Source organism: Nitrococcus mobilis Nb-231 (assembly GCF_000153205.1).
GTDB classification, from domain to species: Bacteria; Pseudomonadota; Gammaproteobacteria; order Nitrococcales; family Nitrococcaceae; genus Nitrococcus; species Nitrococcus mobilis.
The window spans coordinates 700,768-793,293 of the sequence record NZ_CH672427.1; the positions used below are offsets into that span (position 1 = coordinate 700,768).

Genomic DNA, 92,526 nt, shown 5'->3' on the forward strand with positions numbered 1-92,526 from the left:
AATCACGCTCGATTGAATAATGCTCTGGCTCTTTCGCCCCGAAAGCCGTTTCGCTCTCGTTGCTTAGATAAAAGCAGATCGCGTGCCAATGGCGAAATAAAAACCGAATTAATTTATATGAAACTGTTTTTAAAAAAATTTATTTTTAAATACTAGGAGTGCCCCGGTGGAAAAGCCAACCATCCACCAGACAATATTGTTTATAAAATAACAACATATTTCATAATAATGAATTCTATTACATAACAAAATAAGCTCAGATTCGTTCACCGCCTTTAAAATCACCTTCCGGCTTGATAACCAACCGCGGCAGTACCATCCACCATTCATCCACCCGTAAGCGGCGGTGGTGATCAGGATCGGTATGCAGCCGACTCCAGTGCATGACACTTTCCACGGTAACCTGGGTAACCCGCCCGCTCGGCAGGACCGCCTTGCGCGCCAGCTTACCGACGACGACACCCTGCAATGTGCGCAACTCCCGCCGCTCCCCCGTAATGACCAAAGCCAGCTCGTCACCGTATGAGACCTGCGAGAGTGTACGATGTACCGGCTGCTTCGCCGCGAAACACCCAGCATGGCCCAAATCCACATTGCTTTGGCTCAACACAATATGACGCCGGGCACGCTCGGTACGCCGAACCGGCGTAAAAGCGGCATCGAGAGGCGCACGATTTCATCGCCTTCCAGAACGCGCGTAAAAGGATTCGAGCACCGGCGGCCTTCGCACAAGATCAGGCTTTCACGCACTCTCGTCATACCGACGTAATACAAACGCCGCTCATCATCCGCCGCGCGCTGCCATTCCCCGCCATCGGGGGGCTCTTCGCGACGTGCGTGATTGCTTCGTATGGGATACCCCGCTTTGAGGCGGGCGCGATTGCCGGCAATGATCTGGTTGGATGCTGCAATGATGTTCGCGCTGGATCGATAGTTCTCGACCAGGTAGTCCGTAACCGCCTCGTAGCGGAAGGCATAGATGTTCTGGTCGTCATCGCCAACGGCCAACGACCAACAAGGTGAGCTTGGCGTCGCGATCCCGGAGGCGACGCCCGGCCATGGCGCTCGCCGATGTCCTGATACTCATCGACGAGAATATGCCGATAATCGGCGAGTAACCGTTCACGCAGATCTTCGTCGTCAACGACGCCGCGCGGTACGCACCTTGGTGTCGGCATCGGGACTCGCGGCCTCGATCGCTATCTCCGCTTGCTTATCCGCGAGAATTTCGCCGGGTGTCACGACGATTTCCGGGTTTTTCGTACACGCGCCGAGTAGCGCCGCAAACTGCGCAGTATCCCGGCGATGTCCCGCCGCCACAGGCGCGAACGCGCGGCGACGGCGAATTGCTCCTCGACGCCGTCCTCATCGTAGAGCAACACGCAGCGTGAATCCTGACGATCCCGCCCGGTTCCCTGGGTATCGCGCAACTGCCGCAGCAGCTCGCGAACGAACGAACGAACGAACGAACGAACGAACGAACGAACGAATAATTGTGCCGCACCCACGGCGGGGTCACCGAATTGCCGCCGCTCACCCGCAGCTACGCAAGCAGATAAGCCAGCGGCAGGCTTTGCCTTCTGTCAGCCACAGCGCCGCCTGCTTGACCTCCTCGATACCCGGCGGCAAAGCACGCCGCACCAGCGTAAGCAGACTCCCCAATCCCAGCGCAGGGTCGCGTGTGAGCAGATAATGCTATCAAACGAGCTCCTCGGGCGGCTCGTCTTGCAGTGCGGTGAATGCCTGGAATTGATCTTTCCAAAGCTGAAACGCTAACTGGGCACCCGCAAAGCGTATCGACGATTGGCAAGGCGTGCAGGCACAGCTTGGGGAAATGCCGCTGCAGCACCAGCAGATCGTGGCAAAGCACCTTGGGTGCAAACATCCGGGCACCGGCTAAATTGTTGGCCGCACCTTGCTAATCAGGATGCATGGGTCCGAGACTTAGAGATGGTAAACTTTAAAAGTTTGACGGCTCTCTGCCGCTTTCGACTCAGGGGCGCCAAGCGCTGTTGATATTTGGAATAATCGGGCTCGTCGAGGCCGCCGGAATCAGCAGTATTCATCGTAGGCCGATTCTGGTGCAATACGGGTGCTCCCGAAGACGCCTGTGTCACCCCGCCATCTCCAGAGACGAGGGTGTGTTGCTATTCGATGGGTTCCGCAGGAGGCTTTGCCCGGGTGCCGCCACGCCTTTCTGTCAGACTCAGAAGCCGATCGCCGCCCCACCCTATCGGCTGATATTCCTATTTTCTCGAGGTTAGCGAGAATGAAAAACACTCCCTTGAAAACGATGACGATGATCGCCGCCTTGCTTGCGGTAAGCAGCGCCACATCGGCGGCGAACTTGGGCTTTCTGCGTAATACCCTTATCAGGGATCTCTCGGACTCTGACTGGCAACAACTGGTCGAAACGACGATCGACGCGCTGGAAAACGCGCCGGACGGCGCAACGCGGGAGTGGCGTAATGCTGACACGGGGCACTTCGGCAGTATTCGAGTAGTAAAGACGTTCGAAGCTCACGATCTTCCTTGTCGCAAGGTTACATTAACCAATCACACCACCTCACAGACAGGCCCCAACGCATTTACACTCTGCAAGGTTGAAGGTCAAGGCTGGCGCCTGCTCGAATAGGCCAGCGCCTGGCATGGATCTTCGGAGAAAACGGGGATAACCTGCAACAGCACTTACGCAAACTAATAAATTCTATAATATCAATAGATTAAGAAGAAAAGCCATAACTTCTTATTAACTCCGGGCAAGGAAGTGCAGAATGGGGCAATGGTAACGGCCGGCGCTTTCGTACTTATGCATCGTCATCGACTCCTAGCCGATACTTCAGAATCACGGTGCGTACTTGACAAACTTGATAGGGTTTGGCTTTAGCACTGAAGTGGACCCAAATTGACCACCGGTCGTATTCGCACCCTTTCAACGGGGCAGACAAAACCCAGGGATGCCCATATCTTCGGTACTCACCAGCTATATCGAGGGCCGCCAACTGGATCCTTAGCCGCTTTTGCGTGCGCCAGGTCTCGCGCCGAAACACGGGCGCTTGTACCCCATGCCGCGGCCGTTCATACTTTGTTTACTTCTGCTCGCGCAAGCGCGCCGCATCCGTCTTAATCGGACCACGGGCAGAGACAGGGAACCGGGCCTCGGCCCGTAGATCCCGCCCGCCGTCGCGGCGTTTCCGCTCTCGGTTCTCTCCTCGACGACTTTTTCGCTGCAATTGAGCGGCTCCCCTCGGGTGCGGCCGTTCGGTGGAATCAATAAACTATGACGTTCGACTGTTTTGGCCTCTCGGCCGATATTCTGCGTGCCGTACGCACTGAAGGCTACACCACGCCCACGCCCATTCAGGCGCAAGCCATTCCGCTGGTCGTCGCCGGGCGTGACTTGCTCGCCGCGGCTCAGACTGGCACCGGTAAAACCGCCGCCTTCACGCTGCCCATACTGCAGCGGCTGAGCGCGGTGCCAACACGCCATCGGGCGCCGCGCGCGCTGGTGCTGACACCCACGCGTGAACTCGCCGCGCAGGTGCGCGAGAGCGTGCGCAGCTACGGCCGGCACCTGCCGCTGCGCTCCACCGCCGTGTTCGGTGGCGTTGGCATCAACCCCCAGATCAGCGCATTGCGAAGCGGCGTCGATGTCGTGGTCGCCACACCAGGGCGCCTTCTCGATCATCTGCAGCAGCGGACCGTCGAGCTCTCCCGCGTCGAGATTTTCGTGCTCGACGAGGCCGACCGGATGCTGGACATGGGCTTTATTCGCGATATCCGCAAAGTCATGGCCGCGTTGCCGCAAAAGCGCCAAAACCTGCTCTTCTCCGCGACTTTCTCCGGGGAAATCCGCAAGCTCGCCGACCAGATCCTCCACGATCCAGCGTCCGTCGACACCGCCCCGCGCAACAGCGTCGCCGAGCTCATCACGCACAAGGTTCACCCTGTCGCCCAGAGCCGCAAGCGCGCACTGCTTGCGCACCTCATCGGTAATGGGAAATGGTCTCAGGTGCTGGTATTCACGCGCACCAAACACGGCGCCAACCGCCTGGCAACGCAGCTTGACCGCGATGGCCTGAACGCCACCGCCATCCACAGCAGTAAGAGCCAAAGCGCCCGCACCAAGGCACTGCAGGATTTCAAACGGGGGCGGGTGCGCGTGCTGGTGGCCACCGACATCGCCGCGCGCGGTCTCGACATCGAGGCACTGCCGCACGTCGTCAACTACGAGCTATCGAATATTGCCGAGGACTACGTCCACCGCATCGGGCGTACCGGCCGGGCCGGCAGCCAGGGGCAAGCGGTGTCTCTCGTGAGCGCCGATGAGCGCAAGCACCTCGCCAACATCGAGCGGCTGCTCGGCCGCCGCCTGCCCTGCACCGTGATCGAGGGCTTCGAGCCGGTAGCCGCCAATGAGGCTCCGAGCTTGAATCCGACCCGCCCCCAGCCCAACCGAGCGCGCCGCAGGCCGTCCCAAAGCGCCTACGCGAACAATGGCGACGGACCCGGCCGCAGCACCCGTCCGCGCGGCAACCGCCGCCGCCCCGCGAGGACCGCTACGAACTAACGATGCACGATCGGGGGCTGCTGTTCCAGGACGGCAGCCCCGATTCGGAACGCTCTGCCTCACGCCACTTGCAGATTAAAGCCACACCCGGCACGGGGCTCAAGCTATCACTCGTGCCCGTTTATCCGGGCTGCTCCGCTTGCGCGGACGATTACGGCGTGGTGGCGCTTGATGTCCGTATGCGGGTGCGAAGAAGCTGTGCAACCCACTCGAATCGGCTCGCCATCCGCCCCCACCTGAAGGAGTTCGAGGAGGAGATACCGGTCGGCGAGGGCCCCAAGCTGCTGCTGCGGCCCATCCGGCTCGAAGACGCACCGGCGCTGCAGAAGGGCTTTACCAGACTTACCCCGAAGGAGACCCGACTGCGCTTCCTCATGCCGCTGAAAGTTCTCTCGCACATGATGGCCGCGCAGTTCACTCAGATCGATTATGATCGGGAGATGGCCCTTGTTTTGGCCGATCCGGGCATCGCCAGTCAGACCGAGAGCTACAGTGTGGCTCGAATCGTCACCGATCCCAATAATGAGCAGGCCGAGTACACCATCACCGTTCGCCACGACATAATGGGCAGGGGGTAGGGGCGGCGGCTCATGCGCCGCATCATCGATTACTGCCGCCGCCGCGGAACGCGACTGGTTTTCGGCGAGATGCTGCGGTAGAACACGATTATGCTGCACTTGTGCAAAACGCTTGGCTTCCGGCAGCATCCGATACCAGGAGATCCGGGCACCGTTCGAGTAGAGTTGGAGCTAGGCTGAGGCGTTTTCAGATAAGGATTGCATTTAAAATGACCACCGCATCGGAACAGGTGCTTGCCATCACCATCAGCGGGATCTTAACCGCCGATGACATCGAACAGTACCGAACCGCACTCAAGGAGAAGCTCGCGCGTCATGAACGCATCGGGCTCTGGGTGGACTTCTCCGAGCTGGCGGATGTCAGTGCCGAGGCGCTGTTTGCCGGCGTCAAAGCCGATCTCGAGCTGTTCGGACGCCTCGATCGATTCACCCGCTATGCACTCGTCTCCGACAAGCAATGGCCGCAGGCGCTCATCGACTTTCTGCAGCCGCTATTTCCGGCACGGCCGATGCAGCTGTTTCCGAGCGCGCAAAGAGCGATGGCACTGCAATGGGCGGCCGAGGCCACGAAGCCTCCGACAAGCGTGCCCCCGGCGGTGCGGTTTCTACCGACGACAGCTGACGATGTCCTTGCTTTCGAGATCAATGACGTGACTGCCGCTCCCGAGATGCCCGACGTCACCGCGAAGTTCAACTCCTTCCTGGTGAAACACGACCGCGTTCGCCTCCTCAACCGCATCCGGCATTTCGCCGGTATCGATCCGAAAATTTTTATGCAAAGCGGTCTGGTGTCGATGAAGCTCGCCGCCTTGCAGAAAGTCGGGCGTTACGCCATCGGCGGCGCGCTGACCTGGATGGCGGAGATCATCGAAACTATGAACCCGGCTTTCACCGATATCGACATGCGGGTGTGCCCGGCGGATCAGGAGGCCGCGGCCTGGCGCTGGATCGGTCCCCAACCGACGGGGACGAATAAGAGCCGTGGTGCGAGATGACCCAACTGCTCAGCCACTACCGCAATATCCTCAGCATCGTCGGCGGCATCGTGCGGGTGCGAGTGCCCCAGGGCCGTGCGGGACAGCCCACGCCGGCGCGTTTCCGCGATCTCGCGAGTCTGCGCAAGGCGAACGGCGAGACGATGCTCGCTCAGGTGATCCGCATCGACGGCGAGGTGGTCTCGCTGCAGGTCTTCGGCGGCACTGCGGGGCTCACCACTGAGGCCTCGATCCGCTTTCTCGGCCATCCCATGCGGGTGACCTGTTCGCAGAACGTCCTCGGGCGGGCGTTTTCCAGCACCGGTGAGCCCATCGACCGCGGCCCCGCGCTCACCGAAGACCGCAAGGTGGCGATCGGCGGCCCGTCGGTGAATCCCATGCGCCGGGTGATGCCAACGCGCATGATCCGCACCGATGTGCCCATGATCGACGTGTTCAACTCGCTGGTGGAGAGCCAGAAAATCCCGATCTTCTCGGTCGCCGGCGAGCCCTACAATGCGCTGCTCGCGCGCATCGCCATCCACGCCGATGCCGATGTGGTGGTGTTCGGCGGCATGGGACTGATCTTTGACGACTATCACTACTTCCGCCAGCGTTTCCTGGACGCCGGCGTGTTCGCGCATACAGTGATGTTCGTCAATCTTGCCTCGGACTCGGTGGTCGAGCGCCTGCTGGTGCCGGACATGGCCCTGGCGGTGGCCGAACGCTTCGCCGTGGAGGAAGGCAAACGCGTGCTGGTGTTGCTCACCGACATGACCGCCTTCGCCGACGCCATCAAGGAGGTGGGCATCAGCATGGAGCGAGTGCCCTCCAACCGCGGCCACATGGGCGATCTCTACTCCCAGCTCGCACGTCGCTACGAGAAGGCCTGCGATTTCCACGGCGCCGGTTCGGTCACGGTGTTGAGCGTCACCACCATGCCCGGCGACGATGTTACCCACCCGGTGCCGGACAACACCGGCTACATCACCGAGGGGCAGTTCTATCTGCGAGGCGGACGCATCGACCCCTTCGGCTCGCTGTCGCGGCTCAAGCAACACGTGGTCGGCAAGGCAACCCGGGAGGACCACGGCGCGCTCATGAATACCATGATCCGGCTCTACGCGGGAGCGCGGGATGCCGAGCAAAAGCGCGCCATGGCCTTTGAGCTCTCCGCCTTCGACGAGAAACTGCTGCGCTTCGGTGAGCTGTTCGAGGCGCGCTTTATGGATGTCGACGTCGCCATGTCGCTGGAGCAGGCGCTGGATCTTGGCTGGCAGACGCTCGCCGAGTGCTTCCGGGCCGAGGAGCTGGTCATGAAACAGACTCTGATCGACAAGTATTTTCCGCAGCCGGATGGGCACAGCCGGGCACGGGGCAACGGCATCGCGGCTGTCGTCGAGCACGCAGCGCCGTAAGGAGCCGCCGTGGCCCGATTGTCGCTCAACAAGACGGCACTGCATCGCGAGCAGGCGCAGCTCACGCGCTTTCAGCGTATCCTGCCGTCGCTCGATCTCAAGCGCCGTCAGCTCATCGCCGAACGCAGCCGCGAGCGCGCCGAGGTACGTGCCACCGAAGCGGCACTCGCCGCGCTCACCGCCCGAGTGCGTGAACACCTACCCATGGCCGGGGATGGCACCGTCGACCTCGAGGATCTTGTGCGGATTACCGACGTGCGCCTGCGTGAGCACAACCTGCTCGGCGCGCATCTGCCCATTCTTGAAGGCGTCGAGCTCGAGCGCGCCGACTACCCCACGCTTACCACACCGCATTGGCTAGAGCGCTATGCCGAAGAGCTGGCCGCGGCGCTGGAGCTCACCTTGCGCCTTGAGGTGCAGCGCGAGCGCCTGCGTCGCCTCGCCCGGGCGGTCACTCGGGTCACCCAGCGAGTCAATTTGTTCGACAAGGTGCTCATCCCGCGCACTCGGGAAAACATCCGCCGCATTCGCATCCACCTCGCCGACGGCGAGCGCTCGGCGGTGGTGCGCGCCAAGCTCGCCAAAGGCAAGCGCGCGCAGACGGAGATCCTATGAGCATCGTGGCGCTGCGCCGGGTCAGCCTCATTGGCAGCCGCGGCGACAAGGAGGCGGTACTGACCGCGCTGCAAACGCTCGGGGTCTTGCATCTCATCGCCCTGGGCGCCGGCGGCGAGCCGGATTCCGATACCCCGAGTCCCGGAGCGCCACACAAGGCGCTTCTATACCTGCTCGGCTGCCCGGTGAAACGCCATCAGGTACCCGACGATGCAGGTTTCGACCGCCAGACCATCGTCCATCAGGCACTAGAGAACCAGCGCTTGAGTCGCGACGTGGAGGACAGCATCGAGTTCGTCCGGCGCCGCCTCGATGACCTCAAACCTTGGGGAGACTTCGAGTTTCCCCCGCTCACCGAGCTCGCCGACCACCGGCTGTGGTTCTACGAGGTGCCGAACTACAAGCGCCGCCAGCTCGCCGCGGTGACCCTACCCTGGCAGGAGGTACATCGCGACAATCGCAACAGCTACATCGCCGTCATTGCCCGCGACGAGCCGCCGGCCGACGCCATGCCAGTACCGCGCACCCACACGGGCAGCGTGCCGCGCCCGGCGCTGCGCGCCGAGCTCCAGAGCCTCAACGTGCGCCTCGACGAACTCGCCGCCGAGCGCGAGGCGTTGACCCGCTGGATCCATCGACTGCACCGCGATCTCGCCCGCGCCGAGGATGCCGCGAGCCTGGCGCAGGCGCAGCGTATCACCTGGGACGACGATGCCGTCTTCGCCGTCCAGGGCTGGGCACCGGCAACCGTGCTGCCGGACATTCGCGCGCTCGCCGAGCGCGAAGGCGCGGTCCTGCTCGACGAGCCGGTAACCCCCGAGGCCGAGCCGCCCACACTGCTCGCCAACGACGAGCGCACCGCTGGCGGTGAGGAGGTGGTGCGCTTCTACCAGATGCCCGGCTATCGTAGCTGGGACCCGTCGCGGGTGATTTTCTTCTCTTTCGCCGTGTTCTTCGCCATGATTCTCGCCGATGCCGGCTATGCGCTCGGGCTCGCCGCGGTGCTGCTGCTCACCGCGCCGCGGCTCGCACGCAGCCGCAGCGGGCGGCGGCTGCGCAATATGGGCTTCGCCCTGGTCGCCTGCTCGCTTGCCTACGGTGTGGCAAGCGGGAGCTATTTCGGCTGGGCGCCGCCGCCGCAAAGCTGGCTGGGGCGACTGAAACTCTTCGATGTAAACGATTTCGGGCAGATGATGCAGCTCTCCGTGGCCGTAGGACTCGCCCATCTCATCATCGCCAACGCCATCGTTGCCTGGCAGCACCGCCGACACAGCGCGGCGCTCGCGCCGCTCGGCTGGATCGTCGCCCTGATAGCAGCTACGCTGATCTATTTCGAGGTGCCCGGTGGCGGCTTGGCCCTCGCCCTCGGACTCGCGGCCGTGGCAGTGTTCAGCGACACCCGGCCGATCCGCCGGCCGCTGGATCTGCTGTGGCGCGCTGGAGGCGGTCTTTATGGTCTTACCCGCAGCACCAAGGCCTTCGGAGATGTGCTGAGCTACCTGCGGCTGTTCGCCCTAGGGCTTGCCACCGCCTCGCTTGCGGTGACCTTCAACCGGCTCGCCGTCGAAGCGGCGACCGCCGTGCCCGAGTTCGGGGTGCTGTTGTTCGTGCTGATCCTCGTTGCCGGCCACGCGCTCAACTTCGTGCTCGCCGTGGTCAGCGGCGTGGTCCACGGCCTACGACTCAACGTTATCGAGTTCTACAACTGGGGGATATCGGAGGAAGGCTATCCCTTCAAGCCCTTTGTGAAAACGGAGACCGGACAGTGGAGCAATTGATCGTCGCCCTCGGCTGGGCAGGCTTGTACGGGCCGATGGCACTCGGTGCCATCGGCAGTGTCATCGGCTGTGCCATCGCCGGCCAGGCGGCCATCGGCGCCCTGCTCGAAACCGAATCCGGGCACGGACGCTTTATCGGGCTCACGGCGATGCCCTCCTCGCAGAGCGTCTACGGCATCGTCGTGATGTTCTCGCTGCAGCGCCCGGTCACCGACGATACCGCACCGGGGCTGTTCGCCGTCGGTATTCTCGCCGGCGTGGCGCTGCTACTGAGTGCGGTGTATCAGGGCAGCTGCTGCGCCTCGGCGATCAACAGCGCGAAGAGCAAGCCGGAGATATTTGGGCTGTCCATTGCGCCGGCGGCCATCGTCGAGGGCTTCGGCGTGTTCGCCTTCATTTTCGCCCTGGTCATCGGCGGCGACATCCCCCAGCAGTGAGTGTGCCGTGGAGGTAGCGCGATGAGCGAGCAACAGGCAACCGGCAAAGCTGTGTCCTCCGGCGTCGAAACGTTGATCGAACGCCTGCGCGACGAGGGCGTCGAGCAGGGCCGGGAGCAGGCGCGGCGCATCGTCGCCGATGCCGAAAGCCGCGCGGGCTGGATGATCGAGCAGGCCGAACGCAACGCCGAGGCCATCCGCCGCCGGGCCCTCGAAGAGGCCGAGCGGCTGCAGCGCGCGGCGCGGGAGGCGCTGCGCGTCGCCGCCCGAGACACCGTGCTGGAGATGCAGGCGACGCTCACCCATCGCTTTCGCGGGCATCTGCGCTGGCTGGTAGCGGAAACGCTTTCCCAGGAAGAGCTGCTGCAGCGCCTCATCCTCGAGCTTGCCGCGCGCACGCGCCGGGATACGCCGCTCGCCGCCGAGAGCGACGTGGAGATCGTACTGCCGCGGGATGTGCTCGGCCTCGAGGATCTGCACCGCCGCCCCGAAGAGCTGCGGGAGGGGACGCTGTCGCATTTCGTCGTCGCCCAGGCCCGGGAGCTGCTGCGCGAGGGGGTGCGTTTTTCGGTGGGCGAGCACGGCAGCGGCCTGCGAGTGCGCCTCCACGATCACGACATGGAGATCGACATCACCGAGTCGGCAGTGGCCGAACTGCTACTCGAACACCTGCAGCCGCGCTTTCGGGCCATGCTCGAAGGCATCGTGAAATAGCCATGGCTGCCCGCCACCAGTATGTCGCCCTGCGTACCAGCCTGCCGGCGCTGCCGGCCACGCCCTTTGGCCGCGAGGCGTTGCCGATCTCGGCGATCCGCCTGGAGCGCCGCCTCGGCGATCTGCACCCGGCCCATCGCGAGGCGCTGACGGCGCTGGAGAGGCTGCTCGACTGGCGCCATCTGGGCAAGGCGCTGCCTACGGATACCTATCTCCGGCGGTTCCGTGCGGCCGAGCCGCAGCTCGCCGCGCATGGTGTCCTCGATCTCGTTGCGGTGCCGCTGGAGATGCACACCGTGGTCGCGGCGCTGCGCCGGCACGCGCGCGGCGAGCCCGCCCCGGCAGCGGGGGCACGCTGGGGCTTCGGGCCACGGCTTGCGCACATGCGCGCCCACTGGGACGAGCCGCTGCTCGGCGTAGGCGCCGTCTTCCCCTGGCTCGCGGAGGCCCGCAACCATCTGCAGGAGCACCGGCCCCGGGAGCTTGAGCGGCTGCTGCTCGGCGAGCGTTGGCGCATGCTCGCACGGACACGGCGCTACGGGCACTTCGACTTTCGCGAGGTGGCGCGCTACGTGCTGCAGTGGCGACTCGTCGCCGCCTGGCGGCGCTACAACGCCGAGGCCGCCGGACGGCGCCTGCAGGCCGGCATCGAGCAGGGTCTCGGCCACTACCGTAGGCTTTTCTGATGAGGAGCGAGGCCCAGCCGCATGGAGGACGGAGAGGCACCAGCGGCTTAAAGCACCTCGGTGCCTAGAGCTCGATACGGCTGGGCTTCGTTCCTCATCAGATCGTGTTTTTACTTCATTCTGGGGAGCTGATGAATATGGATTCCGCCGCCCGCGACTGCAGTGTGGCCAGCGTGCAGGACGACATCGTCGTCATCGAGGCCACCGAGCGTTCGCCGGGGCTGATGAAAAACGAAGTCGTCTATATCGAGCCTACTGGCGCCGCTGCCGGGCGCGCGGTGCGGTTGAAAGGCGAGGTGCTGCGCGTGCGTGGCCGCCGCGCCGATGTCCAGGTGTTCGAGGACACCGGCGGTATCGCCATCGGTGATTCTGTAGAGCAGACCGGCGAGATGCTCTCGGTGACCCTTGGTCCGGGCCTGCTGGGCGGGATCTACGACGGCCTGCAGAACCCGCTGGAGGCGCTCGCCGCGGAGTCGGGGTTCTTTCTGCCCCGGGGTCGACATCTGGCGGCACTGGAGGCCACCACTCAGTGGTCGTTCGCATCGGCGGTGCGCATGGGCGAGCGGGTGCGGGCCGGCGATACCTTGGGCACTGTGCAGGAGGGGCGTTTCACCCACAGCATCATGGTGCCCTTCGATGCCCGGGGTGAGCATGAGGTCAACTGGATTCATGAAGGCAGCTTCGGCATCGATGTGCCGGTCGCCCGGCTGCTCGATGCCGAGGGCGGCGAACGCTCGCTCACCCTGGCGCAGCGGTGGCCGGTGCGCACGCCGCTGCCCCGGTGGCTGCTCGAGAGCCACACCAGTGAGCGGCTCTACCCCCAGCGTCCTATGGCGACCACCATTCGGGTGGTCGATACGTTCTTTCCCATCGCCATCGGCGGTACCGCCTGCATCCCCGGCCCTTTCGGCGCCGGCAAGACCGTGCTGCAGAACCTCATCGCACGTTACTCCACGGTGGATATCGTGATCATCGTCGCCTGCGGCGAGCGCGCCGGCGAAGTGGTGGAGACCATCACCGAGTTCCCGCAGCTCACCGACCCCACCACCGGTGGCTCGCTGATGGACCGAACCGTGATCATCTGCAATACCTCGTCGATGCCGGTGGCTGCCCGCGAGGCCTCCATCTACACCGGCATCACCATCGGCGAGTACTACCGCCAGATGGGCCTCGACGTGCTGCTGATCGCCGATTCTACCTCGCGCTGGGCACAGGCCATGCGCGAGACCTCCGGGCGCATGGAGGAGATCCCCGGCGAGGAAGCCTACCCGGCGTATCTCGACTCGGCGATCCGCAGCGTCTACGAGCGCGCCGGGGTGATCCGCAACAACGCCGGCGACAGCGGCAGTCTCACGATGATCGGCACCGTCTCGCCCTCCGGTGGCAACTTTGAGGAGCCGGTCACCCAGGCGACGCTCGCCACAGTCAAGGCGTTTCTAGGGCTGTCCGCCGAGCGCGCCTACAAGCGCTTCTATCCGGCGGTGGACCCGCTGCTCTCCTGGTCGCGCTACCGCGGCGAGCTCGCCGAATACATCGCCGCCCAGCTTGGCGAGAAATGGCCGGCGCGCATCGACGAGCTGCTGCAGTTGCTCCACGACGGCGAGGACGTCAATCAAATGATGCAGGTCACCGGCGACGAAGGGATCACCACGGCGGACTACATCACCTACCACAAAGCGTCGTTCCTCGATCTCGTCTACCTGCAGCAGGACGCCTTCGACGCGGTGGATGCCAGCAGCTCGCCGCAGCGCCAGCGCCGCAGCCTGGCGCTGGTCTACCGCCTGGTCGCCGCGAGTTACGAGTTCGAGGACAAGGAGGCGGTGCGCGAGTATTTCACCCGGCTCGCCACGGCGATGAAAAATCTCAACTATGCAGCCCTCGACTCGAGCGAATACCGGCGCTACGCAGGGGAGATCGAGGCTTTGGCGCGGGCTGCGGGAGTCAAGCTCGATGCCGACATCTGTCACGCGGAGTCGAGGACCTCGGCCTGAAAGAGGAGTGTTGTCTCGGCCTTCAGGGAGGTAGTGATCAAATAGGCGCGATCCGCCTTTTCAAGGCAACGTTCGGCCTTGCCTCGGCTGCCCGAATCGCCAATCCGCAGCTCGGCGTTGATCTCGAAATGCGTGAACCACGGGATGCGACCCACCCGTTCGAGCATGCCCTCGACAGCGCAGCTCACGCTCTCCCACTCCAGCCTGGATGCTTGTTATACGCTACGGAAAATGAGAACGAAGCAGTCCGCAACGACGGCGACCAGTAACCGGGCGCACCACCGTACTGGGGCGGTGGCATCGTATCCAGGGACGGCAATTCCGCCGACGAGGCCCTGATCGGGCCCTCGGTGGCGCCCGCAGCGGAGGCCCGGTATTGATGAGGGAATTCCTGCATAGCCCATTTCTCCTGTGAAGGCATCATTGACTCGGGCTCAGGGTATCAGGACGGCAGCGCCCGAGACCCGCCCGGCGCGCAGATCAGCGAGCGCCTCGTTGGCCTGCTCGAGCCGATAGTGCTGAGTGTGGGTGCGCACGCCGGCCTTCGAGGCGCGAGCCAGCAAGTCATGGCCGTCTTTGCGGGTGAGGTTGGCGGCCGAGCGCAACACCCGCTCCTCCCACAGGAGCCGATAGGCGAAGGCCGGGATGTCACTCATGTGAATACCGCCGCAGACCACGACTCCGCCGGGGCGTACGGCAGCTAAAGCGGCCGGCACCAAAGCCCCGACCGGAGCGAAGATAATCGCTGCATCGAGTGCCACCGGCGGCGCGGCCTCCGAGCTCCCGGCCCAGACGGCGCCGAGGCGGCGGGCGAAGGTCTGGGCCTGCTCGTCGCCGGGACGGGTAAACGCGTAGACCGATTGCCCGGCGTGGATCGCGACCTGGACAAGAATATGCGCGGCCGCCCCAAAGCCGTAGAGTCCGAGGTGCTCGACATCCTCGCCGATCATCGACCAAGCCCGCTGGCCAATCAACCCCGCGCACATCAAAGGCGCCGCGGCGACAGCGTCGAACGCTTCCGGCAGGGGGAAGCAGAAACGGGCGTCGGCGAGGGTCGACTCGGCGTAGCCGCCATCCAACGTGTAGCCGGTAAACTGCGCTCGCGGGCAGAGGTTTTCCTGGCCGCGGCGACAGTAACGACAATCGCCACAGGTCCAGCCGAGCCACGGCACGCCGACGCGGTCACCGACGGCAAGCCCCTCGGCACCCTCGCCCACGGCATCGACGCAGCCGATGATTTCATGACCCGGGATCAACGGCAGCCGCGGTTCGGCGAGCTCACCGTCCACCACATGCAGATCCGTGCGGCACACCGCGCAGGCCTGTACTTGCAACCGCACCTGTCCAACCGCCGGAACCGGGCGAGACAGCTCGCGCAGTTCGAGCCGCGCGCCGGCCGCTCGCAGCACCATCGCACGCATGGTTGCCGCCGTCATGGCCACCTCCCATTGAATACCGCCTCACCTAGTTCATCATGCTCGCGGCAAATCCACCGCATCGCCGAGTTCAAACGCGGCATTGTCCCTCCATCCCGAGCGTCGGGGCATAGCAGATTGCGGAACTGATCGAGGAACACCCGCAACGCACCCCGCTGGCGTGCTTTCTGCGGGCGGTTGGAGCAATAGCGGTCAAGTCGTACCCAGGCCTCCGCCTCGCCGAGCCTCTGCTCCGCTTGCACCGCTAAGCGTTCGAACGCCGACTCGACCGGCGCCTGGTGCCAGGTCGACCCGGCGTTGCTTTAGGTCGACAAGTTTTTCCTGTTCTCCCTCGTCACTTCTCATTTCCTTTGGCAGCGCGCCACGCGATACTCATCAGTGACGGCGATGGCCGCCGCAACGCCCGTCCGGTGAGCGATGAGTTGTGGGTAACGATGTGGTCGTATGGTGTGTAAAGCTTAGCTGATTTATTGCATTGCTCCATTGGCCTGGATCAAATGCCGCGGGAATTGATATCCACCGTCGCGTGCGCCTTTTCCGGCCGCTTGACTATCCATCGGCCCCCTCTCCCAGGGAGGGCGGCACGCAAAGCGCGTGTAAGCCATTACGCTCGCGCGGCTTCGGCGGTGCACTTAGTCGGCGGAACGACTCTCGCTTAACTCGGCGTCTTACCAATCGGGGAAACGGTTAGGAGTTAAGAATAGCTAGGGCTTACGTTACTCATAAGGAAGGGGCCGATTAATTGATCCGTTCGCCCAAAGCTCGTCGGCCACGCTCGGGAGAGCCTTGTTGAAGGGTTCAGGAATGAACGGAATTTTTCAGGGTTTCCTCGTTATTTATTCTACATCTATCCTATCCATAAAGCACATTACAACAAAATATCTTTCTGGGGTGCAAGCGGTTCTGGCCGATTCGGCTCGCCGATAAGTTCCAAGAGATTTATCTCTATATTTAGCGAAATTGTAGCTAAAGGAAGATCATTTGGTTCTGTACCGAACGGTTCTTCAATTTCATCACCGATGGCCTCTAAACCAAAGAACGCATGCGAAATAAGAAAAACTACAACAGGAGTTAAAACACCAATGGTATCGACAAGCCCAAACGGCAGGAACAGGCAATAGAAGGCTACGATACGATGAATCAATACAGTATAGGTAAACGGGATAGGCGTATTCTTAATGCGCTCGCACCCACCAAGGATGTTCGATAATTCAATGAGTTGTGCGTCAATGTCTGGAACATTTAATTCATGCAACCACCGTTGATTACGAGCGTGCGCAAGATCTTGCCCGAGTTGTTGTAGAATCGCCAGCGGCCGATGAGAAGATCGTTGAACGGCATCAAGATCTTCGCCAGGTAAAAAAGCTGTGATATCTTCGAGTGAATCCGTACCTCGCAGATGATGCCGAAGCGAATGCACAAATGCGATAACCCTTTTGACGAACGTCTGGCGGAAGCGCAGAATCTCCGATTCTGGTGAACCGTCAATCAGCGAATAGGCTTGCCGAGCAAGGCTTCGTGAAGTATTGACGAGCGCGCCCCACAGCGTGCGACCTTCCCAAAACCTGTCATACGCAGCATTATTCCTGAAGCCAAGAAAAATACTCAATGCTACGCCAATTAACGTGAAAGGAGTCGTCGTAAGCGTATATTCTTGGATATTATAGCGTAATTGGAAATACGTCACAGCAGACGCAACACCGGTCGCCGTTACAATTCGGGGCCATGTTTCTTCAAAGCTGCTCCCTTTGAATTGGAACAATAGCCGAAGCCAAGCAATTTTTTTCTTGACGATCATGTGCCTGCGTATCCGTTCAGCCAATCCTACGCGGCGAAATACCGTCCCCGCCAAATCGAGATGCGGGCAAACCGCCGGCCTTTGCATACCGGCGCGTTCGCATGCGGTTCAGGGGCCGATCGGCAAACTGGATGCCGTTGTCGGTGAGCAAAAACCCACCTTCCGATCGACCGGTGCGGCTAAGCAACCGCGTGAGCAGTTATCTTGTAAGCGCGCTCAACCCGGGTGACCGGCTTCAAAATAGCGAGTCTGCGCGGCCTCTTTTTGTGCTTCGATTTTCTTAAGGACGTCTTCGATACTGGCCAACCCCTCAAACACAACGCCACCCTGAGTCATTTGATCGAGTAGCTTACGACACGATCGATACCGGGATTGTTTCAGCTCTTTCAATGTGGCGAAAAACGCATCCTCATCCGGGAGCTTCGCGACCTCATCGCGCAATGCGCGCGCCCTTTCCAAGCGCCGGTCTAATGAATCGATGCAATTATCCAATGCATCAATTACTTGGAGCCTAACTGACATCTTCCGCCCTCCTCCGCCATGCATTTAGCCCCATCCGGCACCTTCGCAATCCCACAAGAATAGAGTGTAGCGAAAACCGCTGGCCACGCTGACAGTGGCACTCGCGGTGAGCACCGACTCCGTATGCTTACCGGGAATCGCGGGCAAAGCAAGTGATCGAGCTAAGATTCCGCCCCGGCACCAACGCGCATCGAGCTCAGGCTTCCTGCTCCACAAATCCAGCTATAGGCTCGGTCGCCGATGAATAGGGACCCTACCGCGCGCCGAGGCCATTCAGGCGATCGCCTTTAGCGTTGCGATAATTCCGAACACTAAGCCCAGCACGGCCCAGATTGCTGCCAGGATCACCGCGATGAGGGCAGCAATCAGATCAGTTACGCTGACCAGGAATCCGGGTACGAAACCGTGTAGGAACGAGACCAGGATCGTAGCGAGCAAGGATGTGGCGATCAGCAGCACGAGGCCCTTATTCTCCAGGAAGCGCGGGTGGGCGAGGATCAATGCGCCGCTGCTGAGCAGCTTGCAGGCCATCAACAGCGTCAAGGTGGCAGCAGCCGCCGTGGCGGGAAAACTCGCATAACCCAAGGCCGCGTAGACGGCGGGGCCGAAAGGCAGTGCGAGCAGCAGCCCGATCAACATCGTGAGCAGCCCAATAGCGGCCAATCCCGCACCCAGGCAAGCAAGCACCAACAGCAAACCCACGATCAGGGTGGCACCGCCTTGCACCCGCCCGGTGATCCGCTCCGGAAACACCAGCGGCGCGGCCATAAGCAGCGCAGTGAAGACCAGCTGAGCGTCGATCAAAGACAAACACGGAATTCCCCAGCCCACGGCGCCGCCGGAATGGCCCAGCAAAGGCGAGGCCACCGCAACGCCCAACTCGGCGAGCAGCACCACTCCGAGCAAGCCGATGGCGAGCAGAAAAGGCAGCGTGCGCAGATTATGCGGCATGGTTTCCTCACTCCTTAAGGCCGATGCGTGCCGTGCTCCCGCGCAAGTTACGGAGCGTGAGGGTGCCGCCGCGGTCATAAACGATGAAGGCCGGCTCGGTAGCGCGGCTCGTATCCGCCGACCAGCTCTGCTCCTCCACAGGCTTGCCCCGCAGCTGCTGTCCACTCACCGGACGGTAGCGCATGTGCACGTTGCCGCGCACGGTGAATTCGGCGCGGCGCAGTTCGGCATCCTCGGCCGGCGTCACCGAAAAAACCGTCGTCTTGTGCGCGCCCAGCCGCAGCTCGGCCGGGAAGGATCGGCTATTACGGGTGAGCTCACGAGCCGCGAGGCGGGGACCACCGGCCAACCCCTGCAGGGAACGCAGCCAGTCGGGCGGATTGAAATCCGCGGGCATGGCGCGTTCCCCTCCACCGAAAGTGGCCGCAACGCCCACTGCACAGAGTACCGCTGCGATGACCAGCATGATTTGCAGGGCTTTGATGCTCACGGTGTGTTGCTACCCGCATCATCGAGGCGCAGCACTCTGACCGCCCTGTCCACGATCGGGCGCGACGATCGTTTGGCGCGCCAATAGTGATATTGTAAGCGCAGCTCTGCGGGGCTGGCTCCGACCGGCTGCGTAGCGGTAAAGGCGGCGTGCCCACCTGCGCTGGTTCGCACCGCCACCCAACGGCCGGGACGCAACCGGCGCACATCGATCTCAGCGGCGCTGGTAGCGCCTCCCAGTGCCTGTTTGATCTCGGCCAAGGTGGGCGCCTGTTGGCCGCTGTGGCGCATCAGTCGCAACTGCGCGCCGTTTTTTGGCACCAAAGAGCGATCGGTGGCCGTGCGCGCCTGGAACCAGAAGTCGGCCTCGCTGCGCGGTGCGCCCCGCGGCACTTCCCGCCCGCGATCCAAGTCCCCCTGCCAAGTCTGGCTCACCGTAAAGCGGCCGGTTTTATCGGCAGGGATGTTTTCTTCGGCCGGTTCAGCATCAACCGGTGTGGCGCGCTCGGTCCCATTATCAGCGCTAAGCCACCATGCCAGACCACCGCCGCCGATCACCAACACCAGCGCCACCGTGATGACTATCCACCAGGGAAAACCGGAGCCGTTCGGCTGCGGCGGCGCCGATTCAGCCACCTCGAATACGACCATAGGCCCCTGGTCGTACTCCTCGTCGGTGTTATCCGCCGACATCACGTCCAGGCGCAGGCCATAGCGCCCGGCTGGGGTTCCCGGCGGCACTGTGACGGCCACCTTGAAGGTGTGCGTCTGACCCGGCTGCATATCGCGTTGCTCGGGCGGTGCCAGCTGCAGCCAGCCCTCATCAGCGTTGTCCAGCGGCACCGCGCGGGCCCAAGCTTCCACCGCCCGGCCACCGACATAGCGCACGGTGAAACCGGCGGAACCCTTGCCGTTACGCAGCACCAGCGTGGCATCGGTGGCGCTGATCTCATAATAGTTGGGCATGGCGATGACAGCTCCTTATCTGATCAAACGGGCTCATATGGGCGAGACTTGCCGATCACTCGAAGCGCAGCTCCTCCGGGTCATAGGTGACATAGGCGGGTTTCTCGAAGGCCACCACGGCATGGATCAGCTCACGCTGGGCTTGCACCGCGAGAGGGGCGGTAACGAGCAAGTGAAAGGGGCGTTCCAGGCCGTTGCGTTCGATATTTTCCTCGATACGGAAGCCCGTATGGCCCGTGGCGATTTCGAGGAACCGCATCAACCCTTGACGGGTACCCCGCTGCTGCGAGAGCTCAGCCGCAGCGGCGCATAGCTCACGCAGGTGACCCATGCCACTGGGCAACGATCCACCTGACCCCACGCCGCTGCGGTGCACCAGGAAATGCTCGAGATCCACCCAGCGTGCTAGGAAAGCCACCATAGGGTCCGGCGCCCGCCGCGGATCAAACAATCGGTCCAGCGAGGCCAGCAGCTCCTCGAGCGGCTGTGGGAGACGAGCAGCCACCTCCAGCACGGCATCCAGGGGCGAGCCGGGATGGATCGCATCCTGATATACCGCCGGCAACAGGGCTTCAATGTCCGGACGCTGCATCGTGCACAGCCTCGATCTCGTGGTCAGCGCTGCAGAACAGGTAGCCTTCGCCGACCGTTACCCGGTCCGAGAACTCCGTGGCGGAGGCGTGCGTAAACACCTCTGCCCCGTCATCACTGCGGTACACGCCCTGGGGGCCGCCACACAGCAGCACGGGATTATGATCCGCTGCGGCGGTGCGCGGCGCGACGGCCACAGCATCCACTCGATGCAGCAGGCGCTCGATGTTCCGCAACGGCAGACCGCAGTCGATTCGTGGAGCCCGCCAAGCCGGGGTCTTCTCGGCACTGTCGAGGCTTACCACACCAGCGTGGAAGGTGGCGGCATAAACGTGCTCGCCGTCACAGGCGATGGCCCGACAGGAACCGCCGCGCCAGCCCATCCTCATGGCGGACCACCCCTCGAGGCGCTCAGCCTCCCGGCGCAGCTCCCAGCGCAAACAGCCTTCGCCTTCCTCGCCGCCTATCGCGGCCAACCCAGCCCATAAAAATGCCCGAGGGCCGACACGCTGGGCGGTCAGCGCACGCACGTCCCGACCCTTGAGCCCAATGCTCTGGAAACCCTCCAGCTGCTCATCGGCGCACAGATACACTCCCCCGGTCGCACGCGCCGCCACCGCCACCTGGGTACCGATCCGCGGCGCCTCGACGGTGGTAACTGCGTAGAAGCCCATGTTTTGATCATTTTCGTCCACCAGAACCGGCACCGGCCCCGACTCCGGCGGCACCTGAAATAGACCCTCTGCGGTAGCCAGGAGCAGTACCGGTTCACCGGCGCGGCGCAGCCAGGCCGCATCATAAATTTCGAAGCCGAGTTCGTGGGCCGCCGTCCAGTTCTGACCGCAATCCTCGCTCAGGCGGATGCGGCTGATCTCCGTACCATCGGCCTGGCTCGAGGCCACGGCAGCCACCAAGCCCAGCCGGTGAGGACAACACGACACCCGGCTCACCTGCTCGCCGTCGAACCGCGCCAAATGCTCCCAACCGCTGCCGTCGTCCAAGGTGCGAAACAAACGCGCATCCGCTGCGGCGTACCAAAGCCCGCGATGAAACGGGTCAGCAGCTACTGCGCCGATATCGCGATCGGGGGCCTGATCCACGGTAAAGCGCACGCGGTCGGTATAGCGGATTCCCGGCTCGCTTAGCACCGCGTGATAAATGTCGGAGGCGTGCAGCCGCCGCCGCAAAGCCCCGCTACCAAGCGGGTTAATCAGCTCGTTGAGGCGTTCGCGCACGCGCCCTTGAACGGCCTGCGGGTTCTCTTGCGGATGCAGCACCAGCCGCGCGTGTACCGTGATCGGCTTGTACCGGTACCAGTCGATGACGCACGCCGTGCCGAGCGGGCGCCGTGCCTCCACCGTTTGGCGGACCCGAGTCAGCGCCTCCTCGGTCTGCGCCCGCTCCAGCTGAGCTTGAGTACAGGCGGCTCCAGAACGGTAGGGCACGTTGGGTACTAAGAGCAGCTGCACGGTTCCGGGGACGGCGAATCGCCAACGCTCGGCGCGGGCCACGGCATGGGCGCGGGCCACGCTGCCTTCACGCAGCGCCACGGCTTCGTAGTCACGGGCAGTTACCGCCCGGTTCAGGCTGTGCAGCTCCTGAGGACCGCGCACCAGGGCATTTTCTAGGGACTCCGCCTCGGAGCCGCCCACCGCCGGCTCGGGATTGTCCACGCGCAGGCCGGCTATGGGATCCTTGAGCACGGTGAGGGTGTGGGCGGCAACGTTGCCGGCGGAGCCTCCGCCACAACGATACCAGGCGTATATCAGCCGGCCGGCCGGCGGCACAGCGGCCAACGCCGCGGTGGTGCGCGTCAAGCCATTGCCGGATGCGCCGTCGGCGCTGGTACGGATGGCGGGCGCGAAGGTGATCACTCCGTCGGCACGGTCGGCGACGTAGACCGGCGCATCGGCCGTGGCATGGGCAAAGTGCTCGACCTCGCGCCATATTCGGAACGCACGTCCATCATGAGTCAAGGAGGGTGCGCGCACATCCAGGCTCGCTTCGGCTTCCACTGCCACTACGAGATCCAGTTCGTCACCGGTGGGTGCAATCACCGGCGCATGACACAGCCGAAAGCTCTGGCCTGGCAGACCGGTGGAGACACCCAATCTCTCAGCCTCGATCAGCCGACAGTGGTGCGCCAGCACTGTAGCGCTGGCCTGCTGGGGTTCCAGCACCACCGCTGCGGCGGTGGTGAACACCGGAGGCTCCCCACCCTCGGCGGCTCGGGCTACGCTCACCCGAGTACCGCGTGGCACTTCGATGCGTCGTTCGGTCCCCGCGCTGCGACTCAGCTCGAGTATCACCCCGGCGGCACCCGGTGGCGCGAGTTGCACCCCGATCAAGCGCAGGAACGCCACATACGCTTTCTCGGGCAGCCGGTTGACACGATAGAGCATTACCTCGGTGAGGAAGGCATAGAGCTCCAGCAGGGTGGTTCCGGGATCGCCGGCGCTCAGGTCGGTCCATGCCGGGCACCGCTGGTGTACCAAACGCTTGGCTTCGGCAAGAAGATCGTCAAAGGTGCGATCATCGAGCTTGGGTATATGTAGACTCATACTCCAGGGGCTCCTTACCGCGGCGTACGGCTACTCGATTCGATGAGGCGGCCGCGGTGGAGATCGTAGCCGAGGGCCAAGTGCTCCTCCCACCCCGTGCGACGGACTCGGTATTCAAGAACGATGGCAAGCACCGTTGCATCGTCACTGCCATACGGATCGGCGCCGGCATCCAGGCGCTGGATCACCACGCGGGGTTCCCAACGCCGCAAGGCTTCACCGACGTAATGGATGGCGAGTCCGGCCGTGCCGGCGTCATTGGGGGCGAACACCAGGCGCTGCAGCCAGCAACCGTAGTCGGCCCGCATCACGCGCTCGCCTGGACGGGTGCTGAGCAATAACAAGATCGACTGCCGGACGGCCCGATCGTGCTCGGCCATGGCGATTGCACCGGTGGCGTTTACGATTAGCCCTCGGCTACGCGGTTCAGCGCCGGCGGCGTTTACCTCAGCCGGTAGATCGAAAAGCCACGCGCGGTCGATCACATCGGTCATGCTCGGCGTTGCCTGACGAAATGCTGGCCGCTGTCACGCACCTGATACTGCACGGTGCCCGGTGGCGTACCGTCGGTGAGCCCGATCACGGTATCCAAGCAGATCCGGTGACCGTCGATGCGCACCAGCGCAGAATAGCCGGTCCGCACCGCCAGGGTCGTAGTGCATGGCTTGATGGTCGGGCCGTAGTTGGGACAACCGCTGATGGTACAACGCTCAGGATCGCGCGCAACCAGCACGCGCCGGCCCTCGACCCGCACCCAGCCTTGGCTGGCGTCGACGCTCACTTTGCCCAATTCGTGAGCGCAGCGCAGATCGGCATCCTCGGTGAGTAATTTCATGCTCACCCCCGCTCCAGATCGATGGTATCGGCACGCAGTATCAGGCGCTCACCCTGAGCCTCCAATACCAGCTCGCCTGCGGCATGCAATACCACGCCCTCGCGGGAGAGCGCCAAGAAGCTGCCTTCGGCGATCTCCATCCGAATGGAGCCGTCGGCGTCGTTAAGCCGGATGCGCTGCCCGCCGCGGGTGGTGAACGTGTAGGGTCGGTGCGCAGCGCGTTTGCGTACTGCCTTCGGATCACGAGGCGGACCATCGAGCCGGTAGACGCCGCCGAGCACGATGCCTCGCGACGGATCCCCGTCGGGCAGCGCAACCACCACTTGATCACCGACTTCGGGCAAAGCCACCAACCCCTTGCCGGCGCCCGCCCCCAACTGCATCACCATCATCCAGGTGCTCACGGCGTCACCGTATGAGTCGAGGTTGACCTGTACTCGATCCCGACCCTCGGGGTCATCGATGTCACAGACTTCACCCAGCACCACACTCGGTACCGAGGGGGCTCGGCCCGGGGACTCCGGGCGCGTGCTCAGCTCGCAGACGTAGCCGTTCTCGGCGTCAACGGTGTGCGTGACGAGCGTGAGCAGATAAGGACCCTCCAAGGTCGTTGCAACGCCACGTACCTGCACCCATTGACCGGGGCGCAATGCGACATCGCCCTCGGCCACCCCCCATAACACCGCGCCGGCGGCCCGGCTGTGCGCCAACTCGGCCGTAGCCAGGGCTTCGGCTTCCAGGTCGCTTTCCAGAGGCAAGCCCAGCAGCGTACGTTGCGCCGCTCGGTCGCCATAAGCGGCACCCGGCAAAGCTCCGGCGTCATTGATGGAGCCTTGCCGCGGCTCACCGGTATGCGGATCCCAGCCCAGCACCTTGACTTCATCGATGGGACGCACGGCGTTGCATTCCACGCGCGCTTCGAATAATTCTTCGCCCAACATCAGCCGCAACGGCTGCACGCGCTCATCACGCCCGGCAAACAGCCGCAGCAGGTCGTCTTCCACGACGAAATGCAGCCCGCTGCGGGCAGTATACTCCCGCAACAAAGCGAGATCGTGGGCGAAGCGTGGGACGATCCGGGGCCAGACCGGACCGCTCGCCTCGGCCGAGACCCGCAGGCCGGTCTCTACGGTCAAGGCACGGGCCAGTTCGACCGTCGTCACCTCCACATGGGTGCGCAACGTCTGACGGCGCTGCAGCCGCACCAGCGCATCGTAGGCCCGCGCCCGTAGGGCGAGCCCGCCCGAAGGCTCATGAACATGTTCGACCGCGGTAATCTCGCCGGTAAACACGGGAGCCGCTTGGTTGTCGATATACACGCGCAGGGGCCGTCCCGGAGCGAGGCCGGGCTGCTCCAGGCAGCGGCTAGCCACCATGGCGACCGACCAAGTCAGCTCGCACTGCGCCGGAGCATCCAGACACTGGCTCACTCGCAAGCTGGACAGACGCAGCGGTTCACGCACATCGACGCCGTCGACCCGAACCTTGGGTAGGACCTGCACGGGCTTCATGCATGACCTCCGCCGGTCCCGATCGTGAAATCCGCAGGCACTTGCAGCGGCCGCTCCAGCGGGCCCAGGGGATCATCCAGCCCATTGAGTTCGGCGAGCAAAGACCAGTACGCGGCATGACCACAGTGCTCGGCGGCGATCTGGTCGAGACGTTCGCCGCCGCTGATCGGCTCGTGTGTGACCCGCTCACCACCTGCGATCCGGCGCCGCGCTTCGTCCATGGCCAGGGGGGGCGGTGTGGGGTCGGTGCCTCGATCACGCAAGGCGCGGTTGACGCGCAGCAGTCGCAAGCGCAGCCAAGACCGGCGCGGCTGACCTTGCGCAGTAAATTGCTCGAGGCGTTCGGAGACCGCGGTCACGATCCCCGGTACATTCCAGCTCGTGCCCCACAACAAGCGGAGAATGGGTGGTCGTGCATAACGATCGGCACCGGTGTCGTTCTCGGCCAGATCCCAGATGGGACCGGTCAGGATACGCACATCACTTAGCGGCGGCGCATCCGGCCCTTGCACCGCCAACGCGACGTCGAACAGCAAATCGAGAGTCAATTCGGTGCGCCCGCCGCCGACATAAAGCAGTGGATCATCACTGAGACCGGCGCCGCTTAGTGTGCCGCCGAGCGAGCGTCGGGCAGCAACACCAGCGCTGCGGCGAACCTCCAATTGTTCCGGGTTCAGTAGACAACGCAGATGAGCGCCGGTGCGCTCGATAAGCAGAACCACTTTTTCCATTACACTCCCCGTTGCTCATTGCGCAGGCGCTGCCGGCGCTCGCACTCGAGCCTCGATTCCGCCTCGACGCTGGGTGACTCCTCCTGCGGATCCGGCAACAGAGCCGGCCAGGGATCATCTGGTCGGACTAACGACTCGATTTCCGACTCGACTTCGGCCGAAAAAGATCGACAATCCAAGGCTTGCAGCGGTAGCGCCGCTGCGGCCAAGAGCCGCTGCACAGCGGCCGACGGGCAACGGCTGTCCGAGTCCGGCACGGCATTGTACGGTGAACTCTGCCATCGCTCTTGCGCCGCCGCCGCGCCGGGCGGCCTGTGCGACGCGACCCATTGGGGTTCCGACATCTCCGACCTCCACGGCTGCGGGGGAGCGGCCTCGGCCGGTAGCCGCGGCACGGAAAGGAACTCCGTAGCGGGACGGCGGGCCGCCGGTACGTGCAAGGGCAATTGCCGGCTCTCATCGCCTGGGGCCGCCCGAGGTCCGATTCCGTCGTGCAGTACTGATGTCGCTGGGCTTGCGGAGCAGGTGCAATAAGACCTGCTCACCGCTTGTGTTGACTCCGTCCATAGCCACCCGGGCGCACCGGATTCAGCCATCGGCTGCGCTTCGGGGATTTCCTGCACCGCCACTGACCGGCAAGCGGTAGCCGGGAACACTGAATCGATGATTGGGTCTGTACGGGTACTGCGCGGATCCCCACCCGAATCGGGGCGGGCTGGCCGGCCGTGATGGGCCGATGAGGACGGCTGGGTGCCGCGCGGCACCAAGGTGGCGGTGGCTAATCGTTCTCCCGTAACCGGCAGCGCCGCAGTGTAGTGGGGCGGCGTTTGGTCAGGCCGGTGGCACCCGCTAGCGGCGCTGGCAGCGACCGGGGGGCGTGGCCAAAATACCGATCCGGGCCGCTCGGCTGACGATACCGAAGCCGGCCGCAATAAGTAGGGTGCGCGGCGACGCACCACGGCGCCCCATGCCTCCCGAGCGCAGCGCTGGGCGGTCTCGAAGTCGATGTCAGGCGCCGCTGGCGGCGCGCGGTGCCGAGCGGCCCGAGCTCGCAAGCGAACCCTTTGCGCCCACAGACGTCCCCAGAGTCGGGCGAGCCCGCGCTGCAGTGCCTGCAACGCCGAGCGGCGCGCCAGCGTCTTCGCGCGCACCGGAGCTACCCCTCGGCCACCGCTTCACCGCCACCGCCGGCCGGCACACGTTCGAGTTCGTCGAACACCAGCACCAGCGTCTCCACCGCCACCTGGTTGCCCAACGCATCGAGCGGTGCGCCGCGCCAAGTCCGAGGCCAGGCGTTGCGGAGATTCCAACGCATGACCTCGGTCGCGCCATCGTGGCCGAACATGACCACCGAGACGTTGCGACGCTCCACCGTGCCGGCGACGGAGGCTTGCATCCAACGCCAGAGTTGCATCGAGCGGCTCATACCGTAACGCAACGTCAGGTCGGCGTACTCGACTCGCCCTGGCAAGCGGTGCACGATCTGATTGGCCCCGGCCTCACGGTATTTGATGGCTTCCACATCCACGCCGAGCCCGCTGCACTCCACGAAGCGTCCTTCGGTAACGCCGTTGATATCGATCGCGAAATGAAAGGAGGTGTAGGGATCGGACCATTGGCCTGTCGTTCCCTCAGGATTCCGAGTTTCGGGCATCGCGGCTATCCCCCGTATGCTTTTCTTGGTGCGTTTCCCTTAACGGATGCTTAGGCGCATGCAAGCGCGCGTCCTTTTTATTCACCCTTGTGACTGCACTTCGGTCTCGGCGCCACCCACCCCCTGGCCGATCTGGAAGATCACGAACTCGGCCGGCTTCACCGGTGCCAGGCCGATTCGGGTCACGACCTGCCCGGCATCGATCACCTCCGAGGGGTTGGTCTCGGCATCGCACTGCACGAAGAAGGCTTCCTCCGGGGTGGCGCCCAGTAATGCGCCTTGGCGCCACAGCAAGGTGAGAAAAGCCGAGACATCCCGCACGATGGCCTTCCACAGATCCGGCCCATTCGGCTCGAACACCACCCAGCGCGTACTCTGGATGATGGACTCCTTCACCATGTTGAACAGCCGGCGCACGTTCACGTAGCGCCACTGGCTTGCGGCCGGGGCCAGCGTACGGGCACCCCAGACCCGAATCCCCTCGCGCGGGAAAAAACGAATGCAATTGATGCCCTGAGGATTGAGCTCGCCCTGTTCGTGCCGAGTAAGACGGTAGCTCACGTTGAGCGCGCCACGCACCACCTCGTTCGCCGGCGCCTTATGGACCCCGCGGGCGGCGTCGCTGCGGGCGTAGATCCCAGCCAAGTGTCCGGCGGGCGGCATGGTAATCAGATTGTGGGGCGCCAGCGGGTCGCGCCCGACGATCCAGGGGAAATACACCGCCCCGTAGCCGTCGTCCGAATTGCGGGGACGCAGGCCATCGTGGCCGGCACCGCCGGCTAGCGGATCCCTGGACTCATCCGCCGCCTTCTTGCCGTTGGCCTTGGCCGAGGCCACCTGGGTCAAGGCGTTGATCGACGGTATGGACTCGGGCCCGTCAAGGATCGCCACCCGATCCTCCATGCGTTCACAGTGGCTCAACACCGCATCGTAAGCCGCCGCCGAAGTGAATCCGGGAGCTGCTACGATGGCAACCTCGTCGATCGCCTCGAGCGCTCCCAAACCTTTGCGGCTGCCCGTCAGCTCGTTCGCATCCCGGCAATTCACCACGTAGCAGCGGCTGCCGCCGTTAAGGAAAAAACCATTGACGGCTTGTGCCAAGGGGGTGCTGTCGACGTTCTGGGATGCTTGCGCAAAAACCCGCAAAAAGTGCGACCAGCTATTGATCGCCACCGGCTCATGAGGGCGGGCCTCGGCATTCGGTGTCAGGCCGACGAAACCGGCAGTACTGGTCCCTACGGCTTGGATCGGCCGGGCGCCGGAGGGAACCTCCTCCACATACACACCGGGTGTAAGGTAGTTCGGCATCGATGGCTCCTCCTGCCTGGACTGTGATCAATCACCTGGCAGCTGCAGGCGCAGCAGCCAAGGACGATGCTCCGTGATCGTTGCGGGGATTGGAAAGCGCTGCTCAACACCCCGGGCCTGTACACGCACCCACCCGGATTCGGCGCCCGAACCGGCATTGGGCATACACAGTCGAAACGCGCCACGATGATCGCTGCGAACCACACGTCCAGTAGCCAGCAGCTCGATCTCGGCACCGGCTATCGGGGTATCGTCGATCCCCACGACACACCCGTGAACGGTCACAAGACCGGCCAGATCCAGCCGATGCGTCCGCACGGCGGTGAGCACCGGGCGCACTACACGCTCTGTCAGACAGGCCTCCAACTGAAAGGCCGGCCGAGGTGTTACGCCGTATGCCAGCCACAAAGACGGGGGCAACTCGGCGCTGAGCAATTCCATCCCGGATTGACGGTCAACTGCCGCCAGCAGCGCCAACAGCGCTTGCTCCGACTGGGCTTCGTCATTGGGTCCGCTTACCGCGATCAGGTAGCACAGGCGCGCCAAGGGACGTTCGGGAGGCGGCTGGCGCGGCGCGCCATGAGCCCGGCGCTGCGGGTCGGGACGAGCGGCCAGCAGCAGCGCAGTCACAACGAGCCCTTCCGCCGCCGGCACGAAGCCGTGCGCGAAGCGGGCGGCAAGCCCGCGCTCGCCGAGGTCCACCGTCCAAGCACGGAAAGTAGCGTGGATCATCGCAAGATCCATACGGCGCCTCCGCGACAAGCGATGGCCAATGCGCGTGCAGGCAACCCCTGCGGGGTGGTTCGTCGGATCAAGGCCCAAGCGGCCTTTACGGTCAGCCGCACGCAAGGTGCCGCGAGGCGCTTCTGCGCGCATGCCAAACCAGCGCCGAGGAGAAGAATGATGGAGGCGCTGATGCCAGCGTACCGGCCATCGTGCGGTCTGGTTGCGAGCCAAAAAAATCCGTGCAACCGCATCCCCTGCATTCTCCAAGCAGCGAGATCGATTCGACCGCGCTACCAAATCATACGCAGACAGTGGAATCAATGTGAACCAGCGCGGTGCTCTTGTTTTGTGTTCTAAGGCTATCAAACAGTTCAAACGAAAACTAAGACTTGGTTAACAAACACCGTGGCGCTGCCAGCTCGAAAAGACCAGATGTAGCCGTCGTCGCATAGATATGTAGCAAATCAGTTACAACTTCTTCGCCAAGCCAAGCTTAATAGATTCCCCAACCTTATGAAAAGCAAAAAAAATATTGTTATGGAATAAATATTGCAGTATTTTAATCCGATTATTTTTTCTTCATTACAAATAAATATAAAGCACAAGATTAAGATAAAAATATTAGAGAGGGCTTCGATGAGAATAAGTATTCAAATAAAGTTAGCTGCAATTGTCTTTGCCACGCTGTCAGTGGGCTTTGCAGTACCGGCGCATGCCGTAGCAGTGTTCGGTGCCGGTGTCACGACTTCCCTACAGGTGACCGATATCAGAGATGATAACGGAATCGAACTCATTGCAAATCAGACAGCTACCGTTTTTGGCTCTGCCTCGACCGGGCAAGCGTTCGCCGAGGCTAGCGCGACCAGTCTGGTCTTCGGCGATTCAAGTGCCAGCTTGACCGACACCGTCGCGTTTGCTGGCCTTACCCCAACTGGGGGAGCATTCGCCATTGCGAGCGCACTCTCGACAGGCCTGACCTTCATCAACAACGCAACGACCACCGATCTGATCGCCTCCCTTATTTTGGATTTCAGCTTTAGTGGTTTTGCTATCTTCGATCCTCTTGGTCGCGAGTTTGCCATCTCGAAAATCGCGATTCGCGTTCTTGGCCCCTATGGGTTTGGGGGAGCAGCTGCTGTAGATCTCATTGATCCTATACTTGCTAGCACTTCCATTCTGAATCCATTTGGGGGCAGTGGCGCGGTGTCTTTTGCCGTCTTTGTGCCTTCACTAGCCACCCAACCTATATTGATTAAAATCGAAGCATTCGGCCGAGCCCAGGTAACTGAGCCGAGCATCCTAGTTTTGTTTGGCATGGGACTGTTGGCCCTAATTGGCCTGCACACTGTTTTATCCGAAAAAGAGTCGGCTTGGCTTTGAATTCAAGCGGACAAGCCAAAGCGATTTTTCGTGCAAGGGTTCTAACGTAACCCGGCCAGGCATATCCACGCCTTGCGTCGCTCCCATTGGCGCCGAATCGACTGGTGGTAACGAACTCGGTCTGCTTGCGAAACAAGGGCTGCAGCCCGGTTGGCAGGCCAACGATTCACGCTCAAGCGGGCCGCACCCCAAGACATCCTGACCGAGGGGGGGAAGCACAAACAAACCAAAAGGTGGAGTTCACCGCGGAAGATCTCGTTCGCTACGCTACCTCCAAAGACGTAATTGGTGTTGCATAAGTGGATTTAATCCATTGTGGGTATTTAGAATCAATCAATAGTTTTATCAGACTATTGTTTAATTGCTTTACAGTGGATTTTCGAAAAAAATAACAAGTGCGGAAGATCGAAGGAAGCGTTGATTAATTGCCTTCTTGCTCATTCCGGCGAAAGCAGGTTAAGAAAAATCAAGAAACTGGACACCGGCCTTCGCCGGTGTGACAAATCGATCAGCGCCTCCCAAACGGTCCGCCGTTCCGCTCAACACAGCCTATTAACAGGAGCGACGATTATGAACAACAAGCTGCTGACTCTGATGGCCGGTGCCGCCTTGGTGGTCGGCGTGAGTGCCGCTCAGGCGGGCGAGCCGATGCAACTGGCGGGCGCTCAGATGGATGCGGTTACCGCTGGCACCAACGGCCCCTACTACACCTACTTTCAGTTGGACTTGGTCGACGTCAATTTCGATACGACCAATAAGTTCAAGACCAAAATCACCTACGACCCAAACTTCGAGGGCAACTCGGCGGCGGCTGGCGCCAAGGGTGATGCGAGCAATCCATACGTGTTCCCCGTCGGAGTTGATCCGTGCGGGTGTGCATACATATATGGAAAAATTCCAACCGAGTCGTTCACCAAAGCGGACACTCTGGCGGTAACGGAATTTAACGGCGGCTCGTTCTCGTTCTCGAGCAGCGCGGCCGCGATCAAGGCAGTAGGAGGGCCTTAGTTGTAGTAACGGACGTAGCCGCATGCGCTTGAAGCCCTATGAGCCCCATGCCTCGGCATGGGGCTCCTTCTGTCTAACTATACCGAACTCACCGATGAGAGGCTCGGACCCGATTCGGTCCCCTGCACGTGCGGCGCGGCCACGGGCGTCGTGACGTCTAAGCCAGCTGATTCAGGTTAGGGCAACCAATGGCGGTACCCCTCCTATCCAACTAAAAGAGGATAAAAATTAAAGCATCCATGCGCTAGGCTTTAAATGAGCCGTTTTCCCAATCAGCAATCATCGTAGTGAACAGAATGGGAATTACGATCGTAGCTAACGCACCGGGTTTGCGCCCAAGCGTGCCGACTAAGGGTTTACGAATATAGGGAACACTTGGGGAACAACGCAATGAAAAACACAAGTTTGGCCAGCATCGCCATGGGTTCGTTGATTTCTATTGCCCTAGCGGCGCCGGTCGGCGCCGCGGAGCCTTTGCGACTGACCGAGCCGCAAATGGATATGGCCACGGGCGCCGGTTTCAGCCTTCAGCTCAGCGCGGTCGCCATAGGCTCGGGGTTCGGTCATGCTACGGCAACCGCTACGGCAACCACCAGTACGCAAGGCGCGCCACGGGTCGCGGCCTCGGGGTGGGTTAGTGGCGGCGACGGGTTGAAGGGTGTCGTCGACATTCAAATCCGAAGCGATGGCGCTCCTTTTAGCAGAACCTTCGCTATTCCGCCCGATTTTCCGTTCAATATTGTATTTACACGTTGACGCAATAGTTGCGTAGCGTGTGAAACAAGGATTATCGCCCAGTCACGGCATTGTGAAATCGGAAGAAAGGGTCTGCTTCTCCCGGCAAGGGTTTGCACAGAAAATTTTATTATGCCGGAATAGCTAAAATGAAACGCACATACCCGCATCTTGCTTTAAACTTTCTGGTGGCTACGACCGCGCTGGTAATCGCTGCGACCGGGTCAGGATCAGAACGGCTGACAAACCGGCAGCTCGATACGGTCAGCGCGGGCGACATCGGCGTAACCGCCACCGCGGTCGCCGTGGCAAGCGGGATTCCCACCTACACGTTGACCCAAACGATCGCGTCAGTCACGCGTTCCCCCTACGGCACGGTCGAGATGGGCCATGCCTGGGGGACGGCCTATGCCTGCTGCGGTCCGTATACGGACACCGAGGTCTCGACCGACGCTTATGCCGATGGGGCGTTCGTGCTCGGTACCAGCGTCAACACCAAGACGTCCAATCAATATTCTTCCACGTCGGTTGGGAGCGAGTTCATCTATTCGTACAACCCATCTGGCTTAGATGCTCCAACACCCTAAAGAGGCGCCCCATGCATTGCATGAGGGCGTCCCCAGCAAAAAAGCGCACGATGGAGAAGGAATCATGACAACAAAAGCAAAAACACAGGTCGTCCTTGGTGTGACCCTGTCATTGCCACTGCTGACCGCGCCCTTGCCCGCCGAGAGTGCGGCGAGCAGTCCACCAAGTCGGCTCACGGACAACCAGCTCGATGCCGTGACGGGTGGACGCCACCCTATCGAATGTCTGTGTGGCGTAGATACCCCGCCGTGGGACGATTGGGAACATTTAAGGGATCGATTGGCGGATCGCCTGCCCAAATGGCAGCCCAAACCGCGTGACCCCTGGTTGGTGACGACGATGGCACTGGGCGAGGAAGGGGGCGGGATCTCCCCGGTTTTTTGGAAACTTTAGAAAACCTACCAGGCACAGCGTCGCGACCTCGGATGAGGGGACCACCCTATGAGGTTGGATATCGCCATCATTGGCAGCCCCAAGGAGCCCGAAGTTGCCAAACTAACGGCCAATCTGGCGCAACGGGGCTATCCACCGCTTATCATTGATACTGCGGCGTTTCCGCAGCAGCACCATTTGACCTTCGCTGATGGATCCTGGTGGTATCAAAAAATTAACTTGGCCGATGTAAAAGTTTTTTTTCTACGGAACCTTCACTGCAGCGAGTTGATGGAGAAGCTCGAGGGATCAGAACACCCGCAAAACATAGCGATTACGGCTTTGCGGGAAAAGGATTCGATGCTGGGCAGCTTGCTGCGATGGGCGGCTGAACAAGGCAAGCCGATCCTGAATCCGCTTGAGACACTACTATGCCATTATTATAAAATTGATACCCTCGAGCGGTTGCGGCAAGCCGGTGTGCCCGTCCCTCCAATGATAGCGACCAATGATGCAGATATTGTACGAGCATTTGCAAGAAACCATAAGCATATCGTCTGCAAACCGCTCGCGGGGGGAGGAATTGCAATAGGGCTTTCTGCCAATGGGATTTTAGAGGAATTCTATGCGCTATTAAAAATCGCCCCCGTTATGCTGCAGGCAAGGATTTATGGGCATGATATCCGCGCTTATATACTGAACAATCAAGTGATTGCAGCCACATCGACCTGGAGCGCACAACTTGATTTTCGCGTCGGTGCACAGCACTTTGAGCCCACGGCCCTGACGCAAGCCGAGGCGATCGGAATCATTCACGCCGCCCAACGCATGGCATTGCGGTTCGCTGGCATTGACTTCAAACGGACAGTCGACGGACAGTATTTCGTGCTTGATGTCAATCCCGCCCCCATGTTTGCGGGTTTTGAACAGATTACGGGACTCGAGATAACCGGCCCCATAGCCGAATATCTTGTGGCAATGCGCTCGCCCCCGAGCATACGCCCAGCTAGCCTGTGATATTGCCCTACCATCTGGGCGCCGCTGCAAGGCTACGGACCAACAGCCATGTACCCGATACCCCACATGACTCGAAAGCGCTATTTTAGAATTGCCAACCCACACTGGACGATTATCTTCAGCCTTTTGCTCGGTCTGCTGGGATCGGCACAGGCTTCAGGGCGAGCACCAGTTACGTCGCTTCTGGAAATGCGCCGAGATCATGTAATAGTACAACAGTGGGATCTGAGTTGCGGTGCCGCCGCGCTTGCCACCATCTTGCGCTACCAGCACGGCGACCCCGTTCCGGAGCGGGAGATTGCCAAAGCATTGATGAAACGCAAGGAATATATAGCGAATCCTTTGCTTGTCCGAATACGTCAGGGTTTTTCCTTGCTCGACCTCAAGCGCTATGTGGATCAGCGGGGGTACGAGGGGATCGGCTACGGCAAACTCAAGTTGCAGGATCTGATCGAGCGAGCCCCGATCATGGTTCCGCTAAGCCTGCATGGCTATAATCACTTCGTGGTGTTCCGAGGCGTCCGTAGAAATCAGGTCCTGTTGGCAGATCCAGCCTGGGGGAACCGGACCATGGGGATAAAACGATTCAAGCATGTCTGGATCAATTATCCCCAAATCGGCAAGGTCGGCTTCATCGTTGCCCACAAGGGCAGCAACGCGCCCGCCAATGGCCTTGCACCGCGCCCGCAGGATTTCATTATGTTCTGAGTCACCAAAATTTCTGAGATGACCCACTGTTAACCAAACCGACTCAAACTATAGGCCGATTGTGGACATCTAAAATGAGCGAACTGATACCGGAATAGGGAACTTCAGCGCATCAGGGAAAGCATAAATAGTCGCGTATATCGGGTCATTGGGGCGAAAAGCGCACTAAGCACGACACAAAAACTTAAGAATCGAGGGTACTTTATGTCCCTGCTGCACCGGTGCACGCTCAATCTGGAGCGAAGCGTGGCTATGGTTGTCTTATTTTCCATAGCCGCGCCCGTCTTCGCTCACTCAAAGCTGAGCTCGACGATTCCCGACCGGCCTTCGAGAGTTGAGAAATTGCCGGCACTGGCCGAGGCAGCCGAGCCGCAATCCCCCACACAGCCACCCTCAGGGGCTCAAAATCAAGCGCACCCCGCGGCACCGGGCCAGTTCGAGGTTGATGAAGAAGCCGCGGAACGGGCGCTGGAGCGGACGCTGGTCGTGCAAGGCGCACTGCTCCTTCCTTTTGGACTGGCCGAAATCCAGCCCAGCTTCAGCTATACGCGAAGCGAGCTGGATGACCAGAACTTAGCTCTCCAGCAGGGAACCCCGTTTCTCGTAGAACAAGATATCCGACGCAACACCTTTATCGGGGATCTGTTTTTCCGCTTTGGCCTGCCTTTCGACAGCCAACTGGAATTCGGTATTCCTTACCAATACTTTGACAGCAAAGTGGTAACCGATTTCAGTGGCGGTGGCGTTGGACGTAACGAGGTCAGCGACTCCAGTTCAGGTTTCGGTGATTTCCGGGTAGGCCTTGCTAAGGGCTTGCTGCGCGAAGGTCTGTGGTGGCCAAACTTGATCGGTAGGGTGACCTGGAATACGGACACCGGTAAAACTAATGCCGCCAACCCGCTCGGCAACGGCTTCAATGAGCTTTCAGGGTCACTGACGGCCACTAAGCGCCAAGACCCACTGGTTTTCATCGGTAGCTTCACTTATACGACAAGCTTTGAGAAGAACGGCATCGATCCAGGCGACGCATTCAACTTCTCGGTGGGGGCGTTGCTAGCCGCGAGTCCAGAGACTTCATTGCGCTTGACTATCAATCAATCATTCGTCGATAAGATAAAGGTGGACGGCCGGGCGTTCGACGGTTCGGATCGAGTGATCGCAAGCTTGGCATTCGGGGCGTCCTCGATCGTCGGGCACGGCAAATTCCTCGACTTAGCCGCAACGGCGGGACTTACGGATCAGGCTCCTGACTATTCAGTCACGCTCACTTTAGTTGTCCGTTTCGGACTCCCGAGCTTTTCGTTCTAATCCTTTTTTTTCATAAAGCCGATTGGCTAAAAATGCCGCATGCGTTCGGTTTATGGCTTTAAACTTTTTCATGATTTGCCGGACGTGAACTTTAACCGTGCTCTCCTGCATTTTAAGCTCATAGGCTATTATTTTATTCGACTTACCTTCCCGTAGAAGCTGAAGCACCTCCGATTGCCGCGGCGTCAAGCCTTGCAGGAGGGTTGGAGCAAACATGCCGCTCTGTTCTTTAACCGACCGCTTCCCCTCAAAAGGCTCTAATAGTATGCTAGACGGAATAAATGAACCGCCAGCCTGGATGAGTCGCAGGGCTAGGATAACCACCTCTGGATTAAGCCCTGTTGAAATATAGCTGTGCACTCCAAGGCGAAGCGCTTTTAAAATACAATGAGGTTCTTCTCGCTCGGACAAGATGACCACGGGCACATCAACCAAGCCTTGCTTCAGCCGATCGATGTCATTACATACTGTTTCCTCGCTGACACAGCCTGAACCCACACTGAGGAGAATCAGCTTCACCGTAAAGCTGAGGCGACAGGACAAAAACTCATCGGCACTGGAAAAAGGCAGAATGATAAAATCTTCCGAGCGACGCTTAGCATGTGTGCTCGCCTCCAATAACTGGGTGACGGACATCCGCGTCAACGAGTGTGGATCGATGAGTACAACTCGGGGTTTATTCCCATCCGTATCATGATCTATTGCAATTTTATTACTTAAAAGCAGCTGAGCGCTGCGGTTGGAACTGTCTTCCGTTGAAGGGTATTCCATTTTCCGCTCCTCCTTCTGCTTATCCTTCTGTTTATCCTAGCCCCCATGGGGCCTAATATGGTGGTAAGGAGTTCCGCATCCACATATTAAGGAACGCAATCTAGTTCGCTCGTTTATACGCATGACCGAACGCCCCTTCACGCTGTTCTCAGGCTAAGCAAGGATTAGGTCTGTTTTGGGCTGCTCGCCGCTTCACTCACCCCTTGGCTATTACGCCTCTCGGCATTGGCGGTCACTGGTTATCTGCAAGTTCCGTTTGTGAACCACCTCACAACACGTCGCACCCACAGTATTTTGTGGTGCTTGGTTTAATACAACTTTAGTATTAGTATGTGTAATCATTTTGTTTGATATATATTTAATGTATTTTTAACTTGCAGAGTATAGTACACGTCTTTAGTAGTCGCCATATTAGCATCGAAATATTTAAGCGATATTAAGCTCGGAAGTCTCATGAATCGCGCATGCTCTTACTTACTAACTGAATGATATTAAATTTTGCTTAGCCGAGTATAGTCACCGACGCGCCATACCATAAAAAAATTTCCAGTAAATCTAATTCACCATGTGATCATCGCGCAGATTAACGAAAATGTTAAGTTAATAAAAAGCCAACACATTTAATTTTAAATTAAGTGTGTTTATCCCTAACTAGGGAGGCTCTGAACTATTCCCGGCCACGCCAGTATAATTGCGGCATTGCCACCGACCCAGGCGGAACCGATGAAACAAACCACCTTTGCTTCGATGAGTTTTGCGGCCAAGAAGCGGCGCACGCGCCGGGAGAAGTTTCTCGCCGAGAGGGAGCAGGTGGTGCCTTGGGCAAAACTGGTGGCGCTCATTGAGCCGCACTACCCCAAGGCGGGCCGGCGTGGCCGCCCGCCGATGCCGCTTGAGTCGATGCTGCGTATTTATTTCATGCAGCAGTGGTACGCGCTCTCCGACCCGGCCATGGAGGATGCGCTCTATGAGATCGAGTCGATGCGCCGCTTCGCCGGGCTTGAGCTCATCGACGACGCGCTGCCCGACGAGACCACAATTTTGAAGTTTCGCCGCCTGCTGGAGCGCCACGGCCTGACTGCCCAGATGATGAACGTAATCCACGACGTGCTCGCCGAGCGCGGGGCGCTGCTCAAGGGCGGCACTATGGTCGGTGCCACGATTGTGCACGCTCCGGCCTCGACGAAGAACAAGGCGCGCCGGCGCGACCCGCAGATGCACCAGACGCGGAAGGGCAATCAGTGGTATTTCGGCATGAAGATCCACGTGGGGGCCGATGTCAACAGCGGCCTTGCTCACACGGTTTCGGTGACTGCAGCCAACGCCTCGGACATCAGCCAATTGCCGCGCCTGCTGCGCGAGGACGACCGCGCGGTCTTTGGTGATAAGGGCTACGTCGATAACACCCTTAACCCATCTTTAACGCTCTCTGCCTGATTTCGGGCTGATTTGGGCGTGTATGCGAAGAGAAGTTATTGATTCGTATAGTGGCGAGGGTGGCGCGCTGGATGTAGTGCCATAATATTTGTTGTTATCCCTTGTGCGGAGCGCCCGCCCACGCTAGCCTCGCGGGCATGTTCATCCGCCGCACCCAGACCCGCAGCACGGCCACCGGCGAGTCGTATGTCACGTATCGTCTGGTGCGCTCCGAGCGGCGCGCCGGTAAGGTCCGCCAGCGCACCCTGTTGAACCTGGGGCGGCACTTCCCAGTGGCGCAGGCACACTGGTCGGCGTTGTGTGCGCGCATCGAGCAACGGCTCAGCGGCCAGGCGGCGCTGTTCGACGAGGAGGGGAAGGGCCTCCCGCTCGCCGTCGAGCGCCAGGCCGAGCGTATTGCGGCGCGGCTGCTCGCCGAGCAGGGCGGTACGCCGGCACCGGCCGATGCTGGCGGTGTACCCGGCGGTGGGGGTGACGTGCAGTCGGTGGACGTGGACTCGCTCTCACTGGTGCGCCCGCGCTCGGTGGGCGTCGAGCAGCTCGCCCTGTGGGCGCTGCGCCAGGCGGGCTTGGAGGAGCAGCTCCAAGCGCTGGGGCTGACCGGCCCGCAACGTGCGGCGGCGCTGGGGCTGATCGTTGCCCGCATGGCCGCCCCGGGCTCGGAGCGGGCGACGTATCAGTGGCTCGCCCGGCGCAGCGGCCTCGGCGAGCTGCTGGAGGTGGACTTCGAGGCGATGAGCCCGATGCAGCTCTACCGTACCTCCGATATCCTGCTGCGCCACCGCGCGGTCCTCGAAGGCATCTGTTCGCCCGGGTGAGCGATCTGTTCGCGCTCGCCCGACAATCACGCTCTACGATCTGACCAACACTTACTTCGAGGGCGAGGCACCGGTCAATCCGGCCGCGCGCCACGGCCACTCCAAGGAGCGGCGCAGCGACTGCCCGCTGCTCACCCTGGCGCTGGTGCTCGATGCCTGCGGCTTTGTGCGCCGCTCGCGGGTCTTCGCTGGCAATGCGGCCGAGGCGCAGACCCTCCAGGGGATGCTCACCGGCCTCGCGGCGCCCGCCGGCGCGCTTGTGGTCATGGACCGCGGGGTGGCCACCGAGGCCAACCTCGCCTGGCTGGCCGAGCAGGGCTACCGCTATCTGGTGGTCAGCCGCGAGCGCCGCCGCGCGGTCGATTTTAAAGAGGCCATCACCCTCGACAACGCCGGCGGGCAGGCCGTGGAGCTACTCAAAGTGCCCTCGGCCGATGGCCAGGGGGTGCGCCTGTATTGTCGCTCCGAGGGCCGCGTGCGCAAGGAGCAAGCGATCGCCGGACGCCTGATGGACCGCTTCGAGGCTGGGCTCGACAAGCTTGCGACCGGACTCAGCCGGCGGGGCACCACCAAGCGCATCGACAAGCTCTGGGAGCGCATCGGGCGGCTCAAGGAGAAAAGCCGCGGCCTCGGCCAGCACTACCACATTGAAGTGATCGCCGGTGACAGCGGCGAGCGCGCCCGTGCGATCCACTGGCAGCGCCTGCCCGTGAAAGGCTCTCTGGTCACCGAGCCGGGCGTCTATTGCCTGCGCAGCAACGAGACCGGCTGGGACGAGAAGACAATGTGGCGCACCTACATCATGCTCACCGACCTTGAGGCGGTCTTCCGAAGCCTGAAATCGGAGCTCGGCCTGCGCCCGATCTTCCATCACAAGGAAGAGCGCGCCGAGGGGCACCTGTTCATCACCGTGCTCGCCTATCAGTTCGTCCAGCTCATCCGCCACTGCCTCGCCGCCCACGGCATCTGCGAGCGTTGGAGCACGCTACGCGATACCCTCGCCGGCCAGTGCCGGGTCACCGCCACGTTCAACCGCGGCGATGGCCGCACCCTGCACGTGCGCAAGGCCACCCGCGCCGAGCCCGATCAGGCGCGAATCTATCAGGCCCTCGGGGCCGATCCCGCCCCGGGCGGCGTGCAGAAAACAATCGTGTGAGCCCGCTGATTTATAAAATGAACGTAATGTAGTGCCACTCGCCGCCGCGGCCGATCTTAACTCTCTGAGTATCGCGAAGTTATTTTTGGGGACGTTAAACTTGGGTTAAGCGCGCGGCGCGCCGGGCGGGTGTCTACTGGGGCGTGTCCTTGAAGGCAAGCTCCAAGCACAAACTCACCGGTGCGAACAAGCGCACCAACCGCAAGCGCTCCTCGGTCCGTGCCCGGGTGGAGCACATTTTCCGGGTGATCAAGCGCCAATTCGGTTACACCAAGGTCGCTACAAGGGGCTTGCCAAGAACGCCGCACAGGTGTTCACGCTGATCGGCCTGACGAATCTGTATCTGGTGAGGAGGCAACTGATGACGAGCTGACAGGCAAACTCCGCCTGCTTGCTCCGAAAAGGGGTTCAGCGGCGTCAAACGGCCCCGTAAATCAGCACTCGGCGGCGGGAAACCGAGCATTTTTACCCTTCCTCTCGTCAGAGACGAATGCGTTTGACTTCAGCTCGAATAGTTCAGACGTTCCCTAGGATTTCGCAGCCGAGCCATTGTTATCCAAATCGATCCAGCCACAGACTGATACGGACATCAAAATGAGCAAGCCAATGCCGGAATAGAAAGCTGCAGCACTTCAAATGAAGCATTAGTAATTGTGTATCGGCTCACCGGGGTGCAAAGCGCGCCAAATACGACACAAAAGCCTTAAAAATTGAGAGTACTTTATGTCCCTGCTGCATCGGCGCACGCTCAAACTGAAGCGAAGCGTGGCCATGATTGCCGTTTTTTCCATGGCTACCCCCGCCCTTGCTCACTCGAAGCTAAGCTCGACGACTCCCGGCTGGCCTCCGAGAAATGAGAAATTACCGGCACTGGCCACGGCAGCCGAACCGCAATCCTCCACACAGCCGCCCCCAGCGGCTCACAATCAAGCGCATCCCACAGCATCGGGCCAGTTCCAGGTTGATGAAGAAGCCGCCGAGCGGGCGCTGGAGCGGACGCTGGTCGTGCAAGGCGCACTGCTCCTTCCTTTTGGACTGGCCGAAATTCAGCCCAGCTTCAGCTATACGCGAAGCGAGCTGGATGAGCTGAATCTAGCCCTAATACTGCTACCTTAACGAATTCGTTGGCCGACGGATGGCTTGGCACGCCGCATGGCGGGGCCTGGTGAGCAAGGGATAGGGCTTAGGGCGTCGTTTGACTGCACGGGGTTGTGGCAGGCGTTTTTGCCGGCCTATTGGGGACAACGCCATCGCCTGCAGCAATGCGGTGGCAAAAGCTTGCAGTGCCTTTCCAGACAGTAGCAACAGCTGGGAGGCGGCGTTGTTGAGCAATTGTAGCGCCGATTTGAAGCTGAGTTGGCGCGGGATTTTCTCGAAGCACTGCGCGGCTCGGTTCAAGTTGGCGCGCACGAGATTGTAGGCCAACAAATGAGCCGCGATCTCTTTTCTGACCCGCTCTGGGCTCTTGCAGCGCAGCCGCTCCATGGCCATATCGGTTTTGATGCTGCGCAGATCCAACTCGATCGTCCAGCGTGAGCGGTAGTGCTCGGCCAGGGCGCGGCGGGGGTAGCGTTTGGGGTTCGATAGGGTGGTGACGTAGACGATGCCGTTGACTGCCAGCTCGCGAATGGTCAGCGTCGGCGGCAGCTTGAGGTAGTCTTGTGCGCTCATCCACACGGGCTTGCGGGGCGGCTTGGCCCATTTAATGAGATGATCCTTGGCGCCGAGTCGCTCGCCGCGGTGCCAATGCGGCTTTCGCTGGGCATGCTTTTGAAAGAGCCCCTGCACCCCGTGGTGGACCAGCAACGCCATGATCGCGTAGGTGCAGTAGTAGCGGTCGGCGAGTAGCAGGTCGCCCGGCTGCAGGGTGTGCAGGAGGGTGCTGAACAAAGAGCTCTCTCCGCTGCCCTTGCCCTGATAAGGGCCGAGGGCATAATCGAGCACAGCACCCGCGCCGAGCGAAATCAGGGCCACGATGCGCACGATGGGAAACCCGAGGCCGGGTTGTTGGTTGCCCTGTTGGGGGAACTCACGCTGATTATCGAGCGTATCGGGCATCAGTGCGGTAGTGCCATCGGCGAGCACCACGCGATGGCCACGCCAACCCCAGGCTGAAGGCGCGCGTTGGTGCAGCGTCTGTCCGCTCTCCCGGACCGCGTTCTCCAAGGGCGCACGGGGCAGGCGTTGGCGGGCTTTGCAATACGGCCCGGTGTTGATGGAATTGGCGCTTTGGCCGCTTTGCAGCCGCTCGGACAGCACCCGCGCCACCGCGTGTTTGCACGAACCGTCCTGACTGAGCACCTGGAAGAGGAAGGCTTTCAATACCACCAAGGGGGTGAATATCCGATCACGCCCGCCGCACGCGCGTTCGGCGAACTGGCTCAACACACGGGTGGATAAAACATCGAAAAACGGCAGTCCGCGCACTTGTAGGAAGGACCTCTTCAAGCGCTGGATTTGCCATGAGCGGGCGCAGCGAATAGAGTTTTTCATGGCTAGGCTCTCGGGATCGGATGGGAGGGTTTTCTCACAATCAATTCTATCCGAAATGCTCCGAGAGCCTAGCCTTTAATAATCACACAACTTCATGATCAATATACAATTGTGGTCGTTAAGGTAGCAGTATTAGAATCTAGCCCTCCAACAAGGAACCCCGGTTCTCGTAGAACAAGACGTACGGCGCAACATTCTTATCGGGGATCTGTTTCTCCGCATTGGTCTGCCTTTCGACAGCCAGGTGGAATTCGGTATTCCTTATCAATACATCGACAGTAAAGTAGTAACCGAAATCAGTGGCATTGGGCCTAATGAGGTCAGCGATTCCAGTTCAAGTTTCGGTGATTTTCGGCTTGGCTTAGCTAAGGCCTTGCTGCGCGAAGGCCTGTGGTGGCCAAACTTGATTGGTAGGGTGACATGGGATACGGACACCGGTAAAACCAATACCGCCAACCCACTCGGCAGCGGCTTCAATGAGCTGTCAGGGTCATTGACGGCTACCAAGCGCCAAGATCCCCTGGTTTTCATCGGCAGCCTGTCTTATACGACACGCTTTGAGAAAAACGGCATCGACCCAGGCGACGAACTCGGCTTTTCGGTGGGGGCGCTCTTGGCCGCTAGCCCAGAGACTTCACTGCGTTTGATTATCAATCAATCATTCGTCGATAAGATAAAGGTGGACGGACGGGCGATCGACGGTACGGATCGAGTGATCGCCAGCTTGGGGTTCGGCGCCTCCTCGATCGTTGGCCACGGCAAATTTCTCGATTTTTCCGCAACGGCGGGCCTCACGGATCAGGCACCTGATTATTCAGTCGGGGTTACCTTAGTTGTCCGTTTCGATGTCCCGAATCTCTCGTTCTAGCTCTGAGGTAGCACCGCTTCGTGGCCACCTGATGCACTGAATTTGATCGCGTGGCAAACTTTCATGTATCACAAGGGGTTACCCGGACCCGTGTAACCCCTGACCACAACTACACACCTTCATGGGCATGGGCCAAAACCCATACCGAGAAACTCGCGGGTGGATTGAAGTGTAACACCCGGGAAGTAACCCCGTAACAATTTTGTCATCTTATCTTCACAGTGTCGCAACAAATCCCTGCCACGCTCTCGCCATCGACAGATTAACAAAACAATAATTTTATTAATTAAATCAGGAGGTTGAATGCTGATCTCTGCAAGATCATTCCTTAGTGGAATGGTACCAATCCTAGGAGGAGTACTTGTCTTCATTGCTGCACATTCCAAAGCGGCTTCTGTAGAAGACACCTTGCTCAAGAAAGGGATCTTAAACAAAGATGAATGGGCTGAGATTAAAACGGAGCAAGGGAAAGCCCGAGGAGAACAAGAAAATGATTCCGAGCCTCAGGAGAGCTTCCCGGTCAAAGTAGAGTATAACCGCCCAGGCTTTAGCATCTCCACCAAAGATGGAAATTGGGAGACGACCATCAAATCGCGTTTCCAATTTAGAGCGTCTTATCCCCGAGATGGAGATCCAATATCACCTGATGATTTCAGAGACGAAGACGAAGCCACGTTCAACATTCGTCGGGCCCGAATAAAAGTCGGTGGGCATGGGTATAGGCCGTGGCTTAAATACTATTTCGAATACGATTGGCCCAGCAATAACCTGCTGGACTGGCGCGCAATGCTCGAGCGCTTCGAGTGGCTGCAGCTTAAAGTCGGCCAATGGAAAATTGACTACAATCGCGAGCGGGTCGACTCCTCGGGCAAGCAACAGTTCGTCGAGCGATCCATTGTCAACCGGGAGTTTACGATCGACCGGCAACAAGGTGTCATGCTGTATGGGCATCTGTTTCCGGGAACATTCGTCGACAGCCGGTATTACGTCGGCGCATTTACCGGAATGGGCCGAGGAGAAACGAGCAATGATGACGATAGCCTGATGTATATGGCTCGACTGCAATGGAACTTCCTAGGCCGAGATTTAGAATTTTCTCAAAGCGACGTTGAATATCACGTAAAACCCACAGGCAGCATTGCGGTCGCGGCCGTGACGAACAAGAGCCGCTGCACGCGTTGGTCCTCTAGTGGCTGTGGAAATCTGGATGGGTTCACGGACCCGGACCTTGCCGAGCCTGGACAATTTCGGGTCAATCAAGCAGTGGAAGAGTTTGCCTTTAAATATCGTGGACTTTCCATACAGCACGAATTCCATTGGAAGAAAATCAAGGACAAGGTCAACGATACGGAAACCAACATGCGAGGCAGTTATTCCCAGGCGGGTTATTTCCCTCATTATTTGATCTCGGCCATCCCGAAGCCCTTAGAGGTGGCTTTTCGCTACGCGTTCGTGGATCCGAACACGGATCAATCCAACGATATTCGCCGGGAGTTCACCGTAGCCCTCAACTGGTTTTTCTCGGGCCATAACAACAAGCTTACTTTTGATGCATCCCGCTTGACCCTCCAGCGCCCCGGCAGCGGTGATTTCGATGACAATCGCGCTCGACTGCAATGGGATGTTACCTTTTAAGGTTGCCTGTACTCTTATATTTTTGTCCAACCGCATTCACCGAATCAGCGCCATGCACGGCGATGACCTGCATAAAAGGCGCACCGTAGGCCGCCAGTTTCTTTTGGCCGACGCCACTGAGCGCCAGAAACTCGGCGTCGCTGGCCGGACGACGAGCGACCATCTCCAACAAGGTGGTGTCGGGGAAAATGACGTATCCGGGAACGCCCTGTTCAGCGGCGAGTTGTTTGCGTAGCGCACGCAGTGCCTCCCATAGCGGTGTAGCCTCAGCGGCGATCTCAGTGTGGCGTTTGATCCGAGCGCTTGGCCGGTGCGCTTTACGATCACGGCGCAAGCGCAAGGCTTGCTCGCCGCGCAACAACGGCCGTGCCCGCTCGTCGAGACGCAGACCACCGTAGCCGACCAAGTCGACGTCGAGATAGCCGTAGGCCACCAACTGCCGGATCAGCGAACCCCATTGTCGGGGGCTAAAATCCGCACCGATGCCGAACGTCGATAACTGCGTATGGCCGAATCGCGCGGCCCGCTCGTCACGCTCGCCGCGCAGATGAGCGATCAAGTATTGAGCGCCGAAGCGCTGACCGGTCCGATAGACTGCGGACAAAAGCTTGCGTGCCGCCTCGGTTGCATCCCAGGTCTCAGGCGGCGCAAGGCAGGTATCACAGTTACCGCAGGCCGTTCGCGGCTGTTCGCCGAAGTAGCGCAACAAATGAAGGCGGCGGCAGCTACAGATTTCGCAGTACGCCAGCATCGCATCCAGCTTGTGACGTTCGATGCGTTTACGCCCCTCGCTCGATTCGGATTGTTCGATCATCCGGCGGCGCTGAACCACGTCGGCGAGGCCGTAGAGCAGCCACGCATTCGCCGGCCGGCCGTCGCGCCCGGCGCGGCCGGTTTCCTGATAATAGCCCTCGATGCTCGCCGGTAAATCCAAGTGTGCGACAAAACGCACGTCGGGCTTGTCGATGCCCATACCGAAGGCGACCGTCGCGACGACCACCAGGGCCTCTTCGCGCGCGAAACGGCGCTGGTGTGCGGCGCGCGCCGCGTGGTCGAGCCCGGCATGATACGGCAGCGCGGCGATGCCTTGCTCGCGCAGCCACGCCGCCGTTTGCTCGACCTTGTTACGCGACAGGCAGTACACGATGCCCGCCTCGTTGGCATGCTCTTCAGCTATGAAACGCAACAGCTGCGCACGGCCACCGCCGCGCTCGGCCACACGATAGCAGATGTTGGGCCGATCGAAACTGTGAATGAACTGCCGCGCCTCGTGCAAACGCAGACGTTCGACGATTTCACACCGCGTCGGCCCATCGGCGGTCGCCGTCAACGCAATGCGCGGCGTATCCGCGAAGCGCTCGGCCAACGCCGCCAGTTGCAGGTATTCCGGCCGGAAGTCGTGGCCCCATTGCGAGACGCAATGCGCTTCGTCGATCGCAAATAACGCGATCTCGCAGCGGTTGAGCAAATCGAGACAGCGCGGCTGCAGCAACCGTTCCGGGGCGATGTACACCAGATCCAGCGCACCGACGAGCATTTGTTGTTCGACAGCGCGCTGCTCAGCCGCGCTGAGGCTGGAGTTCAGGTATGCCGCGGCAACGCCCGCCTGACGCAGCGCCGCAACCTGATCGGCCATCAACGCGATCAACGGCGAGACGACCACACCGCAGCCTGGGCGCAGCAGTGCCGGGATCTGGTAACACAGTGATTTACCCCCGCCGGTCGGCATCAGCACCAACGCGTCGGTGCCACGCGTGAGCGTTTCGATGATGGCTTGCTGGCTGCCGCGAAACGCATCGAAGCCGAATGTTGTTTTCAGGATCGATTCAGGTGTCATGTCATTATTGTGGCCTGAACAGCAATCGGCCGAGGTTAGCATGGCTGGCGGCTTGGGTTGCCAATAGCAGGTAGGAGCGCAGAGTTTTGGCGATTCGAATGCAGCCTCAAGCTATATGGGCAGCATGGGTCTCGTGACCTCGACTCCGCCTGCGAACCTTGCCTTGGGAGTTGACTTCGTAAGCCGCCGATCAGGGGGGCGCTATGATTTCTGCGTCGCATGCATACGGCTTGGAGGGGAATATGACTGACGTCAAATCGAGCATCAAGGGGCGGGAGTTCATGCACTGCAACTGCGCCTACGGCTGTCTCCCTGCCAGTTCAATGCGCTCCCCACCCACAGCGACTGCCAAGCGGTGGTCGGCAGCGCACTGGAAGTGGCCCTGCGGTGTGACCGCCTGATCGTGGGTACGCTCGTCGCCACGCTCACCGTGATCGCGTGGGTGGAATTCGCTCTCCTCGGGGCCACGTTCGGCCAGTGGGCGTTGGAGCGCAGCCTCCTCCTATGACAAGGGCGACGGCCATTGCCGGCGAGCGCCGCCTTGCGCGGGCACCGGCCTGGGGTTCTATAAGTGCCAAGTAGGGCGGGGCACTACACTAGCCGGCCACGATCGTGTTGCGGCCGATCTGTTTGGCCCAGTACAGCCGGTCGTCGGCTAGCTTGATGAGGGCAAAACAGCTGCTGTCGTGTTCGCTGATACCACCCCGCTCGCCCAGCGCGCGGCGGGCTTCACGCAGGTCGGCTACGCCCATCGACAAGGTAACCGGGATGCTCACGCCGTCGAACTCAAAGGGCTCGGAGTCGACGTGCTTCCGCAAGCTCTCCGCTACCACCACTGCGGTACTCTTGCTGCGCTCGGGCAGCAGCGCTACAAACTCCTCACCGCCGTACCGGGCGAAAATATCATCGGGGTGGGTATGACGCTTAATGTGCTGGGCAACTTGCTTGAGGACATGATCACCGGCCAGGTGGCCATAGCTGTCGTTGATCAGCTTAAAATAATCGATGTCGCATAGGATCAGCGCCAGGTCGCGCTCGTAACGTACCGATCGACCCACCACGCGTGCCATTTCCTTGAGAAAATAATATTTATTATAGACTTGGGTTAACCCATCGATCGTCGTCAACCGATAAATTTCCTCATGGTAGCTCGCTTCAATGTTGCTACCAGTCAAGAATTTGAGGATCGTCCGACCGATTTTGACCTGATCGCCGTCGGCGAGCGGGTGTTCGCGCACGGCGCAATCGTTGACGTACGTACCATTGGTCGACTCGAGATCGCGTATCACGAAGCGACCCTCGTGGCCCTCGATGACGGCGTGCTTGCGGGAGATGGCGTCCTCGTCAATCTGGATGTCGGCCTGATTGGAGCGGCCGACGAGCATCGAGGCCTGGAGCAGAGCGTACTTTTTACCCAGATCGATTCCGTTGATCACAACGAGGCAGGCGTTTTGCCACGGGGAGTCGCCCGGCGGCACCTTGCCGACGGTCGTAACCACCGTACAGTCATTACCTGGCTCGCGTTCGAAGCTATCCGATCCAGCTCGATCGTCAGGAGGGCGCGACACGTGTAGTACCCCTGTCACGAAGCGGGCTCTTGTCCCTGGAGCAGGTGGCGAATAGCAAGGGATTCACCACTCCCGATTAAACCAAATAACAGCTCGAAATACTAACGGCATCATCAGTACTTACCTCGTTGGTTACTCCTTTAAGAGCGCCCCGGCCGCGTTTTCCTCGAACGCGCCGGCCTCCTCGATATACCCCTGCACCGTCGCGTCATGCCGCCAGCCGCCTTGCCGTTTGATGTCGCGGAAATCGGCGCCGGCGCGATAGGCGCTGGTCGCCAAGCCCCGTCGCAGGCTGTGACTGCTCAGCTTGGTGACATCGGGCAACCCCGCCTCGGCGGCCCGGACCGCGAGAATGCTGTTGACACTACCCGCCGTCAAAGCCGCCGCGCCGATTCCACCCCAGCGGTTGATACGCCGGAACAACGGACCGCGCTCAATCGCGGCGGCCGTGAGCCAGCGTTGCAGGACCGTAGCCGGACAACAGATCCCCCCGCCGTAAGGGATTGCTTTCGAAAACCCTTCGCCGCTCGGATCGGTCTTGGAACGCGGCAGTGTGATCCGCAGACCTTCGCGCTCCCAAGATAAGTTCGAAACGGTGAGCCCCACCAACTCCCGGCGGCGGAACGCACCGAAATAACCCGTCTGCAACAAAGCGCTATCGCGTAGCGCCGCCAGCGTCCCCGTCTCGGCAAGCCGCATCACGATGCGTTGTACATCCTCCAGGGACAGCGCCTTGGCTTGTTGGCGTGGCCGCCCGTGCACACGCGCAATACCACGCAGGGTCTTACGCACGGTCGGGGCCGCCGCCGGGTCGGCAAAGCCCTGGAAACGGTGCCACTGCGACAGCGCCGTCAGACGCAGACCGAGCGTGCGCGGATTTAACTGCTCGGCAAAAGTGAGCAGGTAGCGCACCACCATCGCCGCATCGCAGGGTAATACTCCGCCCCAGGCCAGGAAATGACGAATCGCCGAGCGGTAGGCGCGCCGAGTGTTATCGGCGGTAGCGGCAGCGAGAAACCGCTGGTGCTGCTGCGCGAGTTGCGCGGGGGTTGCGAGTGTACCACCGGTACGGCTGGGTGGCGCACCGAATCCAGCCAACCCGGTAGCGCCCTCCATTTTCTTACTCTTTGCCATCGGCAATCGCTCTTTGAGGCGCGTCCATACCGAAGGTTACAACTTTTCTCATGAGCGCGGGAGGTTAACAGACGATAATGTTATTTATCGAAAGTTAATTTCAGAAGTAAATCGTGATTATCAATTCATAATAATTACATTATATTACGTATTACGTAATATGTAATTATATTGTTGGAGAATCCACGATGGCGCGTTCCGGCATCACGTATTTTCACGTCGCCCAGGCCGCCGCCGGCCTAGTCGATGCAGGCAAGAACCCGACTGTCGACAGCATTCGGGCCGCACTCGGCGAGACCGGCAGCAAAAGCACCATCGCTCCACTGCTCAAGCGCTGGAAGGCGGAATACGCCGAGAGGGTGACGGAAGCGGATACAGGGCTGCCAACTGAACTCGTGCAGGCCGTAAAAGGGGTATACGAGAAAGTACAAGCGGAAGCGGCACGGCTACGGGAGCAGCAACAACACGCGCATGAGGCGGAATTACAGGCCCTTCAGGAGCAACTGCATTCGTTACAAGCCGAGCACGCGGCACTAGAGGAGAAGCACCAGGCGCAGCAGCAATCTCTACAGGCGGCAGCGGTCCAGATTCAACAATCGGAGGAGGCACGACATGAGCAGGCGGTCACCGTGGCTGGCTTGCACAGTGAGAATGCCGGCCTAGAGCAGCGACTGAGCGATCGCACCGCCGCGACTGCGGCACTTACCGAGCAGCTGACCCAGGCGCGAGCCCAGTTTGAGCATTATCAAGAAGCTGTAGCCCGACAACGGGCCGAAGAGCGAGCGACTGCGGAACGGCGCCAAAGCCGCTTGGAACAGGAGTTGGCCGAAGCCCGACAGCAGGTACTGGCACAACAAGCTCTCTTGAGCGAAACACAGGCACAAGCCCAACAGCAGGCGAAAGAAAATACGCGCCTGCAAAAGCGCTTACAAGCAACGGAGGAGGCCCTCGCGCACGCGCGCGCTACGCACGATCAAGCCGCCTACCAACTGACACAGCTTACCCAGCGTCATCAAACGCTCGAGCAACGTCATCTGACCGCCACCGAAGCACTGGTGGAATACCGCGCTGACCTAGCGGCAGCGGACAAGGAACGCGCCTTGCTGCGCGAGCGGCTGGCACAGACCGAAGAGCAGCTGGCGGCGCTGGCTCAGAAAAGAATCGACTTACTGCAGGAGAAAGCGGTGCTCTGCGACCAATTGCGGCAACACCGGGACGCTAGCAGCAACTAAACCCGGATCAGCGTAACCCTGCTGAAGCGCGACTTCAGTAGATATCGAGGTGACAGCGGCCAGCTGCAAACAACTGCTCAACCTCATCGGTGCCAATCACCTCATCCAGCACCGCTCTTACGCCGGGCCATAAGGTATTGGCCCCGCCACAAATATAGAAGTGAGCCCCCTTTGCCCACCACGCTCGCAGTTGTTCGCGCTTTGTCCGTAACCGATGCTGAACGTAAGGTTGCTGCGGATCGGCCGTGGAAACCACCCAATCGAGGCAGCTGATGCTTCCCCGCTCCCCCCATGCCGTTAAACGGAGGGCGGTTTCGGCATCCGGCGGCTGGCGCTCGCCGTGCAGCCACCAGACCATACCTTCATAGCCGCTCTCGAGGAAGGAGAGAAACGGGGCAAGCCCGGTCCCGTTGCTGATTAGCACCAGGGGGCTGACATGGCGTGGCAAACGGAAACCGGGGTGCGGGAGATGACGCACCTGCAGCCAGTCGCCCACACGCAGCGCACCGAGGTAGTTGGAGCACAACCCCCACGGAACGCGCCGCACCCACAGGCAAATTTCTTGCCCCGGCGCATTGGCTACCGAATAGCGTCGTGGGGTCATACGAGGCAGCCGCTCGATCCAAGCTTGCGGCGCGCTACCGCTCGGCGGAGCACGCCACTCCCGATGCTCGGTAAGTGCACGCAGCAACGTCGTGCCCCCCTCCGGCAGGGCCAACACCGCCTCCGGGTCCCACTCCGCCTGCCGCAGACTGATCGCCATGGCGGCTGGATCAACCTTGGGTTGGACTTCCACCAGATCGCCCGGCTGTACGCCCTTAGGCTGCCAGTTCAGCCGCACTCGCCACAACGCCCGCTCGGGATCTTGGGGATTGACCAGCACAGACGCTTGCACCGTCACGTGTGTCCATGGCGGTACGATCGCCGCCGGCGGCTGCAGCTGGAGGTAGTCCGCCAGCTCTCGCCACCAGGCGGCCAACACCTGGGGATCGCCACGATCGACTTCGCCGACGGCAACGGTACGCGCACCACTGGCTTCAAAACGGGCACGCAGGAAACGACCGAAGGCACAAAAGTGTTGGTGAGTGCTGTCCCCGAAACTCAGTATGGCAGTTTCGATGCCACTCAGAGGCAGCGGCCGATGCGCCAGCTCCGCCGCAAAGCGGCGCGCCGACTCCGGCGGTCCGCCATCGCCATAGGTCGCGTTGACCACGATCAGGCGGCGAAACTGCGCCAAAGTGGCCGGCCGGATATTCTGCATGGTAGTCAACCGGATGCGATGGCCTTGCTCTTGCAGCCACGCCGCCGTGAGCTCGGCTTGCCGCGCCGCCGTCCCCGACTGGCTGGCATAGAGCACCAGCGTGTCTGCGTCGGGGTCCGCCCCTGGCCCGCCACGGCGCGGGCGCCAGGCTTGCAGGTATAGATAAACGCCGGTGGCGGCAAAGCCAATCAGCCCGACGGAGGCAAGCATCATGATGATGCGCCCGAACAGCCCGAAGAAAGAACCCACGTGTAAGGCGTACGCGATATACATGTAACGCTCGCGCAGGCTCAGCTCGCTGTAAATGGCCGAGTCTAGAACCCGCCCGGTACTCGGCTCGAGCAGCAACTCACTGTGGGCGGAAGAGAAAGGCACGCGGGGCTCCAGATACGTTACTCGCACCGCCTCCCCCGCCTGCGGCTCCACCCAACGGTAGCCCTGCCCTTGCGGCAGATGTGCAGCGAACCCGGCGGCGACTCGATCAGCGCGTAATGGCCCGGCGCTGACCGGCACGCTCACCGGTGCACGCTCCTCCCCCGGCAGCCAATTGCGGATGCCCTCGCGGTACCAATCGTAGGACCCGGTAAGGCCTGTCAGGGCCGCCAATAACACGGGCAGCGCCAACCAAGTGCCAAGCAAGGCATGCCACTGCCACACACGAGCGCGGCCGCGAAACCCCCAGCGCCAAAAAAACCAGCCCTTGAGATCGACGAGTCGGCGCGGTGCCCGCCGAATCAGGCCGGTCAGCACCAACACTACTAAGGCCAAGGTGCACAAACCCGTCACAAACTTGCCTTCAGCGGCCAAAGCCAGGTTAGTGTGGATCTCCTGGATCACCAGCATGGCCCAACCAACGCCGGAGTCCGGCCAGCTCACCCCGGTGTAAGGATCGAAGAAGCGGACGCGGGTGTCGATTCCGCTACCGAACCAGGCCCGCCCGGCCTCATCCGGTTTCGTCGGCACCCGAAAATCGACCAAAGGCCGCGCCGGCGGCACCGCCCGTTGCAGCCGCGCCCGCAGCACATCCGCCGGCAACGGTACGGCACCGGCCGGCGGCTGCACGCGGCTGTCGTTGAGGGCGTGGACGATCTCCTGCTCGAAGCTCAGCAACGCACCGGTCAAGCCCATAATCAGCAGCACCAGCCCGGCGCTCAAGCCCAGCCAGCGATGGCACCAAACGAGCAAGGTCCGCATCGATTGTCCCGTTATAGCGAAGTGTTGCCTACAACTGCCCACGCAGCGTCAGCATAAAGGCGCGCGGCTGGCCGAAAAGGTTACCACTGTTCACCGTGTTGATTCGTTGGTAGTACTTCTTGTCGAAAATGTTGGTGACATTCAGGCTGACCGAGAGACGCTGGTTCACCCGGTAACCGAGGCGGGCATCGACCGTCGCATAGCCCGATTGGGTGAGCCTCTCCCCGTCTTCGAACTCGTTGAAGATCTTGCTGGTGGCGCGCAAGCCGGCCCCGAGACTCCACTGGTTCCAATCTCCCGGCAGCCGGTAGTTGGTCCACAACTTAAAGAGATGGCGCGGTGCAATGACGGAGAAAGCCGATCCCCCATCGGGGCCCCCGCCCCCCAGAGTCGGATTGTCCGTGTCAGTGTAAGTGTAGCCGGCGAAGGCATCCCAGCCCGGTTGCACTTGCCCGGAGATTTCGGCTTCGAAGCCCTGGTTGCGCACCTTGCCGCGAGCTACGAAAACCTGTGGATCCGGGTTGTTCGCAGGCCGCTGGGCGCGGTTGGTCTCGGTGATGCGGAAGGCGGCCAGCGAGGCGTTGAGCGCGCCGCCGAACAGCGCCGCCTTGATGCCCGCCTCGAGCTGCTCGCCTTGCAAGGGATCGAGCAGATCTCCGTCGGCATCACGGAAGTTCTGCGGCTGGAAGGTCTCTGCGTAGCTCGCATACAGCGAATAAGTATTGTTCAGATCATAGATCAACCCGACCAGAGGCGTTAATACGGCATTGAATTTATCGCGCTGTTTTTGCTGGCCGGTCTCATCGAGCGAGGTCTCCCACCAGCTCACGCGTCCGCCCAGCACCAGGGTCAATGGCTCGGCCAGGTGGATCCGGGCGTTGCCGTACACGCCAAGCTGCTCGATGAGGGTCGTGACATCGCTGCGGCTGAATTGAGCCTTAGGGAAGTCCGTGCTCGGGTTGAAGACGTTCACCGGGTTAGGGTACGGGAAGAACTCCGAGGCCGCCGTGAAATTAGAATTATGAAAATTGATGCGTTCGTAGTTGGTGCCGATCAACAGCTGGTGTTCTTGGCCTAGCAAGGTGATTGGACCGGTAACGTACGCGGTGGCCCCGGTCTGCTTCTCCCGGTAATCGAATTTGAGCGCCCACATGTCGGTCAGATTCGTGCCGCGATCGACCGCCCCCCAGGCGAAGGCCTGGTCACTATGCAGCTTGCTGTCGCCGTAACGGAACGCGACCTTCGCCAACCATTGGTTGCCGAGCGCCTGCTCCAGCTCGGCAAACGCGCTGGTCCGGGCAAAGCGGTCACGGTTGAAATCGGCGCCGAGATAGGTCGAGCGTGACACATCCAGCAGCTCGAAGTCGGAATAAGCCGGCAGGGTCCAGGGCTGCTTCGCGTAGAGCCACTGGTAGCCCGCACCGGCGGTCACCAGCGTGCTCGGCGTCAAATCGTATTCCAGCACGCCGTAGAGAGTCGCGTTTTTCTGCCACGCCTGATCGATGAAGGAGTTGCGATCCTGATAGGTACCGACCGCGCGGCCCCGCAGCGTGCCTGAGCCGTTGAGCGGCCCGGTGGCGTCGAGCGTGCCGCGGTAGTTGTCCCACGATCCCGCGCTCAGCTTGCCCGTGACGGCCGCCTGGCCCCGCGGGCGCTTACGCACCAGGTTGACGGCACCGCCGGCGCCCCCGGAGCCGGTCAGCAACCCGGCCGGTCCTTTCAGCACCTGCACGCTTTCGTACATCGACAGATCGGGGGAGAGGAAAAGCCGGTCATCCATGGTCGTGGTCAGCCCGTCGATCTGTAGTTTCTGGATCTCGAAGCCGCGGCTGTAGAAGTTGACACGGTTCGCATCGATGCGCTCGACCCGCACGCCGGTCGACTGCTTCATCGCATCTTCCATGTTAAAGAGGTTCTGCTGCTCGATTCGCTCCTTCGGGACAACGCTGACCGACTGCGGTACCTCGCGCGGCGTAACCGGCATCTGAAAACCCGTCAGCGGTTGGCTGATTTGTTCGCCCTCGACCGAAATGGCCGGCAGCATAACTGCGGCGGCGTCCCCCGGCGAGGCCGCTAAGCTCTGCGGTTTGCCCTCCTCGGCCTGCGCCCGAACTGGGCTCGCCAGTGCAAGCCCGGCCGTGATCGCGGGAACGAGGAGGTAGCGCTGCGACAGTGCTCGACGCGCAGCACCGTGTCGTCGATTATTTTTTTGAGATACTCCCGACATTTGATCAAAACTCCAGCCATGGATAGAATAATGCAATGCTAAATAATAATTATACTTATTATTGTTTCTAAAAAACAACAAACCGGTTGCCGATCTCCGGACGAACCAGCCCTTTCATCCAAACGCCGTTACGCTTACGCTTATGCCTTATTGCAGCACGGACTCACCCCTTCCCGCTGCGGCCTCGAGTTGCGCACCAGCTTCCTGTACCGACACCGTGGGTTTGTATTCTCGCAACACGCCGCTCTCGCACTTGAGCACACGGTCTGCGATGCCGAAATAGCGGTCGTCGTGGCTGATCGCGATGATCGTCTTGCCACACCGCTTCAGTTCAGGCAGCAACTCGAAATAGAAAAAGGACCGGAAGACCGGGTCCTGGTCCGCCGCCCATTCGTCGAGCAACAGGATCGGCCGCTGCTCAACATAGGCCGTCAACAGCGCCAGGCGCTTGCGTTGCCCTTGCGACAAGCGGGTCGTCGACAGGCAATCGCCGTCGATTGCGACCTTGCGCTCCATCCGCAGCCGCTCCAGAAAGGCCTGCGCCAGCGCGGGGTCGAACTCCCCACGCGGTCCAACCAACCGCTCGAACAGATGGAAACTGGAGAACACGGTGGAGAAGTGGCTGCGATACCACGCGAGCCTATTATCCGTCACAGCCACACCGTTCAGCCGCAACAAACCGCTCGACGGGTGATAAAGTCCGGTCAGGATCTTCGCCAGCGTCGATTTGCCGCTGCCGTTGCCACCCACGATGAACAGCATTTCCCCCGTTCGTAGGCGCAAATTGACTGGACCGAGGCGGAAGCCGTATTCGCCGCCTTCATGCGGATACTCGTAGACGACGTTCTCCAGCGCCAGCAACTCATCTCCCGTTGCTGTTTCGATTTTTTCCGACCGCACGTTGAAACCCGGCTGGTAGGGTTCGAGGCTGAGCGAATCGATCTTGCTGAGTGCCACGCTTCCCGTCAGTAACGCCGGCAGCCCCCCCACCAAGTCGTTGAGCGGTGTGCGCAGGAACATCAGCACCAGCACGTAGGCGATCACGTTAGCGCTCGGGATGCCGAAGGCCGCCCCGGCGATGAAGATTCCAAACGTTAGGCCGAGTATGATCGTAATCGTCAGATTCAAGCTCAACGTCCAATAACGGTCGGCGCTCACCTCCGTAGCACGAGCCATCTCAACGGCTGGCTCGAAATCTCTCTCGTAGAAGCGGCGCTTACGCCACGCGTTCAGCGCCAGCTCGTAGCGCCCGTCAATCGCGCCTTCGTAACCCGCATAAATCCGATCGTCCGTATCACGCACGATTTTCATAAGCGCACGCATTCGCATCATTAGCACCTGCGCCAACCCCGCCCCCAGGCCGATGACCACGGCGCTGAGCAGGAACAGCTGCCACGACAGCCAGGCGAGATAAATGAAGCTGCCGGCCACTAAAATGCCGTTGTAAAGCACGAAGGGCAAACGATTGAACGCCTCCCCGATGCTCATAATGTCCTTGGTCAAACTCGCGTACAGGGCCGGTGCACCAATCTGTTCCTGCTGCTCGACGCCGGTATCGAGCACGCGTTTGACCATCACCATCCGCAACTCGTATACGATGCGATGACCAAACGCAGTCAGCAGTGCTTGAGAACCGAAGCCACAGACGAATAACGCCACCAATAGCGCGGCTGCCATGCCGATACGGGTGTTGACGAAAGCCTCGGGTGCGGTGATGAGGTTGTTGATCTCGTTGATCAATGCGATGCTGGCCGCGGCGCTTAGCGCACTGGCAATTAGGGTTAGTAACAGCAAGCCGCGGAACCGATAAACGAGGGACTTAAATACGTTCATCCAGGCAATCCCTCACCGTGCGCGGGTGCCGGCCCATTCTTCTGCCGCAACCGGATCGCGCCGGATGCGGGCGCCTCATCAGTCCGCAACAGCGCAAGCAGTGCCTCGCCGTGATCGGTCATTCGTAAATCCATCCAGCGCCAGTAAACGTGTACTGTGGCAGGGCTCATGATTCCTTCCTTACGATCGTAAAACCGATGGTCACAACCTCGCACGCCGGACTCAGGCCTACATGAGTGGAGGCCCCGTCTGATCGAACTTCAAACATATATGCAAAGTATTCGCGTTTTTAAAGAGATTGCCTACAGATTAAGGCTGGGCCAACGATTGGCCGGACAGGACCAGCCCGCTCGCATGCCGGTCTGTGCAGTGTTCGATCAAAGCCACCAGCTCCGCCCGGTAAGCTTCAATCAGGCCCTGGACGGTAGCGGGGCAATACCTCGCTTTACTGAAGCTCCAGGTCAGCTTTAGCTCGCCACCGTATACTCGGCCATTGACCTCTAGCCAGTTCGTCAACGGCGCATCTTCGCTCCGTCCACTCCCGCCACTCTCCGGGGCCGGCACGAACAGCCCCCCTTCATCGAAGCTCTGATCGAACTGACCTAGATAATTGAAGGTGATCCGCGGCGGCGACAGTGTCTGCAGCTGGGCGCGCACCTGCGGTTCGCCGAGGTATCGAAGCACACCGTATCCCAGCCCTCGGTTCGGAACGCTTCGTAGCTGCTCCTGCACGGCCTCAATCGAGTCCGCTATTGCCCCTCGCGGGGTCAGGCGAACTGGAAACGCCGTGGTAAACCAGCCCACCGTGCGGCTTACGTCAATGCCGAACAGGTCTTCCCGCCCGTGTCCTTCCAGCTCCACCAGCACCGATTTCCGCTTACCCCAACGGCACAACACCCGCGCCAGGGCCGCCAGCAGCAAATCGTTGATCTGTGTGCCATAGGCCGCAGGCGCTTGTTTGAGTAACTGCCGGGTTCGTTCACGATCCAAACGCAGGCTCAGATTGCCGGCGTGCTTGACGAGATTCTCCCCCCAGGGTCGATCTTGCGGCAGATCCTCGATACCGCCGCCGAGTTGAGCCATCCAATAGGGGAGCTCATCTTTCAAGGATTCGCTGCACGCATACGTCGTCAGCTTCTCCGACCATGTCTTGAAAGCGCTGGTCTTTGCCGGAAGGTCGATCTCCTGGCCCGCCAGCAGCTGGATGTGCGCTGTCTGCAAATCTTCCAGCAGAATCCGCCAAGACACGCCATCCGTCACCAAGTGGTGAGCCACCAGCAGCAATCTTGCCGTGCCATCCGGCAGGCTTATATGGACGCCCCGCAACAGCGGTCCTTGGATCAAACTCAGGCTTCGCTGAGCCTCATCGGCGATGCGTCGGATCTCCTCCGCATCCCTGGCCTGCTTGACCCATAACAGTAGTTCGGCTTGCCACCGTTGCCGCTCATCTTCCAGACTTACATGGCTTTGGATCCACCTCCCGCCCGCCTGTCGATAACGCAATCGCAGCGCATCATGGTGCACGACCAACTGGCGTAGGACGTGCTCCAGGCTCGAAGGATCCAGCGCCTCCCACATCTTCAGCAGCACCGATTGGTTCCAGTGGTGGCGTTGCGGTATCTCCATTTCAAAGAACCAACTCTGAATCGGCGTCAAGGCCACCTCACCGGCAACTGGACCTTGGTCAATTGCCGCCTCTTTTGCAGGCTGCGCCACGCGAGCCAGTGCCTCCAGCGTCTGATGTTGGAACAGGTCCCTGGGAGCAAGCCCGATACCGAACCGGCGGGCACGGCTGACCACCTGAATGATCAGAATCGAATCACCTCCCAGCTCGAAGAAGTTATCCGTCATGCTGATGCGTTTGACGCCGAGCAGTTCTTGCCAGATGCCGGCGAGCTGGTGCTCCAATTCGGTTTGTGGCGCCACGTAGTCGCGGCTTTCCCACTCGGGCTCGGGCAGCGCCTTGCGATCGAGCTTGCCGTTGGGGGTTAGCGGCAGCTGCTCCAGCACCACGATTTGGCCCGGCACCATATACTCGGGGATCGCCTCTTTCAGATGCGCCTTCAGGGCATCGCCCAGCCCGGCGCCAGCCTCCAGGGCCGTGGGAACGACATAGCCAACCAGGTGCTTGCCGCTGGGCGCCTCCCGCACCACCACCACGGCCTCGCGCACCCCTTGGTGCTCCAGCAATCGCGCCTCAATCTCGCCCAGCTCGATGCGAAAGCCGCGCACCTTTACCTGGTGGTCGCTGCGCCCGACGTACTCGAGCACCCCGTCGGCGCGCCAGCGCGCTAGATCACCGCTGCGGTACAGCCGCTCCCCAGGCGTCTGGGCATACGGATGCGGCACAAAAGCCTGCGCGGTGCGCGCCGGATCATGCAGGTAACCGCGCCCGACCCCGGCTCCGGCAATACACAGCTCCCCCGTCACGCCAACCGGCACCGGCTGCAGCTGCCCATCGAGCACATAGAGCCGAGTGTTGTCCGTAGGCCGGCCAATGGGCAGATGAACCGTGCCCGACGCCGGGCCTTCCCGCAGCGTATGCAGCGCCACGTCGTCCGAGCACTCGGCCGGTCCGTAAGCATTGACCAGCGGAATGTGCGGATAGCGCCGGAACCATTGGCGCGCCAACTCCGGGGCCAGCGCCTCCCCGGTCGGCAGCAGCCAACGCAGGCCCTTGAGCTCCACCGCCTCCTCTGCCAGCATGCCCTGGATCAGCGAGGGCACGCTCTCCAACACAGTAATGCCCGTGGCATTCACATGCTTCAACAAGGCCATCGGATCGTGGGCGATCGCATCGGGCACGATTTCGACCCGCGCCCCGCACAGCAAACCGGTGAGAAACTGCCACACCGAGATGTCAAAGCCCGCCGCGGCCGTCTGGGCAATCACGTCCCCTTCGGTAAGCCCCAAATAGGGAACCTTGCTCAGCTGGTTATTGAGCATACCCGCCTGCTCGACCATGACCCCTTTGGGCACACCCGTCGAGCCAGAGGTGTAGATCACGTAGGCTAGATGATGGGGGCCGGTGCGAACCCCAGGATCATGCACCGGCCAATCTTGCCCGGACAGCGCTTCCAAGGTGAGCCAGATCGGCCGCCGCTCGGCGGGCAGTTCGGCCAGCGCTTGCTCCAGTACCGCGCGCAGACACTCGGTGCTCACCACTACCCGCGCCCGACTCAAATCCAGCATCTGGGCCAACCGGCGCACCGGTTGACGGGGGTCCAGCGGCAGGTAGCCGCCACCGGCTTTGAACACTCCAATGATTAGGCCGAGCAGCCCCAGACCCCGCTCGGCAAATAATGCCACTACATCGTCCGGCCTGACCCCCGCCGCGATCAGCCCATGACCCAACCGGTTGGCCTGGGCGTTCAACTGCCCGTAGCTCAGGTCCTGCCCCTGGCAGCTCGCCGCCAGCCGCTGCGGATGCTCGGCTACGCGATCCTCGAACAATCCGACATAGCCACGCGCAAAAGGATAGACATGTTGCGTCCGGTTCCACTCATCGAGGAGCTCGAAGCGCTCGGCCTCCGGCAACATCGGCAACTCACCCACTCGGCGCTCGGGATCCGCCAACATCGCCCGCAGCAGCTCACACCAGTGCCCCGCCAGACGCGCCACCGTCGCGTGATCGAAAAGCTCCGTGCGATAAGTCAGCGCCGCACTTAACCCCCCGCCTTCCTCCAGCGTGTCCAGCGTGAGATCAAACTGCGTGCTGCCAACCTCCCGCGACAACGCCTCGATGCGCAGCCCCCGCAGTTCGATCGACGCCGCCGCGCTGCGCGCCTGATGGTTGTACATCACCTGAAACAGCGGGTTGTGGCTTAGGCTGCGCGCCGGCTGCAGCGCCTCCACTAGCTGCTCGAACGGCAAATCCTGGTGCGCCTGCGCCCCCAGCGCCGTCTCCCGCACCCGCCCCAGCAACTCGACCACGCGAACACCACCGTCGAGCGGCGTGCGCCACACCTGGGTGTTGACGAAAAAACCAATCAGCCCCTCGGTCTCCACTCGGTGGCGATTGGCAATCGGCACCCCCACCCGCAGGTCGCCCTGCCCCGTGTAACGATAGAGCAGCACTTTGAACGCCGCCAACAGCAGCATCGGCAGCGTAACCTCGTGCGCCCGGGCCAACGCCCGTAGCCGCTGCACCAGCTCCGCCTCGAGTGCAAAATCGTAGCGCCTCCCCCGCTCGCTCGGAACCGCCCGGCGCGCTCGATCCGTGGGCAGCTCCAGCACCGGGTGATGCTCACCAAGCTGCGCGCGCCAGTAAGCGAGCTGGCGCTCCCCCTCACCCGCCTCCATCCACTGGCGCTGCCACAGCGCGTAGTCAGCGTACTGAATCGGCAGCGCCGCCAACTCCGGCGCTTCCCCCTGGCGGTACGCCGCATAAGCGCGCGCAAACTCCTCTACCAGCACCTCCATCGACCAGGCATCGCAGACAATATGGTGCAGCGTCACCAGCAGCACATGCTCCCGTGCTCCCAGCCGCAATAGCCGCACCCGCAGCAACGGTCCACGCTCCAGATCAAACGCCCCACCGGCCTCGGCTTCAGCGAGCTCAATCACCCGCCGCTCCCGCTCCTCGACCCTGGCGCAAGCTTCTCCGAGGTCCTCCCGGTCCAGCTCTATCGGAGCCGGCAGTTGAACCGTCTGAATCACCTCCCCGCTTGTCCGGTGAAACGTCGTCCTAAGCACCTCATGGCGCTTCACCAAAAAATCAAATGCCTTACCCAGTGCGCCGATATCCAGCTCACCTTTTAGCCTTATCGCACCGGGAACATTGTAGGCACTGCTCTGCGGCTCCAGCTGCCACAAAAACCATAACCGACTCTGGGCGTAGGAAAGCACGCGCGTGTGGTCCTTCCCGGCAATGCCGGAAGGAATGGGAAGCAAGGAGAAATCGATGTCTTGCTTCCGCAATTGCTGAAAGAAAACGCGCTTCTTTTCCGGGGATAGATCAATAAACCGCTGCGCCAACCCCAAAGCAGCATCCATCGTCATCGCGCTTCCAGCTCCGTTAGAAGTGCATCAAGCCGGTCGGTTTTCTCATCGGTCAGACCGGCCGCCTCGGAGGCCTCGATACTCTGCGCGAGCTGCTCCAGGGTGGTGCTCTCGAAGATGCGCCGCAGCGGCACGGCGACCCGTAGCTCCTTCTGCACACGCGATACCACCTGAGTCGCCAAAAGCGAATGGCCACCAAGGGCGAAGAAGTCGTCGTACACCCCTACCCGATCGAGCCTGAGTACTGCCTGCCAGATTTCGGCCAGCTTTGCTTCGGTCGCGCTCCTCGGCGCGACATATTCCTGCTGCGCCTGGCCTATATCCGGTGCCGGCAGCGCATTGCGATCCACTTTGCCGTTGGGCATGAGTGGCAGCCGCGTGAGCCATACATACCAGCCGGGCACCATGTGCTCGGGCAGCCATGTCCGGAGATACCCACCCAACTCATCCCGGTACGCCGCCTGCACCTGCCCACTGGCTCGCGCCAGATCGGAGCCCACCGGCACCACATAGGCCACCAGCCGCATATCCCCCGATGCGTCCTCACGTGCCGTTACTACGGCTTCACGCACAATATTTTGCTCCCGTAGCCGCGCCTCGATCTCGCCCAGCTCAATCCGGAAGCCCCGAATCTTCACCTGGTGGTCAATCCGACCGACGTATTCGAGCACCCCGTCGGCACGCCAACGCCCCAGATCACCGGTACGGTACAGTCGCTCCCCGTCCTCCCTTGCATAGGGATGAGGCACAAACCGCTCCGCCGTCAGCGCAGGTCGGTGGCGGTAACCGCGAGCGAGCCCCCGCCCACCGACGTAGATTTCCCCGACCAGGCCCGTAGCGACCGGTTCGAGCTGAGAATCCAGCACATAAATCTGCATGGACGGGGTCGGCTTGCCGATGGGAATACGATCATCGTAGACGTGAGGATGAATATTCCATGCCGTGCACCATACCGTGCCCTCGGTCGGTCCGTATTCGTTGACCAGCCTGGTGTCGGACAGCTTCTCAAAGTGCCGGGCCGGGAGATCGCTCGAACACGTTTCACCAGCCACGATCGCGCAGCGCAGACCGGTCGTGCCGAGGGCATCCAGAATCTGGTCGTAAAAGGACGGCAGAGTCAGCACATGCGAGACGCCGTGCCGGGCCACTCGCTCGGCGATTCGGTTGGGGTCCTTGCGCTGCCTATCGTCGAGGAGACACAGCTTTCCTCCTTGAGCTAGCGTCCAGAAAATCCCCGCAACGGAGCTGTCGAAGGAAAACGAGGACAATAGCAAAAAGCCAGCAACTTTCTCCTGATAAAAAGCCAGCCGCGCAACCGTTGAGGCCACAGCATTGGCGTGGCTCACCATCACGCCCTTCGGTTGGCCGGTCGACCCGGACGTATAGATGAGATATGCCAAATTAAAAGAGTCTACTGTCGGCGCAGGAGTCGTGCTGTCGCACCGTTTGATCGATGACTCCGTATCGAGGTAGATAACCTCGACGTGCTCCTCGACAGTAAGCCTCTGCGCGAGAGTCTCGCTAGTTAAAATGCAACGGGCGCCGGAATCCTGCACCATGAACGCGCTCCGTTCGGGAGGGTAGCTCGGGTCCAGCGGCAAATAGGCACCGCCTGCCTTCAGGATACCGAGCAAGGCCACGATCACCTCCACCGGGTTACCCAGACAGACACCGACCACATCCTCTGGGGAGACGCCACGTTCGCGCAGAAAATGAGCCAACCTGTTTGCACGCCGATTCAGTTCGGCGTAACTGATCTCTACATCCTCGAATACGAGTGCGATGGCGTCGGGCGAACGCCCGGCCTGGAGTTCGAAGAGTCGATGGAGAAACACGGCATCAGGGCACTTTCTATCATCACCGGCGCTGAACTCGCGCAGAACCCTGCTGCGCTCCTGAGCGCCCAGCAGACCAATCTGCTGCAATGCCCGATCCCAATCGCTGCCGGCGTTCTTTATAAAAACCAGAAACTGTTCGAGCCATACGGCCACGGTCTCTTTAGAAAACGCCTGGACCGCATAGGCTATACGGAACGTCTGCTCGGCTCCCTCGCTCGAGTACTCGAGGCTCAGCTTATCCAGCCCCCCATCGTCGCTATTGAGCCGGGTGAGGAGTGAGCGAGCGGCGCCCTGTTCCCCCTGTTTGAATTTGAAACCGAACGGATAGCGAAACGACGGCCCTCCACTTTTGCTATGGCGCCGAACACTGCTTTGAAAACAGTCCTTCCATGTAAGGCACTCGTCGATCTTGATCTGGAGCGCCTGCATATTTTCGCGCAACGACAGCTGCGGCTCGATCCGGCAGACAACCGGCAAAGTATGCGTGAATCGGCCCATTGTTCCAGCAAGCTCCGGATTGCGCTCGTCGGCCGCAAACCCGACCAGAATCTGGTTCTGCTGCAGCAGCTTGGAAAGAAAGGCCGCCCATAGGGAGAAAAGGACGCTCCGCGTGGATGCGCCCAGGTTGGCTGCGATCCGACCGGCGGCCCGGCCGGCTTCCGGATCGGAGGCCTCGATCCGATCGATCTGGGAAACGTCTTTGGAACGCCTCTCCAACGGCAGCTGCTGCTCGAGCAAAACCGGATCCAGGAGAGCGGCTCGCCAGAACGCCTCGCCCTGCCTACCGAAATCGCTTTCCAGCAGCTCGTTTTGCCACTCCGAGTAATCGACGTACTGCAGTATCTCCGATGCCGGTTGGTCTGCGCCGGCGCAAATATCACGCAGCTCAACAGCAAACTGCTCCAGAGCCGTCTCGTCCGCGTTGCAAAGCGGCACAGCGACGACTACCCGGGTTCCGCCATTTACTCCCCGCAACAACGTGAGGCTCAGCACCGGCCCGGACGCAACATCGATTATCTCTCGGAAAGCATTCCAACCTTCATCTTCCTCCGAAGCATCGATGATCTGGAAAGAATAAAGCGGGGCCGGAGAAATGACCTGGATCGGAAATTTCAATCCCGGGATCTCCTGATATGTCGTACGCAGGATCTCGTGCCGACGGCATAGCTGCTCGACCGCCATGCGCAACCGATCGACCTCGATTTCTGTTCCAAAATCGATCATGCCGATCGCACATGGCGTCTTGCCGAACGCTTTTTGTACCTCGATTACGCTCACCTGCTGAGAAGACAACCGAAATCCTTCGACTGACGTTGGCCGAATGTCCATCACTTCTCCTTAATCCTTAATCGATCTCAAGCTCGGCGCTTCGAAAGGCTTCCGCCATGGCGGTCAAAATCCGCCGATATCCCGTGAATTCGTTGCGGGCATGCAAGGTCAACATGTTGTCCAACAGCAGCACATCGCCCTTCTCCCAGGGGAATTCCACCATCGAACGACGATACGCATCCTGCAAATGCAAGATGACCTCATTCTCTATGGGCGCACCGTCGCCATAAAATGTGTTCTGCGGCAGGTCTTTCTCGGAGAATTCGGCGCGCAGGCCGTCACGGACCTTCTCCGGCAGGCTCAGCCAGTGGAAAAAGGTCCCATGATTGAACCACACCGCCTCACCGGTCCGCGGGTGCCTGACGATGGCGGGGCCGATCTGTCTCGTGCGCAGGCGATCGCCGGATTTCCACTCCACCTGGATGCCGACACCGCGGCAATAGGCCTCGACCTCCTGCCTGTCTTGCGTCTGGAACACGGTCTGCCATGGCAGACCCATGCCATCCCCGTAGTTGCGCACGTACATAATCTTCTTGCGGGCGAACTGATCGCGCACCTCCGGGTCGATGCGCCGCAGCAGGGAGCGGGTATCGCCAAGCGGCGTTTCACCCCCCGTGGCCGCCGGGGTGTCGCAATAGAAATACAACCGCAGCGGGAAAACCGGGGAATAGGAATGCTCATTATGGGGAAAGATTTTTTCATCGGCCGGATAGTCCGTCGATGTGTAGATATTGAAGCTTTTGTCGATCTGGGTGCGTGGTGAGGCCCTGAACAGATATTGGAGGGCGCCGCCTGAAATCGCATCGATACAGGCATTGAACTCCGCGACATCGGCAACACCGAATCCTCGAAACAGGACTGCGCCGTGCCGACACAGGCGGCTTTCGATCTGTTCGCGATGTTGCCACCCCCAGTCGGCGAGGCTTACGCCCGCTACGGCGGGCTTGCATGCCAGCGGCAGCGAGCCCTGCTCGATCAGAGGATCGAAGGTGACCAGTTCCGGCTGACCAGCGGAGATGGTTTTACGTGCACCCGTACCGATCGGAGGCTTTGTAGGCTTCATCGTTTCCATGGCATTTCTCCAACATCTGCTGCCCCCACCCATGCATTACTGTCGTCATTCGTCTCTGATTCCAGTCGAATTTGCGAAATCGCGCGTCGCTTGATCGGGTGCAGGGTGCGCATCAATTCAGATTGCTCTTGCATTGCTTTCTTATGCATTGCCTGTTGAATTTCACTTGCGACAGCCTGTAATTGATCCACTTCGACGTCGGGCTCCACAACCAAACGTTGCAGCACGGCCAGCGTCTGCCTTCCGATACATACAATCGTTTTCTTTTCGAATAGATCGGCCGAATATTCAAAATTCACCTGGAGCCGCTCGCCTGTGGCGGTAAAACTCGCCACCAAGTCGAGCTCGGCAGCCTGCCTAGCGATCGGAAACTCCTCCGTCACCAGATTCGGCAGCATTGGCGTCAAACCCGGAATTTCCTGATAAATCAGCTTGACCGTAAAAAGCGGCGCCCTTCCCGAGCGCCGCTCTGGGCGCAGCGCCTCCACTAGCTGCTCGAACGGCAAGTCTTGATGCTCAAAAGCACCGAGGGTGGTCGATCGCAAGGAGCGCAGAAAATCGAGCATCTTGGGCGTGACAACGCTGACTTTTAAGACCAGTTGGTTGACAAAAAATCCGACCAAGGACTCGATTTCAGGCCTGTTACGGTTAGCGACATCAGTGCCGACGAGAAACTCCGACTGCCGGGAGTTCTGCTTCAGGACGATCGAAAACGCCGCGAGCAGCAGCATGAACAGTGTGACGTCGTGCGCTTGCGCAAAGGCCTTTAGCCGCTGGGTTAGTTCGGAATCGATCGTAAATCTGTGGTTTGCTCCGCGATGACTCGGCAGCGCCGAGCGCGGTCGGTCGCTCGGCAGCTCAAGTGATGGATGGTGCTCCCCTAGCTGGGCCCGCCAGTAGGCCAGCTGCCGTTCGCGCTCGCCGGCCTCCATCCACTGACGTTGCCACAGCGCGTAATCGGCATATTGGATTGGCAATGTGGGTAGGCGAGGTTCTAGCCCCTGGCTATAGGCCTCGTACAAGGCAGCGAACTCGCCGATCACGAGGTTCATCGACCAGCCGTCGGAGACGATGTGATGCATCGTCACCAGCAATACATGATCCTGCTCGGCCAGCCGCAAGAGCTTCACCCGCACCAGCGGGCCCGCCTCCAAGTCGAACGGCGCCTTCGCTTCCGCTTCGGCCGATGCCCTTGCCGCGGCGTCGCGATCGGCTTCGGGATAGACGCCTAGATCCTCTAACGCGATTTCGACCGACGTCGCTTCGTTGATTATCTGATACGGTTGCCCGTCTTCGCCCCGGAAGGTGGTGCGCAGTCCCTCATGCCGTTTGAGCAGGGCATTGAAGGTATGCTGCAAGGCTTGAGTGTCCAGCCTCCCCTTCAAGCGCATTGCTCCGGGCATGTTGTACGCCGCGCTCTGCGGCTCCAGCTGCCACAAAAACCATAACCGACTCTGGGCGTAGGAAAGCGGCAAAGGCCGGTCGCGGCCGACGGCTTGAAGTGGCGGCTGGCAGCTCTTCCGGCCTTGCGCCACCATCTGCTGCACACGCTCGGCAAAACTGCCTAGAGCGCTCGCCTCGAACAGCACCCGCAATGGAAGCTCGATTTCGAGAGCCTTCCTAGTTCGCGACACGGCCTGGGTCGCCAGCAATGAATGTCCGCCGAGAGCGAAAAAATCATCCGTCATGCTGATGCGTTTGACGCCGAGCAGCTCTTGCCAGATGCTGGCGAGTTGGAGTTCCAGCTCGGTTTGTGGCGCTACGTAGACGCGGCTTTCCCACTCGGGCTCGGGCAACGCCTTGCGATCGAGCTTGCCATTCGGCGTCAGCGGCAGTTTCTCCAGCACCACCAGCTGTGCCGGCACCATGTACTCGGGCAGCGCTTCCTTTAGCTGCGCTTGCAGCTCCTCGGTCAGGCCGGCTCGCCCCGGCGCAACCGTGGGGACGACATAGCCAACCAGGCGCTTGCCACTGGGCGCCTCTCGCGCCGTCACCACCGCCTCGCGCACCGCCGGAAGGGACTCGAGCGCAACCTCGATCTCAGCCAGTTCGACCCGAAAGCCCCGCAGCTTCACCTGATGATCGATCCGGCCGACGTACTCGAGCACCCCGTCGGCGCGCCAGCGCGCCAGATCACCGGTGCGGTAGAGCCGGCTGCCCGGACCAGCACCCGCTAGACCCGCCTTCGGAAACGGATTGGGCACGAAAGCCGCAGCGCTCAGCGCAGGCCCCTGCGCATAGCCCCGCGCCAGACCGGCCCCGCCGATGTACAGCTCCCCCACCACCCCCGGCGGCACGGGCTCGAGCCGGGCATCCAGAACATAGAGCCGAGTGTTGGCGATCGGCCGGCCAATCGGGATCACAGCGGCATCGACGCATTCGACCGGCCAGGCAGTGGACCAAACCGTCGTCTCGGTCGGTCCGTAGACATTCAGCAAGCGCACCCCACGCGCAAGCAACCGCCCCGCCAGCTCGCCCCGCAGCGCCTCCCCGCCGCAGAGCACGCGCAGCCCCGCCCATGCCGCCGCCTCGTGCTCAACCAGCATTTGCCAGGTCGCCGGCGTGGCCTGCATCAGCGTGATCCCATGCCTCTGCATCAGCCCGAGCAGCGCCGCCGGCTCCAGCGCCTGTTCACGCCTCGCCACCACCACGCAGGCTCCTTGCACCAAAGGCAAAAACAGCTCCAGCCCAGCAATGTCAAAGCTCAGCGTCGTCACCGCAAGCAGGCGATCATCGGATCCTAGACGGATGCGGTCCTGCATGGCGTGTAGAAAATTAACGAAGGCTTCGCGTTCGACCTGCACGCCTTTCGGTCGGCCGGTCGAGCCCGAGGTATACAGAACATAGGCCAGCTGCCGCGGGTGCACAGGCAGGTCAAGGTCGCGATCCGATAATTCGGCAAGCGTCTTGTCGAGTCCCTCCAGGGCGGTTACGCGCTCGGCCCCCTGCAAGGCGGGACGCAGGGCCTCGCGCGTCAGCACCAGCACCGCAGCCGCGTGCTCAAGCACATACGCGTTGCGGGCGCGGGGCAAAGCCGGATCGATCGGCAGATAGGCCCCACCGGCCTTATGGATCGCAAGCAGCGCAACCAGCAACGCCGGTTCGCGCTCCAGACAGACCCCTACCACGCTGTCGGTACCTACCCCCGCAGCGCGCAGCCAGCGCGCCAGACGGTTGGCCCGGCAATTGAGCTCGCCATAGCTCAACTCCGTCGCACCGAATACCGCTGCGACCCGCTCGGGAACCTCATGCGCACGGCGCTCGAACAAACCAACGTAGCCACGATCAAAGGGATAGACGCACTCGGTTGCATTCCATCCAGCGAGCAGCTCAAAACGCTCGGCCTTCGGCAACATCGGCAACTCACCCACTCGGCGCTCGGGATCCGCCAACATCGCCCGCAGCAGCTCACACCAGTGCCCCGCCAGACGCGCCACCGTCGCGTGATCGAAAAGCTCCGTGCGATAAGTCAGCGCCGCACTTAACCCCCCGCCTTCCTCCAGCGTGTCCAGCGTGAGATCAAACTGCGTGCTGCCAACCTCCCGCGACAACGCCTCGATGCGCAGCCCCGGCAGTTCGATCGACGCCGCCGCGCTGCGCGCCTGATGGTTGTACATCACCTGAAACAGCGGGTTGTGGCTTAGGCTGCGCGCCGGCTGCAGCGCCTCCACTAGCTGCTCGAACGGCAAATCCTGGTGCGCCTGCGCCCCCAGCGCCGTCTCCCGCACCCGCCCCAGCAACTCGACCACGCGAACACCACCGTCGAGCGGCGTGCGCCACACCTGGGTGTTGACGAAAAAACCAATCAGCCCCTCGGTCTCCACTCGGTGGCGATTGGCAATCGGCACCCCCACCCGCAGGTCGCCCTGCCCCGTGTAACGATAGAGCAGCACTTTGAACGCCGCCAACAGCAGCATCGGCAGCGTAACCTCGTGCGCCCGGGCCAACGCCCGTAGCCGCTGCACCAGCTCCGCCTCGAGTGCAAAATCGTAGCGCCTCCCCCGCTCGCTCGGAACCGCCCGGCGCGCTCGATCCGTGGGCAGCTCCAGCACCGGGTGATGCTCACCAAGCTGCGCGCGCCAGTAAGCGAGCTGGCGCTCCCCCTCACCCGCCTCCATCCACTGGCGCTGCCACAGCGCGTAGTCAGCGTACTGAATCGGCAGCGCCGCCAACTCCGGCGCTTCCCCCTGGCGGTACGCCGCATAAGCGCGCGCAAACTCCTCTACCAGCACCTCCATCGACCAGGCATCGCAGACAATATGGTGCAGCGTCACCAGCAGCACATGCTCCCGTGCTCCCAGCCGCAATAGCCGCACCCGCAGCAACGGTCCACGCTCCAGATCAAACGCCCCACCGGCCTCGGCTTCAGCGAGCTCAATCACCCGCCGCTCCCGCTCCTCGACCCTGGCGCAAGCTTCTCCGAGGTCCTCCCGGTCCAGCTCTATCGGAGCCGGCAGTTGAACCGTCTGAATCACCTCCCCGCTTGCCCGGTGAAACGTCGTCCTAAGCACCTCATGGCGCTTCACCAAAAAATCAAATGCCTTACCCAGTGCGCCGATATCCAGCTCACCTTTTAGCCTTATCGCACCGGGAACATTGTAGGCACTGCTCTGCGGCTCCAGCTGCCACAAAAACCATAACCGACTCTGGGCGTAGGAAAGCGGTAAAGGCCGGTCGCGGCCGACGGCTTGAAGTGGCGGCTGGCAGCTCTTCCGGCCTTGCGCCACCATCTGCTGCACCCGCTCGGCAAAACTGCCTAGAGCGCTCGCTTCGAACAGCACCCGCAATGGAAGCTCGATTTCGAGAGCCTTCCTAGTTCGCGATACGACCTGGGTCGCCAGCAATGAATGTCCGCCGAGAGCGAAAAAATCATCCGTCATGCTGATGCGTTTGACGCCGAGCAGCTCTTGCCAGATGCCGGCGAGCTGGTGCTCCAATTCGGTTTGTGGCGCCACGTAGTCGCGGCTTTCCCACTCGGGCTCGGGCAGCGCCTTGCGATCGAGCTTGCCGTTGGGGGTTAGCGGCAGCTGCTCCAGCACCACGATTTGGCCCGGCACCATATACTCGGGGATCGCCTCTTTCAGATGCGCCTTCAGGGCATCGCCCAGCTCGGCGCCAGCCTCCAGGGCCGTGGGAACGACATAGCCAACCAGGTGCTTGCCGCTGGGCGCCTCCCGCACCACCACCACGGCCTCGCGCACCCCTTGGTGCTCCAGCAATCGCGCCTCAATCTCGCCCAGCTCGATGCGAAAGCCGCGCACCTTTACCTGGTGGTCGCTGCGCCCGACGTACTCGAGCACCCCATCGGCGCGCCAGCGCGCTAGATCACCGCTGCGGTACAGCCGCTCCCCAGGCGTCTGGGCATACGGATGCGGCACAAAAGCCTGCGCGGTGCGCGCCGGATCATGCAGGTAACCGCGCCCGACCCCGGCTCCGGCAATACACAGCTCCCCCGTCACGCCAACCGGCACCGGCTGCAGCTGCCCATCGAGCACATAGAGCCGAGTGTTGTCCGTAGGCCGGCCAATGGGCAGATGAACCGTGCCCGACGCCGGGCCTTCCCGCAGCGTATGCAGCGCCACGTCGTCCGAGCACTCGGCCGGTCCGTAAGCATTGACCAGCGGAATGTGCGGATAGCGCCGGAACCATTGGCGCGCCAACTCCGGGGCCAGCGCCTCCCCGGTCGGCAGCAGCCAACGCAGGCCCTTGAGCTCCACCGCCTCCTCTGCCAGCATGCCCTGGATCAGCGAGGGCACGCTCTCCAACACAGTAATGCCCGTGGCATTCACATGCTTCAACAAGGCCATCGGATCGTGGGCGATCGCATCGGGCACGATTTCGACCCGCGCCCCGCACAGCAAACCGGTGAGAAACTGCCACACCGAGATGTCAAAGCCCGCCGCGGCCGTCTGGGCAATCACGTCCCCTTCGGTAAGCCCCAAATAGGGAACCTTGCTCAGCTGGTTATTGAGCATACCCGCCTGCTCGACCATGACCCCTTTGGGCACACCCGTCGAGCCAGAGGTGTAGATCACGTAGGCTAGATGATGGGGGCCGGTGCGAACCCCAGGATCATGCACCGGCCAATCTTGCCCGGACAGCGCTTCCAAGGTGAGCCAGATCGGCCGCCGCTCGGCGGGCAGTTCGGCCAGCGCTTGCTCCAGTACCGCGCGCAGACACTCGGTGCTCACCACTACCCGCGCCCGACTCAAATCCAGCATCTGGGCCAACCGGCGCACCGGTTGACGGGGGTCCAGCGGCAGGTAGCCGCCACCGGCTTTGAACACTCCAATGATTAGGCCGAGCAGCCCCAGACCCCGCTCGGCAAATAATGCCACTACATCGTCCGGCCTGACCCCCGCCGCGATCAGCCCATGACCCAACCGGTTGGCCTGGGCGTTCAACTGCCCGTAGCTCAGGTCCTGCCCCTGGCAGCTCGCCGCCAGCCGCTGCGGATGCTCGGCTACGCGATCCTCGAACAATCCGACATAGCCACGCGCAAAAGGATAGACATGTTGCGTCCGGTTCCACTCATCGAGCAGCTCAAAGCGCTCGGCCTTCGGCAACATCGGCAACTCACCCACTCGGCGCTCGGGATCCGCCAACATCGCCCGCAGCAGCTCACACCAGTGCCCTGCTAGACGCGCCACCGTCGTCGGCTCGAAGAGATCGGCGTTGTACTCCAGCTCGCAGTGGGCCTTAGTGCCGGTGACGACGACGTCGAGGGTCAGGTCGAACTTGGCACTGGTCTCAGCCACGGCGATCGGCTCCACTGCCAATCCAGGCAAGCTTAGCGCCACGGGTGCTGCCTGCATATGCAGATCGAACATCACCTGAAACAGCGGACTGCGGCTCGGGTCTCGCTCTAACGACAGGCGGTCCAGTAGCAGTTCGAAGGGCAACTCCATATAATCCAATGCCGAGCGCACCTCTGCGCGCAAGCGTCGGCACAGCGCCTGAACCGTCAACCCTGGCGTAAGTCGGGCGCGGTATACCTGGGTATTGACAAAGAAACCGACCAGCTCCTCGAGCTCCCAACGGCCGCGCGCGGCATTGGGTACTCCGATTGCAAACTCTTCCTGACCGCTGTAGCGACTGAGTAGGATCTGCCAGGCCGCCAACAGCACAACAAAAGGCGTACACCCCTCCGCACGGCAGAACTCCTGCACGAGCTGAATCAGCGTCGAGGGCAGCAGGAAACGTATGCTCCCCCCCCGGGACGTCTGCCGGGCGGGTCGCGATCGGTCGGTCGGCAATTCGAGCCCAGGCAGATGTTCTCCCAGGTAATCCCGCCAATAGCCGATGGCGGCTTCGAGCGGCGCACCTTGCAAACACTCGCGCTGCCAGATCGCATAATCGGCATACTGCACCGGCAACGGTGGCAGATTCACGTCAGCCTTACCCACCAGCGCCGCGCGATAAGCGGCCGCCAAATCGCGCGTCAGTACGGGATTGGACCAGGCATCGGAGACGATATGGTGCAGCCCGAGCAACAGCACATGCTCCTCGTCCCCTAGGCGCAGCAAGGTCGCCCGCAGCAGCGGCGCCACGCGGAGATCGAAGGGATGGTCGGCTTCGGCCTGTATTCGGTCTTTAAGGGCTTGCTCGCGCACTGCCTCGGACAGTGGCGAAAGATCTTCCCGCACTAGCGTGAATGGCACTTCGGGTAACACGATCTGGCGTGGCTCGCCATCGCAATCCTCGAAGTAGGTACGCAGAATCGCGTGGCGCGCAATCAGGGCGCGGAAAGCGCATTCGAGCCCATCGGCATCCAACACCCCGCGCAGGCGTAAGGCGCGCGTCAGATTGTACGCAGTCGCTTCCGGCGCGTAGTGTTGCAGAAACCAAAGCCTTTGCTGAGCAAAAGACAGCGGCGCCGGCCCATTGTCCTGCCGCGGCCGGATTGTATCGGCCGCGGGCACCTCATCAGTCCGCAGCAGCGCAAGTAGTACCTCGTCCTGAGTGATCATGCTTTATTCCATCCGAAACCGTTCGAGCAGCTCGCTCAGGTTTACCCGCGCCAGCACCGAGGTGCCGGGCGCATGAGTCGCCTGCATCGCGAAACGTTTTGCCACGCTCTGTCCATCAAGCTCCATGCCGTTCTCCAGCGTATTCTTCATATTCATGCTTCGCTCGCAGCCGAACCCAAGCGAGCTTTCTCAAGCAGCGCCTTATGTTCTTCCGGGTTCAGCGACATCAGCCGTTGGCGCAGTGCCGCTACCTGTTCCAGCTGACCCGGCTCACTCTCAAAACGAGGCAGGGCCTGGGCCAATGCCTCAATGCTGGGGTGGTCGAATACCAGCCCGGGCAGGATCTCTACTTGCAACAGCTTGCGAATCCGTGCCACCAGTTTGATCACCAACAGCGAATGGCCGCCTAGATCGAAAAAGCTGTCCGTTACGCTGACCTTCTCGCGTTTGAGCAGCTCGGCCCAGACGTTAGCCAGTACGGCCTCCACTGCATCGCGCGGCGCGACATATGCGCTTCTCTTGCTCAGATCGGTCGGGGCCGGCAGGGCCTGCCGGTCGGTCTTGCCGTTGGCGAGACGCGGCAGCTGTGGTAGCACGAACACATGCGCCGGGAGCATGGCACTGGCCAGGTGTTTTTTTAGTTCCTGCTTCAGGGCCGCCTCATCCAGCTCGCCCCCCCCCTCTGCCCGAACCGCCACGACGTAGGCGAACAACTGCCTCTGCTCGCCCTCCCCCCAGGCGCGCACCGCCGCTTGCCGTATGCCCGGTACGGTAAGCAGGGCCAGTTCCACCTCCGCAGGCTCGATGCGGAAGCCGCGGATCTTCAATTGGTCGTCGGTACGGCCGGCCAGTTGCAAACTGCCGCCTGGCAGATAGCGACCCAGGTCGCCGCTGCGGTACAAACGCTCGCCCGGCCGGAAGGGATCGTCGATAAAGACATCGTCGGCCGGTCGGTTGAGATAGCCGCGACAGACTTGCGCACCGCCCAAATAGAGCTCGCCCAGCGCACCGGTTGGCACCAGGCGCCGTGCCTCATCCAACAGATAGACGCTGCAATTCGCCAGCGGCTGGCTCAGCGGCAGCGCATCGCCACACCAGGCATCCTGCGGATCAAAGGTATGGGCCATCACCCCCACCGTGGTTTCGGTCGGGCCGTAGTGGTTGTGGATGCGGCAATCCGGGGCGAGCTTTACGAGGCGTTCTACCAGCGCACGTGGCGTGGCCTCGCCGCCGAGAATCAGGGTGCGGGGCAAAGTCGCCGATTCGGTATCGAGCAGCGCCTCCAGGTGCGAGGGCACGATCTTTAGGCAATCGATGTCCTGCTCGAGCATGAAACGGGCGAAGGAGGCGGCATCCTGCATGTCCTCGGCATCCGCCACGATCAGACAGCCGCCGTTGAAAAAGGCTCCGAACAGCACGGTATTGCCCAAATCGGCTGCCACGGTGGAAGTCAGCGCAAAGCGACGCCGCACCGCCAAGTCCAACGCCACGCTCACCGCAGCCGCATAATTCAGCAGCTGACCGTGCTCGATGACCACCCCCTTAGGCTCACCGCTGGAGCCCGAGGTGTAGAGGACGTAGGCTGCCTGGTCCAGCCTAAGCTCAACAGCCGGCGGGCTTTCGGGGCAGGCGGCCAGCTCGTCTGCCAGCGTGTCCAATTTGACGCAATGCACATCGCCCATTGCCCGCGGATCGACGGCGCTGGAAGTCAGCACGAGCCGCGGCCTGGCGTCCGCCACAACTTTACGCCACCGGCCTTCCGGCCAATCGGGATCCAGAGGAAGATAGGCGCCGCCCGCGCGCAGGATCGCCAGCACCGCCACCACCAACTCGCCCGAGCGCGGCAGCGCTAGGGCAACCAGGCTCCCAGGGCCAACCCCGTGCTGACCAAGCCAATGCGCCAAACGGTTGACCCGGGTGTTCAACGCCGTATAGCTGAGGTTGAGATCGCGGGAGGCGAGCGCAGGTGCCGCTGGGCTCGACGCGGCCCAGTACGCGATACGCGCCGGCAGGGCCTGCTGCCCGACATCCAAGGCCGAACCGTTCAAGGCCAACAGACTGTCCCGTTCTGTCGGGCCGACCAATGGCAAGTCGGCGATGGCCTCAAAGGCATGTGTCGGCAGGGCCGCCAGCAGCGTTAAGTATTGCCGCAGCAAGTGCTGCACGGCGGCTTCGCTGTAGCAGCTACAGGCATAATAAAGCGCTACGCTGCGCGGATACCCGGCCTCGTCCAGCACCGCTTGCAGCGCCAACTCGAAGCTCGGTGCAGATCCCGGTAATTCATCCACATGGCAGCGCAGCCCCGCCGCATTGCCCGGCGTCAATCCACCGGCCAGATCGAATCCGACCGCCAGATGGCTGGTATGCAACGGCTCGGCCACTGGCCAGTGCTCTTGCCAGCCGCGATGATCCTCCAAACTCCTGTCCAAACGCTCGACCCAGTTGGAAAACGGCTCTGCGAACGACAACCTCACCGCCAGCGGCAGGATCTTGTCGAATACCCCGACCGCGGCGGCGAGGAGTTCGTAATCCCGCCGGCAATCGTGTTGCCAGCCTCCCGCAAATGCGGACTCACCACTGATTCGCGCCAGCAACGCCCACCAGGCCGCCTGCAGCAAACTCTCCAACGGCCAATCGTGCGCCTCCGCCAGCCGCAGCAACCCGGCTGCAATCGGTTTTTCCAGGTGCTGATTTACGCAAGCATGTTCCGGTGCCCCTATTGGGGACTCCGAACCTCTCAGGCGGTACGCCAGGCGCGGTGCGGCTAGGCTATCAAGCCCGAGTCCAGCCCAATACCCACACCCTGCCTCGGCATCTTCGCCTTGCTCCAACTCGCGCCGCCATTCGACGAATTGGGGGTACTGCACGGTTTGCGTCGCTTCGGCGGCGGGGCGGTCGTACGCTGTCAGTAACGCCCGGTACAGATTCTCCAGACTCAGCCGATCGGCCACTAAGCGTGACACCGCCAACACCAGCCGCCAGCGCCCATCCGCGATGCGAAACAGCACCGCGCGCACCGACCGGCCCTGTTCCAGATCGAAAGCGGTGATGCGCTCGCAGCGCACGCGCTCGGCCATGCGTCGTTGCGTATCGGGCGCCGCACGCAAGTCCACCGTTTCCCAGTCTAGAGTCGGCGATAAAGGCTGTTGCCGCAGGCCGCGGTAGCCGGGAAAATGACGGAACGCCATCCGCAGACTCTCGTGTGCGGCCACCACGGCGGTCAGCGCCGCTCGCAAACGCGCCTCATCCACCGCGCCGTGCATAGAGATGGCCAGAATGGCGGCCTTCTCACTCCCCCCGGCACGAAACTCCGGCTCGCTCTCTGCCAAAATGAAACGCTGCTCGGGGCTCAGGGGCAGGCCCTCGAAATACTTATTTTCCATGGCTTCAGCCTTGTACTTGCCGCTCGGGAATGAACGAAGCCGCCGAATCGGCTGGCGCCACCTGTTCGCGCTCAATCATTTCGGCCATGGCCACCACGATCCGGCGCGGCCCCTCGAACGGGTCGCGGGCGTGAGCGGCCAGCATATTGTCCAACATGATTACGTCACCCTGACGCCAATCGAAGCGCACTGCACATTCCTCGTACAGCTGGCCGATCAGCTCCATGACTCCATCCTCGATTGGGCTGCCGTCGCCGTAATAGACGTGACGCGGCATGCGCTCGAGGCCGACCATGGCCAATAAATCCGCGCGCACTTCGGGCTCCAGGCAGAAGATGTGGTGCAGCTGCACCTGGTTGAAGAAGACGCATTCGCCGGTCAACGGATGTTTAATCACGGCTGGGCAAATGGTGTGAATTTGTAGCTCGTCGTTCTCCAGCCACCGACAGACGGTACCAGCCGCGCGACAACGCGCCTCGACTGCGTGCTTATCGTCAGTCTTGAAGAAATCGCGCCAACTGACATCCAGCTTGTCGGTGAAGGTGCGAACGTACATCAGCTGCTTGCGCTCGAAGGTCTCGATGAGCTCCGGCGGCAGGCGGCGATACATTTCACGGCAGTCGACGATCGGTGTCGCTCCGCCCACCGGAGAGGCTAACTCGCAGAAGAACCATTGCTTGCGCGGCCAGCGCTCCAGGTGCGAGCTTTCATTGTGAAAAAGAATCATTTGCTGCTCTGGATAGGGGGTGGAGCGGTAGATGTTCGTACCGCCTTCCTTTTTCGGCAGATCGCCGTAGCCGCCGTACAGGCCCGGTTGAATAGCCTCGGCAAAGGCTTCGAAGTCCTGCGCCGTCTCTAGCCCGAAATTGCGGAACAGGATGCCCGCGTGCCGGCACAACGTGGATTCGATGAAACTGCGTTGACTGCGTGCCCAGGCAACAGGGTCGAGATCGTCGATAGTCGGCTCGAGCACGACGGGAAATTCCCGACCCGACGGCAAGAACGACGAGCGAATCAGAGCACGTGGCTCCGTGAATGTCTGCGTTGCAACGGATGCGCGCGGCGTCAGCTTCTTCAGCTTGTCGAGCTTGCGTTTGCTGTTGTCCATCACGCGAGACTCCTTTTCATCCGGCAGAGTGAACTGTTCCAGAGCGGTATGCGGCTGTGCTGCGGCCTGTTCGAGCAGCTTTACCCAGGCGCGTGCCAGACGCTGCACGGTTGCGCGCTTGAACAGTGCGGTGGAGTAGACCCATTCGGCGCTCAGCCCATCGCCCTCCGGCTCGAGGAACAAGGCCATATCGAACTTGGACTGGCGCTGCGCCGGCGGCAGAATCTCGATATCCAGTCCGGGAATATCGAAGCGGCCCGCCGGCGTGTTCTGCAACACGAACAGCACCTGCACCAGCGGATTCCAGCGACGGTCGCGCGGAATCTCCAGTGCCTCCACCAAGCGGTCGAAGGGCAGATCCTGATGCTCGAAAACATCCAGAGTCGTCCGCCGCGTCTGCTCGAGCAGCCCGAGGAAATCCGTGCGCGGTTCAAGACGCGAGCGCAGCGGCACCACATTGACGAAGAAACCGATCAGCCCTTCCAGCTCGCTGTGGCGACGGCCCGCCACGTCGGTGCCGAGCACCAGGTCAGGCGCACCGGTCAAGCGGTGCAGCAGCAATTGGAAACCGGTAAGCAGCACCATAAACAGGGTGGCTTCTCGGGCACGGGCCAGGCCATCCAAACGCTGCACCAGGGCCGGCGGCACCGTGAAGCGAACCACACCGCCGTCATGAGAAACCACCGCCGGGCGCGGGAAGTCGGTTGTCAACGGCAGCCGACTCGGAGCCCCGTCGAGTTGGGCTTGCCAGAATTCAATCTCACGGCGCAGGCACTCGCCGCTCAAGGCCTGGCGCTGCCACACGGCATAGTCGGCATACTGCACTGGCAGCGGTGGCAACGCGGGGGGCCGTCCCTCGCGCCGGGCCCGATAAGCGGCAACGAACTCGTTGATCAGCACGCCCACGGACCATCCGTCGGCCACCATGTGGTGCACGGCGAACAGCAGCAGATGGCTGCACGCGTCCAGTTTGAGCAAAGAGGCGCGCAGCAACGGCGCCCGGCCGATGTCGAAGGGGCGACGCGCATCCCGCACCATCGCCTCCCTCACCTGCGCATCGCGCTCGGCGGCGCTCAGGCCGGAAAGATCGGTGCAAGACATCTCGAGTTGTGCTTGTAGGGAAATAACCGCCATCGCCTCACCATCGATCTCCGGATAAGCCGTGCGCAGCACTTCATGGCGCTCTATCAGATACGCCAGACTGGCGTGCAGCGCTCTAGCATCCAGATCGCCCCGCAAGTGCAGTCCCGCCGCCATGTTGTAGGCCGAGGATGTACCGCCCGCCAGCCTGTCCATTAGCCACAGTCGCTGTTGGCTCAGGGACAGCGACATGGTCGTGCCGCGGGGGGCAACGCGCAGAGGTGGCCAGTCGTCATCAGGCTCTTCTGCACGCGCCTGCTCCAGGCGGGTGGCCAAGGCACTCAGAGTCGGTGCCTCGAACACCGTTCGCAGCGGTAGATCGACTGCCCAATCGCGGCGCAGGCGCGAAACCAGGCGAGTGGCAAGCAGCGAATGCCCACCCAGCTCAAAAAAATGGCTCTGCCGGCCAATCATCTCGACCGTCAGCAGCTCACGCCATAGGGCCGCCAAGCGCCGCTCGGTTGCCGTTGCCGGCGGCTCCAGCCCGGCTTCACTCTGTGGTTCAGGCAGTGGCAACGCCTTGCGATCGAGCTTGCCGTTCGGCATCAGCGGCAGTTTCTCCAGCACCACCAGCTGGGCCGGCACCATGTACTCGGGCAGCGCTTCCTTTAGCTGCGCTTGCAGCTCCTCGGTCAGGCCGGCTCGCCCCGGCGCAACCGTGGGGACGACATAGCCAACCAGGCGCTTGCCACTGGGCACCTCTCGCGCCGTCACCACCGCCTCGCGCACCGCCGGAAGGGACTCGAGCGCAACCTCAATCTCACCCAGTTCGACCCGAAAGCCCCGCAGCTTCACCTGATGATCGATCCGGCCGACGTACTCGAGCACCCCGTCGGCGCGCCAGCGCGCCAGATCACCGGTGCGGTAGAGCCGGCTGCCCGGACCAGCGCCCGGTACGCCCGCCTCCGAATACGGATTGGGTACGAAAGCCGCAGCGCTCAGCACAGGCCCCTGCGCATAGCCCCGCGCCAGACCGGCCCCGCCGATGTACAGCTCCCCCACCACCCCCGGCGGCACGGGCTCGAGCCGGGCATCCAGAACATAGAGCCGAGTGTTGGCGATCGGCCGGCCAATCGGGATCACAGCAGCATCAACGCATTCAACCGGCCAGGCACTAGACCAGACCGTCGTCTCGGTCGGCCCGTAGACATTCAGCAAGCGCACCCCACGCGCAAGCAACCGTCCCGCCAGCTCACCCCGTAGCGCCTCTCCACCGCAGAGCACGCGCAGCCCCGCCCATGCCGCCGCCTCGTGCTCAACCAGCATTTGCCAGGTCGCCGGCGTGGCTTGCATCAGCGTGATCCCATGCCTCTGCATCAGCTTGAGCAGCGCCGCCGGCTCCAGCGCTTGCTCACGCGTTGCCACCACCACACAGGCCCCTTGCACCAAAGGCAAAAACAGCTCCAACCCGGCAATGTCAAAGCTCAGCGTCGTCACCGCAAGCAGGCGATCATCGGATCCTAGACGGATGCGGTCCTGCATGGCGTGCAGAAAATTAACGAAGGCTTCGCGTTCGACCTGCACGCCTTTCGGCCGGCCGGTCGAGCCCGAGGTATACAGAACATAGGCCAGCTGCCGCGGGTGCACAGGCAGGTCAAGGTCGCGATCCGATAATTCGGCAAGCGTCTTGTCGAGTCCCTCCAGGGCGGTTACGCGCTCGGCCCCCTGCAAGACGGGGCGCAGGGCCTCGCGCGTCAGCACCAGCACCGCAGTCGCGTGCTCGAGCACATACGCGTTGCGGGCGCGGGGCGAAGCCGGATCGATCGGCAGATAGGCCCCACCGGCCTTATGGATCGCAAGCAGCGCAACCAGCAACGCCGGTTCGCGCTCCAAACAGACCCCGACCACGCTGTCGGTACCTACCCCCGCAGCGCGCAGCCAGCGCGCCAGGCGGTTGGCCCGGCAATTGAGCTCGCCATAACTCAACTCCACCGCACCGAATACCGCTGCGACCCGCTCGGGAACCTCATGCGCACGGCGCTCGAACAGCGCCAGCATGTCCTCTCCCGGCACCAAGCCGCGCGCGGTCCGATTCCACTCGTCCAGTGCGCGTGTGCGCTCGGCGGTGCTCAGCAGCGACAGGGCGCCGATAGCGCTTTGCGGGCGGGTGGCCAGGGCGAGTAGTAGTTGCCGATAATGCTCCACCAAGCGGATCAGCTCGGCATCCGGCAGGCGGCGCCGGTCGGCGCTGAACTGCACGGCGAGCTCCCGATCCGGCAACACCTCCAGCGTCAGGCCGTAGTTGGTCTGCACGAGGTTGTCGAGCTGGCGCAGGTTCAGCTCGCCTAGCTGCATTTGCCGACCCTCTGCCATCGGCAGGTTCTGGAACACCATCAGCGTGTCGAATAGTGCCGCGCCCTTGGCCGCATGCTGTTGGATATCCACCAGCGGGGTCTGTTCGAACTCGCGCATCGCGACGTTGGCGGACTGCACCGCCGACAGATAATCCTGCACCGACAACGCGTCGGCGGGCTGCAGCCGCAACGGCAGGGTATTGATGAACACACCCAACATGTGCTCGGCCCCCGGCAAATCCGCCGGGCGGCCAGCCGAGGTGACACCGAACACGACGTCGGCCTGTCCGCTATAGCGCGCCAGCAGCAGCCCCCAGGCGCCCTGCATTAAGGTGTTGAGCGTGACTCGGGAGTCCTTTGCCGCCTGCTTCAGCCGCTCGCTCGCCTCAGCATCGAACCGCAGGCTGCGGGTGATGTAATCCGTAGGACCCGCCGCAGCGGGATACAGGCAGGGCAAGGACATCGGCCCTTCGATACCGGCCAGCGCCTGGCGCCAGAAGGCTTGGGCATCGTCCACCTTGTGCCGGGCAAGCCAGGCGATATAGTCGCGGTAAGGGGGCCGGGAGACCAGGTTCGGCGGCGTGCCCGCCCGCGCGGCGCCATAACGCTCCAACACCTCTTCTAACAACATCACCGAACACCAGCCGTCGACGATCAGATGGTGCCGGCTCCACACCATCCACCAGCGCTCCGTTCCCACCCGGAACAGCGCAAGGCGCAGTAGGGGTGGCTGTTCGAGGTCAAAGCCTTGCTGGCGATCCTCCCGGCAAAAGGCTTGCAGCGCCCTCTCCTGCTCGCCCCGCTCCAGCCCGCGCCAGTCGCGTATATCAACCGGCAGCCGCGCCTTGCGGTGTACGCACTGCAGCGGCTCATCCAAACCGTCCCAGCAAAACGCCGTGCGCAGGATGGCATGGGCATCCAGAGCCTGCTGCCAGCCGGCAACGAATCGCTCGGGCTCGAAAGCCCCCTCGATCTCAACCAGCAACTGATTGAAATACACACCGCTTTCGCCTTCCAACAGGCTGTGGAACAACAGCCCCTTCTGCAGCGGCGAAAGCGCATAGGCGTCCTCCAGGCTCGGATGCTCCTTCCGCCATTGCACCAACTCGGTCTCGCCCAAGCCGGTGAGGGCGAACGGCGCCGCCGCAGCGGGTTCGGTCGAAGCGCCCGGAGCAGCGCCCGGGCCATCCATCCTGTCGAGCAGGAAAGCGGCCAATGATGCGATGCTTGGATGGTCGAAGAGCTCCTTCGGCGTGAAGGACAGCTCCCGCTGCTTGGCCTTGGCGATAATCTGTAACGCAAGGATCGAGTCACCGCCCAGCGCAAAGAAATCCGCATGGCGATCCGGTATCCCTCGCTTTAGCACCGCGGTCCAAATCGTCTCCAACTCGCTTTCGATCGACCGGGTCGGTATATCAATCACCTGAGCCAGAGCGGCGATGGTCGGATGCTCGAACAGTTGTTTCGGGTTAATCACAAGCCCGCGCTGCCGTGCTTTAGCGATCAGCTGCAAGCCGAGAATCGAGTCACCGCCCAGGGCGAAGAAATCGTCGCGAATAGAGACCGTGACGCATCCCAGCAGCTCCGCCCACAGCTCCGCCAACGCGGCCTCGATCGCATCGCGGGGCGCATCGAGCGCGCCATCTGCCGGCACCCTTTGCGCCTCGGGCTCAGGCAGCCTCTGCCGATCCACCTTGCCGTTGGGCAGCAGCGGCAGCAGCGGCAGCTCCACGAAGGCAGCCGGGATCAGGTGGTCGGGCAGTGCCGCAGCCATTCGGGCCCGTAAGCCCTGCAGGTCGACCGGTCCGGCCGCGACCAGGTAAGCGACCAGACGCAGACCCTCGCCGGTCGGCCCCTGCCGCGCGACCACCACGGCGTCGGCCAGCTCGGGGCACGCCTTGAACCAGGCCTCGATCTCGCCCGGCTCCACGCGAAATCCACGAATCTTGACCTGATGATCGAGTCGTCCCAGGAATTCAATCATTCCGCCCGGCAACAGGCGCGCTCGGTCGCCGGTTCGGTACAGCCGACTGCCGTTGTCGGCGAAGGGATCGGGAATGAACCGCTCCGCCGTCAAACCGGGCTGGCCCAGATAGCCGGTCGCAACGCCCGCGCCACCCACGTAGAGCTCGCCGGCCGCACCCCCCGGCATGGAATTGAGATAACGGTCGAGCACATGGAGCTGGGTCCGCGCCAATGGCGTGCCGATTGGGACGAACCCGGACAGGGTGGGCTCCGCCGCGCGCTGCACGACATGCGTCAGGCAACCCACCGTGGCTTCGGTGGGACCGTAATGGTTGACGATACGGCACCCCGGCCGGAGCTCGTGCAAGCGCCGGATCAGCCCCAGGTCCAATCCTTCTCCGCCCAGCACGAGACATTGCCGCGGCAACAGACGCCCGGGACGAGAGGCAGCCAGCAGCCCCTTCAAATGCGACGGCACGATCTTGAGGCAGTCGATCGGTGCCTGCTCCAGAGCGAGCGCCAACGCCTCCGGATCAGAGGCCAGATCGTCGTCGATCAGCCGCAGCGTACGCCCGCTCAGCAAAGCACCGAACCAGGCGGTATAGCCTAAGTCCGCTGCCGCCGACGACAATGCGCCGAGCGAGGCATCGGGTGTCAGCTCCAGGACATCCAGAACACCGTTGACGTAATTAACCAGATTGCCCTGACTGACCAGTACACCCTTCGGCACACCGGTGGAGCCAGAGGTATAGACGACATAGGCTGGCCAGTCCGGATGCCGCAGCGCCGGGCCCGGCGCTCGACCCGCTCCGGGCGCCGAATCCGCCGCCTCGAGATTGAACCAGCATACGCCGTCCAACCCGCCCGGAGCGCTCCCGCAGCCGGCCACCAGGGCCGCCCCGCTATCCGAGAGTACGTGTTGAAGACGCCCGGCCGGCGCAGCCGGATCGAGGCAAACATAGGCTGCCCCGACCTTCCAGGCCGCCAACACGGCAGTGATGAGCGATGCGCCGCGTGGCAGCAGCAAGCCCACGATGTCGCCTGGCCGCAGTCCGCCCGCCCACAGACGACCGGCCAGTCCCGCCGCCGCGGCGTCCAACTCGGCATAGCTGAGCGTTCCCTCGGACGTCACTAGAGCAAGGCGCCGCGGCGAAGTGGCCGCCTGGTGTTCGAACGCCGCCAGGGCGGTCTCGGCAGCCGGAGCGCGATCGGGGCCACGCAACAGGGAGCGGTCGGTCAACCGGACTGCCTGCAACTCGCTCAGGCGGGCCTGCGGCGCCGCCAGCACGCTGGCGATGAACGCGCGGAAATTGTCCACCATACGCTCGATGCGCGCACGCCGGAACACATCCGTGCTGAAGCGCCACTGGCCGATCAAGCGCTGTCCTTGGTCTTGCCAGCGCAGGTTAAGATCGTTGGCGGCCCCGCGCTGGGTCGCGAAATACTCCTGCACTACGTAGCGGTTCAGAGCCGCCCGGGCACTGACCGGCACCAGGGTCAGCATGTGCCGAAACAACGTCGGCCGCCCGCCTTCACTTACCCCGGTGCAATGCTCGGCTATCAGGGGCAGCGGATACTGCTGATGCTTGATGGCCGCGCGCAGATCCTGACTGAACCGGCGCACGAAGTCGGCGAAAGGCGGATTACCGCCGCAGCGGGCTCGCAAGGGGACGGCGTTGAGCGTATAGCCGATCAGGCAACGAAACTTCGCGCCGGCGCGCCCCGCGGTGGGCGTTCCCACCAGGAAATCGTCCTGATCGGCGTAACGGTGCATGAATACCTGGAACACGGCGGTAAGCACCCCGAACAGGCTGACGTCTAGCTCGCTGGCCAGCGCTTTCAAGCCCGCGCTGTCGCCTTCGCTCAGGGCAAAGTCCAACTCCTCGCCAGCGAAACTCGGCTCCCGCGGCCTGGGAAAATCCGTGGTCAGTGCCAGTGGCGCCGGTCCATCGGCAAGCTGCTCCCGCCAAAAGCGCACCAGCTCCTCGCCACGGGGCCCATTCAACGCTTGCCGTTGCTCGGCCAGCCAGTCCCAGTACAGGCCGCTTTCCGGTAAGTTCGGCGTCTGCCCGTGCAGCAGTTCCTCATAAACCCGAAAAACAGTCTCGCAGAACAGCTCGAAGGAGAGAAAATCGCCCGCGATGTGGTGAATCGCGGCGCACAAAAAAACACGCGCCTCGGTTCCCGCCCGGTTGAGCAACAGGCGAAAACGACACACCTGCGCCCGTTCCAGGGCAAAAGGGAGGTCGGCCTGCCGTGTCAGCCAGGCGCGCACCTGCGCCTCGTCCCAACGCTCGACCCGCTGCACGGTGAAGTCGGGCTCAAGCACTGGGGCCCGCACCATCAGGACTTCACCGTCTTCTTCCCGATAGCCGCAGCAAAGTGCCTCAAAGCTGGCCAACACTCGGGCAAACGCGGTCCCGAGCCGATCGAGATCGATTTCCGCCTTCAGCTCGATGCCATACACCATGTTGTAGGCCGGACTGTGCGGCGCGAGCTTGTAGAACGCCCACAAGGCCATTTGCCCAGCGCTGAGCGGGCGCTTGCAGAAAAAGTCCGGATTCCGTTTCAGCCAAGCGGCGATCTCGGTGCCTTGCTCTTGCCGCAGGCGTGCGGCTTCCTCCCGCTGCGCCTCCAACGCGCAGCGGCAGACGAGTCTGTCATCGATCAGGCTAAATGCCATTCCCGAGGCGCGCAGGGATTTCATCAAGCTGTGTATCATTGCTTACCGATCCTTAGCCTGGGTAGCGGCTCACACCGATCCGCCCCTCGTGCTCCTGCTGGAGAATTTGCTAAAAATAATATGAATGATTAGTATTTGCAAATATAGCCGCGTATCGGTTGCATCTAACCACCTATGCGGCACTCCACCTGTCATCACGTGAGGAATAAAAATGAGTTGGGACAGCCCAGAAACCCGCTTCAACGTAGTGGTCAACCACGAAGAGCAGTATTCGATCTGGCCGGACTACAAACCCGTACCCGCCGGCTGGCGCACCGTCGGCAAGCAAGGCAGCAAGGACGAGTGCTTGGCTTACATCGAACAGGTCTGGACCGACATGCGTCCTTTGAGCCTGCGTCAAGCCATGCAAGCAGAAGAGCCGAGCTGAGCGGCTCGCATGATGCAACACCGGGGCACGCTGTCATTGTTGCTCGTTGCGACAGCACTAACGGGAGGCACGGAAAGCAGCCCGGGAGCTCAAAGCACAATCGAGCCGCATATTTCGACCCACTACGACGTCGTTGTTCGGCGCACGTCTTACGGCATTCCGCACATCAAGGCCCATGACTGGGGAAGCCTTGGCTATGGCTACGGTTATGCGCAGGCCGAAGACAACCTGTGCACGCTTGCCGATGGTTTTGTCAGCTTTCGCGGTCGTCGATCCTATTTCTTCGGCCCCGAGCGCACCCCGCCCGTCAATTCGACCTTCGGCCGGCCCAAAAACATCGATGTCGATTTTTTCTTCCGGTCAATCGCGCCGGACGGACTCGTCCGGCAATACAAAACCCGGCAGCCCCCTGAATTGCAGAACCTCGTCCGGGGGTTCGCCGCCGGTTACAGCCGTTACGTGCGAGAGATCAAGTCGGGCGGCACACCCAAAGCCCATCGGGCCTGCCGGTCCGAGCCGTGGGTAAGTGAAATCACCGCGGCGGATGTCTATCGGCGCATGTATGCCATCAACATCGCCGGCGGTTACGCCCAATTTCTGCCCGGCATTGTTAACGCGCAACCGCCTGGCCAAAATGGCTACACGGCAGCAAAGCCAGACCAAACACTTTCGAGCTCAAGCGTAAAAACGCTGGCCAAGCGTGTATCGGGAGCCTATTTCCAGGCTGGAAGGCAAATCGGGATCGGTAGCAACGCCATCGCCTTCGGCGGGCAAGCGACGGGCACCCCTCATGGTCTGCTGCTCGGCAATCCACACTGGTACTGGGGTGGTCCGGACAGGTTCTACCAAGCTCATCTGACCCTGCCAGGCAAAATCGACGTAAGTGGCGCATCGCTCCTGGGGCTGCCCTTTATTGTGATCGGCTACAACAACCATATCGCTTGGAGTCATACCGTCTCGACGGCCCGGCGCTTCGGCCTGTTCGAACTGACCCTGCCGCCCGACACGCCGACTTCGTATCTGTACGACGGCCAGATACGGAAGATGACACCCATGCCGATCAGCATCGACGTGCGCCGCTCCGACGGCCGGGTCGAAAAGGTCACGCGTACGCTCTACCGCACCCACTTCGGCCCGGTAGTCGATCTACGCTCATACTCGCCGGCGATGAGCTGGAGTAGCACCCGGGCCTTCGCACTCCGGGACATCAATGCCGACAATTTTCGAATATTCAGGGCCTATCTCCGCTGGGGGCAAGCCCGCTCCCTCAATGAGTTCATCTCGATCCAGAAAGAGGAAGCGAGCGTGCCCTGGCTCACTACGCTGGCCGCCGGCCGCGACGAGCGCCGGGTCTGGTACGCTGATATCGGCTCGATCCCCAACGTATCGGATGCCCTTACAGCGAGCTGCACCACCCGTCCGCTCGGAACGGCGTTCGCGCAATCCGCACCGGGCGTGCCGTTTCTCGATGGCGCGCGATCCTCCTGTGAATGGCCGAACGAGCGGGATTCCGTCCAACCGGGAGCGATGAGGGTTGCAAAGCTGCCCAGTCTGATCCGGGAAGACTACGTCGCCAACATGAACGACAGTCACTGGCTCACCAATCCGGCACAGCCATTGACCGGATACCCGTCCATCATCGGCAGTGAGAAAACCGTTCAATCCTTACGAACTCGGCTGGGCCACCTACTCGTGCAGAGCCGTCTTGCCGGAACCGACGGCTACGCTGGCGACAAGGCGACCAGTGCCATCATACGCAAGGTAGCGCTCGACAGCCGCGTGCTGTCGGCGGAATTGTTCAAAGCGCAGCTATTGGCTGGTATTTGCGCCAAACGGCATGCAGTAACCGTCACCCGGGATTCGGTGACGAGGGAGGTGTTTTCCCCGGCCCGTGCAATCGACCTGTCGGGCGCCTGCGAAGTGCTGCGCAAATGGAACAACACCGGCAATAGCAACGCCAGCGGGGCGCATATTTGGGATGAATTTTGGGCCCGTGCCAGCCTCATCCCAGCTTCTGAGCTGTTTGCGACGTCTTTTTCCGCCACCGACCCGATCCATACACCCCGCGACCTGAAGCCCGACAATGCGCTGCTGTCAGAGGCCTTCGGTGTGGCGACCCTGCGCGTCCAGCAGAGCGGATTTGCATTGAATGCGCCACGCGGCGAGTACCTGTTCGTCCGTCGTAACGGCATCAGGGTTCCACTATTCGGCGGTTGCGGCAGTGTCGGCTATTTCACCGTAGTCTGCTCCGAGCATCGTATCGAGCAAGGCGGCTATCCCATCGATGGCGATTCGCACGGAAACACCTACCTGCAAGTAGTCACCTTCTCGGAGGGTGGGGTCGAACCTTACACCCTCCTCACCTTTTCTCAATCGGACGATCCGGCCTCCCGACACTTCGGCGATTACACGCAGCGCTATGCCGGCAAGCAGTGGTTGCGCGTGCCCTTCACAGAGCGCGAGATCCGAACAGATCCCGCATTCACGGCTATCTCATTGCATCAGTGACGCCTTGATGGAATACGACTGGGCCATAGCCACCACCACCTGACGGGGACCGCTGAACGGGCAACGCCCATGCGCGGCCAGCATGTTATCCAACATGAGAATATCGCCCTGCTGCCAGGGAAACTTGACGGCACAGGCATCCAACACGCCGCGCACGTGCTCGAGCACCTCCGGCTCGATGGGTGAGCCGTCACCGTAGTAGACGTTGCGCGGCAAATCGGCCTCGTCAACCGCGCCCAGTAAGGCATCCGCTATGGCCGGTGCCAAATTGGAGACATGGAACAAGTGCGCCTGATTGAACCACACCCATTCGCCGCTGGCAGGATGTCGGGCTACGGCCTGGCAAATCTGCCGAGTGCGCAATTCCCCGTCGGACTTCCACTCAAACTGGATGCGGTGCGTCCGGCAAAAGGCCTCGACAATGGCGCGGTCCTCGGTATTAAAAGCCCGTTGCCAAGGCAGGTCCAAACCGTTGCCGTAGTTACGTACGTACATCAGGCCCAGTTGGGTGAAGCGCCGGCAGACCTCGTCATCGATGCGCCGGTAGATCTCACGGCAATCCGCAATGGGTGTCTCGCCGCCTTGCTCGCTTGGCTGCACGCAGTGAAACCAAATCCTCATGGGCCACTCCAGCGTATAAGACTGCTCGCTGTGCAGTGGAATGGCCTGATGAGCTGGATATTCCGTAGACGTATACACGCCCTCGCCCAGATCCGTGCGCGGTGTGGAGCCGAACTCATAACTCAATAGCGGGGAGCCGAAGGACCAGACAAAACGCTGGAAAGCGGCCACCCCCGGTACGTCAAAGCCGCGAAACAACACTCCGCCAACCTCCGGTAAAGCGTCCGCGACCAACCCGGAGAGTTGCGACAGCCAAGCATCCAAAGGTGCACGCCGCGGTGGGGTGACCACCAGTGGCAGCGCCCCTGCTTCACCTAGGGAAGAGACTTGGAGACCATCCGTATGTTCGACCAGTGCACGCATCCTCGCCACTCCAGTTTCCGAAGGATTGCCGTTTTGTTGCTTGACAGGCACGCCAAAAAAGTTGCCTGAGCCGAGCCTGCTGCTCAAGCATACGACAATAACACGAATACGAATTATTTGTAATAGTACAAGTAATGCGATAACTTCTTCTCAGCGTGCATGGCACTTCATCGGCGAGGCGAAAACGAACGCAAAGGAGGTGCGATGCGCGGGCGACCACCACGGTTGAGAAATCGTCCGAAAGCCTGGAGCGGATCGCCAACTTACCAACCATCACGCCACCTCGGCCAGCTTTTCGCGAATCAACCAGACTACAGACTGATATGTTTTAACTTGCAAGCAACTATGCCAGAAAGATTTTCTGGCATAGTTCTTGATGAAAACATGAGACATCTTGTTTGGAG

64 protein-coding genes and 4 pseudogenes are annotated in these 92,526 nt (G+C 61.6%); 29 read left to right on the top strand and 39 right to left on the bottom strand.

The annotated features are described in order from the left end of the window. Positions 1-256: 256 nt before the first annotated feature. The 4 genes from NB231_RS03260 to NB231_RS19985 form a co-directional block, all read right to left on the bottom strand. Positions 257-610 carry a hypothetical protein gene (locus NB231_RS03260; RefSeq protein ID WP_004999716.1) on the bottom strand — a complete coding sequence of 118 codons (354 nt, stop codon included), beginning with the start codon at positions 608-610 and terminating at the stop codon, positions 257-259. Then, complete coding sequence (locus NB231_RS03265) at positions 604-1,008, bottom strand: hypothetical protein (protein ID WP_004999717.1); 405 nt, start codon at positions 1,006-1,008, stop codon at positions 604-606. The genes NB231_RS03260 and NB231_RS03265 overlap by 7 nt, the downstream gene beginning before the upstream one ends. A 230-nt stretch (positions 1,009-1,238) precedes the next feature. Then, the gene (locus NB231_RS03270; protein WP_004999721.1) at positions 1,239-1,508 is read right to left on the bottom strand and encodes a hypothetical protein; all 270 of its coding nucleotides are present in this window, start codon (positions 1,506-1,508) and stop codon (positions 1,239-1,241) included. 25 nt (positions 1,509-1,533) lie between these two features. Beyond that, positions 1,534-1,662 carry a hypothetical protein gene (locus NB231_RS19985; RefSeq protein ID WP_004999722.1) on the bottom strand — a complete coding sequence of 43 codons (129 nt, stop codon included), beginning with the start codon at positions 1,660-1,662 and terminating at the stop codon, positions 1,534-1,536. 607 nt (positions 1,663-2,269) lie between these two features. Between NB231_RS19985 and NB231_RS16620 the strand changes: the two genes are divergently transcribed. The 11 genes from NB231_RS16620 (at position 2,270) to NB231_RS03325 (ending at position 13,761) form a co-directional block, all read left to right on the top strand. Further along, entirely contained in the window at positions 2,270-2,635 is a 366-nt protein-coding gene (locus NB231_RS16620) for a hypothetical protein (protein WP_156776882.1), read from the top strand. Positions 2,636-3,280: 645 nt separating this feature from the next. After that, positions 3,281-4,570 carry a DEAD/DEAH box helicase gene (locus tag NB231_RS03280; protein WP_004999724.1) on the top strand — a complete coding sequence of 430 codons (1,290 nt, stop codon included), beginning with the start codon at positions 3,281-3,283 and terminating at the stop codon, positions 4,568-4,570. 2 nt (positions 4,571-4,572) lie between these two features. After that, positions 4,573-5,148 carry a hypothetical protein gene (locus NB231_RS03285; protein ID WP_004999725.1) on the top strand — a complete coding sequence of 192 codons (576 nt, stop codon included), beginning with the start codon at positions 4,573-4,575 and terminating at the stop codon, positions 5,146-5,148. Positions 5,149-5,357: 209 nt separating this feature from the next. Continuing rightward, complete coding sequence (locus NB231_RS03290; protein WP_004999728.1) at positions 5,358-6,143, top strand: SpoIIAA family protein; 786 nt, start codon at positions 5,358-5,360, stop codon at positions 6,141-6,143. Then, complete coding sequence (locus tag NB231_RS03295; protein WP_004999729.1) at positions 6,140-7,540, top strand: V-type ATP synthase subunit B; 1,401 nt, start codon at positions 6,140-6,142, stop codon at positions 7,538-7,540. The genes NB231_RS03290 and NB231_RS03295 overlap by 4 nt, the downstream gene beginning before the upstream one ends. A gap of 9 nt (positions 7,541-7,549) precedes the next feature. Continuing rightward, entirely contained in the window at positions 7,550-8,155 is a 606-nt protein-coding gene (locus NB231_RS03300; RefSeq protein ID WP_004999731.1) for a V-type ATP synthase subunit D, read from the top strand. After that, entirely contained in the window at positions 8,152-9,933 is a 1,782-nt protein-coding gene (locus tag NB231_RS03305) for a V-type ATP synthase subunit I (RefSeq protein ID WP_004999732.1), read from the top strand. Before NB231_RS03300 ends, NB231_RS03305 begins: the two co-directional genes overlap by 4 nt. Next, positions 9,921-10,370 (top strand): ATP synthase subunit C, encoded by a 450-nt coding sequence (locus NB231_RS03310; protein ID WP_004999735.1) that lies wholly within the window; start codon positions 9,921-9,923, stop codon positions 10,368-10,370. The genes NB231_RS03305 and NB231_RS03310 overlap by 13 nt, the downstream gene beginning before the upstream one ends. Positions 10,371-10,391: 21 nt before the next feature. Next, positions 10,392-11,084, top strand: a complete 693-nt coding sequence (locus NB231_RS03315; protein WP_004999736.1) for a hypothetical protein — start codon at positions 10,392-10,394, stop codon at positions 11,082-11,084. Between the two features lie 2 nt (positions 11,085-11,086). Then, positions 11,087-11,770 carry a hypothetical protein gene (locus NB231_RS03320; RefSeq protein ID WP_004999737.1) on the top strand — a complete coding sequence of 228 codons (684 nt, stop codon included), beginning with the start codon at positions 11,087-11,089 and terminating at the stop codon, positions 11,768-11,770. Between the two features lie 131 nt (positions 11,771-11,901). Beyond that, entirely contained in the window at positions 11,902-13,761 is a 1,860-nt protein-coding gene (locus NB231_RS03325; RefSeq protein ID WP_004999751.1) for a V-type ATP synthase subunit A, read from the top strand. Here the strand turns inward: NB231_RS03325 and NB231_RS18920 are convergent. The 18 genes and pseudogenes from NB231_RS18920 to NB231_RS16635 form a co-directional block, all read right to left on the bottom strand. Beyond that, positions 13,734-13,949 carry a hypothetical protein gene (locus tag NB231_RS18920; RefSeq protein ID WP_004999752.1) on the bottom strand — a complete coding sequence of 72 codons (216 nt, stop codon included), beginning with the start codon at positions 13,947-13,949 and terminating at the stop codon, positions 13,734-13,736. The genes NB231_RS03325 and NB231_RS18920 overlap by 28 nt on opposite strands. Before the next feature lie 246 nt (positions 13,950-14,195). Further along, positions 14,196-15,197 (bottom strand): zinc-dependent alcohol dehydrogenase family protein, encoded by a 1,002-nt coding sequence (locus tag NB231_RS03335; RefSeq protein ID WP_040661700.1) that lies wholly within the window; start codon positions 15,195-15,197, stop codon positions 14,196-14,198. Continuing rightward, a pseudogene (locus NB231_RS20235) lies at positions 15,194-15,469 on the bottom strand (cation-transporting P-type ATPase); the annotation flags it as partial. The pseudogene NB231_RS20235 and the gene NB231_RS03335, both read right to left, overlap by 4 nt. A gap of 596 nt (positions 15,470-16,065) precedes the next feature. Then, the gene (locus tag NB231_RS03345; RefSeq protein WP_004999755.1) at positions 16,066-16,995 is read right to left on the bottom strand and encodes a bestrophin family protein; all 930 of its coding nucleotides are present in this window, start codon (positions 16,993-16,995) and stop codon (positions 16,066-16,068) included. Between the two features lie 216 nt (positions 16,996-17,211). After that, positions 17,212-17,517, bottom strand: a complete 306-nt coding sequence (locus tag NB231_RS03350) for a hypothetical protein (RefSeq protein ID WP_004999756.1) — start codon at positions 17,515-17,517, stop codon at positions 17,212-17,214. 273 nt (positions 17,518-17,790) lie between these two features. After that, complete coding sequence (locus NB231_RS03355) at positions 17,791-18,468, bottom strand: hypothetical protein (protein ID WP_004999757.1); 678 nt, start codon at positions 18,466-18,468, stop codon at positions 17,791-17,793. Positions 18,469-18,475: 7 nt separating this feature from the next. Further along, on the bottom strand, positions 18,476-18,958 hold the full coding sequence (locus NB231_RS03360; protein WP_004999758.1) for a hypothetical protein: 483 nt from the start codon (positions 18,956-18,958) through the stop codon (positions 18,476-18,478). Further along, positions 18,955-19,923 (bottom strand): NEW3 domain-containing protein, encoded by a 969-nt coding sequence (locus tag NB231_RS03365; protein WP_004999759.1) that lies wholly within the window; start codon positions 19,921-19,923, stop codon positions 18,955-18,957. The genes NB231_RS03360 and NB231_RS03365 overlap by 4 nt, the downstream gene beginning before the upstream one ends. Positions 19,924-19,978: 55 nt before the next feature. Next, a complete protein-coding gene (locus tag NB231_RS03370; protein WP_004999760.1) occupies positions 19,979-20,515 on the bottom strand; it encodes a phage tail protein in 537 nt (178 codons plus the stop codon). Then, positions 20,496-23,075, bottom strand: coding sequence for a baseplate J/gp47 family protein (locus NB231_RS03375; protein ID WP_004999761.1), 2,580 nt, complete (start codon positions 23,073-23,075; stop codon positions 20,496-20,498). Before NB231_RS03375 ends, NB231_RS03370 begins: the two co-directional genes overlap by 20 nt. 14 nt (positions 23,076-23,089) lie before the next feature. Next, entirely contained in the window at positions 23,090-23,569 is a 480-nt protein-coding gene (locus NB231_RS03380; RefSeq protein WP_004999762.1) for a GPW/gp25 family protein, read from the bottom strand. Next, complete coding sequence (locus tag NB231_RS03385) at positions 23,566-23,910, bottom strand: hypothetical protein (RefSeq protein WP_004999763.1); 345 nt, start codon at positions 23,908-23,910, stop codon at positions 23,566-23,568. The genes NB231_RS03380 and NB231_RS03385 overlap by 4 nt, the downstream gene beginning before the upstream one ends. A 2-nt stretch (positions 23,911-23,912) precedes the next feature. Next, positions 23,913-25,421 (bottom strand): phage baseplate assembly protein V, encoded by a 1,509-nt coding sequence (locus tag NB231_RS03390; RefSeq protein ID WP_004999764.1) that lies wholly within the window; start codon positions 25,419-25,421, stop codon positions 23,913-23,915. Then, positions 25,418-26,152, bottom strand: a complete 735-nt coding sequence (locus NB231_RS03395; RefSeq protein ID WP_004999765.1) for a CIS tube protein — start codon at positions 26,150-26,152, stop codon at positions 25,418-25,420. The genes NB231_RS03390 and NB231_RS03395 overlap by 4 nt, the downstream gene beginning before the upstream one ends. Continuing rightward, the gene (locus NB231_RS16630; protein ID WP_004999766.1) at positions 26,152-26,496 is read right to left on the bottom strand and encodes a hypothetical protein; all 345 of its coding nucleotides are present in this window, start codon (positions 26,494-26,496) and stop codon (positions 26,152-26,154) included. Before NB231_RS16630 ends, NB231_RS03395 begins: the two co-directional genes overlap by 1 nt. Positions 26,497-27,308: 812 nt before the next feature. After that, a complete protein-coding gene (locus tag NB231_RS03405) occupies positions 27,309-27,806 on the bottom strand; it encodes a phage tail protein (RefSeq protein ID WP_004999767.1) in 498 nt (165 codons plus the stop codon). An 81-nt stretch (positions 27,807-27,887) separates the two neighbouring features. Further along, entirely contained in the window at positions 27,888-29,114 is a 1,227-nt protein-coding gene (locus NB231_RS03410) for a phage tail sheath family protein (RefSeq protein ID WP_004999768.1), read from the bottom strand. 27 nt (positions 29,115-29,141) lie between these two features. After that, entirely contained in the window at positions 29,142-29,858 is a 717-nt protein-coding gene (locus NB231_RS16635; protein WP_004999769.1) for a hypothetical protein, read from the bottom strand. 531 nt (positions 29,859-30,389) lie between these two features. Here NB231_RS16635 and NB231_RS03425 point away from each other — a divergent pair. The 8 genes from NB231_RS03425 (at position 30,390) to NB231_RS03460 (ending at position 36,956) form a co-directional block, all read left to right on the top strand. Continuing rightward, positions 30,390-31,220, top strand: a complete 831-nt coding sequence (locus NB231_RS03425; RefSeq protein WP_004999771.1) for a hypothetical protein — start codon at positions 30,390-30,392, stop codon at positions 31,218-31,220. 570 nt (positions 31,221-31,790) lie between these two features. Then, on the top strand, positions 31,791-32,228 hold the full coding sequence (locus tag NB231_RS03430) for a hypothetical protein (protein WP_004999772.1): 438 nt from the start codon (positions 31,791-31,793) through the stop codon (positions 32,226-32,228). 390 nt (positions 32,229-32,618) lie between these two features. Beyond that, on the top strand, positions 32,619-32,984 hold the full coding sequence (locus NB231_RS03435) for a hypothetical protein (protein ID WP_004999773.1): 366 nt from the start codon (positions 32,619-32,621) through the stop codon (positions 32,982-32,984). Positions 32,985-33,112: 128 nt separating this feature from the next. Next, the gene (locus tag NB231_RS03440; RefSeq protein ID WP_004999774.1) at positions 33,113-33,550 is read left to right on the top strand and encodes a hypothetical protein; all 438 of its coding nucleotides are present in this window, start codon (positions 33,113-33,115) and stop codon (positions 33,548-33,550) included. 64 nt (positions 33,551-33,614) lie between these two features. Further along, the gene (locus tag NB231_RS03445; protein WP_040661709.1) at positions 33,615-33,944 is read left to right on the top strand and encodes a hypothetical protein; all 330 of its coding nucleotides are present in this window, start codon (positions 33,615-33,617) and stop codon (positions 33,942-33,944) included. A gap of 48 nt (positions 33,945-33,992) precedes the next feature. Continuing rightward, positions 33,993-34,940 (top strand): ATP-grasp domain-containing protein, encoded by a 948-nt coding sequence (locus NB231_RS03450; protein WP_004999775.1) that lies wholly within the window; start codon positions 33,993-33,995, stop codon positions 34,938-34,940. A 66-nt stretch (positions 34,941-35,006) separates the two neighbouring features. Beyond that, positions 35,007-35,648 (top strand): C39 family peptidase, encoded by a 642-nt coding sequence (locus NB231_RS03455; RefSeq protein ID WP_156776883.1) that lies wholly within the window; start codon positions 35,007-35,009, stop codon positions 35,646-35,648. Between the two features lie 342 nt (positions 35,649-35,990). After that, positions 35,991-36,956, top strand: a complete 966-nt coding sequence (locus NB231_RS03460) for a transporter (protein ID WP_156776884.1) — start codon at positions 35,991-35,993, stop codon at positions 36,954-36,956. Here the strand turns inward: NB231_RS03460 and NB231_RS03465 are convergent. After that, complete coding sequence (locus NB231_RS03465) at positions 36,918-37,727, bottom strand: LuxR C-terminal-related transcriptional regulator (RefSeq protein ID WP_050756040.1); 810 nt, start codon at positions 37,725-37,727, stop codon at positions 36,918-36,920. The two genes, NB231_RS03460 and NB231_RS03465, sit on opposite strands and share 39 nt — an antisense overlap. A gap of 723 nt (positions 37,728-38,450) precedes the next feature. On the opposite strand from NB231_RS03465, the pseudogene NB231_RS03470 reads away from it, so the two are divergent. The 4 genes and pseudogenes from NB231_RS03470 to NB231_RS03480 form a co-directional block, all read left to right on the top strand. Beyond that, positions 38,451-39,137: pseudogene (locus NB231_RS03470) on the top strand (IS5-like element ISNmo4 family transposase); the annotation flags it as partial. A gap of 164 nt (positions 39,138-39,301) precedes the next feature. Beyond that, positions 39,302-41,138 (top strand): annotated as a pseudogene (locus NB231_RS20415) (IS1634 family transposase). A gap of 104 nt (positions 41,139-41,242) precedes the next feature. After that, positions 41,243-41,511 (top strand): annotated as a pseudogene (locus NB231_RS18250) (transposase); the annotation flags it as partial. 350 nt (positions 41,512-41,861) lie between these two features. Next, entirely contained in the window at positions 41,862-42,254 is a 393-nt protein-coding gene (locus NB231_RS03480) for a hypothetical protein (RefSeq protein ID WP_004999784.1), read from the top strand. Here NB231_RS03480 and NB231_RS03485 read toward each other — a convergent pair. Next, positions 42,246-43,631 carry an IS4-like element ISNmo2 family transposase gene (locus NB231_RS03485; protein WP_040661712.1) on the bottom strand — a complete coding sequence of 462 codons (1,386 nt, stop codon included), beginning with the start codon at positions 43,629-43,631 and terminating at the stop codon, positions 42,246-42,248. The genes NB231_RS03480 and NB231_RS03485 overlap by 9 nt on opposite strands. Positions 43,632-43,875: 244 nt before the next feature. Between NB231_RS03485 and NB231_RS03490 the strand changes: the two genes are divergently transcribed. Both NB231_RS03490 and NB231_RS03495 read left to right on the top strand, forming a co-directional pair. Beyond that, on the top strand, positions 43,876-44,499 hold the full coding sequence (locus NB231_RS03490; protein WP_004999787.1) for a transporter: 624 nt from the start codon (positions 43,876-43,878) through the stop codon (positions 44,497-44,499). A gap of 303 nt (positions 44,500-44,802) precedes the next feature. Further along, complete coding sequence (locus NB231_RS03495; RefSeq protein ID WP_198007227.1) at positions 44,803-46,134, top strand: OprO/OprP family phosphate-selective porin; 1,332 nt, start codon at positions 44,803-44,805, stop codon at positions 46,132-46,134. Here NB231_RS03495 and recQ read toward each other — a convergent pair. Further along, positions 46,124-47,971, bottom strand: coding sequence for a DNA helicase RecQ (recQ, locus tag NB231_RS03500; RefSeq protein ID WP_004999791.1), 1,848 nt, complete (start codon positions 47,969-47,971; stop codon positions 46,124-46,126). The two genes, NB231_RS03495 and recQ, sit on opposite strands and share 11 nt — an antisense overlap. Positions 47,972-48,347: 376 nt before the next feature. Here recQ and NB231_RS19990 point away from each other — a divergent pair, with 376 nt between their 5' ends. Continuing rightward, positions 48,348-48,479, top strand: a complete 132-nt coding sequence (locus NB231_RS19990) for a hypothetical protein (protein WP_269593338.1) — start codon at positions 48,348-48,350, stop codon at positions 48,477-48,479. Positions 48,480-48,567: 88 nt separating this feature from the next. Here NB231_RS19990 and NB231_RS03505 read toward each other — a convergent pair whose 3' ends face one another. Both NB231_RS03505 and NB231_RS03510 read right to left on the bottom strand, forming a co-directional pair. After that, positions 48,568-49,470 (bottom strand): GGDEF domain-containing protein, encoded by a 903-nt coding sequence (locus tag NB231_RS03505; RefSeq protein WP_004999795.1) that lies wholly within the window; start codon positions 49,468-49,470, stop codon positions 48,568-48,570. 201 nt (positions 49,471-49,671) lie between these two features. After that, positions 49,672-50,673 carry a site-specific integrase gene (locus NB231_RS03510; protein WP_232210379.1) on the bottom strand — a complete coding sequence of 334 codons (1,002 nt, stop codon included), beginning with the start codon at positions 50,671-50,673 and terminating at the stop codon, positions 49,672-49,674. A 188-nt stretch (positions 50,674-50,861) separates the two neighbouring features. Between NB231_RS03510 and NB231_RS03515 the strand changes: the two genes are divergently transcribed. Next, entirely contained in the window at positions 50,862-51,905 is a 1,044-nt protein-coding gene (locus NB231_RS03515) for a DNA-binding protein (RefSeq protein WP_004999798.1), read from the top strand. A 34-nt stretch (positions 51,906-51,939) separates the two neighbouring features. Here the strand turns inward: NB231_RS03515 and NB231_RS03520 are convergent, their stop codons facing one another. The 11 genes from NB231_RS03520 to NB231_RS03560 form a co-directional block, all read right to left on the bottom strand. Then, a complete protein-coding gene (locus tag NB231_RS03520) occupies positions 51,940-54,360 on the bottom strand; it encodes a PepSY domain-containing protein (protein WP_004999799.1) in 2,421 nt (806 codons plus the stop codon). A 28-nt stretch (positions 54,361-54,388) separates the two neighbouring features. Then, positions 54,389-56,587, bottom strand: coding sequence for a TonB-dependent siderophore receptor (locus tag NB231_RS03525; RefSeq protein ID WP_004999800.1), 2,199 nt, complete (start codon positions 56,585-56,587; stop codon positions 54,389-54,391). 147 nt (positions 56,588-56,734) lie between these two features. Next, positions 56,735-58,420 carry a cyclic peptide export ABC transporter gene (locus NB231_RS03530; RefSeq protein ID WP_004999802.1) on the bottom strand — a complete coding sequence of 562 codons (1,686 nt, stop codon included), beginning with the start codon at positions 58,418-58,420 and terminating at the stop codon, positions 56,735-56,737. Then, positions 58,417-58,590 carry a hypothetical protein gene (locus NB231_RS18260; protein ID WP_156776886.1) on the bottom strand — a complete coding sequence of 58 codons (174 nt, stop codon included), beginning with the start codon at positions 58,588-58,590 and terminating at the stop codon, positions 58,417-58,419. Before NB231_RS18260 ends, NB231_RS03530 begins: the two co-directional genes overlap by 4 nt. Positions 58,591-58,729: 139 nt before the next feature. Continuing rightward, positions 58,730-63,421, bottom strand: coding sequence for a non-ribosomal peptide synthetase (locus NB231_RS03535; RefSeq protein WP_004999805.1), 4,692 nt, complete (start codon positions 63,419-63,421; stop codon positions 58,730-58,732). Further along, on the bottom strand, positions 63,418-66,588 hold the full coding sequence (locus tag NB231_RS03540) for a non-ribosomal peptide synthetase (protein WP_040661716.1): 3,171 nt from the start codon (positions 66,586-66,588) through the stop codon (positions 63,418-63,420). Before NB231_RS03540 ends, NB231_RS03535 begins: the two co-directional genes overlap by 4 nt. A 16-nt stretch (positions 66,589-66,604) precedes the next feature. Further along, positions 66,605-67,660 carry a TauD/TfdA family dioxygenase gene (locus NB231_RS03545; protein WP_040661719.1) on the bottom strand — a complete coding sequence of 352 codons (1,056 nt, stop codon included), beginning with the start codon at positions 67,658-67,660 and terminating at the stop codon, positions 66,605-66,607. Next, a complete protein-coding gene (locus NB231_RS03550) occupies positions 67,648-75,630 on the bottom strand; it encodes an amino acid adenylation domain-containing protein (protein ID WP_004999810.1) in 7,983 nt (2,660 codons plus the stop codon). Before NB231_RS03550 ends, NB231_RS03545 begins: the two co-directional genes overlap by 13 nt. 3 nt (positions 75,631-75,633) lie before the next feature. After that, positions 75,634-75,780, bottom strand: a complete 147-nt coding sequence (locus NB231_RS18265; RefSeq protein WP_156776887.1) for a hypothetical protein — start codon at positions 75,778-75,780, stop codon at positions 75,634-75,636. Between the two features lie 2 nt (positions 75,781-75,782). Next, on the bottom strand, positions 75,783-79,013 hold the full coding sequence (locus NB231_RS03555; RefSeq protein WP_004999812.1) for a non-ribosomal peptide synthetase: 3,231 nt from the start codon (positions 79,011-79,013) through the stop codon (positions 75,783-75,785). 4 nt (positions 79,014-79,017) lie between these two features. Continuing rightward, positions 79,018-88,242 carry a non-ribosomal peptide synthetase gene (locus tag NB231_RS03560; RefSeq protein WP_004999813.1) on the bottom strand — a complete coding sequence of 3,075 codons (9,225 nt, stop codon included), beginning with the start codon at positions 88,240-88,242 and terminating at the stop codon, positions 79,018-79,020. 172 nt (positions 88,243-88,414) lie between these two features. Between NB231_RS03560 and NB231_RS03565 the strand changes: the two genes are divergently transcribed. Both NB231_RS03565 and NB231_RS03570 read left to right on the top strand, forming a co-directional pair. Next, positions 88,415-88,630 (top strand): MbtH family protein, encoded by a 216-nt coding sequence (locus tag NB231_RS03565; RefSeq protein ID WP_004999816.1) that lies wholly within the window; start codon positions 88,415-88,417, stop codon positions 88,628-88,630. A 9-nt stretch (positions 88,631-88,639) separates the two neighbouring features. Beyond that, positions 88,640-91,138, top strand: a complete 2,499-nt coding sequence (locus NB231_RS03570) for a penicillin acylase family protein (protein ID WP_004999817.1) — start codon at positions 88,640-88,642, stop codon at positions 91,136-91,138. On the opposite strand, the gene NB231_RS03575 is transcribed toward NB231_RS03570, so the two are convergent. Next, entirely contained in the window at positions 91,124-92,122 is a 999-nt protein-coding gene (locus tag NB231_RS03575; RefSeq protein WP_050756042.1) for a TauD/TfdA family dioxygenase, read from the bottom strand. The two genes, NB231_RS03570 and NB231_RS03575, sit on opposite strands and share 15 nt — an antisense overlap. Positions 92,123-92,526 lie beyond the last annotated feature (404 nt).

Bases quoted from the DNA above. Each gene is read 5' to 3' on its own strand.
- NB231_RS03570 (WP_004999817.1), top strand. From the start codon at position 88,640: ATGATGCAACACCGGGGCACGCTGTCATTGTTGCTCGTTGCGACAGCA.
- NB231_RS03325 (WP_004999751.1), top strand. From the start codon at position 11,902: ATGAATATGGATTCCGCCGCCCGCGACTGCAGTGTGGCCAGCGTGCAG.
- NB231_RS03560 (WP_004999813.1), bottom strand. From the start codon at position 88,242: ATGATACACAGCTTGATGAAATCCCTGCGCGCCTCGGGAATGGCATTT.
- NB231_RS03365 (WP_004999759.1), bottom strand. From the start codon at position 19,923: ATGCCCAACTATTATGAGATCAGCGCCACCGATGCCACGCTGGTGCTG.
- NB231_RS03405 (WP_004999767.1), bottom strand. From the start codon at position 27,806: ATGCCCGAAACTCGGAATCCTGAGGGAACGACAGGCCAATGGTCCGAT.
- NB231_RS03450 (WP_004999775.1), top strand. From the start codon at position 33,993: ATGAGGTTGGATATCGCCATCATTGGCAGCCCCAAGGAGCCCGAAGTT.
- NB231_RS03550 (WP_004999810.1), bottom strand. From the start codon at position 75,630: ATGATCACTCAGGACGAGGTACTACTTGCGCTGCTGCGGACTGATGAG.
- NB231_RS03410 (WP_004999768.1), bottom strand. From the start codon at position 29,114: ATGCCGAACTACCTTACACCCGGTGTGTATGTGGAGGAGGTTCCCTCC.
- NB231_RS03575 (WP_050756042.1), bottom strand. From the start codon at position 92,122: ATGCGTGCACTGGTCGAACATACGGATGGTCTCCAAGTCTCTTCCCTA.
- NB231_RS16630 (WP_004999766.1), bottom strand. From the start codon at position 26,496: ATGTCGGAACCCCAATGGGTCGCGTCGCACAGGCCGCCCGGCGCGGCG.
- NB231_RS03390 (WP_004999764.1), bottom strand. From the start codon at position 25,421: ATGAAGCCCGTGCAGGTCCTACCCAAGGTTCGGGTCGACGGCGTCGAT.
- NB231_RS03465 (WP_050756040.1), bottom strand. From the start codon at position 37,727: ATGGAATACCCTTCAACGGAAGACAGTTCCAACCGCAGCGCTCAGCTG.
- NB231_RS03555 (WP_004999812.1), bottom strand. From the start codon at position 79,013: ATGGAAAATAAGTATTTCGAGGGCCTGCCCCTGAGCCCCGAGCAGCGT.
- NB231_RS03535 (WP_004999805.1), bottom strand. From the start codon at position 63,421: ATGACGATGGATGCTGCTTTGGGGTTGGCGCAGCGGTTTATTGATCTA.
- NB231_RS03485 (WP_040661712.1), bottom strand. From the start codon at position 43,631: ATGAAAAACTCTATTCGCTGCGCCCGCTCATGGCAAATCCAGCGCTTG.
- NB231_RS03295 (WP_004999729.1), top strand. From the start codon at position 6,140: ATGACCCAACTGCTCAGCCACTACCGCAATATCCTCAGCATCGTCGGC.
- NB231_RS03375 (WP_004999761.1), bottom strand. From the start codon at position 23,075: ATGAGTCTACATATACCCAAGCTCGATGATCGCACCTTTGACGATCTT.
- NB231_RS03545 (WP_040661719.1), bottom strand. From the start codon at position 67,660: ATGGAAACGATGAAGCCTACAAAGCCTCCGATCGGTACGGGTGCACGT.
- NB231_RS03530 (WP_004999802.1), bottom strand. From the start codon at position 58,420: ATGAACGTATTTAAGTCCCTCGTTTATCGGTTCCGCGGCTTGCTGTTA.
- NB231_RS03565 (WP_004999816.1), top strand. From the start codon at position 88,415: ATGAGTTGGGACAGCCCAGAAACCCGCTTCAACGTAGTGGTCAACCAC.
- NB231_RS03280 (WP_004999724.1), top strand. From the start codon at position 3,281: ATGACGTTCGACTGTTTTGGCCTCTCGGCCGATATTCTGCGTGCCGTA.
- NB231_RS03305 (WP_004999732.1), top strand. From the start codon at position 8,152: ATGAGCATCGTGGCGCTGCGCCGGGTCAGCCTCATTGGCAGCCGCGGC.
- NB231_RS03440 (WP_004999774.1), top strand. From the start codon at position 33,113: ATGAAACGCACATACCCGCATCTTGCTTTAAACTTTCTGGTGGCTACG.
- NB231_RS03435 (WP_004999773.1), top strand. From the start codon at position 32,619: ATGAAAAACACAAGTTTGGCCAGCATCGCCATGGGTTCGTTGATTTCT.
- NB231_RS03385 (WP_004999763.1), bottom strand. From the start codon at position 23,910: ATGAAATTACTCACCGAGGATGCCGATCTGCGCTGCGCTCACGAATTG.
- NB231_RS03320 (WP_004999737.1), top strand. From the start codon at position 11,087: ATGGCTGCCCGCCACCAGTATGTCGCCCTGCGTACCAGCCTGCCGGCG.
- NB231_RS03350 (WP_004999756.1), bottom strand. From the start codon at position 17,517: ATGTCAGTTAGGCTCCAAGTAATTGATGCATTGGATAATTGCATCGAT.
- NB231_RS18265 (WP_156776887.1), bottom strand. From the start codon at position 75,780: ATGAAGAATACGCTGGAGAACGGCATGGAGCTTGATGGACAGAGCGTG.
- NB231_RS18260 (WP_156776886.1), bottom strand. From the start codon at position 58,590: ATGAGCCCTGCCACAGTACACGTTTACTGGCGCTGGATGGATTTACGA.
- NB231_RS03525 (WP_004999800.1), bottom strand. From the start codon at position 56,587: ATGTCGGGAGTATCTCAAAAAAATAATCGACGACACGGTGCTGCGCGT.
- NB231_RS16635 (WP_004999769.1), bottom strand. From the start codon at position 29,858: ATGGATCTTGCGATGATCCACGCTACTTTCCGTGCTTGGACGGTGGAC.
- NB231_RS03480 (WP_004999784.1), top strand. From the start codon at position 41,862: ATGTCCCTGCTGCATCGGCGCACGCTCAAACTGAAGCGAAGCGTGGCC.
- NB231_RS03455 (WP_156776883.1), top strand. From the start codon at position 35,007: ATGACTCGAAAGCGCTATTTTAGAATTGCCAACCCACACTGGACGATT.
- NB231_RS03315 (WP_004999736.1), top strand. From the start codon at position 10,392: ATGAGCGAGCAACAGGCAACCGGCAAAGCTGTGTCCTCCGGCGTCGAA.
- NB231_RS03495 (WP_198007227.1), top strand. From the start codon at position 44,803: ATGCTGATCTCTGCAAGATCATTCCTTAGTGGAATGGTACCAATCCTA.
- NB231_RS03345 (WP_004999755.1), bottom strand. From the start codon at position 16,995: ATGATCGTCAAGAAAAAAATTGCTTGGCTTCGGCTATTGTTCCAATTC.
- NB231_RS03540 (WP_040661716.1), bottom strand. From the start codon at position 66,588: ATGGACATTCGGCCAACGTCAGTCGAAGGATTTCGGTTGTCTTCTCAG.
- NB231_RS03380 (WP_004999762.1), bottom strand. From the start codon at position 23,569: ATGACCGATGTGATCGACCGCGCGTGGCTTTTCGATCTACCGGCTGAG.
- NB231_RS03290 (WP_004999728.1), top strand. From the start codon at position 5,358: ATGACCACCGCATCGGAACAGGTGCTTGCCATCACCATCAGCGGGATC.
- NB231_RS03370 (WP_004999760.1), bottom strand. From the start codon at position 20,515: ATGCAGCGTCCGGACATTGAAGCCCTGTTGCCGGCGGTATATCAGGAT.
- recQ (WP_004999791.1), bottom strand. From the start codon at position 47,971: ATGACACCTGAATCGATCCTGAAAACAACATTCGGCTTCGATGCGTTT.
- NB231_RS03355 (WP_004999757.1), bottom strand. From the start codon at position 18,468: ATGCCGCATAATCTGCGCACGCTGCCTTTTCTGCTCGCCATCGGCTTG.
- NB231_RS16620 (WP_156776882.1), top strand. From the start codon at position 2,270: ATGAAAAACACTCCCTTGAAAACGATGACGATGATCGCCGCCTTGCTT.
- NB231_RS03445 (WP_040661709.1), top strand. From the start codon at position 33,615: ATGACAACAAAAGCAAAAACACAGGTCGTCCTTGGTGTGACCCTGTCA.
- NB231_RS03515 (WP_004999798.1), top strand. From the start codon at position 50,862: ATGGCGCGTTCCGGCATCACGTATTTTCACGTCGCCCAGGCCGCCGCC.
- NB231_RS03395 (WP_004999765.1), bottom strand. From the start codon at position 26,152: ATGGAAAAAGTGGTTCTGCTTATCGAGCGCACCGGCGCTCATCTGCGT.
- NB231_RS03510 (WP_232210379.1), bottom strand. From the start codon at position 50,673: ATGGCAAAGAGTAAGAAAATGGAGGGCGCTACCGGGTTGGCTGGATTC.
- NB231_RS03285 (WP_004999725.1), top strand. From the start codon at position 4,573: ATGCACGATCGGGGGCTGCTGTTCCAGGACGGCAGCCCCGATTCGGAA.
- NB231_RS03520 (WP_004999799.1), bottom strand. From the start codon at position 54,360: ATGCGGACCTTGCTCGTTTGGTGCCATCGCTGGCTGGGCTTGAGCGCC.
- NB231_RS03430 (WP_004999772.1), top strand. From the start codon at position 31,791: ATGAACAACAAGCTGCTGACTCTGATGGCCGGTGCCGCCTTGGTGGTC.
- NB231_RS03335 (WP_040661700.1), bottom strand. From the start codon at position 15,197: ATGACGGCGGCAACCATGCGTGCGATGGTGCTGCGAGCGGCCGGCGCG.